The following is an 81,549-nucleotide window of genomic DNA, read 5'->3' as shown; positions in this document are numbered from 1 at the left end:
CGGGAACAGCTGGCGGTAAACCAGCCGTTGCCTCACCGAACTTACTGAAGCGCCAATTCGATGTCAGAGAACCCAACAAAGTTTGGGTCACAGACATTACCTACATCCGAACATATGAAGGCTGGCTGTATTTGGCCGTGGTGCTCGATCTGTTTTCACGCCAGATCATTGGTTGGTCAATGAAGTCGCAGATGACCAGCGACGTAGCCATTGATGCACTGCTGATGGCGGTTTGGAGACGTAAGCCGAAGCAAGAGGTGATGATCCACTCGGATCAAGGCAGTCAGTACAGTAGCTCAGACTGGCGAAGCTTCTTGAAAGCTAACAACCTGGTAGCCAGCATGAGTCGTCGAGGTAACTGCCACGACAACGCTGTGGCGGAGAGCTTTTTCCAGTTGCTAAAGCGGGAACGGATCAAGCGTAAAATCTACACTACACGCCAGAATGCTCGGGATGATGTGTTCGATTACATCGAGATGTTTTACAACCCAAAACGACGCCACAGTTTCAACAATCAGCTGTCACCGGTAGAGTTTGAAAAGCGTTACGCAGCGAGCCTGGAGAGTGTCTAGGAAACCCGGGGCGATTCATACGTCCTGATTTTGGTGCACGAATCGAGAGACCAGATCTCCAAGAAAATAGTAGGTAAGCGTATGTACCGTTGCCAAGCGCAGACTGCCTTGCGTGATGCCGAATTCTTCTCTGATTTGAACGATGGTCGCATCAATTGCCATGAACGCAGGGCTAGCCATAGACGCTAAATGCTTTCCGGCATCGGTTAAAATTAGCCCTCTGCCCGTTCGCCTGAAAAGCGGGTTTCCAAGAGAATTTTCCAAGCTAGCCAGCTGTCGGCTTAGGCTGGGTTGAGAAATATTCAGCTGCTCAGAAGCGGCCGATATCGACCCATGCATGGAGATGCAGAGGAAATTCCTTATTTTTCGATCCAAATCATCGCTCATAACAGGGAAATCCTTTCGAAATTGACGCACAGTCGTGCAGTGAAAACTGCGCCCTCGTTTAGTTCCCCCGACCATAACAATTGCCGCGCCAGGGGCCCCTCCGCCTGCGCAACGCCGGAGAGTGAGTTGGAATCCGAGGTATCGCCGGTAGTCCACCAGCTATTTAGCTAGCCCCTGCTGCGCCGCCTTGGCGGGTGCTTGTAAGGCGGCTTGTTCCTGGCCGCCCTGTTCCGCCGCGAGTTCGGCGCGCGCCTGCTGGGCTGCGGTCCCGCGCTGGCACTGCCGTGCGGCAGACTTCCAATGCTTGCCGACTATCCTTCAACTGGCGCTGTAGTTCGCGCATCTCTATCTGGCGCGAATTGCCTTCTTCCCGTGCTCTGTCGACTTCGCGATACTGATATCACAAAATGGGCGCAATATCAGGCAACGGGCCATGTCCTTCATGTTCATGGCGAGTCCTTGAATGAGGTGGCTGCCGATGAAGCTGATTCAGTGCCGTTTCTCTTCAGGTCAGCGGGTACCGCTGCTCGTGCAAGCTGGTAACGCAGCGCCGTTGCCCATACTCATTCCGTTCATATACGTCCAACTCAAACTCAGGCACCGCGCTTACAACACCGCCGCGGCGCATCTACGCGCGATTCAGGCTTTCTACACCTATGCTGAAAGTCGAGACCTAGATATCGATACCGCTTTATGCCAGAAAATACGGTACTTACGACGGTTCCAGCCTCCATCAGTATGATTCAAACGACCGCTTTCCTTTCACTTCGCGAGCGTATGCTCTAACACAACCTCCAACGGATGGCGTAATTGCATGTTGGCAAAGCGCTTCACCTGACTGCGACAGGAGTATCCCGTTGCCAGCGCCTCGCTCTTTTCACTCAGCTTGCCGGCCCAGGACTGCTCAAAAATGGTCCGTGAGTGGCCTTGGTTGCGCACTTCATGGCCGAAGGTTCCGGACATGCCGCAGCAGCCAGTCGCTTCAGTCGTCAACTTGAGCCCGAGCCGGGCAAAAATGGCTTCCCATTGCGAAGTGCTAGCCGTGACATTGGTTTTCTCGGTGCAGTGCGCCAACAGACGGAAAGTCCCAGTCGCGGGATGCGGGTTTTCCGGCAACACATCGCAGAGCCACTCCTGAGGCAACAAGACCTTCGGGCAATCATTGAGCCCCGGCACTTTCTGATATTCCTGGCGATAGACCAACGTCATCGCCGGGTCCAGGCCCACCAGCGGCACTTCGCAGTCGGCTAGCGCCTTGAGCTGAGTGCCGTTGCGAGTCGCTGCCTTAGCGAACGCGCCGAGGAAACCCTGCACATGCAACGGCTTGCCGTTAGCACTATAGGGCGCTAAAAACACCCGATAACCCAACTGGTGCGCCAACTGAATAAAGCTCGCCAGCAATGGCGTTTCGAAGTATCGGGTGAAGGCGTCCTGGACCAACACCACGCTGCGCTCACGTTGGGCGGCAGTCAGTTCACGTAGGGCTGGCACGCTGGCCACCGCGACCTTGCAGCGGGTCAATGTGGCCTGTAAGTCAGAACGGTGAATCAGCGGACTGTCGAGCATGCCGACCTGTCGCTCCAGTACACGGCTCACCCACTTCGATCCTATGACTGCGTTGTACATGCCCGGCACGTAAGCCATGTAAGGAATGGTGAACTCCAGCGAGCCAATCAAATAATCACGCAGCGGACGTTGATAGCGACCGTGGTACAGCTCGAGAAAACGCGAACGAAAGTCCGGCACGTTAACCTTGACCGGGCATTGCCCCGCGCAGGATTTACAGGCCAGGCAACCGGCCATCGCATCGTAGACTTCGTGGGAGAAATCCGCCTCGCCCCGCGAGCGCGCTAGGTTATTGAGCAACCGCGTTGGCAACCCGCTTAACCACGCCAACCTGCCTCGCGCCGCGTGCAACACATCGATATTGGCCGCGCCTTGCAAGCGCAGCCACTCGCGGATCAATGACGCCCTGCCCTTTGGCGAATGCTGGCGTTCACGGGTGGCTTTCCACGAGGGGCACATCGCGTCGTTGGGGTCGTAGTTGTAGCATGCGCCGTTCCCATTGCAGTGCATGGCGGTGCCGAAACTTTGCCAGACGCGTTCGTCGATCTGCCGGTCCAGATCTCCGCGCAGCGTCACTTCGTTGACCTTAAGCAAGCGGTGAGCGGCATCCGGCGGAGTGCAGATCTTTCCGGGATTGAGCTGATTGTCCGGGTCGAACGCGCCCTTGAGCGTTTGCAACGCTGGATACAACTCGCCAAAAAACTCGGGCACATACTCAGAACGCAAACCCTTGCCATGCTCGCCCCATAGCAATCCACCGTATCGCCGGGTCAGCTCGGCCACGGCATCGGAAATCGGCTTGACCAGCGCGGCCTGGGCCGGGTCTTTCATGTCCAGCGCCGGCCGCACGTGCAACACACCGGCATCGACGTGCCCAAACATGCCATAGGCCAGATTATAGCTGTCCAGCAACGCACGAAACTCGGCGATGTAGTCGGCCAGTTTTTCCGGCGGCACCGCGGTGTCTTCGACGAAAGGCTGAGGACGAATCTCACCGTCGACGTTACCCAACAGCCCGACCGAGCGTTTGCGCATGGTGTAGACCCGGCTAACGGCTTCGGCACCTTCGGCCAGCGTGTGCCCCAAGCGCTCGATAGTTTTGTCCTGCTGCAGATGCGCCACGAACGCCGCCACGCGAGCCCTCACCTGCGATGCGTCATCGCCGCTGAACTCCACCAGATTGATGCCCAGCGTCGGGCGCCCGGCGTCGCTCGGGAAATACTCGGCGACGCTGTGCCAGACGATGTCCTTCATCGCCAGCAGCAATACCTTGGAGTCCACGGTTTCGATGGACAATGGCTTCTGTGCCAGCAACGCATTGGCGTCGCGCAGCGCATCCATGAAGCTGCCGTAGCGCACGTTCACCAGCACAGAATAATTGGGAATCGGCAGCACGTTGAGCTTGGCTTCGACGATGTAGCCCAACGAACCTTCCGCACCGCACAGCACGCTGTTGAGGTTGAAACGCCCGTGCTCGTCGCGCAGGTGCGCCAGGTCGTACCCGGTCAGGCAGCGATTGAGTTTGGGGAAGACCGCCTCGATCAGCTCGGCCTGGGTTTCCTGAATCTGCCGCGCCACCCGGTACACTTCGCCGATTCGGCCGGGCTGCGCGCAGGCCACTTCAAGCTCGGCGTCGGACAAGGGCTGGCTGTGCAGGCGCTCGCCGCCAAGCAATACGCTGTGCAGCTCCAGCACATGATCACGGGTCTTGCCATAGGTGCAACTGCCCTGCCCGCTGGCATCGGTGTTGATCATGCCGCCGACTGTGGCGCGATTGGACGTCGACAGCTCCGGAGCGAAGAACAGTCCATGGGGCTCGAGCGCGGCATTAAGCTGATCCTTGACCACACCCGCCTGCACGCGCACCCAACGTTCGCCGACGTTGATTTCGAGGATTGTGTTCATGTGCCGAGACAGGTCGACCACAATGCCGTCGGTCAATGACTGGCCGTTGGTGCCGGTGCCACCGCCCCTGGGGGTCAGCTTGATCTGGCGAAAGCGCGGTTCGCCCATCAAGGTGGCGATGCGCGTGATGTCGTCCGCATCCAAAGGAAATACCGCCGCTTGCGGCAGGCGCTGGTAAATGGAGTTGTCGGTCGCAAGTACGGTCCGGGTGGCGTAGTCGGCGCTGAGCTGACCACGAAAGCCGCTGGCGCGTAGTGCCTGAAGGAATTCCGGGTAGTATGCCGAAAGTGCAACGGTGGGCAACTGAGCGATCATCGCAGGTGGTTCTCCTATTGGTCTAATCACGGGAAAATTCAAAACACTTGTCGCCTGAGCATTAATGGGGCAACCTCAGGTCCTCGGTTGCGCTAATGATCCTGCGGGTTTTGGCGTGGGACAAACGGATAATATTGTCGCTATCGATGACTTTTACGAATGAATTACCGCCACCTCACCCCTTCGATGTCGTTGCTGCTGGCCTTTGAAGCCGCTGCCCGCCATGAAAGCTACACCCGCGCCGCGATGGAACTGTCGCTGACCCAAAGCGCGGTGAGCCGGCAAGTCCAGGCGCTGGAACAGCAGCTGGGCCTGACTCTGTTTCGCCGTGAAGGCCGGCAAGTGCAATTGACCGATGTTGGCCGTCTTTATCAGCGGGAAATGAGCGAAGCGCTCGGCCGCATCCGCAGCGCCACGTTGCAAGCCATGGCCTATCAATCCGGCAGCGGCACCTTACGCCTTGCCACCTTGCCGACCTTCGGCTCGAAGTGGTTGCTGCCGCGCCTGCATGACTTCTACAAAACCCATCCCGGCATGCTGGTGCACATCAATTCGCGAATCGACGCCATCGACTTCGAAACCAGTGGCATCGATGCGGCGATCGTTGTTGGGAGTGCCGACTTGCCGGGGCTGATCAGCCATCGCCTGCACACCGAAGAACTGATGGTGATCATTTCTCCAGAAGCGGCCGAGGTCCCTGACGAGTGGACCCCCGAGCGTATTGGTGGCCAGACGCTGCTCAACGTCGCGAGTAATGCCAATGTCTGGGGCGAGTGGTTTAGCCACCACGGCCTGCCCCATCGAATGATGCGGCTGGGGCCCAGTTTCGAGCTCACCTCGCACTTGATCCAGGCCGTCAGGGCTAGCATCGGCATCGGTCTGGTGCCTCGCATTCTGGTGGCCGACGAGTTGGCCAACGCCGAGTTGATCTGCCTCGACCAACCCTTCGCCAGCCAGCGCAGCTACTACCTGGCCTACCCGCCGCGCAACGAAATGCTGCCGTCGCTCGTGGCCTTCCGAACCTGGTTGCTTGAACAGATCTGAACGATCAGCGCCCGAGGAACGCGTAGCCGAAACCAACCACCTTAGCGTCCTCGCCGTAGCCGCCGAGGAACGAAACACCGACCGGCAGGTTGCCCTTGATGCTGCCTGCCGGAACGGTGATCTCGGGAAATCCTGTGGCGGAGGCAATGTACGACGATGCGTAGGTATCGCTGGAGGTGCACACATAACTGTCATCGGTCACGCCATGCACCACCGACGCCGGGCAGTTGATGGTGGCGAAGAACAGGCTGTCGAGTTGGTTCTGCTTCATGATGCCCACCAGCTGCGCGCGCAACTGCGGAATTTTCCGTGAGAGGATCGAGATGTACTGCGGCGAATCGGTGCTGGTGGTATTCGCTACCGTTTCCAGCCCGGCCAGACGTGCCGGGTTCATGCCATGCGGCCCGTTTTCAGCCTGATTTTTTTTGGCGAGTTCGAGAAATTGCGCAAGCGTTCGCGGTTGACTCGGGTTGAGGGTCGCGAGGTAGCGTTCGAATTGTGGTTTGAATTCGCTCTCTCCCACTGGGCCGAGCACGTCGCCCCAAAGGGTTTCAAAGGCTTTTGGCAATTCGATGGAGACGACACGCGCACCGCGCTTGCCGAGGGTTTCCTGGGCTGCTTTGAAGATCGCATCCACCTCAGGGTTCGCGCCTTTGAAATTGCTGATCACACCAATGGTTTTGCCTTGCAGCGAGGAACGGTTCAGCGCACGTTCGAACTGTATTTTATCGGCGGCCAGCTCTAGGGTCGCCGGGTCCGTTGTGTCCTGACCCTTGATCGCGTCCAGCACAATCGCCTGATCCAGCACGCTATTGGTAATCACGCCACCGGTATCAAACGCCAGCGACAGCGGAATTATGCCGCTACGACTGATCAGCCCCAGCGACGGCCGAAAACCTACAGTGCCTGTGACGCTGGCCGGTGCGCGGATCGACCCGCTGGTGTCCGAGCCCAGCGCAAACGGTGCAAACGCCGCCGCCACCGAGGCGGCAGAGCCGCTGCTGGAGCCGGACGCATCACGCTTGGTATTTCTCGGGTTCAACGTCTGGCCGCCAAAAGAGCTGTAGCCAAACCAGCCAAAGGACGCGGCGAGTTCCGACAGGTTGGCCTTGCCGAGAAGAATCGCCTGCCCGTCGATCAGCTTCTTGACCGTGAACGCATCCTGGCTTGGCACCGATGAACGCAGCACGTAAGAACCGCCGGAAGTGACCATACCGGCGGTGTCAAAATTGTCCTTCACCACGAAGGGAATGCCCGCCAGCGGCGCGTACTTGGCGTCGGGGTTTTTCGCCCGCTGGGCATCCCACTGGCGGGCCTGATTAATTGCCTGCTCATTGAGTGTCACCAGCGCATTGATGTTTTGGCCCTGATGATTGTTCGCTTGAATGTTATCCAGATAGTGCTGGACCAGTTGCTCCGAACTGAGGGTTCCGTTATTCAACGCCTGTCGCATGTCGGCGAGGGTCATGCGGTCGATACCGTCATCCGCCTGAGCACTTGCCGCCAGCAGCAACAACGAAAACGCCACAAACTTTTTATTCAACTGCAAGGGTAATTCTCCTAATGAACAGGCGAACGCATTGAGCTCATGCCCCAACGTGGTTGGGGAGAGCGCGTCAAACAAGCAGGATAAAAACAGGTCAGCGAGAATTGGCCGACCCGTACACTGACGTTGAAACCGGGCGGTTTCAACGTCAGCGGGGAATCATTGGAGCAACTGGTTCTTTTGCAGGAATTCCTTGGACACGCTCTCGATGGACTCGCGGCCAACGTCGACCCGAGAGTTGAGACCGGCAATGGTGTCGTCGTCCAGTTTGGAAGACAGGGCATTTAGCAACTCGCCGATCTTCGGGTTCTCTTTGAAGATTTCGGTGCGGATGACGGGCGTCAGCGCGTAGCTGGGGAAGAAGCCTTTATCATCCTTCAGCACCACAAAACCGAAAGCTGGAATACGCCCGTCTGTCGACAGAACCAACGCCAGATCGACTTGACCGTCCCTCAGCGCCTGGTAGGTCAACCCACCGTCCATGCGAACAATGTTCTTGCGCTCGAATTCAAACTTGTACGTTTCTTGAAGAGGACGCAAGCCATCGGGACGAGAGAAGAATTCCGCGTTCGAGGCGAATTTGTAGGACTTGCCCGCTTCGATGTTTTTCGCGAGATCGCTGATCGAAGCAATGCCATCCTTTACGGCTTCATCCTTGCGCATGGCAAAGGCATAGGTGTTGTTGGCCTTGGAAGGGTTCAACCAGGTGATGCCCTTCTCCGCATCTAGCTTACTGATCCGTTTGTACGTTTCGTCAGCGTCGAGTTTTTCGGTGACTTTGTTGTAGGTAATCAGCGACGTACCGGTGTATTCCCAGTACACATCGACCTGACCGTTTTCTTGAGCCGCACGCAATACCGACGAACCGAGGTCCGGCCGTTTATCAACGCTGTAGCCATTGGCGCGCAGCAGTTGAGCGGTCATCTCGGCCACCAGTTGCTGCTCGGTAAACTTTTTGCCACCGACCACAATCGTGCTGTTGGCAGAAGCGTTGCCGACGACACCTGAAACAAGGCTAAGGCTAAAGATCACACTGGCGAGCATTCGATAAATCATCATGCACCTCATATTATTTTATTGGTTTAAGTCGATGGTCTTCAGATTCAGTCGCGCCCGGCCAACCTCAGGCCCCGTGACACTGCAAGGGTTTGAATCACGCCGCAGCCCAGATCGACTGTAATCGCCAGAAGCGCGGTCGAGGCGGCGCCAGCCAGCATCATGCCGAAGTCATTCAGGTCGATCCCGGTAAAGATCAACTCGCCCAGCCCGCCGCCGCCGACCAGAAAGGCCAGAGGCGCCGTACCGACGTTGATCGCCAGCGCGGTACGGATGCCCGCGAAAATCACGTTCATCGCATTCGGAATTTCGACTTTCCACAGCGTTTCCCGTGGCGTCATGCCCATGGCCTCGGCCGCTTCGACCAGGTGCTGCGGCACCGCGCGCAAGCCTTCATAGGTGTTGACCGCAACGGGCAGCAACGTGGCGACGAACAAACCGATGATGGCCGCCCCGCTGCCCACGCCAATGAAGCTCATGGCCAAGGCCAACAGGGCGAGTTTGGGTATCGCCTGCCCCACGTTAAGGACCTGCATGCTGGCCATGGCGTAACGCTGGTTCGCCGGACGGCTCATCCAGACACCTAACGGCAGCGCGATAGCCAAAGCCAGCACCCCGCTGATTGCCACGATCTGCAAATGCTGGACCGTCAGGTAAATGATGTCGCCCCAGTAAAACTGCAGCCCTTCCCACAATCTGCTCAGTAAGTCAGGCATGGTCAGTGCACCACTGGAGTAATGTTTTCAACCAGTCGCGCCAGGATGTCAGCTTGGTGGACATAGCCGATAAAGCGTCCGTCGCTGTCGTTGCACAGTGCCCAATCCTGGCCACGGCCCAGCAGTTGCGAGAGCACTTGACGTAGATCATCCCCGGGCTTGACAACCAGGTGCGTGTGCGACGTAACGCCACTGTTGCCACCCACGATCTGCATGTGTTCCCGTGGCGGTACCTTGCTGGCGACGTCGGCCGCACGCAGCAGCCGCAGGCGTTTCATGATTCGGTCGCCGCCCATGAAGTTCGCCACGAACTTGCTGTTGGGCCGGGCCAGCAGATCATCCGAGGTGCCGAACTGCTGGATTTTTCCGTTGTGGAACAGCGCGACGCAGTCCGCCATCTTCACGGCTTCATCGATGTCGTGACTGACAAATAGCACGGTTTTGTTGACGAGGCGCTGGATGCGCATGAACTCGTCCTGGATCACTTCCCGATTGATCGGGTCGATCGCGCCAAAGGGTTCGTCCATCAGCATCACCGGCGGATCCGCTGCTAGTGCGCGGGCGACGCCCACGCGCTGCTGTTGGCCACCCGACAACTCGCACGGGTAGCGCTTAAGGAATTTCGACGGGTCCAGCGCCACCACTTCCAGTAACTCCGCAGCGCGCTTGCGGCTTTTGGTTTTGTCCCATCCCAGAAGATTTGGGACAACACAGATGTTTTCCTCGACGGTCATGTTCGGGAACAACCCGACCTGCTGGATCACATAACCGATCGAGCGTTTAAGGGTGACGCTGTCCAGTTCGGAGGTGTCGCGACCACCAATCCGGATCGTGCCTGAGGTGGGCGTGATCAGTCGGTTGATCATTTTGAGCGTCGTGGTTTTACCGCAACCCGACGGCCCAAGCAGTACGCAGATCTGCCCCTCTTCAACATTGAATGAGACATCTTCTACTGCAGTGATTGAGCCGAATTTCTTGTTTAAATTTTCGATCTGGATCACGTCGTAGCTTCCTTCATTCGGCCTGTGGCCATTTTGTTCTTGTTCAGACCTTTAGGCGTCAGGGCGCGCTGCAAGCCGTAGAGCGCGTAATCCGCCGCAATGGCAATCACACTGATGACGATCGCGCCGGCCAACAGCTGCCGGGTATCCGATTGAGCGATGCCACGAATGATCAGACTGCCCAGGCCACCAGCCCCGATGTACGCCGCGATGGCCGCGATGCCAATGTTGATGACGGTCGCCATCCTGACGCCGGCCATGATCAGCGGAACCGCAATCGGCAGCTCAACCTTGCGCAGTCGTTGCCAGGTGGACATGCCCATCCCGATCGCCGCTTCGCGCAAGGCGGGATCGATGTTGGAGATTGCGGTGGTGGTGTTTCGAATGATGGGCAGTTGGGAATAGAGAAACAGCGCAATGACCGCCGGCACGACGCCGATTCCATAACCAATCAGGGACAGAGCCGGAATCATCAGCCCGAACAGCGCGGCAGAAGGAATGGTCATCAGGACAGCGGCGAAAGCCAGGACCCAACGGCGCGTTTTGGGGTGCTGGGATATTGCGATCCCGACAGGCACGCCGGTTAGAATCGCCAGCCCCACCGCTACCGCCACGATGAGAAGGTGCTGCCCGAGTAGCAGACTGATCAGCCCGCCGTTTTCCAGAATGAAACTCAAGGTTTCCATGGTTGATACGCCTTCTGTACGTCATTGTTGTTTTTGTCGGCCGTGCATCTGGAAGTGAACGCCGCATCTATAGGAAACATTACCGCGCTACCGTAGGCAGCCTGAGCTTTGAGCCCGACGATTCCTATCAAAAAACCGACGTCACGTGGCACCCCAGTGTGCAATGCAAGGTGAAAGGTAGATTGAGAAGGAAGTATGCAGGATCGCCCAATTCCCGAAGCTTGCCGGAGCTCACCGCCTGTCGGGCCGAGTCATTAGCTTGCTATGCGGTTTTACGGGACGGATTAACTCTTTGGCTTTTGCGAGGATCAGCGTTCTTTGACCAACCGGCTCAACGACCGCAATCAGGAATGAGCATCATCAAATTTCCGCCGCTCTTCACCCGGCGTGCATCCCCACACCCGACGGTAAGCAGCGCCCAGATGTGAAGCCGAAACAAATCCGCAGCTGTAGGCGATGGACGCGATAGGTTGTGTGCTTTCACGCAGCAAGCGCCGCGCCTCGTTCAGCCTGAGCTCCAGATAAAATTTCTTCGGTGTCATTCCGAAATGCAGATGCCACAGCCGCTCCAGTTGACGATGGGACAGATTGCAGCGGTCGGCGATTTCTTCGATACCGACAATGTTCTCCAGATTGTCTTCCATCAAGGCGATGGCGGCCGTCAGCCTGCGATCATGAATCCCGAACCGCCACTGAATCGACATTCGCTGATGTTCTTCCGGGGCTCTTATCCTGGCGTGCAGAAATTGCTCGGCAATGCTCGCGGCCAGCTGATTTCCGAAATCAAGCGCGATTTGCGCCAGCATGAGATCGATGGCCGCCGTCCCCCCGGCACACGTCCAGCGGTTGCCGTGATTGACATACAGCTCTTTGGTAACTTCGATCGAGGGGAATTCCTCCGAAAATTGACCGATGGACTCCCAGTGCAACGTGCAGCGCTTTCCTTCCAGTAACCCGGCGCGTGCGAGGATGAACGTACCGGTGCTCAGTGCGCCGACGGTTATCCCGCGAGCCGCTGCGCGCTGCAGGAAGCGCAGCATTTTCGGGGGTTTCTGATGTTCGATATCGAGGCTTGCCAGGACGAAAACGCGGTCCAGCTCCGGGGCCTGATCAATCGGCACGGTCTGGATTTCGATACCGCTGCTGGAGCTGACCGAACCACCGAATTCCGTGAGCAGGGTCCACTCATACAGTGTTTTGCCGAACAGCCTGTTCGCCGCCCGCAAAGGCTCGCTGGCGCCGGCCAGGGCCATCATGGAGAACTGAGGGAGAATGAGTAGCCCAATGCGCTTGGTTGTGTGGCTATTCACGGACGTCGCTGATTCACTGGGGGCTGCCATCGCCAGATCCTTTTCATGGGGGTCCAGCTGTTCAAGTGCACAGCTTAGGCCAGCCCGAAGGAGTGGCTTTGGACACGCTATGTTAGGGCCTGGGCACGCATTCAGCCAGATTGATCTTGGGACAGCCAAGGGCATATCCGGTGCATTGCGACGGATCGGAGTGACCGGAGAACGTCTCGTAGAGAATGCACTGCGTCGCTGAAATATCGCTGTACGACCTCGGTGCACGAGGCCTCACAGGATATTGTCGAGATAATCAGCCGCGCGCGCGGATGGCCTCATCGATGCTCTGGATCATTGACTTGAACACAGGGCTGTCGACCTGATTTTGCTGGCCATGTTGCATGTGGGAAATAATCAACGCGCTCGGGCCTGCATCACCCGGATAGTTCTGGTGCAGACGCACAGACTCCGCGGGCATATGCAACGTGTTGTCGGCGCCGTGGATGATCAGTGCAGGCGGGAAGCCTTTTGCACCTTCGATGGACTGTTCCGGGTCATACGCCACATAAGACTTGTAGGACTTGGCCGTCACGTGGGTGCAGCCAGGCCAACGGTCCGCGCCACCCGCTTCGGTGTAGCCGCCCAACTGCTGATCAACGTAGGCCTGAGTCTCGGGATCCAGCGGATAGTAGCCGAGACGGGTCGCGTCAGTTCCTGTATCGAACGGAGGGATCGGCGCGTCGTCAGCCAGTTGGTTAATGGCGGCATCAGCCGCGTCTTTGTCTGCGCGCAAGGCTTGCAGCTTACGGATGTTGGTGTAGCTCATCGGTACCCAGAAGCGGATCTGTTCTGCGCCTGCGGCGGCCAGTTCAGCCACTGCACCGAGGCTCGCCACCGAGCCCATTGCCCAAGACGCAACTACTGGCATCTCACCAAAATTCTCGCGCGCCCATTCAATGGCACCAAGGACTTCATCTTTCTGGTCTTCGAGGATGACATGGGTGATCTCAATGCCCCCGGCCTTGGTAGTGTTGCGGATGTATTTGTTGGAAAAAAAGCCCGCCACGTCGTAGGTCATGACGCGATAACCGCGTGCTGCCAGGGCGCGACCAAACAGTTGGCCGTACATCGTGACCCCGCCGGTGAATCCGGAATTGAAGACGACGGGCGGAATTGACCCGTCGACTAGTTCTGGTTGAAACACCGTTCCTTTGAGGTTAAGGGTTTCGTCACCATACTTAACGGAAAACTCGATTTCTTTTGTAGTAATGTTCGTCATCGCTAGATATCTCGAAGTTAGAGCGTGGGCGTAGATCAACTTACCAATTGGCCAGATGCTCCTCGGAGAAGTTGGCCAACAGGAATTCGGGTTTCTGTAGAAACGTGCTGTGCAACGGCATCAACAAAATTAAAAGCGTTGGTCAGATCAAAGAGGTCGGAATACGGCACACCCTGGTTGTCAGTTCCAACATGAGGTGCATCGGTTGCTTCCAGAAGAATCTTGTCCGCGCCGACTGCGCAAACAATTTGCGTTACGAAGCGAGCGGTTTCCTCAGGTAAAACGGAAGTGCGATAACCAGGGCCTTTAAACCACACGTTGCCTCGTTCTCTCGCTTCAGTGAGTAGCGCTATGTAAGCCTGCTCAGTGATGTCACGCTCGATGTGACAAGTGCCCAGGTGATCGATAATGACCCGCACATCGCGAGGGATCTGGCGCAATACGCGCAGATTCGTCTCGGCTTCTTTCGCGTAAATGTGCAGATGCTGGTGCGGTTGCAGGCGGCCATAAAACACCGACCACTGCCCATCACTGAATTGCGCATCAGAAACCGTTTCAGGCCTTGCATCGTGTAGAACGATTCGGGCGCCAACCACCTGCGGGTGCGAGAGACGTTCCTGGGTAGCGTAAGCAGGCTCTGCCTTGATCGTCCCCACCAATTTGACGTCCCCATAGCGCAGAGGGTTGGCTGCCTGGAGATTCTTGAGTTCGTCAAATGAAGCAAATACGTTTTCTGAATCGGGCAGGATACTTAAATGGACGTTATTGAGGAGCGTCGGAGCAATTCCGGCATCGATCAATGTATCCAGATAAGCAGTCAGCGGGTGCGGCTCAGGTAATGTATAGGGCAGCGAACCTGCCACTCGGTGGAGGTCTTGCGACGTATAAAAATGAACGTGACTGTCTATTCTTTTGATCAACGGCAGCATGAGTATTGTTTCCTACTTTTGTGCGAAAACAATAATCGTCGTCAGTGCTTCGTCGCTCCTGCCAACTCGACGTGTAGTATCAAAATTTCGCCATGCGCGATTTTGTGAGCAAGGAGACTTTGGAAATTACCGCATGGATTTGTAGGGGTGAAGTAGCCCTTGGAATTCTGTGGTGCACTGCTGGCAGGATTCCAGAAAATGAAAATGGAAGCTCCGGGGCGGTCGATGGATAAGCGGCCCGACTGGCGGATGGCGAAAAATTGATGGGGTTTGGACCGCCTATAGCTGCCTTCCCGGACTCCAACCATTTGGCGACGACTGAGTTTTGCTCCGCCCGAGTATCAGTTGGCACGGGATAGGCTTGGGGATGAATGACTGCTATGGCTCGATTCTGTTGAAAACAGTCGGATTTTCAGATCGCCTGAACTCAGGCACGACCACCACTGGAGAACCTACTCACCACATTGAGTGGTTTTTCGGCCCTTCGTTGACCTTTGCTGCTCTATTAATTGGGTTTAATTTGAAGTTTTTTTGCTTGCTGCAGTCGCACCTACCCCCGTGACTGGTGGCCCATGAGATGAAAATTTGGCCGGCCGTCGCAGGTTCTGCACCGCAGCGGCCAGCGTGAGTTCATCCTTCCTGCCACTCATGCCACGTAGCCGCAGGCGATCCGATTTCAAGATGCGCTTGAGGTGGGCAAACAACATTTCGACCTTTTTACGTTCGTGGCGAGAGCGCTGATACGCCGGCGTTGCTGCAATGCGCCGGGCCACATCCCGAGCAGCTTCATGGACGCTGCGAGCGATCTTGCGAAACGCAGTGTTCGGGCAGCACTTGGCTTTCATCGGACACGTCGCGCAGTCGGTCTGCCGGGATCGGAAGATAATGGTGTTGGCTTTGGTGACGTGTGAACGCTCATTCTTGAAGGCTCGCCATTCGCTGCGCAAATGGGTTGCCGGCCGGGCAGCGGTATTCCTCAGCCTCTTTGTTCCAGTGGAAATCGTTGCTCGAAAAACTGTCGTTCTTGCGCTCGGTTTTGTCCCACACCGGCACATGCGGCTCGATGTCTTTTTCCTCCACCATCCAGGCCAGCATCGGCGCTGTACCGTAAGCGGTATCGCGCCAGTACCACGTCCGCGGCGGCATACGCCTCACTTTCTGGCCCCCCTACTGCCATGGCTCACTCAGCGTATATTAGGTCTGATAATAGAATGTTATCCGCCGTTATTTTCTCAAATATAGAAATATAATACGTTGAACGTAATAGAAATTACAGATCAGCTATCTCTGGTCGATAAAACGCCGTTAGACCCGCATTTCCTGGCGCTTAACGCCCAGGAAGCCGCGGCGGCGTTCATCGCCGCCGGTACGGCAGCCAACACAGTGCGCAGCTACCGCAGCGCCCTCGCCTACTGGTCGGCCTGGCTGCAGCTGCGCTACGGCCGGGCGCTGGGCGATGCCCCGCTGCGGCCCACGATGGCCGTGCAGTTCGTGCTTGATCACTTGGCCCGCCCGCTGGAACACGGCGACTGGACGCATCTACTGCCGCTCAGTATCGACACGGCATTGGTCGCCGCCCGGGTCAAGGCCAAGCCCGGGCCGCTGGCGTTAAACACGGTCAGCCACCGGCTAGCGGTGTTGGGTAAATGACACCGGATTAATGGCTGGGACGATCCGTGCGAGGACCCGGCACTGAAGACCTTGGTGCGCGAAGCGCGCAAGGCGCAATCGCGCCAGGGTGTAAGCGTGCGCAAGAAGACCGCCATCGTGCTCGAACTGTTGCAGGCGCTGCTCGCTACCTGTGACGATGGCGTGCGCGGCATTCGTGCCCGCGCCCTACTGCTGCTGGCCTGGAGTGGTGGCGGTCGGTGCCGCTCGGAGGTGGTCGGATTGCAAGTGAGTGATGTACGCCCATTGGATGCCGATACCTGGCTGTACGCCTTGGGCACGACCAAGACCGACACCGGTGGTGTTCGTCGTGAGAAGCCACTGCGGGGTCCAGCAGCAGAGGCTCTTACCGCCTGGCTCGCCGCCGCCCTCGCAGACAGCGGCCCGTTATTTCGACGACTGTACAAAGGCGACAGAGTCAGTACCAAAGGGTTGTCGGGTGATCAAGTCGCTCGGATCGTGAAGCGTCGTGCCGCGCTGGCCGGGCTTGAGGGAGACTGGGCGGCGCATAGCCTGCGTTCGGGCTTCGTCTCCGAGGCCGGACGGCAGAGGGTGCCGCTGGGGAAGATAATGGCGATGACCGAACACCGCAGCGTGAGTACGGTGATGGGCTACTTCCAGGCGGGATCGCTGCTCGGCAGCCGGGTGACCCATCTGATCTCAGCAGTCACCTCACAGACTGACGAAAATACGAGCAAGACGCTGCTCGCTGGATACGAACCCTATCCTAAATAATTTAAATCCCCCCGCTTTTGGCTTCCTGGCGGCTAGCCATACCGAAAGCCTGGCGTGGCAGTTGGCGGCAAGATTCAGAGGGATTACTGCGCGCTGGAGATAGGGCGTGAGGCGCATGCCCAACCTGACTTCGGTCTGAGCGGTTATGCCAAACGACTTCGGGCGACTCGCGCAACCGACAAAGAGCAATGCCGACCTTGACGGTGAGGATGGGATGGGATGGGATGGCAAGAGCATCCCGTGGATGAGAATAAAAATAGATCATAATATATTACCCCGCATTGGCTATCCGAGGTTTCAGCGAGAGCGTTACGTGGCGCCCCCCCCAGACTGATCACCTCAGAATGTCGAACTGACGATACAACAGACTTATTCATCACACTTAAAGTCAGGGTCTACTTCTGCAGGATGCAAGTATTGCATCGCCGCTCGAATTTGACGGTTCTCGGTCAGCAACCGTGCGCGCTCCATCTCCATCCACTCTACTTTTCGAGCATAAATTTGAATCCGGTCCCTCGCCGCCGCGAGAGCACGACTTGCTTCAGATATCAGAACGTCATAGCCGTCTTGCAGCTTCCTAAAACGTTCAGCCAGTGCGAAAAGCTCATCATCCACAACACTATCGACTCTTGAGCTAGCGTGAAAGGCCGATGGTGGATAGTCACTTGGGGTGTTGAGCATTTTGTCTGCAATTTTTTTCTGTCGATTAACCCTTAGGGCGATCTCAACTGCCTCATTGGAAATTTCAAAAGTACCGTCTCTGACCCCTGGAAGCTTCAGGTGATTGGAGATAGTAGTGAAACTACCGCCTGTAATTTCCCGCACGCGTCTCACGGTAATGGACTCACCACCAGCCAGCATTTTCTTTACTGCCAGTGCTACTTGCTCAACCGAGGCTCTTGTCACCGTTTACTCCTCGCCGCCTATTATCACAAATTGAACACGATGCTTTTTTCGCCAGTTTTGGCAGGCAGCGCCAGTATCCAACCAAAATTATCTTTCCGACAAAAGCGCACGCCCGCATCACCATCAGCAATGTTCCGACAGCACAAAGCTTTCTTCAGCGAAGAGACACCTAATATCGTCATTCCCTCATTTTCACGCCTTCCCGGCAGCGATAAATCATAAAGCAGCCCCTCCCAGGGGAGCAGGCGAAACCTCACCGAATAACCTAGTTCTAGATAAATACTTATATTATATAGCAACTTTAGAAAATAAATTCTGATCAGCTCTGCTGAAAATCCAAACTTAGTAGGCTGGATACGCTGGAGAGTTTCTAAATACTCAAAACCCAACTGCTTAGAACTGCCAGTATTTATACTTAACTGACTCAAGGATGAGCAACGTATTCGCAGAAGAAAATATACGATCGACTTGAGACATAAGGTGCGTGATAGTTCCTCTCCGTCCCAATATCCTGAAAACACCTCAATACTGTCTTCGCAACGGGGGCATTGTGCATGGAAATGTTTTCTTTCTAGAGTTTTGCACGCCGCAGCCCAGTCCAAAGCAGTACAAGATTTTTCTCCTGTGGCCCAGCGGATGATCCTCGCCTTGCGCTTAGCGACAATGTCTTCGCAAAGTACAAGTGGCAATGGCCAGCCTAATGCTTTGATAAACGTCGCATCTATGGGGTTGATGTCGTAACTGTTCATCTTGTCAATTTCCAGAAAGAGAGTATCGCCTAACTTAATATGCTCGACAATACTTGAGTACCACCTATCCAACGGGATAAAAGCACGATGCAATTGCATTTTTAATTGAGTATTTTTTCTATAATGAATTTGATCGGAAGGACGCACCAGACGAAACCCACACGAATAGCATGGTAATTCGGCAACGTTGATCGTCTTGAAATTTTGACATCGCGCACATGCTTCAATGAGTGGTTCACGGTGAACAGTGCAAGCGTTGACTTGCGGAAAATAAAAGAAAACAGAATGATAGCCAATCTGTAAACACGACGGACAGAACTTGAATTTAAGGCCACGCGAAAGATGAGATTGCACGAAGGCGTCAGAAAAACATCGCGCAGCATCAGATAGCCAGGCCTGCGCAGCAAATTCCTCTCTCACGGATGCCTTGTGGTTATGTTCGGCAATCTTAGTGAGCCCAGCTTTAGTGCTAATTAACTTGACGATCGTTACTGGCGGTACCCCATGAAATACAGCCAGGTTGAGAATAATACCAGTCAATGACTCGTACGGATAAACGCCCCCTTTGTAAAAGCCAATGGAAATCATTGTGCTTTACTTCCATTTAATAGGCAGAATTCACCTAAATTCGACCGCTCCACCACTTCTTCACACAAAAGAGCGGTTATCTCTAACTGAGCTTCATCATGACTGGCGATATATCTAAGCAGATACCTGATTGACAAAAATACATGTTCCAGAGGTAGGTTTTTTTTATACGCACCAACGGCCGCCATGTCCAACGCCCGCCAGAACGGCTTGACGCAAGTGGACAATCTGAAACCTGCCTCAAATGCACAAGGGCCAAAGTTTTTGGTGTAGGACTGCAACGAACCGACCGGGTACTCGGACTTCTTATCATATGTTTCGAGAATAACAGCGAGGTCTCGTGCGCTCCGACAGCCTTTAAATTCGACCAGTTTGCTCATGAAGCGAGCAATGAGTTGCTCATTATCGCCGCTCTTCATTAGATCTTCTCTTTGTTTAAACACTCGCGGCATGGCAAATGACAGCACTGTCATCGTAATACCTTTCCTATCAAGGCGATTAAACAAATCGAACAAGATATTAATGTCATATCCTCGAAGACGTTGAAACTCATCCAACAGCAGCACCCAGTGATTGCAGTTTTTTTCGTGACAGCGGTTGATAATCATGTCGGCAATCTGGCCCAACTTGTCTACCGCAAGGGTTCTACCGCGGTACACCAACTGTTCTTCCTTGGCCAATTGGTCAACAATATTATTGGTGAAGGCACCCACTTGCTTGGTCACTTCAATTTGCGTCACGTAGGCGCGCGGCATGAACCCCTTGGCTTTGGCATGAATGCATTTAATGCAACATGTCTTACCCACTCGCGACAGGCCATGAAAGATAATCCCTGTTTGCCTCATAAATATAGCTTCCAATGCGATGTTGGATGCTTCCGACACGGCGTTAGTTACTATGGTGAAATCCTTCCGAAAGACAGGATGCGCATCCATTTCATCTCTATTCATCGATCACTCCACCGGACTCGAGATTAAAGAAGTCGTCGATTTCGGCACGCCCCTTGGGATCCTTGAGTTCAATTACATCGAGCCCTCCCGTAACTTCTGCCTCCGAAGGTGCTGGCACCTCTGGCCAATCGGAGCAGACTTGACGTCCAATCACCTCGCTTTTCACCTTTTGAACCTTCAAGAGGTTTCGCTTTGAAGGGGTTCGCAATAATTTGTCAACATATGACAGCACTATGTCATCTGGTCGAGTCAACTCAAAAGCTTTATCACCGTAGGCTCTGTTTATTTGCTGTCGTGTCGTAATGCTATGGGGGGTTTTGCTCCAATATCCCAAGACCTTAAGTACTCCTAACTTCTCACCCGTCTCCAAGATGGCTTCTAAAAACCGATAGTCCCTCGGGTCTATCCTCACAATAATCCGACACCCGACGAGGCTTAGATTCTCCGACAACAGTTTGTTGGTGTAATGTGCCTTGTCCAAGGTTATATGAGGAGCCCTGCCGCCTTCGGCGCTGCCTCTGACTATGCAGTAGCGCACGTCATGCCCTAGAGACACTTTGCTTGTCTTGGACTCTGGAAGTGCTGGAAAAGCAATTTCCCGCTTAGTATTATCAAAATGCATCCGGACAATGTCAATCGGGCTTAATGAAAAGTTGGCCCCTTGCTTGGGCGTACAATTATAATTGGCCAACCAAACATCCAAAAGCATTTCCGCCTCATCTACATAAATCTCGTATTTCTCTGCATTAGTTTCTGGTGTGGCTGCCCGACCTTGCTGAGGCCCGCTGCCTGTAGTGGACTGCACTCGGTGCATTATTTTTTTGGCAATCTGCTTGAATGCATTTTCCACCGGTGATCTACGTTCGGGCCTTTTGAGTTGACCATAATTGATCGAACACCCGACATTTCTTCTGAACTTATGTTTTATTTTGTTTGCATGATGCGCCATAGCGTTATCTAGCATAAGCGTTCCCCAAATGACCCCTTGAGCTTCCGGCACTGCGTACCCAAGCATCCCACCACCTTCCGTGTACGATAGTTTAGGTATTGTTATGCTGTCGTAAGGCGCCCAGTCACCTAGTACCGCGTCCAGCAGTACTCCTTCGACATCTATTGCCGTGACTTCGCTGCTGAACACATACCGTGCCGCAAGAATGCCATCAGATACCGCCTCAACTGCCGCTACGATCCAGAACCGATCCAGGACTCGCTGCGTATAAATACCAGGAAGGGTTTCAATGCGCAGGATACAAAATTTATCAACCTTGTAGGCGTCCAGTTGAACTATATCGAACGGCACATCCGCAGATATAAGTCCGACGGTGCCCGTTCCCAGTAGAGCATGGGTCACGCCATGGTTTCCCAGTGTCAGTGATGCGACAAAAAAATCCTGCCTGACAAGATCGTTTATATATTTCTCAATGGAGCGCTGGCCTAACCCTTTTTGATTAAACGGCCAATCATCTCCAGTAGCACCGGAACTTTTCATTGCATCTCTAAATTTAGCTGCCGCAAACTTTATATCAAACTTTTGACCGTTGAAGTTGCGATGAAACCCCAGCACGGCGTCTTCAATCTCTTTTTCGGCCTGCGGAAATTTCTTGAGTGCTAGCCCCAGCATTCCGCTAGCGCCACCCTTTTGCTGAGACCGCATTTTCCTCAAAGGGGCTCGTCGCTCGTATTCCTTGAGTCGAGCACTCGGTAATAATGCCCGATCCCCCCAATACACACCGGCGTTGTCCAAGTCCAGAAAGCGCTTGATTAAACGTGTTTGCTCGGCGTTAGAGATGCCGCACGCCTTATATACTTCAGCACCAGTTTTGCCACTGTGCACCATTTTTACCGCATTAACTCTCCGCTCATATATCGCACGAACGTCATTTGCCAATACGTCGGCTTGCAACGTAAACAGTGGTAAAATATCGATAAATCTTAACTCCTGCCTTGGGCTCACAATGCCTCCCACCAGGCCGCACAATCAAAAAAACCAGGCAATACTTCGACATTGAGGATGCCTTCAGAATAAAGCCTTGCGATTAGAAAGCAGGCAAGGCTCTGACTCGCGCCCCCAGTAGCTTGGAACAAGTCCCTGAGGCACCCACGCTTGCGCTTATGAATGAAGGCAATTAATCCGTGGTATGCATCATAATTAACTTCAATAGCATGCCAGGATGAAAGGCATGCACAGACTTTCAAGAGCGGGATAATCTTTGATTTGTGAAGCTCAATATCTTCTGCACAAAATAGTCGAAGTCGCACCCCAATTGAATTTGCGTACCTCTCGAGTTCTTTTATAACTACAGGGCTATATTGCTGATTTGAGCACAACAAATGCCATTCCAGATTACCATCTCGCGTCATGACTTCAGCTGTAAGCGATATTTTCCGCGGTTGCGGGCAAGATATCAATCGTGGGAGGGGATGCAACTCATATCGCGTGATGGATGGATCGAATTCAATTTTTAATAGCCAATACCCCAACTCAACATCACTATAAAGCTGTACATCGTTCTTTGCCTTGTAACTAAACGAAGCCCAGATGTTGCCAAAATGCTTTCCGCGATTAGTAAAACTATGCGTTCTAGACTTTGCTTTTGGCATAAGCCCATCCTCCTTAGCGCAAGGCGTCATAAGAAAAGATGGGTCTATTTTGGTCTCTTGTGAGCGCCTAGGCGCAAAGTGGAATAGCCCAGTGGCAGCTTAGTGAATCCTGTGAAACCAGCTATAACCAATCGCTATAAAAGATTAATTTTTGGGCAGTCTGCCAATCTATTTTTTACCGACTAAAAATTTACACTGGAAGATTAAGTCTGAAACTATCAAAAAGTTCTTAAAATACATTACGTTGAGAGGGTACTGATTTTTTTATTTTTAGTTCGGTGTGCTTCTCAGCGAAGGACTCTATAAATCTCAGAAACCACCTGCATCGTTGCGTCTTCGATCGTTCCTTCATTACGGCATAAAACCCAGCCTTGATCTGCGACCGCTTGCTCGAACGCCTGGGTACACGCGACATGTTCTTCCAGCTTATGCATCACGGTGCTGCTCAGCCCACGTGATCGTGCCGCGGCCCTCGTCCATGAAATATCAGGGTCGGTGACAACCCCGACATGCAGGTCTGGCACTCGCACGTTTCGATCAATGTTCATCTGCAGGATCTCGGCGAACGGGACCATACGCCTAAACGCAGCATCAGACGGATACCAGCGATCGATCAGGATGATGCTGTCTGTTGGCTGCTTAGTCAGCACGTGTTGGGAAATCCAGGTACGACTATCGGCAAAGCGCTCACAAACCCCCAACTCCAAATCCCGGCTGGGATTTCTGACGAATTGGTTAACGAGGCTCATTGTCTCACCCCGATAGGGATCGCTTTTTCTCTCGCAAAGCCGGATCACCTTTTTGTTGTCGGCCCTCAGTACTTTCGTAATGGCCTCCAACAGTGTGGTTTTGCCGGTTCCCTTGGGCCCATCTAGAGAAACAAACAGCGGACGATTCCTTCTTCAAATAACGATTGATATACGGTTTTTTTGCCCGGTCGTTCGCTGGAACCGCTTGGCGCGATTACGCGAAGCGAGTGCCTAGCCCTTAAGAACAGACATTGATGAACACTCTAACCTGATTTCTGGGTAACGGGTCTCGAAATCCAGGGAGGGATCGCTATCGCCCTCCTCCCTGGCTTGGGCTACACCGTGGTGATTTCAAGGTTGTTTAATGTTGTGACCCTGATCTTCGCGAATTGACGCTCCTAATAGGTAAAAGAAGCCACCCGCAATGATGAACGCAGCCAACATGTAAAACATCCACTGAGCCGGGTAATTAACCAGGGCATAACCACATAGCACCGGGCCGAGGGCTCCGCCTAAGTTTGATAGGTTCTGCGCGCCGTAATATATCCCTCGTAATGCGGCAGGTGCGATTCTATCGATAAACATGTACTCCGTAGGGAAGACGATGATTTCGCCGAGGGTGAAGACCAACATAGCAATCGACCATTGCAGAACACTACTGGCCATGGCGAAACCAGTCACTCCTATCAGGAATAAGCTGAGGCCCGCTATAAGCCAAAGATTAAGATGGTTGACCGAGATGCGCTTGCCAAGCGGGTATTGTAAAAAAATGACTACCACGGCATTAACCGCGACTACTGCACTAATGACCTGATAGGTAAATTCAGCCGTATATGTGGTCACCAGGTATTGCGAGAGGTAAGCCGTGTATTGTCCGATTACGACAGTGCTCAACACTCCGCCAAGAGTGAAACACACCAGGCGTCGATCTCTGAGCAGCACCCGACCAACTGCCATGAATGACAATGGGATTGAGGTGGTCTCGCCTGGATTTAGCCTTCGCTCGCCATAAAGCAAATAAGCGAAAAAGAATACTGCGCCTAGGCTGGCGGAGACTACGAACGGCAATTTTAACGACATGTGAGCCAGGCAAGCCCCCAGAAACGGGCCTACGGCATGACCCACATTGATCAACGTATAGCGAACTGAGAAAGCCCGGCTTTGTTCGTTGAGTGGTAGTAGCCTGCCAAACGTTGCCTTGACAACCACGTCGATTACCGAATAAGCGAAGTTGAATACCACCAGAAAACAAAAGAATAGCCATATGCTGCCAGTCAGGCACATGCCGACAAAACCGGTGATAAAGCAAATGGTGAAGCAGAGAATCAGGGGGTAACTGGAGAATTTGTCGGTTAAGTAACCGCCGTATACGCTCATCAAGGAGGCAATAATGAGTGCCCCACCCACCATCAAACCGATGTCATTGATACCGAGGTCGAAACCGGAAGACAGGTAAACGACCAGGTAAGGTAAGGTAATTGCACGTCCCAGTGACAGCAGCAGTGATGACGAAAGTAGCAGGATGACCGAAGACGGGTACTGCTTGAGTGCGGCGAGCATTATTGATCCTTTGCGCAAAGAACTAACCCGGGGAACCGCAGATCATGGCGAGGACAGCCGGCTATCAGTCTCCTATCACTCCAACTCCAATGCCTTCAACAATGTGGCGACACTTTTCCGATCAATGTCTTCCAAGGTTTTCAGGGGCAGCGGTAAGCAGGGTCGACTGACCTGGTTCAAGAGTTCGGCCATGGCGGCCACGACACGAAGACTTCCGTGATTGCCATACAACGCCCATACAGGCCGCAATGTCTCCGACAGTCGAGCTGCCTCCTGCAAATTGCCTGACTGAGCAGCGCGTGTAATCGCCACCGCCAAGCCTGGCAGCAATCCGCCGATGACGGAGTACCAGACATCGCACCCGGCATTTAACCCAGTCAACGCCGAAGCATCACCGCTGATTCCAATGGTCACATTGGAAGGAATCAACTCGCGCAGACGATCAACTCGTGCCTTGGCGATATCGGGATCTGCCGATACCGCCGGGATTTTTATAGAGCCTACATTGGGCAGTTGCGCGATGCGACCGTGTAGTTCGTCGCTGAACTCGAAGTGGGTAGTAGATGGATTGTCATACACGCAAAGCGGTACAGACAAATCACGGGTTACTGCTTCATAAAGCCCAAATACCTCATCAGCCGTCAGCTTTTGGTAGGACATCGGTGCGAGCAGTACGGCACTCGCTCCAGCTTTCTGCGCCTGTTCCGCTAACGCCTGCACGTCCCGAGTGCGCAACGCACCGATACCAACGATGACAGGAACGTTGCCTGCGTGTTTCACCGCAAGCTGAGCGATTCGCAGCCGCTCTGCATGGGTGAGATAGGCGTAACTACCGGTCGAACCAAGGGCTCCGATGGAATCTACTCCGGCAGCCGCCAGACGTTCGATCAGTCGAATACAGGCCGGTTCGTCCAGGCCGTTTTCATTCATGGGGGTCAAGGGAAATGCGCTGAGACCGGAAAACATCGGTGAGGCTCCTGCGGGTTGAAATGTCTAATCGAGGTTGTCGCGAGTGATGGCGTGTCCTTCATCTAAATTGTGTTAGTTAGCTGGCTCATGGTATAGAGCCAATATCGAACATAATTACTGAACCAGAATTGATGCACGAAAAGCGAACGTTGTAGAAATTCCATCGCTGGGCACGCTTGATCGAACCGCAGGTCAATTAGGTCGACAGCTTGCTCAAGCGCTTCGGGCTGCAATCCGCAGGGGGGACATCAAGCCCGGTGAGCTGCTGCCATCGACGCGCATTCTCGCCAAGTCGTTGACGATTGCCCGAGGCACCGTTATCGAGGCATTTGAGCAGTTGATCGCAGAGGGTTTCCTGGAATCCGAAGGCAGAGCGGGCACGCGGGTTGCCAGTTCATTGATAGGCGCGACGCCGACCAGCAAGCAGCAAGAAGACAGCCCCACTGAAACACGCTCATGGACGCCTTCTGCGCGCATCGAGAGGTTCGCTCAGGTGGCCCAGCAATTTGGAGCGGCGCCTCAGATCCCGTTCTCAATCTCTGTCCCGATTGGAAAAGCTGCTCCTGACGATATTTGGCGTCGCCTGGGCAATCGCATAAGGGCGCGAGGGCCCGGCGCGCCATCGGGCTACGGTGATCCACAGGGCGCACTTGAGTTACGGGAAGCAGTAGCGGATTACGTTCGCAAATCACGGTCTGTCCGATGTGAAGCGAGCCAAATCATCATCACCTCCGGCACGCAACAAGGCCTGTACCTCGCCTGCCAGGTGCTTCTCGATGTCGGGGATTTTGCGTGGGTGGAGGATCCGGCCTATCGGGGCATTACCGCAATTCTGGAAAGCGCAGGCCATTCGAATCAAATGATCCGCGTCCCTGTTGATTCTGAAGGTTTGAATGTTGAAAACGGAATAGAGCAATGCCCCCAGGCACGCGCAGCCTTCGTGACCTCGTCCCATCAATACCCGCTCGGCATGCCGATGAGCATGACCAGACGCAATGCGTTGTTGTCATGGGCCAGAGCTTCAAATGCCTGGATCGTCGAGGATGATTACGATGGTGAGTTGCGTTATGCGGGACATCCCTTTCCATCCTTGCAGGGACTTGACCCTGACCGCGTCATCTATCTAGGGACGTTCAGCAAAATATTGTTCCCGTCCTTACGGCTCGGATACGCAATTGTTCCGCCTTATCTGGTGCAGGCCTTTTGTGGTGCCCGGGTTTTGATGGATCGGCATCCCGCCAATGCCGATCAGCATGTTCTCGCGGCGTTCATCGCAGAGGGGCATCTGGATCGACATATCCGACGAATTCGCGGGGTGTACGCGGACATCCACAGGCAAATAATCGAAGCCGTCAGCAGGCTAATACCCCGTCACCTAGCGTGGCTGGAACCCAGCGATCAGGGGATGCATCTGTTGCTGTGGCTGAAGGAAGGCATCGACGACAGATGGGTCGCGATGAAAGCCTCCGAGGCACAGGTATCAGCTCGTGCTGTGTCCACAATGTATGCCGGTGGCAATGGCCGCCCCGGACTGATTCTGGGCCTGGGTGGTTTCAGTGCCGAAGAGATTGAGTCCGCCACCGGGAGACTTGCGCATATCATCACGCTGGCTGCGCAGCCCCCCTCCTCTCTAAACATGTCTGCCTCCATCCCTGGAAAGGAAGTGTAAATGCTCGGACGCAAACAGCTGGAGCCCAAGAAAGATAGCTTCATTGAAACTTCTTCTGCGAAAACGGTGCAGGCTGGAGCTACGTTCCGACTCATAGTGAGCTTCATGCTTGTGGTAGTTGTCGCATTCGTGGCCGTCGAGGGTTGGCGGACGTGGCGCGACTATCGTTCAGCCTTTGCGTCTGCCCGCGACTCCGTAACGAATCTTGCGCGTGCGACGGCTCAGCATGCGGAAGATACGATCAGGCAAGTGGATGTGCTGACCGCCTCGCTTGCTGAACGGGTGGAAGGTGACGGTTTACAGAGCATCAACATTCCTCGCATCCATAACCTGTTGGTTCAGCAATCCAAAATAATGCCACAACTGCATGGGCTGTTTATTTACGGCCCTGACGGGCAGTGGATCGTGACCGACAAGGAAGTGACGCCTGAGACCGCGAATAACGCCGACCGCGACTACTTCCAATTTCACCGTGCGCACGATGATCGAAACGTGCGAGTCGGCGAAGTAGTCAGGAGTAGATCAACCGACGATCTCATCATTCCCATCTCCCGTCGGTTAAACAATCCAGATGGCTCCTTCGCAGGCGTACTGCTGGGAACGGTTAAAGTCAGTTACTTCGTGGACTACTACGGCGATTTCAAAATTGATGACAAGGGCGCCTTGGTTCTGGCCATGCGCAGCGGAACAATCCTGGTGCGTCGTCCCTTCATCGCTTCCGTGGTCGGTAAAAGTCTGGCGAACAGCGAGATTTTCAAGCGCTACCTGCCGAACTCTACCGAAGGAGTAGCAGAGGCTAAGGCGGTCATAGACGACACCGAGCGCTTATACGGCTATAGAGCGCTGACAACCTACCCGCTGGTCGTAGAGGCCGGGCTCTCTCGCGAATCCATCACTGCACCTTGGCGCCGCGATCTACAAAAAACAGGGTTCGTGCTGGTATTTTTGATCGCCGTACTTGCGGTGTTCGGGCTTATCGTTTTGAGCCAGCTGCGCCAAAGAATGATGATGGAAAAAGAGTTACATCACGCACACCAAACAATGCGAGACATGGCGCTGACCGACAGTCTGACTGGGCTGGGCAATCGTCGACGACTGGATAGTGCACTCCTGGACGAGATCCGCTTAGCCAAACGCCAAGGCTCATCGCTCGCCTTGATCATGCTCGATGTCGATTACTTCAAACGCTACAACGACAAGTACGGGCATGCGGCCGGCGATGACTGTCTGAGTGCCGTTGGAGGCGCGATCCAGCAAGCCGTTAAAAGGCCGGGAGACCTGGCTGTCAGGTACGGTGGCGAAGAATTTACAGTGCTACTTCCCAACACGGATCGCGCGGGCGCAGCACAAGTCGCCCACGATATCCTGGAAGCAATTCGATCACTGAACATCGAGCACGCTGAGCATCCCTTAGGGAAGGTCACTGCCAGTGCAGGCATTACTACAAGCCAGCCGAGCACCGAAGCGGTGACGCCGGCGACTTTGCTAAAAGCGGCTGACGCGCAATTATATTCAGCGAAACAACAAGGACGAAATCGGTGGTGCTCCGCTGATGTGCCCACGCAATGACAGGTGGTTTTTTTCAAAGCTTATCCGCAGGCATCTTGCCGCCAGTTTTTTCATGACCACAGAGGCGCTTCTACCCTCTCCTTTCAAGCCGTTGCGGCCATTCGAAGCCCACCCGTAAACCTTGTTGAACCTCCCGATTCCTTGCGCCATCTCATTCCTTTGCTATATCTAAAACTCCACAACGCAAATTGAAGAGGCAACGGAATGTCAGTCGCGAAGAAGATGAGTGTGGGGCAACTGACGATGTTGACGGCCGTCAACATGTTGGGCTCGGGCATTGTGTTGTTACCGACCAAACTCGCCGAAGTCGGCGCCATTTCCATTCTTTCCTGGCTGATCACAGCCACCGGTTCGCTGGCCCTGGCGTACGCCTTTGCCCGCTGCGGGATGCTCAGTCGCAAGACCGGTGGCATGGGCGGCTATGCCGAATACACCTTCGGCAAGGCCGGCAACTACCTGACCAACTACACCTACGGCGTGTCGCTGTTGATTGCGAATGTGGCGATCAGCATCACGGCGGTGGGCTACATTCAGGTGCTGTTCGACGTGAAGCTGGACTCGCTGCAAGTGGGCCTGGCGACCATTGCCTTGCTGTGGGTCACCACGTTCGCCAACTTCGGTGGCGCGCGGATTACCGGGCGGATCGGCGCGGTGACCGTATGGGGCGTGATTGCGCCCGTGGTGCTGGTGTCGACGGTCGGCTGGTTCTGGTTCGACAGCAGCATCTACGCCGCTGGCTGGAACCCCCACGACAAGGGCTGGTTCGAGGCCGCCGGTGCTTCGGTGGCGATCACCTTGTGGGCCTTCCTCGGGCTGGAATCGGCGTGCGCCAACACCGATGCCGTGGAAAACCCCGAGAAAAACGTGCCGATTGCGGTGCTCGGCGGCACCCTGGGTGCGGCGGTGATTTACATCGTTTCCACCAATGTCATAGCCGGCATCGTCTCAAACCCGGAGCTGGCCTCCTCCACGGCCCCGTTCGGGCTAGTGTTCGCCAAAATGTTCACCCCGCTGATCGGCGATATCGTGATGGCAGCCATGGTGCTGGCGTGCATCGGCTCGCTGCTCGGTTGGCAATTCACCATAGCCCAGGTGTTCAAAAGCTCGGCGGACACCGGTTATTTCCTGCCGATATTCGCCAAGGCCAACAAGGCCGGCACGCCCATCATCGGCATGTTGATCCTCCTCGCCGGCCAGACCGCGCTGGGTCTGCTCACCATCAGCCCGGACCTGAGCAAACAGTTCGACACTCTCGTCAATCTCGCGGTGGTGACCAATCTGGTGCCGTACATCCTGTCCATGGCTGCGCTGGCGACCATGCAGAAAGTCTCCAACGTACCGGCCGGCAAAGCGCTGGCCACCAACATCATCGCCTGGGTGGCGGCGGCCTACAGCTATCTGGCGCTCTACAGTTCGGGCGAGCAAGCGCTGATGCTCGGCGGCGTTGCGACGATCTTCGGCTACACGCTGTTCGGCTTCGTCAATAACCGCCTGATCCGTCTCGAAGCGCTGAATAACAGCGTACCGACCCAGACCGTCAGTGCGCAGCACATCAAGGGCGAACCGGTGCCGGTCAACCACTTGCAATCCGCCTCTTTGGAGCCTCAATCATGACGGAATATAGACACACGCTCGGGATGCTCACGCTGCTGGTGAGCAACCCGCCGGACAAACGCACCGTGTTCGGCCGCTCCCTGGACCAGTTGATCAACGATGTGGAAGAACGCGCCGTCCACGTCATCGCCTCGGAAACCCTGAGCGACGCCACGTCGATCCTGCGCTCTGACCCGGCCGTGCAATGTGTGCTGCTCAGTTGGGAAATGGACAAAAGTGAAGGGCACGAGGAATGCATCCAACTGCTGGTCAGCCTGCGCGAACGCAATACCCGCGTACCGGTGTTCCTGATCAGTGACCGCAGCACCGCGTCGAGTATTCCGCTGGTGGTCATGCAACACGCCGACGACTTTATCTGGTTGCCCGAGGACACCAGTCGCTTCCTCAGCGGCCGCATCCTGGCCGCCATCGAACGCTATCGCCAGGCCGCGCTGCCACCGATGTTCGGCGCCCTGGTGAAGTTTGCGCGAACCTATGAATACTCCTGGCACACGCCGGGTCATGCTGGCGGCACGGCGTTCCTGAAAAGCACCGCGGGCCGGGCGTTCTACGAGTTTTTCGGGGAGAATCTGCTGCGTTCCGACCTGTCGATCTCGGTCGGCGAGCTCGGTTCGCTGCTCGATCACAGCGGCCCGATTGGCCAGGGTGAGCGCTACGCCGCCAAGGTCTTCGGCGCGCACCGCACCTATTACGTCACCAATGGTTCGTCGACCTCCAACCGTGTCATCCTCATGGCCAGCGTCACGCGCAACCAGATTGCCCTGTGCGACCGCAATTGCCACAAGTCCGCCGAACACGCGATGACGTTGTCCGGCGCCATCCCGACGTACCTGGTGCCGACCCGCAACCGCTACGGCATCATCGGCCCGATCCTGCCGCAAACCCTGAGCGCCGAAGGCGTGAAAGCCGCCATCGCCAATAACCCACTGGTCAAGGATGGGATCGACCCGACGCCGATTCACGCGATCATCACCAACTCCACCTACGATGGCCTGACCTACAACGTCACCCGCGTCGAAGAGCTGTTGGGCCAGAGCGTCGACCGTCTGCATTTCGATGAAGCCTGGTACGGCTACGCGCGGTTCAACCCGTTGTATCGCGAGCGCTTCGCGATGCACGGCAGCCCGGACGATCACGACGCTTCGAAGCCGACGGTGTTCGCCACCCAATCGACCCACAAACTGCTGGCCGCCCTCTCCCAGGCCTCGATGATTCACGTGCGCAACGGGCGCAATCCCATTGAACACGGGCGCTTCAACGAGTCGTTCATGATGCACGCCTCGACCTCGCCCAACTACGCGATCATGGCCTCCTGCGACGTCAGCTCGGCGATGATGGAAGCCCCGAGCGGGCAGATCCTCACCAGCGAATCCATTGAAGAAGCCGTGTCGTTCCGCCAGGTCATCTCGCGCATGCACAACGAGATGCTGAGCAAAAACGACTGGTTCTTCACCTGCTGGCAGCCGCCGACCGTGCAAGTGGGCAACGCCACGGTGCCGTTCCATGAAGTCGATCCGGTACTGCTGAAAACCGAGCCGAACTGCTGGGTCCTGCACCCGAACGAGGTGTGGCACGGTTTCGGCGACATCGAGGACGGCTATTGCATGCTGGACCCGATCAAGGTTTCGGTGCTCAGCCCCGGCATGGGCGATGACGGCAACCTGCTTGAATCCGGCATCCCGGCGTGTGTGCTGACGGCGTACCTCGGTCGCCAGGGCATCGTGGTCGAGAAAACCACCGACTTCACGATCCTGTTCCTGTTCTCGATCGGCATCACCAAAGGCAAATGGGGCACCCTGGTCAACGCCCTCCTCGACTTCAAGCGCGATTACGACGAAAACGTCGAACTGGAACTGTGCCTGCCGGATCTGCTGTCCGCCAACCAGGCACGTTATGCTGGAATGGGCCTCAAGGACCTGGCCGACGACATTTTCGCCGCCATGAAGAAACACAAGACCACCGCCAACATGGCCCAGGCCTTCGGCATGCTGCCCAAAGCCGAATTCAGCCCGGTGGAGGCCTACGAGAAACTGGTGCGCAACGACATCGAGCTGGTCACCCTGGAAGAAGCCGCCGGGCGCATTGTCGCGACCGGCATCGTGCCATATCCACCCGGCATTCCATTGTTGATGCCGGGCGAGAACGCCGGGCCTGCGGACGGGCCGTTGCTGGCGTATCTCAAGGCGCTGGAAGCTTTCGACAAATCCTTCCCCGGTTTCACCCATGACACTCACGGGATCGAAAGCGAGGCCGGGGTTTATCGCTTGCTGGTGTTGAAGTGAGGTAAGCAGGCGTCGCTATTGGCCTGAACATAAAAACGCCCTGACAACACGTCGGGGCGTTTTTGTATCGTTCGATAGGACTCAGTTTTCCAACGCACGCACTCGGGTCAGCCGTTGCTGTTCCTCCGGCTGTGCCGTTGGCTGTACGGTGAAATCAAAGTCGATTTCGGCAAAGCGACCGCTCACACCATAAGCCGCGGCACGGGTCTGATCATCGCTGAAGGTGATCTTGGCGATCAGCTCGTCGCGGGTGGCGTAGGCGAAATCGTCATGCAGGAACTGATCGCCGTCGAGGTTGATCTGGGTGGTCAGGTGACGATGATCGGGCGCGGAGATGAAGAAGTGGATATGCGCCGGGCGCTGGCCGTGACGTCCCAGTTGATCGAGCAATTGCTGGGTCGGACCATCCGGTGGGCAGCCGTAACCCGACGGCACGATGCTGCGGAACCGGTAGCGACCCTCGGCATCGGTGACGATCCGGCGGCGCAGGTTGAAGTCCGATTGCGTGGGATCGAAGTACGAGTAACTGCCACCCGTGTTGGCGTGCCAGACGTCTACCACGGCGCCGGCCAACGGTTCGCCAGCGGTGTTGAACACCCGCCCTTGCATGAACAGCGGCACGCCCGAATCGACACCGTCATCCAGTCGCGCTTCATCTTGCGACAGCGGCGCACCGGCCACATACAGCGGTCCTTCGATGGTCCGTGGCGTGCCGCCGGACTTGCCGGCCTGCTCGTCTTCAGCATCCATCAACAGGTCCAGGTAATGTTCCAGGCCAAGCCCAGCCGCCAGCAATCCGGCTTCCTGACGCGTACCCAGCACGTTGAGATAGTTGACCGCTTTCCAGAACTCTTCCGGGGTCACGGCCAGGTCTTCGATGATGCTTACCGAATCCCGCAGGATGCGATGAACCAGCGATTTGACCCGGGGATCACCGGCGTCATTGAGCAGGCCGCTGGCCTCCTCGAGAAACTTCTGGGCGCTGGCAGTGTGGGAAATCTTGACGCTCATGATCAGTCCTCATCTGTTATTTATTGTGCATTTATTAAGAACGCTAACTTACGGTCATTGACGCAACTTACGGTTGGGCAATAGTTCACCTGGAGGGCTATCGCTGCCCCGCTCCGCTTACTACGCTGTGAAACTAATAATTAATCAAAAAGGAATGGTCAGCTTCACCCAATAAGCATCCCCTTCGGCTCTATTCCGCACTTGGGATTCCTGCTGCCATTTGGCGGTCAGGAACCATCCTTTATTACTTGTGTATTTCACTGAAGGACCAATGGCGAACGCCCTGCCCTTGTTGTCTTCGATGCGATCGCCATCCTGCCGGTCGTCCGTGGTCTGGTGGCATATGTAACCGCCAACACCCACGACCCAACCATTGCCCAGCCCCCACCCGACGGCGTAATCCATGTGTAACTCTTGGCCTGAGCGATAATCGGTGTCTTTATTGCGCAAGTTAAAGTCGTACATCGTTTTGGCATCGATGTTCAGGCCGTTGGGGTCGATGTAAGACACCGCCAATACCGGCTCGACTACCCAGTAATTACGCCCGACATTGGCCAGGTCATCCTTGTCGTATTCGCCCGTGGGCGCGATGAAATCCAGGGCAAGGATGCTGTGCAGTTTGTCGCTGTGATGAAACCCCAGTGCGGGGCCGAAGATCATGTCGCCCAAGCCTTGCTTGCTTTGGGATTGGCCATTGACCTCAACCTTCAAGTCCACCAGCGGCGCGATGGCATGGAACGCCAGGCTGCCCCCGAACACTTGCTGCTCGGTGACCCAAATCAACCGTGGCGCAATGACGTTGGCCCGTACCCTGAAGTCCACCGGCACTTTGTCGCCGCGATTGTCACGCAGTGAATCGGCTTCGTAATGATTGACGAAGAACTGCGAATACAGGCCCGGTGGCGGCATCGCCCCGGACATATAGTTTTCGGAGCCCATGGGATAAGACGATCCACCGTTCTCAGTGGCGTGGACTCCTACACTGGCAACGGCCAGCAAACTCAAACTTGCATGACGCAAATGCCGGGCATACATCGTTTTTGCTACTGCTTTCATAGTCGATGACCTTTGTTGTTTTTATAGTCAGCCGAGCCCCTGCCGGTCATAGGGAGACCAGCAGAGTTGGCAGTTTTGCAACAGTGAAATCAGATCCTTTTGAACAGCGCCGATCTTGTACTTTCAGCCGCTCCGTCCGCGGCGCTATAGAAACGCTCCATGAAAATGTCACGCTCAAACAAGCGTCCCTGCATCAGGCAGGTAATCGCCGAATCAATCATTACCGGCGGCCCGCAGAGATAAGCCTTGCGGCTACTGAATCGGCCTTCAAAGTGTTGTTTGGCTGCGTCGTGCACATAGCCCTTGAACCCGGTCCATTCGGAGTCCTCCGCCGCCTGGCTGAGCGCCGGTACATACGTGAAATTGGCAAACTCGCGAGACAGTTCTTCAAATAACTCGCGGTTGTAGAGTTCGGCCCGATTGCGTGCCCCCTGGAACAACACAATCTGACGGGTATCGCCGGTTTCCAGTAAATCGAGAATCATCGACTGAGGGCTGGACAATCCCGAGCCACCCGCAATGAAAATCAAGTCGCCGCTTTGCGAAGTCCGCACGAAGAACTGGCCGTAAGGGCCGGACAACTCCACGCAATCACCCACCTGCAGTTCATCGTGGATCATGGTCGTCGCCAGGCCACCGTCCACACGGCGCACATGCAATTCAACTTCATCCGCCTGACTCGGGGTGTTGGCCAGGGAGAACGCCCGGGTGCCTTCGATTCCCGGCAATTGCAAATTGATGTACTGGCCGGCCTGGAACGCCATGGGGCGGTCGAGTTTCAAGTGCACGCCTTTGATGGTGGGCGACAGGTCCACCAGTTTCACGACGACCGCCTGATAGTCCTCGACGGGATGCCCAAGGAAGTCCGGGTCGGCATCGATGTCCGCCTCGATGACCATGTCGCTTTGCGGAATCGCACAACAGGCCAGGACCTTGCCTTCATCCCGCTCCATATCCATCAAGGCGAACGAGGACGCTGCGCCCACATCGGCCTCACCTTCGAGCACCTGAACCTTGCAGGTGGCGCAAGTACCGTGGCCGCAAGCGAATGGCAGCCAGACACCCTGGCGCAATGCCGCCTGCAGGATGGTCTGGCCCTCCTCCACCTCGATCTGCTCGCCGGTGGGTTCGATGGTTACTTGGTAGCTCATGACCGGTTCCTCAGTTGAAAGTGCCGGCAATGCCATTCAAGCCCGGCGTATTCATCTGCAGCAGGCTTTTATGGTCGATGCCGTTGTCGATCAGACTGGCCGCATAGTCCGGGGTGAAAGGCTGATCGTTCAGGCGCCACGACGCTTGGCTGAAATCAACGCGTGGGGCATCCGGGTGCTGGGAAATCGACGCTTTGACCACCTGCTCGATGAAGTCCCCGAACGGCATGGCCGGTGGCAGCGGAAAGGTAAACGGCGCGCAGAACATCAGGTGTTTTTCCCAGCACAGGTACACCAGTTGCAGGCCGTTGAAGTTGTCCTGGCTATCCAGGGGTTGGGCGGTATAGGCGCCGATGGCAGTCACGGGCATGATCGTTTCCTTATTCTTGTCAGGTAGTGATGGAAGCGGACGCGCAGTCCGCTTCGTGGTGCAGCGTCAAACGCTTCAGCCGGTCTTGAGCAGGTCCGGGTCCACGGGGGCGGCCGGCGTGCTGTTGCGATCGTTCGGGTGCCAGTCCTGCCAGCGCCGATGCTCGGCGGAACCCAGGTACTCGAAGTTGTCCTGGCCGGGATTGATGTTGTAGTAGTCGCGCACGATCGACTCGACATCCGCCCCGCCGCAATTGCCCTGCAGGATCTGGTGCACCGGCAACCAGGCCTGGATGTACTTGGTCGGCTCGTACTCGAAAATGTCGCAGCAGCCTTGGGAGCAGAAGTGATAACGCTCTCCCTCGTGCTCGGCGCTGCGATGGCTGAGCGTCGACGGGTCATCCGGCTCGCTGAACGACAGCGGGATCTGGCAGATCTGGCAAAGCATCGGCAGGGTCGGGTTGTAGAAACGCTCGCCCTTCTCTTGCAGCGCACGCCAGTGTTCGAAGCGTGGGCGGTAGATCTTGTCGAAGGTGTCCGGGTATTTGGACGAGAGCCAATCCAGCTCTTCGTCGGTCGGCATCCAAGTGTGGAAGTTGGTCGCCTGGCTGTACTGATAGAAGATCGACCAGGCCTGATGGCTGACGTGGTCCTTGCCAATGTTGGCTTCTTCGACGTGCTTGGGTGGACGAATGCCGTAGCGTTCCAGGTCCTTGAACAGTGCCCCGCCCGCCTCTTCGAAATACACGCCCCAGGCTTCGGACCAGGACATGACTTTGTTCGGCAACATGTAGTCCATCATCATCCCGACCAGGGTCAGCAGGCGGTAACCGCGCCAGAACCACTTGTCGATCCAGCGCTGGATGATCGGCACGTTGTCTTCGTGCTGTTCCAGCAGGAACTTGATCACCTCAAGGCCCAAGGTCATGTGGCGCGCTTCGTCGGACTGCGCGGAGAAGCCGAAGGTCACCGTGGCCATGTCGCCATTGAACGCGGCGCCGGACATGAACGGTACGAACAGCAGGTTGGTCAGCACGTACTCGAACGAAAACGAAATCGCCGTCAGGAACTCGAACGGACCGGCCGTGCGCGCATCTTCGAAGAACGACTTCGGCACCGAGAGAAACCACACGCGGTCGTGCATGTGCGCAAAATCATGCAGGCCGTTGAAGTGCTTGTTGTAGTGACTCATCGCGTGAATCTGGGTCTGCACGTGGCGCAGTTCGTCGATGGCCTGCATCTGGCAGGCAATCCGCGCACCGGCGCCACTGAATTGCCGACCGACCCGGGCGAAGCCTTGATACGCCTGGTACTCCAGCGGCGTGACACCGGACAGGAACAGCTTCAACGCGTTGACATAACGGGCGTCGGACAGCGTGGTATGGCCGTTGTTTTGCGAGAACGCATCGAAGATCGCGTAGAGCTTTTTCTCTTTCTCGGCCTGGTATTTCCAGTAGGTGTCCATGGTCAGGCGGAACGGGTCTTCCCACTTGTCCCAGTCGGTGATCTTGATCCCTTCGAAACGCTCGTGCGGGTAGATGTCCTCGTGGGTCTGGTAGCTCGGCTCCCAGTCCAGGTCACGGGTCATGCAACGGTATTTCTCTTTGGCATTAAGGCGTTTTTTCACGGCCATGATGGCTCTCCAGAATTCTTGTTATCGAGCAAACGCTGACGGCTGTCGGCTGGCGGTCAGCTGTTCCAGTGCAAGGAAAAACTGTCGTCTTCTTCCTCGACGTTGCCGCCCAGGGTGATCACGTACATCAGCATTTCCTGGATATCCCACGGGCTGCCGGTGATCTGCTCCACGGTTTCGCGGCGGATATCCAGGCGTCCCGGTGCCTCGATGCGGATCATCGACGGTTGGTGCTGGACGTCGGCGTGCGGGTTGTCTTGCTGGATCGCGTCGACGATCGAGCGCGCGTAATCGGTGTCTTGCAGGTTGATGTACACAAGGGACGTCATGGCTTCACTCCGGTCAGACCGACTTTCTTCAGGCGGGCGGCGAACTCGCCACAAACGGTGTCCAGGGCGGACGCGTCCAGGCCGAGGCCGGCCAGTGGGCGCAGGGCTTCGACGGCACGCTGGCTCCAGCGATCGACCCAGCCCTCGACCAACGCCTTGTTCCCGGCGTTTTCGTTGATCACAGTCTTGAGCAGCGCATCGACCCAGCGTTGGCTTTCGGCAAACCACAGGCGCATGAACTCGGTCAGCATGCCGACCTGCCCGGCGCCGTTGGCCGAGAGCTGCTCGTCGAGTTTGTGGAACAGCAGCGGGTACACCAGGCCATCGCTGACCACGTTTTGCGCCACGGTCAATTCGAACCAGTCGCGCACCACCAAGGTGTCTTCCACGTAGCGACGCAACCCCTGCCAGGCCGGGGCGTTCAGCCACTGCTGTTTGGCCTGGGCCAGCAGCAGGACATCGCCGTCATCGAGCATCAGACCGATACGCGAAAGGTATTGAGCGATACCCAGTCGATCCATGGCCTGGAACATGTGCATCTGCGTCACGCTGGTGCCGAAGCCATCGGCAGCGATGTTGCTGTTGTTCATGTTGGCGCCCAGCTCGGCGTGGCGCAGGGGCAACATCAGCGAGCTGATCAGCTGGATGTTTTGCGGCGAGAGGCTGGCGAGCATGTCGCGCTTTTCGCAGAACGCGTAATCGTGCTCGGCGTTTTCCTGCATCTTGGCCCGGGCTTGGACGTAGGCGCCGTAGTAGTACTGGCGCGGGTCGGTGACCGCATACCAGTCGGCCATGACCACCGCCGTGCGCGTGGCATCGTTGAGCAGTTTGTCCGGTTGCCACAGTGGCCGGTAATGGAAGTTGGTCGCCGACTCGATATCGAAACTGGCTTCCTGATAACGGCTGGCAACCTTGTCGCCAAACCGGCGACGGGTGTGGCTGAAGGTGTTGCGGATCGTCTCGACGGTTGTCGTCTTGATCTCGACACTCATGGAGTGGACTCCTGTAGTTGTTGTTTTGGGGGTGGGTGCCGCTTATTCCGCGTCGCGGGGTTCGCCGTAACGCCACTTCTGCGCATCGGCGTCGAGGGCGTCGGACATCTGCGCATCCATGTGTTGCACATGGTTGTTGTCGCAGAACTGCTTGAAGGCCTGATGCGGCAGCACCAGCTCGACAAACAGCTCGGGGTAACCGATGGCGAAGTCAAATTCGACAAAGGCATCTTCTGGCTTGCTGCGTACACGGATGTAACGCGGCATTTGATCGAAGGTGCTGCCAGTTGGATTCATGCTCGGGTGCTCCCCTGTTGTTATGCAGGGGCAAGAGCAACAACGGTGCCAGCACTTTAAAAAGGTAGAAAAATAAAATATTAAGTCTTTATAAATCAGATGGTTATTTGATCTTTCAAGATGGAATGCCGAATGCGCGGCGGAGTTTTTAGCTAGGCATCGACTTCATGAATTGATCATTTGATCAATCGCCGAGGGGGCGATTCGAGCAAATAACCAAATGGGATATTCAAGGCTGGGAGTCGAAATTGGTCTACTTCCAATAATCAACATTGGCCCGCTTTTCGGCAGCCAGGTGTCGTATCTTTTTATCATTTGGTAAAAATGGGTGGCTATCATTAATCATAGGGCGAAGGTATTTGAGATCTGATTCAACTCGATTTCGCTGCAGCGGAAACCGAGCTATCCCCACAAACAAAAAAACACATAGGGGTGCGTTTGCATGACCATGAAATACCGAGCCTCCGAGCATTCCACACTGCTCAAGGATCTGACCGACCGCATTCACTTTCTCGGCAGCGAAGGCAAGATCTGGCTGGATGAGCAGCGGATGTTGCTGATGCAGGTTTCGTCGATGGCGTCCTTTCGCCGCGAGCTGATCGAGATGATTGGCGAAGAACGTGCAAAGGGCTTTTTTCTTCGCCTGGGCTACCAGTCCGGGCTCAAGGATGCCGAACTGGCGCGCAAACTACGGCCCAATGGCAGCGACATCGACATGTTCTTGATTGGCCCCCAACTGCATTCGCTCAAGGGCATGGTCAAGGTCCGGCCGGTGGTCATGGACATTGATATCGAGGCCGGCACCTTCTACGCCGATATCGAATGGATCGACTCGTTTGAAGTGGAAAACCACCAGAGCGAACAACTGCACTCCGAACAACCGATCTGCTGGATGTTGCTCGGCTACGCCATCAGTTATTCGTCATTCTTCATTGGCCGTCAGATCATCTACAAGGAAGTCAGTTGCCGTGGCTGTGGCGACAAACTGTGCCGCATCATCGGCAAGCCCGCTGAGGAGTGGGAGGACGCCGAGACGTTCATGCGCTACTTCCAGAGCGACCCGATCATCGATGAGTTGCGCACTCTGCAACTGCAAGTCGAGAACATGAATCAACGCCTGCAACTGCGTGCCGGTCAGTTCTATGGCATCGGTCGTTCCGCGATCTACCGCAAGACTTGCGACCTCATCGACAAGGTTGCACCGGGCAAGGCGTCGGTATTGCTGCTGGGTGAAACCGGCGTCGGCAAAGAAGTCATCGCCCGTAGCCTGCATTTGCGCAGTGAACGCGCGGGCGGTGCTTTCATCGCCCTGAACTGCGCCGCCATTTCTCCGGACTTGATCGAGGCGGAGTTGTTCGGCGTTGAAAAAGGCGCGTACACCGGCGCGCAACAATCGCGGATGGGTCGCTTCGAACGGGCCCATGGCGGCACGCTGTTTCTGGATGAAATCATCGAACTTACCCCACGCGCCCAGGCCAGTCTGCTGCGGGTTCTGCAAGAAGGTGAACTGGAGCGCGTGGGCGATAGCCAGACCCGCACGGTCGATGTGCGCGTGATCGGCGCCACCCATGAAGACCTTGGCCAAGCGGTGAAGGACGGTCGATTCCGGGCCGACCTCTATTACCGGCTGAACGTCTATCCCGTTCGAATTCCGGCACTGCGGGATCGTCGCGAAGACATCCCGCTGTTGATCGAACACTTCCTCGAGAAATTGCACACGAGCTACCAGAAAAAGACCCTCGGGCTCTCCGATCGGGCCAGTGAGGCGTGCCTGCGCTACGACTGGCCGGGCAACATTCGCGAACTCGAAAATCTGATTGAGCGCGGTGTGATCATCACGGACAACAACCAGAGTATTTCGGTGGAAGCGCTCTTCCCGCACATGTCGGTTGAAGCACTCAGCATCGGGTTGTCCAGCGAAGGTCACCTGATCACCCAACAGCTGCAACCTGAGCATGAATGGGTGGATCGGCTGCTCGATCTCGGGGTCAGCCTGGATGTCCTGGAAGAGCAGCTTCTGCAGGGTGCCATGGAGCGCGCCAACCAGAATGTCTCGGAGGCCGCCCGGCTGCTCGGGATGACTCGACCCGCGCTGGCCTACCGTTTGAAGAAGCTGCCCGAGGAGTAAGCGCGGCGAGATCGGCGCAACGTTACTCATTTGATCAAATGGCAGCTAACGCATTTGATTTTTTAGTTGATCGACTGTCACCGCTGGAGGCCTTGTTTTACGGGGTGATTGGGTGGCGCGATTTATGCTCGCCTCCCAGTGAGGCTTAACTAAAAAGCGCACCCCATCATGAACACTTTCCGTTGTTCCTCGCCTGGCCGTTATCCCGATGCACGTTGGTATGATTTTGACTGGTCTTTGCTGGTGGATGTCTCGCCAGGCAGCCACTTGATCACCTCCCGCAATGGCTATGTTCACCACGGGATTTATCTTGGAGAACAGCAGGTCATCCACTACGCCGGGATGTGTGGCGGCTTTGAGACGGGGCCGATTGAAATCATACCGTTGAGCCGTTTTGCTAACGGCAGGCAGGTTCGGATCAGAAGGCACATGCAGGCCTGTTTCAAACCGCAACTGGTTTTAGAGCGAGCGTTGTCCCGGGTCGGTGAATCTCGCTATCGCCTGCTGACCAATAACTGCGAGCACTTCTGCTATTGGTGCCTCTTCGGAAAACATCAAAGCCCCCAGGTGCGCGAGGTGTTGAGTCATCCGCTGAAAGCCATGAAGTTGATGGCGTTGCACTGGCCGATGTTTGTCTCTCTGCACTTACCTGTGCTTAGTAAGTTGTTCGCTTTCAATTAGATTATTTCAGTCGATCAAACGACCGCAGAAAGCCCGCACCCTGTGGATGCGTGGTCCTCAGAATGCAGGCTTGGCACTACCGCAGGCGTTTGCCCCGTGGTCAGGCGACTACTTTACGCGCCGGATCAGCCGACGCCAGCGCATCGGTGCGGCTTGGGCGTGGCGGGTAGATCCACTCAGAGTTGATCTTGTGTTTGAGTGCCTTGGCTTCATCGCCCACCAGTTTGATTTCACGGTCCCAGCCTTCGGTGTAAACCGCGCCCCACGAACCGAGATCCAGGCAAGTGACGTAGAACGGTTGTTCGTATGGCAGGGTCGGCAAACCAAGCAGATCCGCCGCCACGTTGTGACCGGCGTAACGGCCCATGTTCATCGCATGTTGGCAGGACATCATGGCATGGTTGCCATGGTCATCCAGCACAGCGAGGGCCACGTCACCTGCCGCGAACACATCACTGGCGCCGGACACACGCAAGTCGCGTGAAACATGCAGGCGACCAAGGCGATCCCGTTCAGTCGAGACTTGCTCAGTCAGGCTGCTGGCGCGCATGCCACCGGTCCAGATCACGGTCTGGCTTTCAATTCGCTCGCCTGTCGATGTGTACAGCCCGTCAGCATCAACAGACACCACCGAAGCCCCCAAGCGGCACTTGATCCCCAGATCGGCCAGCGCCTGGATGATCACCGGGCGTGGACCAGGGCCCAGGTCTGGACCAATGTCGGACGCCTGCTCGACGACAACCACATTCACATCCGCGTCGTCGCCCAAAATGCCGCTCAGGCGCTGCGGGAGTTCACAGGCGATCTCAATGCCGGTAAAGCCTCCGCCCACCACTACGACGGTGTTGCGGCCGATGGACTCAGGACGGTCGGCGAGACGGGCCAGGTGCACGTCCAGTTCACACGCCTCGTCGACCTGGTCGATGCTGAACGTGTGCTCGCCGACACCCGGCAACGGCGGACGGAACAATTTGCTGCCGGTGGTCAAAACCAGCTTGTCGTACGTCAGGTTGAACACCAGGCCATTTTCGTCGGTGGCGTCGACGTTTTTATCGTCGGTATGAATCTGCGTGACATGCCCACGGACATAACGCACGCCAGCCGCTTCGAGCAACGGAAGCAACGGGGTGGTCATGGCGGAAGGGCTTTTTTCGTGAAGTCGAGGCCGCATGTGCAGGACGGGCTCAGGGGAAATCAAAGTGATGTCAATCGCGCCGTAGCCGACGGCCCTGCCCTGCTCTTCGAGCACGCGAGCGGCGCCGAGTGCGCTCCACATACCGGCGAAACCCGAACCGATCACTAAAATCTTTTGCGACATGTTGATGTACTCCATTTGTTGCCAACGAAACCCTGGATGACAGGGATCAAAATAACTACGAACCGATGATTCGTAGTTTTATTATAGGCATCCATTTTTTAGCTCATCAAGGCAAAAAAACCTTATAAATCAATAATTTGAAGAGAACAAAAAACGCGCACAGAAAAGCCTCCGGTAACCGGGAGAAGCCTCTCTAATGCGCGCTTATTACGTGTGAAGTTTCAAATTCTGGGCGCTGGATTTACTGTTCCAGCGCCCATTTTTTTGCAATGTCCGCTAACTGGCCACGGGCTCTTTCCAGGGCTTTTTCACGCTCTTGCGCGGCGGCAAACTGAGTCGGTTGTGCATTCACGAACGCAGGGTTCTGGATGCCGATAAATCCGAACGCGGCTTTAAGGGACGGCGTCAGTGCGTCCATATGCGAGAGCGGCATGCCCGCACGCATGTCCGTGCCTCGGGTGGTGATGAACAGGGTTTTCTGCCTCACCAACTGGCCAAAGTACTCGCCTGGGCTACCTGGCACGTAGGTCAATTCGGCGCGAATGATGTTGTCGATAAAAGCCTTGAACACCGAGGGATAGGAGAAGTTATGCATCGGCATCGCGAACAGGAAGGCATCGGCGTCCAGCACCCGCTGGCATAAGGCGGTGGACGGCGCCAGGGCCTGTTCCATGGCCGGGGTGCGTTGCACCGTGGGCGTGTACGCGGCGATGGTGAAGGACTCGTCGATATGCGCCGGCGGGGTCAGCGTCAAATCCAGATAATCGATGTCGAGGCTGACGTTCTGCTCGCGCAGACACTCTACAAAGTAGCGGGCCAACGCCCGGGAATTCGAACGTTCACGCTTCGGACTCGAATCGACGTGCAGTAACTTCATGGACGCACTCCTGGTGTATCAGTGTTCATGGTGAGGTGTTTCTTTTGAGCCAGAATACTCCGACAGCATCGCTCTAAGTTACAGCTACATCAGACACTGGGCTTCTGGCGAAAACTCACCGCCAGCCGGTTCCAGCTGCTGATGGCGTTGATCGCCATGGTCAGATCAACCATCTCTGCCTCGGTAAATTCGGCGCGTAGCTGATCGTAGACTTCGTCCGAGACATCACTGCCGGTCATCTGGGTCAGTGCTTCCGTCCACGCGAGGGCAGCTTTTTCGCGGGCCGTGAAAAAGTCGCTGCTGCGCCACACCGCCACGGAGTACAGGCGACGGTCGGACTCGCCCAGCCGCCGGGCGTCAATCGAATGCATGTCGGTACAGAACGCGCATTGGTTCAGTTGCGAGGCACGAATTTTGATCAGGTGCAGCAACGATGCATCAATGCTCAAATTGCTGGTCATGGCCTCCAGGGTGATCATCGCTTTCATCGCCCTGGGTGACGCTGCGTAGTAATCCAGTCGAGATTCCATCAGTTGGCTCCCTTTCAGTAGTGTTACGAATGTAGGGTGTCCTGCCAGGGCAAACCACCGCCAATCCCCGGAAAAAACAGCAGGCCATTGACCTGCCGTCAATGGCCCGGATTTATTGCCTGGCGAGCGCGATGGGGGTGTTATCCACCCTGCCCCAGCCGCCGCCCAACGCCTTGATCAGACCGACGTAGGCCTTGGCTCGCAGCCCCGAGACCTGGGCCTGGGCACGCTGGGAAACCAGGCGGGTGCGCTGGGCATCGATGCTTTCGAAATAGCTGGTCGAGCCGTTGGTGTAACGCGCTTCCGCCAGGGTGGCCGCCCGCGTGGCGGCCTCGACCGCCTCATCCTGATACTGCAACTCACGATTGAGTGTGCGAATCGCGCTCAGGCTGTCCTCCACCTCTTTGAAGCCGATCAGCACCTGGTTTTTGTACGAGGCCACGGCGCCGTCATAACGCGCATCCGCTTTGTCCAGGTTGGCCTGGTTACGCCCGCCATCCAGCAACGGCATGTTGAGCACCGTGCCCACCAACGGCCCGAGTAACCAGCTTCTGCTCGACCACTTGAACAAGTCATTCAGATCGGTGGATTCGAAACCACCCGAGGCCGTCAGCACCAGCCTTGGGAAAAACGCCGATTTCGCCACACCGATGCGCGCACTTGCCGCGGCCAACTGGCGTTGCGCCTGAGCGATATCCGGCCGCCGCTCAAGCAGGTCCGACGGCAATCCCGCAGGGATCTCCACCGTTTGCACGAGCAACGGCGCGGTAGCAAAAGTGAAGTTGGAGGGCGGCTTGCCCAGCAGCACGGCGAGCGCGTGATCATTGGCCGAACGCTCGCGCAATGCGCTTTCCAGTGACGCTTGGGCGGTCGCCAGCTCTGTGCGTGCCTGGGCAGTTTCCAATTCGCTACGGTCCCCGGTATCGAACTGGCGCTGCACCATGTTCAGCGACTCGCGGCGCAATTTAATGGTGTCTTCAAGGATGGCGATTTCACTGTCCAGCGTGCGCAGGCTGAAATAGGTCTGCGCGACGTCCGATTGCAACGCCAGGAGGACCGACCGATAAGCCGCCTCCTCGCCCATGGCTTCCAGGGTTGCCGCGCGCGTGTTGTCGGCGAGCCCGCCGAACAGGTCGACCTCATAGGAGGCGTTCAACTGCGTGCGCAAGGTCGTCTGTGCGGAATCCGCGGTCCCTTGCCGTGTCGGCCCCGCGCCCAACCCAAGCTGAAAACTGCTGTCAGCCTTGGCCAGGCCGGCCGATGCCCGCGCCTCCTGGACCCGCGACAACGCCACCGTGAGTGTCGGGTTGGCTTGGCTCGCCTCGATGATGAAACCGCTGAGTTGATCATCACCAAACACCTTCCACCATTGGCCGCGATCGATGGCATCGGACGGCACGCCGACCTTCCAGCGATCAGCGTTTTCCTTGGCGACTTCGCGATACATCGCCGGTACGTCAACGTCGGTGGTTTCTGCCGGTTTGCTGAGCGAGCAGCCGGCCAGCAGGATGCCGAGGCTCAAGAGGCTGATGGCGAATGTTCCGTATTTCATGGCTCAAACCTCCTGAATAGCTGAATGAGAGGACTCGTGTGCAGTGTTGCCGGATAAGGTTTTGTCGTGGCGCGAGAAGCGCACCGACAAATGCCGCAGCAGCACGTAGAACACCGGGGTCAGGAACAAGCCGAACAGCGTCACACCGATCATCCCGGTGAATACCGCGATGCCCATGGCTTGACGCATTTCCGCGCCGGCGCCGCTGGATGTGATCAGGGGCACCACGCCCGCAATAAAGGCAATGGATGTCATCAGGATCGGCCGCAGACGCAGGCGCGCCGCTTCAATGGCCGCCTGGCGAATCGAGCGTCCCTGTTGTTCCAGTTCGTGGGCGAATTCGACGATCAAAATCGCGTTCTTGCACGCCAGCCCCACCAACACCACGAAGCTGATTTGCGTGAACAGGTTGTTGTCGCCACCGGTCAGCCAAACCCCGGTAATCGCCGAAAGAATGCCCATCGGCACAATTAGCAACACGGCAATCGGCAGCGTCAGGCTTTCGTACTGCGCGGCTAGCACGAAGAACACCAGCAGCATCGACAGAGGCAGGATGATGAACAGCGTGTTGCCCGCAATCTTGTTCTGGTAGGTCAGTTCGGTCCATTCGTAGCCGATGCCCCGGGGCAACGTTTCGGCGGCAATACGCTCGATGGCTTCCAGGGCCTGACCACTGCTGTAGCCCGGTGCCGGACCGCCGCTGACATCCGCCGAGGGGAAACCGTTGTAGCGCATGGCCTGATCCGGACCGTAGGTCTGGGTCATTTTCAACACCGAGGCCAGCGGCACCATGTCACCTTTGTCGTTGCGCGCCTTGAGCAACCCGATATCTTCTGCATGCCCACGGAACTGGGCGTCAGCCTGGACCTTGACCTGGAAGGTGCGCCCAAACTTGTTGAAGTCATTGACGTAGATCGAGCCCAGATAGATCTGCAAGGTTTCGAACACCGACGGCACCGACACCCCCAACTGCTGAGCACGGGTCCGATCGACATCGGCATACAGTTGCGGCACGTTCATCTGGAAGCTGGAAAACATGCCAGCAAGTTCCGGTGCCTGTTTAGCCTTGGCCATGAACGCTTGCAAGGCATCATTCAGCGCTGGCGTGCCGAGGGCCGCTCGATCCTGCAATTGCAACTTGAAGCCCCCCACATTGCCCATGCCCGACACCGGCGGCGGCGGGAATACCGCCGTGTAGGAACCTTTGATGCCGGCGAACTTGGCATTCAGTTGTGCGGCGATTTCATTGCCAGTCATGCCCGGGCCTTTGCGCTCGGCAAAATCCTTGAGGACAAAAAACGCCACGCCGGAATTCGGGCTGCTGACAAAGCCGTTGATGGACCAACCCGCGTAACCGGTGACCGCGTCGACGCCTGGCACCGCCAGTGCGGTGCTGGTCATGTCGCGCAACACTGCTTCGGTGCGATCCAGGGAAGCGGCATCCGGCAACTGCACGAAGCCCACCAGGTATTGCTTGTCTTGAGGCGGCACAAAGCCTGCCGGCACCTTGTTGAAAATCAGCACCGCAGCGACCACCAGCCCGCCGTAAACCAGCAACGACAGCGACTTGCGCTTAAGCACCCGGAAGACGCCGGTGCCGTAGTTGTCCGAAGCGCGGCCAAACAGGCGGTTGAAGTGTTTGAAGAAGCCACCGAAGACCTTGTCGAAGGCTTTTTGGAACGCATCCTTTGGCGCGTCGTGGCCCTTGAGCAGCATCGCCGCCAACGCAGGTGACAGCGTCAGCGAGTTGAACGCCGAGATCACCGTCGAGATGGCAATGGTCAACGCAAACTGCTTGAAGAACTGCCCGCTTAACCCGCTCACGAATGCCAGCGGCACGAACACTGCGCACAGGGTCAGGGCGATCGCCACGATCGGTCCCGACACTTCACGCATGGCCTGATAAGTCGCTTCACGGGCCGACAGGCCGAGCGCGATATTCCGTTCCACGTTTTCCACGACCACAATCGCATCGTCGACCACGACCCCGATCGCCAACACCAGCCCGAACAGGCTCAAGGCGTTGATTGAGAAACCCATCATCAACATGATCGCGAACGTCCCCACCACCGAAACCGGCACGGCCAGCAGCGGGATGATCGAAGCACGCCAGGTTTGCAGGAAAATGATCACCACCAGCACGACCAATACAATCGCTTCCAGCAACGTGTGAATGACCGCGTCAATGGAAGAACGGACAAACTGCGTCGGGTCGTAGATCACCTGGTAATCGACGCCTTCGGGCATGTCCTTTTTCAGCTCGGCCATGGTCTTGCGTACGTTGTCGGAAATCTGCAGCGCGTTGGAACCCGGCAACTGATAGATGAGGATGGCGTTGGCCTGTTTGTTATCCACCAGTGTGCGCAAGGCGTACTCGCCTGCCGCCAGCTCGACCCGCGCGACATCCCGCAAACGCGTGACACGTCCGTCCGGCGAGGTACGGACAATCACATCGCGAAATTCGTCTTCCGTCGTCAAACGCCCACGGGCATTGACCGAAATCTGATAGTCGACACCCGGTGCGGAAGGCGAAGCCCCAATCACCCCGGCCGCAGCGTTGACGTTCTGATCACGCAGCGCCTGCACCACGTCACTGGCGGCAAGGTTGCGCGCCGCCAGCTTGCGCGGATCAAGCCAGACACGCATGGCGTAGTCACCCGAGCCCGCCACCTGAACCTGGCCGACGCCCGGCAGCCGCGCCAGTTGGTCCTTGATATTGATCAGGGAGTAGTTGCGCAGGTACTGCATGTCATAGCGATCGTTGGGCGAGCGCAAGTGCACGACCATCGTCAGGTCAGGTGAACTTTTAAGGGTCGTGACGCCCAGCCGCTGGACCGCTTCGGGCAGGCGTGGCAGTGCCTGGTTCACCCGGTTCTGCACCATTTGCTGGGCAAGGTCTGGGTTGGTGCCGAGCTTGAAGGTCACGGTCAGGGTCAGTTGCCCGTCCGGCGTGGCCTGGGAGTTCATATACAGCATCCCTTCCACGCCGTTGATTTGTTCCTCCATTGGCGTGGCGACGGTTTCGGCGATGGTTTGCGGGTGTGCGCCGGGGTATTGCGCCTTGACCACAACGGACGGCGGCGCGACATCCGGGTACTCGGAAATCGGCAGGTTGAAAATGGCGATCAGGCCGGCGATGAAGATGATCGCTGACAGCACGCCAGCGAAAATCGGCCGATCAATAAAAAAGCGTGAGATGTTCATGGGAGCCTCTCCTTACTGACCGAAGATCAGGATCTGCCGGGTGGGTTCTGGGCGCCGAGGGCGACGGCATTGGCCGTCGGTTGTGGCTCCACCCGGTCGTCAGGACGGATTTTCTGCAGCCCTTCGACGACGATGCGTTCACCTTTGGAGAGGCCCGAGCGCACCACCCGCAGGCCATCAATCACCGGCCCCAGGGACACCTCGCGGTAAGCCACCTTGTTGTCGGCATTGACCACAAACACATATTTCCTGGATTGGTCGGTGCCCACGGCCTGATCGCGGATCAGCATCGCGGCCCGTGGCGCCGAATCACCGGTGCGGACCCTGGCGTACATACCCGGTGTGAGCTCGCCATTCGCGTTGTCGAACACCGCACGAACCCGCAGGGTTCCGGACTGCCGGTCGAGTTGGTTGTCCAGCGACTTGATATGGCCGCTGTACGGGTAGTCGGTTTCGTTCGACAGGCCCATGAACACAGGCAGGTTGTTGACCCCGGTGCTGCCTTTCGCGCCGTTGCGGGCGAAGCGGATGTAGCTGGCCTCATCGAGTTCGAAATTCACGTACACCGGCGATACCGACACGATGGTGGTCAGGACCGGCGCATCCTGCCCGGTGCCCACCAGGTTGCCCACGGTCAGTTCGGCACGGGAAACCCTTCCAGTCACCGGCGCCGTAATCGTGGTGTATTGCACGTTCAACTCGGCACTGAGGACGTCGGCTTGCGCCGCGCTGAGTGCGGCTTGCGCCTCAAGCAAATCATTGGCGCGTTGATCCTGTTCACGCTGGGAAATCGCGCGTTCGACGATCAACTTGCTCGAACGGGCCAGTTCGGTTTTGGCCAGGAACAACCGCGCCTTGGCGCTCTCGCGGGTCGCTTGCGCTTTTGCCAGGGCCGCCTGATACGGGCGAGGATCGATGGTGAACAACGGCGCCCCTTTGTTGACGATCTGCCCTTCCTGGAAATGCACCGCGTCAATAGTGCCGTTGACCCGTGGACGGATCTCGACATGTTCGATCGCTTCGATTCGGCCAGAGAAGTCACTCCACTCCGTCACCGGTTTTTCAATGACTTCGGCCACACCTACGGCGGTCGCCGGGGTCGGGGCTTGCGCTGCCGGAGCGGCAACAGGCCCCTGCACTTGATAACTGCCCACTCCCAGCACGATTAATACGCTGACGGCGAGTGCAGTCTTACTGTTTTTGGCCATGGGCTTGGAGGTCTTCATGCTAGATCCCGATATATGAAGTTGAATGCAACTACTGAGCAGTGATAACGTCATCAGCCAGCGATTAGGTTCACGCCGCCAAGGTAGTTTTTCGAGTGCCCGCTCGAAACATCCAATTCCTTATAAAATCGATATACCGGTCTTTTAAAAACCCTCCAAACAACTTGAAATTGGTCAACTTGTTTTTTCGTGCATTGGGTGTTTCTCGAATATATTCATTCGAATAGCCTGAAAACTCAAGCCACATACCGTGGCACTACTTGGAAGGCACTCCCATGAAAAAGCTTATCGTTGCTTGCACTCTTTTTTTGTCCGTTTTGAGTTCTTTGGCTTTCGCTGAAGGTGGCGGTGACAGACTGCATGAGAAAAACCAGGCTCACGTCCAAGAGGCCCTGGCCGCGCAGGAAAAGGCTAAAAACGAGAGCCAGAACACCGCTAAATCCGGTGTCGAAGCCAACGCCAAGAGCAGCTAAACACTCGTACACCAGCGCTCCACGCCAAACATTACAGCCCTCACAACAAATGGTGAGGGCTGTTTTTTTGCGTTCTTTTTTTGAAGCAAAAAAAAGACCCGCTAAACAAGCCGAGTCTAAAGGGAACAAACCTTGAAGCACTGCCGAGTGCATTTAGTTGACATACGTGCGGGTCTATCAACAAACACTGGCGGTAGTTGTGATACCTAAAAGCTGACGCTCTTACATGTCACGGAACTTACGTTACTTGCTGGGTCCTGATCGCTCAAATCCCAATAGTGGCTTTTTTCACTAGTCCACTGGCGGAACACTCAAAATTGCCAAAAATCCGGACCAGGCCAATACTGGAAAAGAACGGTTTACCATTGTCTCGCTACTGGCCTTTAACGGTGTCTGACGTCATGCTCTTTCCCATCAAAACCCAGGGGAGCCGGTGGTATGGAACTTCATGTTGTCATCAATGGCCGTAAAGATCTGGCAGGTCAGTTGTATAAACAACTGCGTGGAGCGATCGAAAGCGGCCGATTGGCAGCAGGCATGCAACTGCCGCCGACCCGGTTGCTGGCGGAGCAGCTCGGCATCTCACGCAAAACCATTTCTGACATCTACGCCCAACTGACCTACGAAAACTTTCTGATTGGCCGGGTCGGCAAAGGCACCTACGTCAATGCTCGGCCATCGAAGTTCCTGCGCAAGCAAACTGCGTCCGACCTGGCCTGTGCGGAAACGGTAAATGCCTGGCGCTCACTGCATTCCCCTCTTCCCGATCCCTCGCTGGAAGGTACGGTGCGCCGCGATTTTGTCGGCGGGGCCACGAGCAAAGGCCAGTTTCCCCATGATGAATGGCGGCGCTGCACCCAATATGCGCTGCGCCAGATGCAAAAATCCGTAGGTTTTTATAGTCACCCCGAGGGGCTTCCAGCCTTGCGCAGCGCCATCGCCCAGCACATCGCCTTCTGCCGGGGCGTCATTTGCCAGGACAGCGACGTGGTGGTTTGCAACGGCACGCAACAAGCCCTGGATGTGATATCCCGCGTGGTGTTGGAGAAAGGCAGCATCGTCGCCGTGGAAGATCCGGGCTACCCACCGGCTCGCTTGTTGTTCGCGTCCCAAGGCGCAACGGTTGTGGGCGTGCCGGTAGACAAGGAAGGCCTGCGGGTTGACCTCATACCGGATCAAACCCGGCTGATCTACGTGACGCCCGCGCATCAGTTTCCGCTGGGCATGCCGATGAGCCACGAGAGACGCCTGGCCCTTTTGCAGCGGGCCGAAGAACTCGGCGCCATCATCATTGAAGACGATTACGACAGCGAATTCAGGTACGAGGGGCTGCCCACCGACTCGCTGCAAAGCCTGGATGAGCGCGGATTGGTCGCCTTCGTGGGGACGTTCTCGAAGACCATGCTGCCGGAACTGCGCCTGGGCTACGCAGTGCTGCCGCCGGCGATTTCAGAAGCGGTGATGAAGGCCAAGCAATTCACCGATTGGCACACCTCGACACTCCCGCAATGGGCGTTGGCCAAGTTCATGACCGACGGCGAATTGCAAAAACACATCCGCCGCTGCCATAGCATTTACGCCGGCCGCCGCGAACGCATCCTCAGTCGACTCAACGGAGATCTATCGCCGTGGCTGGAGGCGATCCACACCACCGCCGGTTTTCATATCGCGGCCCTGTTCAAACATCCCATCGATCTCAAACTGTTGATTGAATTGGCGAGAAAAGTCGAAGTCGGCCTGTACTCAATCGAGGGATTTTTTTATCAGGAAACGCCCAGAAGCGGTTTGCTGATGGGATTCGGCTCGATCGAAACGCTGGACATTGACCCGGCCATGGATCGCTTGCGCGACCTTCTTTTGCAGATGGATGAGCGATGATGACAAGCCTTAACGCTTGACGCTTCGACCGTCACGTTTGCCGTTGAAATGCGCGAGCATAATGCAGAGTCCTACGGCTACTACCGCATAGGCACAGGGCGCCCATCCAATCGCCCTCTCCCCCCAGCGATCAATCGTCCAGCCACCGGAAAAGGCGCCGATGGCGATACCGAGATTCGCGCAGGACAGGTTCATCGTCATTGCGAACGCTGGTGTCCGGCCTCCCGCCATCGTTACTCGGACCTGACTCAGGGTGACCCCGGCCGTGTGGGCGATGCTCCAGATACCCAGCAATACGACGACCACCGGCAGGACACCTGAAAACACATCGGCGAGGTTGACGGAAACGGCCAACGCAACCACTGTCACCGCTGTAGCCACATTGGGCGCACGGTCGGCGACTCGGGCCGCAGCACTATTGCCAAGCAGACCACCGAGACTGAACAGCAGCAGCGCCAGCGCGACCTCACCACTGGAGAGCCTTAGTCCCCTTTCCAACCAGGCGCCGATAAACGTATACGCCGCAAACATCGATGCAAACAAGACGATCGACAGCAACAGGTGCACCAGAAAAATCGGTTGGCGCACCAGGCCAAGTTGTTCGCGCATGCTGGGTGCCTCATGAAGGCGAATGTCGGGAAAGTACAGCCAGGTCACCGCAGCGCCCGCCAACGAAGCAACCGTCAGCACGGTAAATGGCATGCGCCAATCCGCCCATTGCGCGAGCGCAACGCCCATAGGCAAAGCGAACAACACACCCAAGACAAAACCGATATTGGCATGGGCGAGCGCTCGGCCTTTGCGCTCTGGCAACGCGAGCGTTGTCACGACCGCCGCACTGACACTGATAAAGGCCGGCAGCGCTGCTCCTTGCACGAATCGGGCAACCAACAATAAGTCAAAGTCAGATGCCCGGGACAACACCGCGTTGCCCAGGGCGAACAGCAACAACGTTGCGACAAGCACATGGCGGGGCGAGCATTTACCCGCCAACAACGTAACACCGGGACCAAGCAGCGCGGCAGACATAGCGAACAGGCTTGTGAGGCGACCAGCCTCGGCAAGCGAAAGCCCCAACTCTGCCGCAACCATTGGCAGCAGCCCCACGACGATGAACTCGCTGGCCACGACCAGTGTGATAGCAGGCGCCAGAACCCAAAGTACTCTCCGAAGCTCAGCTTCAGCACTGATCGTGGAAACCGTCATGCGTTGGCACCGCCATCAACGGTCAGGCCGGCGCCGTTTATGGACCGGGCTTCATCACGCGCGACAAAAGCAACCAGTGCAGCCACATCCTCCGCGCGACCGTAACGTTTGATGGCCATGCGATTGAGCTGGGCTTCGGCATGCGGCCCGTCGGCAGGATTCATATCCGTGTCGGTTGAACCCGGGTGCACAACATTGACGGTTATTCCGCGAGGCCCGAGGTCGCGCGCCAGGCCCTTGGTCCAGCCGATCAGCGCGGCCTTGCTCATGGAGTACAGGCTTAAACCGGCATCGGGGACACGCTCGGCAAGGTTACTGCCGGTAGAGATAATCCTTCCTCCTTCGGGCAAATACTTCAGCGCGGCCTGGGATGCCAACAACACTGCACGCACGTTGATCGACAGGATGTCGTCGATGTCTTGCAGGCTCATATCCTCGACCGTGCCCGCGCGAAATATCCCGGCGTTATTGACGAGAATGTCGAGCCCACCAAGCACTCTCGCGGCGTGGTCTACGGCTTCGCGAATCGATTCCGGTGAGTTGGCTTCCATGCGAATCGCTACCGCGCAACGCCCCAACGCTTCGATTTCATTGACCACAGCCTGGGCAGCGTCAATCGAGCGTTCATACCCAACCGCAACATCAGCACCGTCCGCAGCGAGACGACGAGCAATGGCTGCGCCGATGCCGCGGCTGGCTCCAGTGACAAAAGCGCGCTTACCTTCAAGTGGCAACATGATGACTCCTCCTATTATGTATCGTTTGACACAGAATATGATCGACGCTAGAAAGGAGTCAACGATTATTGTGTCGATCAATACACAAAGGAAAATGAAGATGGCAGAGCGCGGCAGACCAAGGAGTTTTGACCGATTGCATGCCCTTGCAAAAGCCATGGAGCTTTTTTGGGAAAAGGGTTACGAAGGCGCCTCGATGTCTGAACTCACCGCCACGATGGGCATAGGCTCTCCGAGTCTGTACGCGGCGTTCGGCTCAAAAGAGGCGTTGTTTGGCGAAGCCATCGATTTGTATTGCACCACCGATGGCGCTGCGATCTGGGAGGCCACACTGGCCGCGCCCTCCTCTTACGGCGCCATCGAGGCGTTCCTGATGACGACCGCACTGGAATTCAGTCGTGAAGACAAGCCAAGCGGGTGCATGGTCATCCTCTCGGCTCTTCATTCCACAGAATCGAGCGCGCCGGTCCGGAGCATGCTGTCGGCGAAGCGAAAGCAGAACGTTGGGGTGCTCACCGCGCAATTGGCGAAAGGCGTGGAAAGCGGCGAGATCCCTGCAGGTGTGAATCTCGAAGCCATCGCGCGTTACTACATTACGGTCCAACAGGGCATGTCGATCCAGGCGCGCGACGGTGCAGACCGGGAAACGCTGGAAAGTATCGCCCACAGTGCGTTGGCGGCGTGGTTTCCATTGACGGGAGCAAAACCGACACCTTCGAAAATGCCTGGCCATACCACGCACTAAATGCGTACTGGCAAACCGAACGGGCTTAAATACCCAGCCGTTCTTCGATGTTCCCGAACAGTGTTTTTGGTCCCATGGCGGTAATGAGCGGTCTTGATAGCTGGTAGATTATTTTCAGTCACCCACCTTTATGACTTATGAGGGGAGCGCTGTTACTCCTCTCCTTATCAAGCAAAACGGAAACTAATCCATGAAAATCGATCTGACCGGCAAAATTGCACTCGTTACCGGCTCCACCCTGGGTATTGGTTTCGCTATCGCCAAAGGGCTCGCCGAGGCGGGGGCAGAAGTGATCGTCAATGGGCGTAAACAGGAGGCGGTAGACGCTGCAGTCGCAAAGATTCAGAAATCAGTGAGCGGTGCCAACGTCCACGGCGTCGTTGCTGATGTAGGCAACGCCCAAGGGTGTGCCGAGCTGATTTTGGCAGTCCCGCAGGTGGATATTCTGATCAACAACGTCGGCATTTACGGCCCACAGGATTTCTTCGACACCCCTGACGAAGTTTGGCAACGCTTCTTCGACGTCAACATCATGTCTGGCATTCGACTGTCCCGTGCTTATGCCGAGTCCATGGTGAAGCTCGGTTGGGGCAGAATCGTATTTATATCGTCCGAGTCGGCGCTGAACATTCCTGCGGACATGATCCACTACGGCTTCACCAAAACGTCAAATCTCTCGATTTCCCGGGGCCTCGCCAAACGATTGGCAGGTACGGGTGTAACAGTGAACGCGGTGCTTCCGGGCCCTACTCTGTCCGAAGGCGTTGCTGACATGCTCAAGGAGGAGGTCAAGAAGAGCGGAAAATCCTTGGATGAAACTGCATCCGAGTTCGTCATGACGCATCGCCCGAGTTCAATTATTCAGCGGGCGGCAACGATTGAAGAAGTCGCGAACATGGTGGTTTACGTCTCGTCCTTGCAAGCATCGGCAACCACCGGCGCAGCATTGCGCGTCGATGGTGGAGTGGTCGATACCATTGCTTGATTGAGGTCGGGGACGTCGATAAGCGTACTCAAACATCAAGGGCGAGGTGGTTCTTCTGAAGTGGACAAACCATGCTCGCCCTGTCGTTCAACGTGCAAGCCCTAAAAGACCTTACGGTTATGCCCCTGAAAGCTTCTGCGAAAGAAACTCAATGAACGCGAGGGTTCGCCTGCTGGGCGTATCCTTCGGATAAACCGCGTACAAATCGACCCGCTCTTCGACAGCGTCCTCCAGCACAATTTCAAGTCTGCCGTCTTCTAGCTCAGGTCTTATATCCCACTCATTTTTTATAATCACTCCCTTCCCTTCGACAGCCCATTGCCGAAGTACCGCACCGTCATTGACCACCCGATCACCGGCGACCTTCACGGAAAAGCGCTTGGCGTCTATCACAAAGTTCCAAACCGAAAGAGGTGCACCTGAGCGAGACAGAACCAGGCAATTATGATTGACCAGTTCTTCCGGGCGCGTGGGCTTTCCATGTTTCTTCCAATAGTGGGGTGAAGCACAAATGACGCGCTTGCCTTTTATCAATAACCTGGCTTTCAGGCGAGAATCTTCCAGAGGCCCGCTACGAATAGCTACATCAATATTCTGATCCAGCAGGTTTTCAATACCGTCGCTGAAAAGCAGGGTCAGATGAACTTTGGGATGAAGTGTCATGAACGGATCCAGGACGGGTAATACGGTGTGCCGCCCGAAATCATTGTTCGCCGTAATACGAATGGGACCCTGCAGGTCATCCACCTGGGTGATGTCTCCGACAGCAGATTCCCACACTTCATAAATGTTTCGAGCCGCTTGAAGTAAACGATCCCCTTCATAAGTAAACGCCAACTTTCGTGTGGTCCTGGTAATCAGACGCACGCCCATGCGAGTTTCAAGTTGCTGGACGATTAAGGTAATCGTTGAGGCTGACACCGCGCGTGAACGTGCAACTGCGGAAAAGCTCCCCATATCGGCTATGTCTATCAAAATGCGCAAAGCATCAAGTCTGTCCATTCTTCTAGCCACTCGAAAACCGGGTTCAGAATATGGCTTCATTTAGCTGGATTTACAACCCGCACGACCCTACGGCCCGAGTGTATTACACACAAAAGCGTTTTCTTTTTTCGAGATCATCGAACAGTGTTTTCGTTCCTGACGCGGTAATTTTTACGGACCAATGCTGTTAGATTCTCTTCACATTTTCGCAAATCAAACAGATGCAACCTTTGGATTAATACTTGATACCTCCGGGTGCCAAGTAAAGGGTATTCAACAACGAAACCAAGAAGGTGTTCGCTCATGCAATCGGAAAGAGTGGTAGTACGTAATGGCCCGTTCAAACAAATAATCAATGACGGCGTCAAGATTGACGGATGGATTTTCCTCTCGGGGCAGTTGAGCGTGGACTCTACCGGCCAGATCATTGGAGAAAACGATATTGCAGAACAGGTACGCGTGGCCTATGAAAACGTCGAGTTGACCTTGCAGTCGTTTGGAGCCGACATGAGTCATATTGTAGAAGAGACGTTGTTTGTGACGGACATCAAGGGTTTCCTGGACCGCTCAACCGAATTATTTTCTATTCGCTCAACCGCATATGGCGCTGAGCCGCAAGTTGCCCAGACACTCGTGCAGGTAGTCGCCCTGGGTGTTTCCAGTGCCATGATCGAGATTAAATGTGTAGCCAGGCTTTAGGATTACTGGAGGGCCGGGATAGTGAATGACCTGTCCCTGCCCTCTGTACCTAGGGACACCATTGGCCCGTTAAGCGCCCATGAGCTTATTGGCGTCCGGGAAGCTGATCGCCTGATTGGCGTAACTGAAGGTGCCAAGGTTTTTCACCTCTTGCGCAGCGCGAATGAACTCCCCCAGCGCGGCCCTGGCGAATGAGCTGCCGACGCTGATACGCCGCACTCCTGCCGCGGCCATTTCATCCATGGTCAGCAGTGAACCGGCGAGGCCCATGACGACGTTGACCGGTTTGTTGACTGCCGTGCAGACCACGCGGATGGCGTCCAGATCGGGCAACGCCGGGGCAAACAGAACGTCTGCACCCGCCTCCTCGAAAGCGACCAATCGACGGATTGTGTCGTCCAGATCGCGTACGCCACACCCGAAGTTTTCGGCGCGAGCGACAAACGTAAAGGGAAACGCCAGGCTGCGCGCTGCTTCGACTCCAGCCATCACGCGCTCGACGGCGTGGTTGAACTCGTAAATCGGTGACGACGGATTGCCCGTTGCATCCTCGATCGAGCCGCCGACCAGCCCTGCTTCAGCCGCCATCATGATCGTCCGGGAAACCTCTTCCGGTGAGTCGCCAAAGCCATTCTCCAAATCGGCGCTGACGGGCAGGCGCGTGGCCTCCACGATGCATCGCGCATTGGCGAGAATTTCTGCCCGCGAAAGCGTGCCCTCCCCATCCCGGCGCCCGAGGCTGAAGGCCAGGCCGGCACTGGTCGTGGCCAGCGCTTCAAAGCCCAGGGACTCAAGAATTTTTGCACTCCCGGCATCCCAGGGGTTGGGGAGCACGAACGGCACGGAACCGGTATGCAGTGCCCTGAACGCCAAAGCTTTATCCAGTGTTGACATGTCTATCTCCGCTGATGAGTCACTCTGATTGAACAGAGCCACCCGTGAGTTGCGACCATTAAGCGATCACTAGCAGATAACCCGGCATCTTTGAAAAATAAAGACCCAATAACAGACATTTCAACCAGTCCAATGGCAGTTGCAACGCGTGACAACAAAAAGCAATTGGCCTTCTGCTTTTAGCATTTATTGGCTGTCGAGCTTTGCGGGGCATTCCCCTAATCTGACTATCAAGCCAATGCGCGAAGTTCCAGAACCGCTCATGTAGTTGCACGGCGCATTTATTTAACGTGGAGGATTCGGCAATGAACATCGCAGCAACCAACACGGTAACTATTCATGTCATTCCTGGCCAGTACGAAGTCGTCGGTACGCTGTTACAGACGATGGTCGACACCTTGCGTAAATCGACTGGCTGCCTGTCCTACGCCGCGCTGCAAAGCCATTTCGAGCCCGGCCTGTGGATTGTGACCGCGCACTGGGATTCTCCGCACGATATGGAAACGCACTTCCACAACGCGGCGCAGGAAAAGTACGCCGAGCTATTAAACTGCACGCTTATTCGCAGTATCGAATTCCATAGCCAGTCAATCGCTTAATTGAAATCTCCATAGCATGAGCATTAACGAGCAATTGTTTTGCAATATCGATCTTAATTTGACGATTACCTTTCTCGTGCTGTTTCGAGAAGGCAGCGTGTCACGTACAGCCGCTTGCATGAACGTCGGTCAACCGGCGGTAAGCGGGTCACTCTCAAGATTGCGTTCTTACTTTGATGATCCTTTATTCATAAGAACAAAGTCAGGAGTGCGCCCCACTCACAAAGCCATTCTCATCGAACAGAAACTCTCGCCTGCCCTGCATTGCATCGAGGCGGTCCTGACCGGGAACGTGTAGCGCCTTGCTCACACCAGGCCGCGACTGCCGGCATAGTCCGCCACCACCTGATTCAAGGCAACGCTCAATACCCGTCCATCCGCACTGTCCAGCGCCGCTTCCAGCACATCCATGTACCCCAGCAGTTGCCCTTTGACCTGCTGGGCAAACTCCGGGCTGACTTCCTGATCCTCATAAAACAGCACATACGCCCGGCAGAACTCACCGATGACAAAACACATTGCCGCATGCTCGGGGACATTGCGGATGATCTGCTCGCACTGCACGCGCACGCGCTTGAAAGCCTCGGTGCCTGGCAATGCCTGACGAAACTCATGGACCGTTGTTGAGAAATTCATGGGGGAACTCCTTGATCGTGATTAACGATTGAATGACAGGCGTTGGCCAAGGCTGTGCGGCGCGATGTCGCGACCATCCCAGACCCGTTGCCCGTTGACGAACGTGCTGACGATGCTCGACGAAAAGGTATTGCCTTCGAACGGGCTCCAGGCGCATTTGGACAACACCTCTTCGCGCTGCACCGTATGCGGCTGGCGGGGATCGACCAAGACCAGGTCGGCGGCAAACCCTTCGCGCAGGAATCCGCGAGCGGCCACGTCGAACAACTGGGCCGGGGCATGACAGACCGCCTCGACCACGCGCTCCAGGGTCAATTCACCGGCGAACACCCGCTCCAATGCCACTTGCAGGGCGAACTGCACCAGCGGCACGCCGGAGGGCGCTTTCTGGTACAGGTTGTTTTTCTCTTCCAGTAGATGCGGCGCGTGGTCGGTGGCCAACACGTCGATGCGTCCTTCGGCCAGGGCCCGGACAATCGCCCGTCGATCGCGCTCGGTCTTGATCGCCGGGTTGCATTTGAGCCGCATCCCCAGGCGCTGATAGTCGCTGTCGTTGAAGTGCAGGAAGTGCACGCAGGTTTCAGCGGTGATGCGCTTGTTCGCCAATGGACCGGGTTCAAACAGCTCCAGTTCTTCAGCGGTGGAAATGTGCAGCACATGCAGCCGTGCGTTGTGCTTGCGCGCCAAGGCGATGGCCAGGCGGGTCGACTTGATGCATGCCTCGCGGGAACGAATCAACGGATGCAGGCCTGCGGGGATGTCTTCGCCATAAGTGCCCAGGGCTTTTTGCAGGTTGTCTTCGATCATCGGCGAGTCTTCGCAGTGGGTGATGATCGTCACGGGCGAGTCACGGAAGATCCCGTTCAACACCTCGGGATCGTCCACCAGCATGTTGCCGGTGGACGCGCCCATGAACACCTTGACCCCCGGTGTGCTCTTGGGATCGATGGCGCAGATCGCCTCCAGGTTGTCGTTGCTCGCGCCCATGTAGAACGCATAGTTGACCACGGACGATTGCGCCGCGATCGCGTATTTGGCTTCCAGGGAATCGCGATCCAGCGCCGGTGGCCGGGTGTTGGGCATTTCCATGAAACTGGTGATGCCGCCCGCCGCGCAGGCCCGGGATTCGCTGGCGATATCGGCCTTGTGGGTCATGCCCGGTTCGCGAAAGTGCACCTGATCGTCGATCATGCCCGGCAGCAGCCACAGCCCGGTGGCGTCGATCACTTCGTCCTTTGCGCGCGGCTCGATCGTCGGCGCAATCTGCGCGATCAAGCCGTTCTCGATGCGCAGGTCGCTGCAAAAGCGCAGGCCTTCGTTGACCAGCGTGGCATGTCGAATCAGCCAGGATTGGGATGGACGTGTCATAGCGTCAGCTCCTGCAGGGTGTGGTAAAGCACTTCGCTGGCCTCGATGAAATCGTCCAGCTCCATCGCCTCGAAAGGGTTGTGCGAACCGTGCTGATTACGGATGAAGAGCATGGCGCTGGGGATTCCGGCGTTGGCGAAAACCGCAGCGTCATGCCCCGCACCACTCGGTGTCAGGACCCCTTCCCATCCGTGCTCGCGGGTCATGCGCACCAAGGCGTCGACCCACGGTTCGTGCATGGCCGCCGGTTGCGTATCGATGCGTTTATCGAATTCGAAGCGCACCTGGCGTTGGTCCTCGATCTGGCGGATTTCGGCCAGGATCAAGGCATGGAAGGCTTCCAGCGTAGGTTGATGCAGGCTGCGGATTTCCAGGCTGAAACTGACTTCGCCAGGAATCCGCGAGACGGCGTGATGGGCGGCGTTGGTGCCCAGGGTGCCGACCGTGACCACCAGATCACGGCCATCCTCCAGCCATTCGCCCCACAATCGATCAATGCGCGCGACCAGTTCACTGACCGCAAACACCGAGTCGTGGCGGTCCTCTCGGGACACCGCGCCCGAGTGGCCGTCCTCGCCCAGGCACCGCACCAGGTTGTGCCGCAGGTTGCCGCGAATGCCGGGCACGATGCCGATGGCCTGGCCCATTTTCTCCAGGGACTCGGCCTGCTCGATGTGCACTTCCAGGTAGCCGGCGAACTGTTCGCGCTCGATCAGCCATTGCCGAGCGCGAATCGCGTCGAGATCGGCGCCCACCGCGTGCATGGCCTCGCCGAGGGTCCTTTTACTGAAGCGATTGGTCAGCGTCAGATCGGCGGCTGTCAGCCCGCCCATCAACGCCCGCGAGCCCATATAGGACTTGCCGAACCAGGCGCTCTCTTCACCGCGCAGGCCCAGCACCCGTGTGGGTCGTGGGGTTTGTACTTGCAACTGATCGAGGCGGCACAGGCACAACAGTCCGGCGACAACCCCGGCCAGGCCATCGTAGTTGCCGCCCTGTGGCACCGAATCCAGGTGCGAACCGATCCAGATCGCCGGTTGGCCATCGTCATCGGCACGCTGGTAAATCACGTTGCCAGCGCGATCGGTGTGGACGTGCAAACCGTTGTCCCGGGCGAATTGCGACAGGTAGGCAATCGCCGCGTTTTCCCCGGCGCCGTAGCTTTCGCGAGTGATGCCGATCTCCGGGTCGCGGGACAGTTCGGCAATCTCACTGAAGATCCGCCGCGCCTGGTGTTTCCAGAGAGTGCTCATGGCAGTGCTCCAAACGCGGCGGCCGGGGAATCGTCGAGGCTGCCGATCAGCGAGCTCAAGCGGCTGATGCCTTTGCGCCGGCAGAACACTTCCAGTTCGTTGACCATCAGGTTCATGGTCTTGGGGTGAATGAACGTCGCGGTGCCGACCTGCACCGCCGTGGCGCCGGCGTAGATGAACTCCAGCGCATCATCGGCGGTGGCGATGCCGCCGCAACCAATCACCGGAATCTGCAAGGCCTTGGCGCATTGGTAGGTCAGACGCACCATCAATGGCTTGATCATTGCGCCGGAAATCCCGCCCATGAAATTGCCCAGGCGTGCCCTGCCCTTTTCGATGTCGATCGACAGCCCCAGCAACGTGTTGCCGACCACCACCGCGTCCGCGCCTTCGTCCTGCGCCCCGAGCGCAATGTCGACGATCTCGCCGCTGTTGGGGGTCAGCTTGACCCACAGTGGCAGCGAGGTGCTGGCGCGCATCAACTTGACCACTTGCCGCGTGCTGTCGGCGTGCATGCCGAACGACTCACCGTGGGCTTCAAGGTTGGGGCAGGAAATATTCGCCTCGATGCCGGCAATGCCCGGGACATCGCTCAGGCGTGCCGCCAGTTCGGCAAAGCCCTGGGCGGTCGGCGCGGAAATGCTGACGATCAGCGGTGAATCGAAATCCCGATAAAACGGCACCACCTTGTCGATGAACACGTCCGCGCCTTTGCTCGGAATTCCGATGGCATTCATCATGCCGTCCGCCAGTTCACAGACCCGGGGCATCGGGTTGCCGGTGCGTTTTTCGCTGGTGATGGTTTTGGTCACCAAGGCGCCCAGGCCATTGAAATCCAGCAGGTGGGTCAATTCCTCGGCGAAGGTGCCCGAGGCCGGCATGACCGGGTTCTTCAGGCGCAGGCCGCCAACGTTTACGCTTAAATCGATCATTCCAGCACCTCCGCCAGGTCGAACACCGGGCCTTCCAGACACACACGTTTGCCGATTTTCAAACCATCGACTTCAAACACATCGACGCAGCACTGGCACATGCCCAGGCCGCAGACCATTTGCTGTTCCAGGGCGACTTGCCCGGCCAACCCCAGTTCGCCCGACAAGCGCTTGAGCAAACGGGTCAGGCGTTTGGAGCCACAGGTGAACAACGCGTTGCTGCCTTCGCGGGCAATCACCTCGCGCAACACGGCTTCAATGTTTTCCAGGGAGCTGCTGCCGTCCTCATCCAGGACGGCGATGACGTCGGCGCCCAGGGATGCGAAACGCTCCCGGGACAGCAGGCTCTTTTCACTGCGGGCGCTGAGCACGGCGGTCAACTTGATGCCCAACGCATGGGCCGCTTCGGCGAGTGGCGCCAGGGTCGCGAGGCCGACGCCACGGGCCACAATGGTCATGTGCCGCCATTGCGGATCAAGGTCGAAGCCCTTGCCCAGCGGGCCAAGGATTTCCAGGGTTTGTCGTTCGGTCAGGGTTTCCAGGCCGAAGGTGCCCTTGCCCGTGACCTTGTACAGAAACTCGACCTGGCCATTGACCGGGTTAGCTTTGTAAGTGCTCATCGGCCGACGGAAAAAAGGTTTGTGCTCGCCTTCGCTGGGGCACAACAGGTTAAAGAATTGCCCTGGCTGCGAATGGCACGCCGCACCGTCGGCCTGCAACACCAGGCGTTTGTATTCGTCGTTGACCCATTCGTTGGACAGCACCACCGCCAGGGTATCGTTCGGCGGGGTGACGGCGATGGCTTGGCAGCAGCTGGAAATCCCGGTCATTTTGAAAGCCCTCAATGTTCTTGTCTAATTTTTGATACAGGCGAGTCAAAAGAGAAACGACGCCGCCCGTGTATCCGGCAGCGTCGTGGTTTTCTACTTCATTTCAGCCTTGACTCTACGACATCAAAAAACGTTTGTCTAATTTTTGATACGGTTTGCGCAATACTTTTTTGGCATTAACAACGCCGACTGCCGCCTTACTTCGGTTGTGCTTCGAGAGGGCTCGCCAACGGCGCTTCACCGCTGTAGCCCTGGCTGCGCGGCAACAGGAACAGCGTGGCGGCCATGGCCAGCAGGTAAATCGACGCCAGCAGCATGATCGCCGCCGAGAACGAATACGCCAGGGCAATGGCGCCCACCACCAGCGGCCCGAAACCACCGACACCACGGCCGACGTTAAACAGCACGTTCTGCGCCGTGGCCCGGACCTGGGACGGATAGAGATCGGAGATCAGCGCACCGTAGCCGCCAATCATGCCGTTGACGAAGATGCCCATCACCACGCCAGCAAACAGCATGCTGATCGGGTCCGTCAGGTTGGCGTAGATCAGCACCATGACCGCCGCGCTAGCCTGGTACAGCAAAAAGATCCGCCAGCGACCGAAGCGGTCGGCCAGTTGCCCGAACAGCCAGATCCCGAAAGCCATCCCCACCACTGTCGCGGCGGTCCAGGTGCCGGACGCGGTCAGCGAGAAACCGAACTGGCGCGACAGGTAACTGGGCATCCAGATCATGATTCCGTAGTAACCGAAGTTCTGCACTGAAGTCAGCACCATCACGCCGATGCTCGCCTTGGTGGTCGGCACATCCTTGAACAGTTGGCCGAAGCGCTGCGTAAAAGAGATCGGATTGACCGAGGCTTTGATGAACTCTTCCGGCTCACCCATGGTGTGGCGGATCACGAAGGACAACAGCGCCGGCACCAGCCCGACCAGGAACATCCCGCGCCAACCGATATGCGGTAACAACAACGGCGTCAACAGCGCAGCCGCCAAAACCCCCGCCTGCCAGCCCATGCCGACGTAGGACGAAGCGCGATTGCGCTTGTTGGCCGGCCAGGTCTCGGCGATCAGCGCCATGCCGATGCCGAACTCGCCGCCCAGGCCAAACCCGGCGAGGGTGCGGTAGGTCAGAAGATCCCAGTAACCCTGGGCCAACGCACATAAACCGGTGAACACCGAAAACACCAGGATGCACACGCTGAGCATCTTGACCCGGCCATAGCAGTCGCTGAGCTGGCCGAACACCAGGCCACCGGCGACGGCGCCGAGCAAGGTCCAGGTCACCAGCGAACCGGCTTCGGAGGTGGTCAGTCCCAGGCCGAGGGTGATGGCCGGCAACATGAAACCGAGGATCAACAGGTCGAACCCGTCCATGGCATAACCGGTCACGCTGGCGATCAACGCCTTGCGCGGTGATGCGTCCGCCTTGGCGGCGCTTGAGTCGTGGTGAGTCTTCACAATCTTTACCTCTTATTGTTATCACGGGTTGAGGTGGTGGCCGTGATCGGGCTTCACCACCGGACTCATCCCTGGAAGGAAACAGCGCCGTCCTTCTCGCCTGGGCGATGGGCTGAGTCTACGAACAAATGAGACAGCTTGTCTAATTATTGATACAGCGCAGACGAAAAATCAGGATCGCCGGTCTACAGGTGCCACTCCAGATTGATGGATAACGCATCGACATCCGTGCCTGGCCCCTTTTCGTTGCCGAACTTGTTGCGCCAGTACTCGTAGCCCGGGCCGACCCAAAACACGTTTTTCTCGCCCCAGACCATCTGGCCGACATCCAGCATTAACGAAGTGCGCATCAACTGCTCGGCGCCGGTGGGCTTGTTTTGATAGTCGTCGCCCTTCTTGCTGCTGAAGGTGTAGTAACCCTGGAACTTGAGCGGCAGCGGGCCCGCCGTGAATGGCACGCCCCAGGTGAGGTTGAACTGGAAGAACGGGTCGAACAGCAGGTCGGTGTGGTTGCCCGGTTTGCTGCACACGTCCAGGCCACAGTGGTTCCACTCCCGAGCGTAGAGCACGCTGGCATCGAGGAACCCGGCGGGCAAGGCGAACTTGAGCGTCGGGCCGAGCACCAACAGGCGCTTTTCCGAGGCGAACTCGTTGTTCTTGGTGTTGTAGTCGAACCCTGCAGTCAGCGCGACGTCCTTGACCGGGCCGAACGCCAGCGGCTTGTCGAAGAACTTGCCGTACTGCAACTGGTTGCGATAGGTCAGGTAAAACTCGGTGGCACCGGTGCCGCCGCCCTTGGCCGGGTCATTGCGGTCGGACTTGAACACGTCGAGGTTGATGAAATTCTGCCCCAGCCGGTAGCTGCTGACGTGGGTGATTTGCAGGATGTTCTTGGCCACATCCTTGGTTTTGCCCGGGTCGGTGTAATGCTCGCTGTAGCGATAGCCGATCAAGGTGTCGCTGAACCCCGGCGCCGCCAGTGCGCAAGGTGCCAGGACGGCCAGTGACAGCGCCAGCAGCGGAGATGCAACAGGTGAATGTCCCATCGGAGTGTTCCTTATTTTTATAGGTTTCAGGGCATGAGAGATCGCGCCGCCCTGGGCGGGAGCGACCGGATTCAACAGCGTTTGTTCAATATCGGAGGACGTGACTGCCGCCCGTCATCCCGGAGACAGACTCGGCACGGGGACCTGGGGTGGGATATACATGGACATGGCCGCACCATTTTTGTATTTTTTAGACGACAGAATATTTTCTGTCTAAATATTGATACAGTGAAGTCACAACGAGGTCAACCATTTCCTCGATCGAGTCGCCTCAACGGTGCGCGTTCTCGACTCGGGAAAGAATGGAGCAACACTCTTCACCCCACGGACATCAGCGTTTCGGAGTTGCAGTGAACCAAATCGACTACCAGGCCATCGGTGAACGCCTTCGGGCCTACCGCATCGGTCGCCAATTGAACGCCGATCAGGTGGCCGAAAAACTCGATATCTCCCGGGCGGCGGTGTATCGCCTGGAACTGGGCAAAATCGTCAAGCTCGAGACCCTGGAACGCCTCGCGCAATTGCTCAAGGTTTCGTTGACCAGCCTGCTGGGGTCCGACACCGAGTATTTCGACAATGCCCTGGGTTACTTCGAACGCATGCGCCAACTGGAAGCGCGCTCAATCAGCATCCAGTCGTACTTCGATCCCTTCTCCTACCTGCTGACGTCGCCCGCCTACACCGAACTGTTCAAGACCATGCTCGACGAAGCCCGGCCGAAGGACTTCACCGCCAGCCAGGAAGCGATGCAAACGCAGATTCTGGAGATTCTCAACGAGCGGAAAGCGACGTTTTCCAAGCAGAAATTCGAAGTGCAATCGATCATCAGCCTGCGCCAGATCGAACGCTACCTGCACATCGGCCTGGTCGGACGCCTCGACTTGCCGCCGAGCGTGAGGATGGAACGCTCGCTCCTGGCCCGCCGCGAAATTGAAAACCTGATCGACAAGATCGGCAGCGAAGGCTCGCGGTTCACGATCTACCTGATCGACGAAACCCTGCCCAGCGCGACGTTCCAGATCTTCGAACAAGCCCATACCAGCTACGTCGCGGTCAGCCCCTATCGCCTTGGCGAACTGCCGAACATCCACACTGGCATCGCCACGGTGACCTCCTCGCCCGAAGCGGTGGCCATGTACAAAACCATGACCCGAGGGTTACTTGAACGTGCGCATTCGGGTGAAGCGGCGAAACGGGAGTTGAGTAAGCTACTCGCCAAGCTCTAGCCCGTTTAATGGTTGCTGTCTGGATACTCTGCCAGCACGGGATCACCCAAGGGCCCGCCGAAGATTCAGATACTTCCACACTTCCCTTCCGGCTCACTATGTCCGGTTGAATCGGGCGGAGGAAACGGGACATCCGTAAGCGGATATGGCATGACAACCGGTAGTTGAGGATTGGTTTCGCAGATCTTCTTGATCAACTCCGGTTCCTTTTGCAGGCTCGAAACTTCAGGTTTGTACGGATCGTTTCCAAAAAAATCCTCCCAGTGCCCTAGTGCAAGCAATCGCGGTTTGGTCACCTTCAGCAATGCCGAAGGGTATTGATTGACCTGGCTCCATGACGCCGCAGCGAGGATTTCAACGTCAACGCGCTTTGTGTCTACCGAGATTGGAGGAAACCCCATGGGAGGGTTACTGGCTGAATCCTGATAGTGGATGCGATAGACCGTTTTTCCGGTGTCGTCGACCAAGTCCACAAGCCATGCGAGTGTTGTGCCCTCTTTCCACCCCCACACCGTTCTGGGGAATGTAGACAGATCTTGGCAATAAGCGCCCGGAAGTAAATCAATGCCGAGGATATGCGGGGCGTGTTTGCTTTCGATGGGCATGAAGCGGAAAGGCCCGGAGTTTATCCATGTCCCGGTCTTTGCCGCGTTGCAGTGTGTTTCTCCATCTTCATCACAGGTCACTTGCGCCATCACTGGCTCAACATTTTCAAAGTTAAATCGCGGCCGGGCAGCCGCCAGAATGTGGCCGGCTGTCTCAGGGCCGTAGGCTTTGGCTTGAGGGGTGTACTTGTGCATTACCCAAGGAACATCCAACAGGTGATCGTAGTGGGAGTGGCCAATAAGCAGGACCGTCACGTCGGACGCCTCTGGCATGTACCGATCAATCCTTTCATGATCTGGCGAAACCAGAATGGGCGGAAACGACGGGTTACTGAACGAGGGAGCAAACAACAGGGCTTCGTCTCTCCATTGCACTAACCATCCGCCTACTCCCAGGTAAGTAAGTTTCGGCACCTTAAGTTTGGTGTTCTGAGTAGTCGGCAGAGTGAGCTCGGCAACATCTTGGGTGCACCCGGCAATGCACAGCAATATAAGCAGGGTGATCAGGCGCATATCCATTCCCTCACCATGGATGCCTGAAGCGTAGTCTGTCCTTGGTCCCGGCTCGGCACAACACGAGGGGCGAAACAGATGCTCTCTGCTATTTATCGGACTGATAAGCGGATTCAACGGGTATGCCAGGGCTATGGCTTGAGTGCAAAACGGACACTACCGACGCCACATCGCACAACGCTGACAAAACAACAAAGCCCAATAACAGCGAACGTGCCAAATGAAAATCAACCCACCCACTGTGGATTCCATTGTCGGCTTCACGGCTCAAAATCAACCCCGACTGTTTCTACGCAAAGAGCTCGTACGTGTTACGCAAGGCGCGCGAATTGATTTGCCTTCGACGCCAGTCTTTCGGATATGACAGACGACAACTACGTATCGGAGTGGAACTCTATCCGCTTGAGGTTATAGTCCTCTTCAGTCAACGATCCGGGTAAAGCCACCATGAAAACGGTCACGGCCCTTTTCACCTGCCTGTTCGCCGCCAACGTTTGTGCGGCAGCGAACCCCAGTGCCGAACCCCCTTCGCCGATCAAGACCACTTTCGATTGCACCCAGGCAAAGGCCTCCGTCGAGAAGCTGATCTGCCGCGATCCGCAATTGAAGCAGATGGATATCGAACTGATGCGCCTCTATCGCCTGGCGCTCACTGATGAACGTGCAGTGCCGCGCCCGGACAAAATCGTGATCGACCAGCGATTCTGGATGGACGCGCGCAATCAGTGCGGCACCGATCCGGAGCCCAAGGCGTGCGTGATCCGCAGTTATGCCGAGCGCGCCCACCAGCTACGCCAGGGTTCGGCCATTGTCAGAACCAAGGATCCCGACCGTCTCACCGAAGGTCCGCTGGCGTTTCGCTGTACTGGGTTGAACGCTTTGGTGGCCGCCACGTTCTATCTCACGCAACCCGGTGCCGTGTACCTGAAATGGGCGAACGCCTCGATCACTCTGAACCAGGTGCCGAGCGATTCGGGCACACGCTACACCGGCAAGGATCGCCAGGGCGACTACAGCTTCTGGCAAACCGACAACGGAGTCCTTTTCCAGAAACCGGGCTCCGGGGCGATGAGTTGTACGGCGGAGCCGATTGGCTGATTTTGCTACCGGCAGCCCTTATTGCGATGCAACCGTCTTTGCTTCCAGGAATGCCTCCAGCCCCAGAATGCCGAATTCCCGGCCGATCCCGGACTGCTTGACGCCACCGAACGGGGCGAGAAGATCCGGTGCAATTCTGTTGATCAGCACGGTGCCGGCCTCTAATCGGGACGCGATGCCATTCGCGCGTTCCTGCCGCTGCGAAAACACATACGCCTGTAAACCGTAAATCGAGGCGTTGGCGATTTCTATGGCGTGGGCCTCGCTGTCATAAGCAAGGATTGACAGCACCGGGCCGAAAATCTCTTCACGCGCGATGTCCATGTCGTTGTCAACGTCGGCAAATACCGTCGGCTGCACGAAGTAACCCTTTTCCAGCCCGAAGGGCCGGCCCTCACCACCTGCAATCAGTGTCGCGCCTTGCTCATGGCCGCGCCGGATGAAACCTTGCACCCGGTCGTATTGGGCCCTGCTGACCAGTGGCCCGATAACAGTGGCCGGGTCTTGAGGATTTCCCACGACCATCGCAGCCACTAACGGCTTGACCCGCTCGATGACTTCCTGCAAACGCCCACGCGGCACCAACAAGCGCGTACCGGCGACGCAGGCCTGGCCGTTGTTCATGAACGCGGCACTCAGTGCCAGGGGAATGGCCGTGTCGAAGTCGGCGTCATCGAGGACGATAGCGGCGGATTTCCCCGTGAGCGCCAGGCTCACCCGTTTCATGGTCTCGACGCTGGCGTGAGCAATCAGCTTGCCTGTCGGTGTCGAGCCCGTGAATGAGATTTTGGCAATGTGGCGGCTGGTGCTGATTTCGTCGCCCACATCGCTTCCCCGCCCCAGCAGGATATTGAAAACACCGTCCGGCAAACCTGCACGGTCGAGGGCTTGGGCCAGCGTGTGGGCCTGCCGGGGACTCAACTCACTGGGCTTGATGACCGATGCACAACCGGCGGCAATCGCGGAGGCCAGTTTGCTGCAAATCGTGCCGGCGGTGCTGTTCCAGGGGGCAATCAGGCCCGCAACGCCGACGGGTTCCATAAACACTTTCGCCGCGCCCATCGGGCGAACCAGCTCGTAGGCCGCCAGTGTTTGCGCTGCGTTGGCGAAACACTGCGACGCATATTGGCTAACCCATTGGGCCCGGGCAAACGGCGCGCCGTATTCCTCGATGGCGGTGTCGCGTATCTGCTCGGTGCTGGCCAGCACGGCTGCCTGAAGGCGTTTGAGCATGTCGATCCGTTCAGCTTTGGTGGTGCGCCCCATCGTGACCTGAGCACGTCGGGCCGCCGCAATCGCCCGTTTCGCATCGTCACGATTGGCCAGTGTGACGGTGCCTATGACCGCTTCGGTCGTCGGATTGATGCATTCCAGGATCTCCCGTCCCTGCACCGGAACAAACTTGCCGTCGATATAAGCCTGATTGATGTGCCACATGATGGAGAGTCCTTACGGTGCCCTGAATAGGTCTGCACAATCTAAGGTCTCGCTACTGTTTTAAGAATATGATCAAACCCGGACGAGTTATTTCGGAAACCGGGACAATGTATAAAAGTGGCCTGACTGAACTGGAAGTCGTGCTGGCCGTGGCCAGGCGCAACGGCTTCCGCGCGGCAGCGGTAGAACTGGAGATGTCGACCACCGCCGTCAGCAATGCGGTGGCCGGCCTGGAGGCCCGGCTGGGCGTGCGACTGTTTCACCGCACCACCCGCAGCGTCTCGTTGACCGAGGCTGGCCAAACCTTTGTGAATCAGATCGGCCCATCGGTCGCCACTATTCAAGCGGCGATGGCCACCCTGCTGGAACACAATGCCCTGCCTACCGGCACCTTGCGCATCAACAGTTCCCTTGGTGCGGCGCTGATGATTTTCCAACCCATCCTGTTGACGTTCCTGAGTCGCTATCCCGGCATGACCGTAGACATCGCGACTGACGGGCGAATGGTGGACATTATTGCCGAGGGTTTCGATGCCGGCCTGCGTGCGAGTTCACGGGTGCCGCAGGACATGATCCGCGTGCCCATCAGTGAAAACATTTCAATGGTCGTAGTGGCTTCGGCTGACTACTTGAACCAGCATCCCGCCCCAGACACACCCGATGACCTTGCCGCGCACACCTGTATCCGCGCCCGGCTTCCCAGCGGGGTTGCCTCCCCGTGGGAGTTCATGCGCGAAGACAAGATGTTGAAGGTTGAAGTACTGGGCCCCTTGGTTCTGGACAGTCCCCTCCTGATGCTGGAGGCCGCGAGGCAAGGCTTGGGGCTCGCGCAGTTGCCCGAGTGGTACGTCACGGATGACTTGGCCAGCGGACGTCTGACCAAGGTATTGCAGCCATGGACCATGCCGGCTCCCGGGCTTTCCCTTTACTACTCCGGCCATCGGCACTTGCCCGCCGGGCTGCGTGCGCTGATAGACGTGATTCATGAAGTGGCTGGCCGCTAGCTCAACCGATACAAACGTCATTATCCAGCGCAAACGCATCACGCAAATAATCAGTAAACGCCCGCACCCGCGCTGATTGCCGACGATCCGGCGGTGAAACGGCATGGATCGGCAGGGACGACGGCATGTAGCCGTCCAGCACCGCCACCACCCGCCCGGCCTGCAGGTCCTCGCGAAACAACCATGAGGGCGACAGTGACAGGCCCAGGCCACTCAGGACCATCTGCCGAATCGATTCGCTGTTGTTGCTGCGCACATTGCCCTTGACCTGCACGGTGCGCCATTGGCCGTCGTGCTCGAAACCCCAGTTGTCGAAATGCTCCAGTTGATTGAAGACCAGGCAGTTGTGAGCGCTCAGATCGTCCGGCGTCGCAGGCACGCCATGCTGTTCGAGATAAGCCGGAGCCGCGAAAACCCGGCGCCTGGTCAGGCCGATTTGTCTGGCGATCAGGCTACTGTCCTTCAGGCCACCAATTCGCACCGCGACATCAATCCCCTCGCTGACCAGATCGACGTTTTCGTCGCTCAGCTGCAAATCGATGGTCACTTCCGGATGTTGCTGGAGAAATCCGTGCAACCGAGGCGCAATTTGTATCCGCCCGAAACTGCCTGAAGACCCGATGCGCAACGGCCCGGCCACCCGCTCCTGGCCGGTCTGGAAACTGTGTTCGGCGTTGTCCACCGCCGCGAGAATCTGCCGGCAATGCTCGTAATAGCGCTGACCTTCGTCGGTCAGGCTCAGGTTGCGCGTACTACGGGCAAACAGTTGGCCGCCCAAGCGTTTTTCCAGCGCGCCGATCTGCTTGCTGATCGTCGGCTGACTGAGGCCGAGCTCCCGAGCAACGGCAGAGAAGCTGCCCCGCTCCACCACTCGCATGAACATCGACATCGCTTCTAACGTATCCATGGCTGCCCACTTGGCGATGATTTGGAATGAATACTATAGGTATTTAGCGTCTTATCGGAATCCATGCAGCGGGTGAAACTGTGGCCATCACCCCAATCGTCATCAGGAGTTACCCATGAACCAGACCACCATGCGCGCCGCCCTTGCAGTAACCGCAGGCGCCGCACTGCAAGTGCAAAACCTGCCATTGCCTGAACTCAAGGCTGGCCAGGTGTTGGTCAACATCATCGCCAGTGGCGTGAACCCGTTGGACACTAAGATCAGCAGCGGCCAGGGCGGCCATGCGCGGCAGCCTTTGCCGGCGGTGTTGGGCATGGATCTGGCGGGAGTTGTCGTAGCGGTAAGCCCCGACGTCAGCGCCTTCAACATCGGTGATGAGGTCTACGGCATGGCCGGCGGGATTGGCGGCAATCAGGGTTCGCTGGCGCAATTCATCGCCGTCGATGCCGACTTGCTGGCACACAAGCCGCGTAACCTGAGCATGCGCGAAGCCGCCGCGCTGCCGCTGATCTTCATCACGGCGTGGGAAGGCTTGGCGGATCGGGCCAATGTTCGGGCCGGCCAGAAGGTATTGGTGCAAGGTGGCGCCGGTGGCGTCGGGCATATCGCGGTACAAATCGCCAAGGCGCGCGGTGCTGACGTTTTCGCCACCGGCAGCGCCAAAAGCCTGGCCATCATCGAAAGCTTCGGCGCCACGGCGATTGATTACCATCGTCAGGCACCTGCCGATTACCTTGCGCAATACACCGACGGCGAGGGTTTCGACATCGTGTACGACACCGTCGGCGGCGCGACACTCGACGCCTCGTTCAGCGTGTTGAAGCTGTACACCGGCCACGTCGTCAGTTGCCTGGGCTGGGGCGAACACAAACTCGCACCGCTGTCGTTCCGGGGCGCGACCTATTCCGGCGTCTTCACTCTGCTGCCATTGATTACCGGCAAAGGACGCCAACACCACGGCGAAATCCTCGCCGAAGCCACGCGCATGGCTGAAGCCGGACAACTGCGAGTGCTGCTGGATGAGCGACGCTTCAGCCTGGAAAACGTGAATGACGCCCACGCCATCGTTGCCGCCGGGCAGACAATCGGTAAAGTAGTGGTCGACCTCTAATCGCGTCCCCGGAACCCCATTAATGAGCGTTAAACCTAAGTTTCAACTGCTTTGCTGCGCCGCCCTCGGCCTGGCCGTCCTCAACGCCCAGGCGAGTGCGCCCTCCTCGCCACCCGAGGCTTTGCAACCGCTACTCGTGACTCTGAATGAACGCCTGAACATCGGAGACCTCGTGGCCCTGACCAAATGGGACAGCGGCAAACCGATCCAGGACAGCCCGCGCGAAGCGCAAGTGATTGCCAACGTCCGGCAACTGGCCACCGACCGCAAACTGGACCCGGACGACGTCGGCCAGTTACTCGCGGCGCAGATGGAAGCCAACAAACTGGTGCAGTACGGCCTGCTGGCCAAATGGCAAGCCGCCGGCAAGGCACCGGACACCCCGCGCCCGGACCTCGCCAAACAGATTCGCCCACACCTGGACGAACTGCAAAACCGTCTGTTACAGCAATACGCCGACTTCGCGCCCTATCGAAACGACCCACATTGCGCGAGCTGGATTGCCAAGGCACGCGGTAGCCTGGCTAAAGACAAACTGCATGAGCTGGCGCTGATTCGTGCCACGGGAGAACTGTGTAGCGCTGGCCTGCCCCGGTAATACTCAGGTCAGCCGAGCACCCGACATCAGCCCTTCGGTCAGCAACGACACCAAGGGCTGGACCAGATGTTGAGTGCGCACGTCATCACCAATCACCGCCACTTCGGTGCTGGGTAAGGTGGGCAGCTTCTCCGACGGTTCCAGAATCCGCATCCCTTCCTGCAGGAACGACGTGCCCAGCGCAGTGATGCCCAGCCCACCGGCAACGGCGGCCTGAACCCCCATCAAATTGCTGGCAAGACACGCCGACACCCACTCCCTTCGGACGGACGCCAGCGCCTCGATCATGATCGCCCGGTACGCGCACGGCGGTCGCATCATCACCAGGCGCACGGGTTTGGAGGCTTGCATGTCGAAGTCCTGCGCGGCGATCCACACCAAAGGCTCGCGCCAGATAACGCGCCCCCGTTGTGCGGTGGCATTGGCTTTTTGCTTGGCAATCACCACGTCCAGCAACCCGGCTTCGTGGTCGGCCAACAGGTCGTGGCTCAGGCCGGTGGTGAGTTCCAGTTGAATCTCGGGGTACGCCTTGCAGAAGCGCGATAACAACGTGGGCAGTTGAGTGAGCACCAGGTTTTCAGAGATCCCAAGCCGTAGCAGATTCACCGTGGCGGGCGCCTTGATCTCGCGGATGAAGGTATCGAAATGCACCATCAACTTACGCGCACCTACCAGCAGTCGTTCACCGTCGGGCGTCAGGGTCAGCGTGCGGCTGGTACGTTCGAATACACGCAAACCGAGGATGTCTTCCAGACGAATAATCTTCTGGCTGACCGCCGATTGCGATCGCGCAATCATCTCTGCCGCTGCCGTGAAACTGCCTGTCTCCGCCACCGCGATAAACGCCCGCAGCAGGTCGATTTCAAGGTCACTGGCTTGCATGTTCAATTCGCCTTTCAACTGGATGCCATTAGATTTATGCGTTTGAGTTCTGGATAGCAAGCACCGAACATCGTGTTCAATCTGAAACGAGGTGTTTGAAATGACCGATAGAACAGCCGTAAAAATCGTTGAAAGCTTCTGGCGCGAAGTGTGGCAGGCCAAAGACCCGCAAGCCGCCGCGCGCTTCGTTGCCGAAGACTTTGTGATCACGTCCGGCGGTGTCGATATTGTTGGCCGGGACGCTTTCATTCGCTGGATTGGCGCCTTCCTCTCGACCATCGAAGACTTCGAATTCGGCGCCATCGAGACCTTCCAGAATGCCCAAGGCACTCGCGTCGCTTCCCGCTGGAAGCTCACCGGTAAAAACCAGGGATTCATCGGTGGCCGTTCCTGCAACAGCCCTTTCGAAATGCTCGGCACCGCCGTCTGGGAAGTGCGCCCGGACGGCTTGCTCGCGCACAACTGGGTCGAGCGCAATGCCCTGGAAGTTCACCGGGACATGATCGGCTTGGGTTGAGCCGGGCTGAAGACCAGGCCCGACGCGAACACCACCCCCAGGATGACGCCAGCCGCACCGAGCAGTTGCCAGACATTGGGCAACACACCCAGGACCGACGACACCAGCATGGTGAATACCGGCGCCAGGTTGAAGAAGATCGAAGTCCGCGCGGCGCCAATGGCATGGATGCCTTTGAACCACAGCAAGTACGCAATCAACGAACCAAAGACCGCCAGGTAGATCACCGCGCCATGAATGGCCGGCGACGCGTTGCGGATGTCGGCCAGCGGATCTTCATAAATGAAGCCCAGCACGATCAACCCGATGACCCCAAACAACATGGAAAACGTCGTGGTTTCCAGCGGTGTGGAGTCTTTGACGAAGCGCCGGGTGCCGACCATGTTCGCTGCCCAGGCCATGCTGCCGGCCAGGATCATCGCGTCACCGCTGGCCACTTTCAGCCCGAGCAGCACCTGGATATCCCCGCGGGTGATCACCAGGCCGACGCCCAACAGGCCCAATATCAGGCCAACGGCTCGGCCGCGATCAATGCGTTCGCCTTCCAGCAGCACGGCGAAGATCATGGTCCACAGCGGCGTGGTCGCCAGGATCAGCGCGCCATTAATCGGCGTGGTGGTTTGCAGGCCAAAGAAAGTCGCGAGGCTGAACGCTGTAAACCCGAGCAGGCCCAAACCGATAAAGGCCGGCAGGTTATTTTTCAGCGTGCCGAGCCGCAGCTTTCCAGCCAGACTGAAAATCAGCACGAGCAACAGGGTCGAGATAGCGAAGCGCTCAATGGACGCGCTGATCGGTGCCATGCTCTTGATGATGTACGCGCCGGCATTGAAGTTGGTGCCCCAGAAAAACGTGGCACCGACAATACCCGCGTACGCGAGCGGCGTTGATTTAGACATGGTGGTTTCCTCGGTAAAGCGTGCGATGAACGTTCAAACCTGATCATCAGGTTTTGAAGGATTCTTGCAGGCTTGCCGATGGGGCAAAATTCCCCATTCCTTCACCTTTAATGTGAGAAAACGCCCATGTTCGATTGGGAGGATCTGCGCTACTTCATTGTCTTCGCCCACGAACAATCGCTATCGGGAGCGGCGCGAGCGCTAAAAGTCGATCACGCCACGGTGGCGCGGCGCATCAGCGCACTGGAGAGTTCGCTCAACCTCAAGTTGGTGGACCGGCGCCCGCGCGCGTATGTCATCACCGAGGACGGCGAACGCATTGCCCAATTGGGAAGACGCATGGAAAGCGAGTCCTTCGCGGTACAGCGCACCGCGTTGGCCGGACAGGACAACTACGTCGGCGAAGTCACGGTCAGCGCCCCGCCTGCCCTGGCCTGCGCGCTGATAGCGCCGCACCTCAATGAGTTGCGAACGAACTATCCGCAACTGTCCTTGCAGTTAATTGGCAGTCTGGGCAGCGCGTCGTTGTCCCGGCGTGAAGCCGACATTGCCGTGCGCCTGAGCCGCCCCAAGGAACCGGACCTGGTGGCCCGCAAGGTCGCGACACTTCCGTTTCACCTGTACGGCGCGGCGGACTATTTAGCCGCGACCGCCGCGCAAGACCTGGCTTTCATCGCCTACGACGAAACCATGGAGCAATCTCCGCAACGGGCCTGGTTGAAGCAGCAAGCCGGGGATCGCCCGATCCTGTTGCGCAGCAATGATTTGAATATCCAGGCCACCGCCGTCCAGTCCGGCGCCGGTGTTGCGGCATTGCCCTACTTCCTGGGTGAACGCTACGGTCTGCAAGCGATGCCGTCCGTGGGCGCGGACCTGACCCGGGATGTGTGGCTGGTGGTGCACAACGACATCCGGCACACCCCGGCGGTCCAGGCGGTGATGGGTTTTCTGGTGTCTTGTTTTGACAAACAGGCGCTCGCTTAGCTGTTTGGCGATTTATGCCACGGGTAGCCTTTCGCGCTGAGCTCAAAGGCGTACTCGAACAGACGCTTCATGTACTCGCCATCAAACTTGCGATTGCGCGAGCAGAGAAAATCCGCGCCGATGTACGCCAGGTTGAAATCCGCCCTGTCCTGCTGAGCAATGCGGTAGATACGGTCGAGGTCGCTGATGCCCTGGGTCTGGATCAAGGTGCTGATGGCTCGACCGCCGATGCTCAAGGTACGGCGCTTGGTGCCGGACCACTGCGGTTCCAGTTTGCCATTGCGAATGACGTAGAAATGCCGTTCCCGACGCAGGCGCGCACCGGGGATTTTGCTCAGTTCCATGACGGTGGCCGGCGGGTAAAGGAATACTTGCGTGAGCACGCCGCCGTCCACGTGCATTTCCTGGAATTGCTGGCCGTCCACCTCTACATCGATCATGACCGGTGACACGGCGCCGGGAATGCTCATCGACGCGACCATGATGTTGCGAAACAGCTGAAGCGCGCCCGGTGCGTCGCTGGAGGCGATGGCGCCCATGTTCCAGGTGACCGGCCGCCCTGAATCCAGGTCGGTGGTGCCGATCATCAGCATGCGTCCCTTGGCATATTCCCCGGCGATGGCCGCCAACACCTCCGCGGTGACGTACTTGGCAATCAGGCGCGACAATGGCTTGCTGTCCGCGATGCCGTCGCTGGCCAGGCGGGTCAGCACGTTTCGCGAATGGAACACGTCTTTGGGGCCGATGCCCTTGCAAATCCGCAGGATCACAGCGTCGTACTCGGGCCCCAGATAAGCGAACGGCGCGACCAATGCCCCCGCGCTGATGCCGGTGACGACCTTGAACACCGGCCGGGTGCCATTCAGCGTCCATCCCGCAATGATGCCCGCCGCGAAGGTGCCGGCATCGCCACCGCCGGAAACCGCCAGCATATCGGCCAGCGGCAGCATCTCATTCGGCTCATCGATACTTGAGAACGCCGCGTACTCTCGCACGTTGGCCTCACTTGCATCCCGGATGAAGGGCGTGAGGTCGTGATCCAGCCAATAGCGCGCATTGGGGATGCCGGGGATGACCGCTTTTTCCGTCAGCGGTTGTGGCACGGCATCGCGGCGTTGCAGGCAGCCTTCACGCAACATGTTCAACGTTGAAGCGCTGGGCCTGGGCAGAAAGGGTTTCAAGACGCCTCCTCCGGTCCCTGCAATTGACAGAGGACGCGCTCGACTATGGGTGGTGAGTGGCTGGTACACCTTCCAATTTAGCTCAAGCCCGGGCAGTCAGGACGTCGGCGGGACGTCCGGTCTGGCTTAACGCAGCTTCAGTGGATCAACCATCCCCGCCGCAATCGCCATCCCCACCAGATCCGGCAAGGTGCTGGCCTGCATGCGTTTCATCACCCGCGAACGGTACAGGTCGACGGTTTTGGCGCTGACGCCCAATTGCTCGGCGATTTCCCGCGTGGTGTAACCCTGCACCAATGGCAGCAAAACATCGCGTTCCCGGGGTGTCAGGGTCTGCAGGCGGGCCTGCAATTCTTCGTGGCCGACATTGCCCGAGCGATTGACCGCGCAGTTGCTGAGGGCCTGTTGCACGCTGTCGAGCAGCAGTTGTTCGTTGTAGGGTTTTTCGATGAAGTCATGGGCGCCGGCCTTGAAGGCACGGACCACAATCGGCACATCGGCGTGGCCGCTGACAAAAATGATCGGCAATTTCAGTTCACGTTCGCGCATGGCTTCCTGCACGTTCAAGCCCCCCATTCCGGGCATGCGCACATCCAGCAACACGCAGGCATTGAGCT

Annotated in this window: 72 protein-coding genes and 3 pseudogenes (1 of these 75 only partly in view); 24 read left to right on the top strand and 51 right to left on the bottom strand. The window is 57.2% G+C overall.

The genetic code is table 11. The features are described from left to right. Positions 1–572: IS3 family transposase (locus ACIQY3_RS17720; RefSeq protein WP_403021711.1), on the top strand; the 572-nt coding region annotated here is incomplete at its 5' end. Positions 573–587: 15 nt separating this feature from the next. Here the strand turns inward: ACIQY3_RS17720 and ACIQY3_RS17715 are convergent. After that, positions 588–959 carry a LysR family transcriptional regulator gene (locus ACIQY3_RS17715; protein ID WP_403021709.1) on the bottom strand — a complete coding sequence of 124 codons (372 nt, stop codon included), beginning with the start codon at positions 957–959 and terminating at the stop codon, positions 588–590. Between the two features lie 478 nt (positions 960–1,437). Here ACIQY3_RS17715 and ACIQY3_RS17710 point away from each other — a divergent pair. Continuing rightward, a pseudogene (locus tag ACIQY3_RS17710) lies at positions 1,438–1,653 on the top strand (site-specific integrase); the annotation flags it as partial. Positions 1,654–1,721: 68 nt separating this feature from the next. Here ACIQY3_RS17710 and ACIQY3_RS17705 read toward each other — a convergent pair. Beyond that, positions 1,722–4,745 carry an FAD-binding and (Fe-S)-binding domain-containing protein gene (locus tag ACIQY3_RS17705; protein ID WP_403021707.1) on the bottom strand — a complete coding sequence of 1,008 codons (3,024 nt, stop codon included), beginning with the start codon at positions 4,743–4,745 and terminating at the stop codon, positions 1,722–1,724. Positions 4,746–4,904: 159 nt separating this feature from the next. Here ACIQY3_RS17705 and ACIQY3_RS17700 point away from each other — a divergent pair, with 159 nt between their 5' ends. Continuing rightward, positions 4,905–5,789: a LysR substrate-binding domain-containing protein gene (locus ACIQY3_RS17700; protein ID WP_403021705.1), complete on the top strand. Its 885-nt coding sequence runs from the start codon at positions 4,905–4,907 to the stop codon at positions 5,787–5,789. A 4-nt stretch (positions 5,790–5,793) separates the two neighbouring features. Here the strand turns inward: ACIQY3_RS17700 and ACIQY3_RS17695 are convergent, their stop codons facing one another. The 9 genes and pseudogenes from ACIQY3_RS17695 to ACIQY3_RS17655 all read right to left on the bottom strand — a co-directional run. Next, positions 5,794–7,338 carry an amidase family protein gene (locus ACIQY3_RS17695; protein ID WP_403021703.1) on the bottom strand — a complete coding sequence of 515 codons (1,545 nt, stop codon included), beginning with the start codon at positions 7,336–7,338 and terminating at the stop codon, positions 5,794–5,796. A gap of 156 nt (positions 7,339–7,494) precedes the next feature. Next, entirely contained in the window at positions 7,495–8,379 is an 885-nt protein-coding gene (locus tag ACIQY3_RS17690; RefSeq protein ID WP_403021701.1) for a glycine betaine ABC transporter substrate-binding protein, read from the bottom strand. Between the two features lie 59 nt (positions 8,380–8,438). Beyond that, the gene (locus tag ACIQY3_RS17685; protein WP_403021699.1) at positions 8,439–9,107 is read right to left on the bottom strand and encodes an ABC transporter permease; all 669 of its coding nucleotides are present in this window, start codon (positions 9,105–9,107) and stop codon (positions 8,439–8,441) included. A gap of 2 nt (positions 9,108–9,109) precedes the next feature. Next, a complete protein-coding gene (locus ACIQY3_RS17680) occupies positions 9,110–10,108 on the bottom strand; it encodes an ABC transporter ATP-binding protein (RefSeq protein WP_403021697.1) in 999 nt (332 codons plus the stop codon). After that, positions 10,105–10,794, bottom strand: coding sequence for an ABC transporter permease (locus ACIQY3_RS17675; protein WP_403021695.1), 690 nt, complete (start codon positions 10,792–10,794; stop codon positions 10,105–10,107). Before ACIQY3_RS17675 ends, ACIQY3_RS17680 begins: the two co-directional genes overlap by 4 nt. A gap of 344 nt (positions 10,795–11,138) precedes the next feature. Continuing rightward, the gene (locus ACIQY3_RS17670; RefSeq protein ID WP_403021693.1) at positions 11,139–12,134 is read right to left on the bottom strand and encodes a GlxA family transcriptional regulator; all 996 of its coding nucleotides are present in this window, start codon (positions 12,132–12,134) and stop codon (positions 11,139–11,141) included. A 256-nt stretch (positions 12,135–12,390) separates the two neighbouring features. Next, positions 12,391–13,356, bottom strand: coding sequence for an alpha/beta hydrolase (locus ACIQY3_RS17665; protein ID WP_403021691.1), 966 nt, complete (start codon positions 13,354–13,356; stop codon positions 12,391–12,393). A gap of 35 nt (positions 13,357–13,391) precedes the next feature. After that, the gene (locus ACIQY3_RS17660) at positions 13,392–14,285 is read right to left on the bottom strand and encodes an amidohydrolase family protein (protein ID WP_403021689.1); all 894 of its coding nucleotides are present in this window, start codon (positions 14,283–14,285) and stop codon (positions 13,392–13,394) included. Between the two features lie 515 nt (positions 14,286–14,800). Beyond that, positions 14,801–15,404 (bottom strand): annotated as a pseudogene (locus tag ACIQY3_RS17655) (transposase); the annotation flags it as partial. Between the two features lie 135 nt (positions 15,405–15,539). Between ACIQY3_RS17655 and ACIQY3_RS17650 the strand changes: the two are divergent. Further along, positions 15,540–16,688: pseudogene (locus tag ACIQY3_RS17650) on the top strand (tyrosine-type recombinase/integrase). A gap of 369 nt (positions 16,689–17,057) precedes the next feature. Here the strand turns inward: ACIQY3_RS17650 and ACIQY3_RS17645 are convergent. The 8 genes from ACIQY3_RS17645 to ACIQY3_RS17610 form a co-directional block, all read right to left on the bottom strand. Continuing rightward, on the bottom strand, positions 17,058–17,594 hold the full coding sequence (locus ACIQY3_RS17645) for a DNA-binding protein (protein ID WP_403021687.1): 537 nt from the start codon (positions 17,592–17,594) through the stop codon (positions 17,058–17,060). Between the two features lie 23 nt (positions 17,595–17,617). Then, positions 17,618–18,931 carry a hypothetical protein gene (locus ACIQY3_RS17640; RefSeq protein ID WP_403021685.1) on the bottom strand — a complete coding sequence of 438 codons (1,314 nt, stop codon included), beginning with the start codon at positions 18,929–18,931 and terminating at the stop codon, positions 17,618–17,620. Then, positions 18,928–19,881, bottom strand: coding sequence for a hypothetical protein (locus tag ACIQY3_RS17635; RefSeq protein ID WP_403021683.1), 954 nt, complete (start codon positions 19,879–19,881; stop codon positions 18,928–18,930). The genes ACIQY3_RS17640 and ACIQY3_RS17635 overlap by 4 nt, the downstream gene beginning before the upstream one ends. Then, entirely contained in the window at positions 19,874–21,835 is a 1,962-nt protein-coding gene (locus tag ACIQY3_RS17630) for a hypothetical protein (protein ID WP_403021681.1), read from the bottom strand. Before ACIQY3_RS17630 ends, ACIQY3_RS17635 begins: the two co-directional genes overlap by 8 nt. Next, positions 21,832–22,482 carry a hypothetical protein gene (locus tag ACIQY3_RS17625; RefSeq protein ID WP_403021679.1) on the bottom strand — a complete coding sequence of 217 codons (651 nt, stop codon included), beginning with the start codon at positions 22,480–22,482 and terminating at the stop codon, positions 21,832–21,834. The genes ACIQY3_RS17630 and ACIQY3_RS17625 overlap by 4 nt, the downstream gene beginning before the upstream one ends. Positions 22,483–22,769: 287 nt before the next feature. Continuing rightward, complete coding sequence (locus tag ACIQY3_RS17620) at positions 22,770–23,369, bottom strand: dTMP kinase (protein ID WP_403021719.1); 600 nt, start codon at positions 23,367–23,369, stop codon at positions 22,770–22,772. 213 nt (positions 23,370–23,582) lie between these two features. Continuing rightward, complete coding sequence (locus tag ACIQY3_RS17615; protein ID WP_403021677.1) at positions 23,583–24,791, bottom strand: MFS transporter; 1,209 nt, start codon at positions 24,789–24,791, stop codon at positions 23,583–23,585. Positions 24,792–24,866: 75 nt separating this feature from the next. Continuing rightward, positions 24,867–25,757: a dihydrodipicolinate synthase family protein gene (locus tag ACIQY3_RS17610; RefSeq protein WP_403021675.1), complete on the bottom strand. Its 891-nt coding sequence runs from the start codon at positions 25,755–25,757 to the stop codon at positions 24,867–24,869. A 130-nt stretch (positions 25,758–25,887) separates the two neighbouring features. On the opposite strand from ACIQY3_RS17610, the gene ACIQY3_RS17605 reads away from it, so the two are divergent. From ACIQY3_RS17605 to ACIQY3_RS17590, 4 genes are all read left to right on the top strand, one after another. Beyond that, positions 25,888–27,429 carry a PLP-dependent aminotransferase family protein gene (locus ACIQY3_RS17605; RefSeq protein WP_403021717.1) on the top strand — a complete coding sequence of 514 codons (1,542 nt, stop codon included), beginning with the start codon at positions 25,888–25,890 and terminating at the stop codon, positions 27,427–27,429. Next, on the top strand, positions 27,430–28,998 hold the full coding sequence (locus ACIQY3_RS17600; protein WP_403021673.1) for a diguanylate cyclase: 1,569 nt from the start codon (positions 27,430–27,432) through the stop codon (positions 28,996–28,998). A 204-nt stretch (positions 28,999–29,202) separates the two neighbouring features. Beyond that, positions 29,203–30,612: a putrescine-ornithine antiporter gene (gene potE / locus ACIQY3_RS17595; protein WP_403021671.1), complete on the top strand. Its 1,410-nt coding sequence runs from the start codon at positions 29,203–29,205 to the stop codon at positions 30,610–30,612. Then, positions 30,609–32,894, top strand: a complete 2,286-nt coding sequence (locus tag ACIQY3_RS17590) for an Orn/Lys/Arg decarboxylase N-terminal domain-containing protein (protein ID WP_403021669.1) — start codon at positions 30,609–30,611, stop codon at positions 32,892–32,894. The genes potE and ACIQY3_RS17590 overlap by 4 nt, the downstream gene beginning before the upstream one ends. Positions 32,895–32,975: 81 nt before the next feature. Here the strand turns inward: ACIQY3_RS17590 and catA are convergent, their stop codons facing one another. The 8 genes from catA to ACIQY3_RS17550 all read right to left on the bottom strand — a co-directional run bounded on the left by catA (position 32,976) and on the right by ACIQY3_RS17550 (position 39,732). Beyond that, complete coding sequence (catA, locus tag ACIQY3_RS17585; RefSeq protein ID WP_403021667.1) at positions 32,976–33,905, bottom strand: catechol 1,2-dioxygenase; 930 nt, start codon at positions 33,903–33,905, stop codon at positions 32,976–32,978. Positions 33,906–34,049: 144 nt separating this feature from the next. Then, on the bottom strand, positions 34,050–34,961 hold the full coding sequence (locus tag ACIQY3_RS17580) for a transporter (RefSeq protein ID WP_403021664.1): 912 nt from the start codon (positions 34,959–34,961) through the stop codon (positions 34,050–34,052). A gap of 89 nt (positions 34,962–35,050) precedes the next feature. Next, positions 35,051–36,112: an NADH:ubiquinone reductase (Na(+)-transporting) subunit F gene (locus ACIQY3_RS17575; RefSeq protein WP_403021662.1), complete on the bottom strand. Its 1,062-nt coding sequence runs from the start codon at positions 36,110–36,112 to the stop codon at positions 35,051–35,053. Positions 36,113–36,122: 10 nt separating this feature from the next. After that, positions 36,123–36,482: a phenol hydroxylase subunit P4 gene (locus tag ACIQY3_RS17570; protein WP_403021659.1), complete on the bottom strand. Its 360-nt coding sequence runs from the start codon at positions 36,480–36,482 to the stop codon at positions 36,123–36,125. Positions 36,483–36,557: 75 nt separating this feature from the next. Beyond that, complete coding sequence (locus tag ACIQY3_RS17565) at positions 36,558–38,114, bottom strand: aromatic/alkene/methane monooxygenase hydroxylase/oxygenase subunit alpha (RefSeq protein ID WP_403021657.1); 1,557 nt, start codon at positions 38,112–38,114, stop codon at positions 36,558–36,560. Between the two features lie 56 nt (positions 38,115–38,170). Next, positions 38,171–38,443 carry an MmoB/DmpM family protein gene (locus ACIQY3_RS17560; protein WP_403021654.1) on the bottom strand — a complete coding sequence of 91 codons (273 nt, stop codon included), beginning with the start codon at positions 38,441–38,443 and terminating at the stop codon, positions 38,171–38,173. After that, positions 38,440–39,435 (bottom strand): aromatic/alkene monooxygenase hydroxylase subunit beta, encoded by a 996-nt coding sequence (locus tag ACIQY3_RS17555; protein ID WP_403021652.1) that lies wholly within the window; start codon positions 39,433–39,435, stop codon positions 38,440–38,442. The genes ACIQY3_RS17560 and ACIQY3_RS17555 overlap by 4 nt, the downstream gene beginning before the upstream one ends. 42 nt (positions 39,436–39,477) lie before the next feature. Beyond that, a complete protein-coding gene (locus tag ACIQY3_RS17550) occupies positions 39,478–39,732 on the bottom strand; it encodes a phenol hydroxylase subunit (protein ID WP_403021649.1) in 255 nt (84 codons plus the stop codon). Between the two features lie 442 nt (positions 39,733–40,174). Here ACIQY3_RS17550 and ACIQY3_RS17545 point away from each other — a divergent pair, with 442 nt between their 5' ends. Then, complete coding sequence (locus tag ACIQY3_RS17545) at positions 40,175–41,860, top strand: sigma 54-interacting transcriptional regulator (protein WP_403021645.1); 1,686 nt, start codon at positions 40,175–40,177, stop codon at positions 41,858–41,860. 168 nt (positions 41,861–42,028) lie between these two features. Beyond that, positions 42,029–42,541 (top strand): lecithin retinol acyltransferase family protein, encoded by a 513-nt coding sequence (locus ACIQY3_RS17540; RefSeq protein WP_403021643.1) that lies wholly within the window; start codon positions 42,029–42,031, stop codon positions 42,539–42,541. Positions 42,542–42,641: 100 nt separating this feature from the next. Here the strand turns inward: ACIQY3_RS17540 and ACIQY3_RS17535 are convergent, their stop codons facing one another. The 6 genes from ACIQY3_RS17535 to ACIQY3_RS17510 form a co-directional block, all read right to left on the bottom strand. Further along, complete coding sequence (locus tag ACIQY3_RS17535) at positions 42,642–43,859, bottom strand: NAD(P)/FAD-dependent oxidoreductase (RefSeq protein ID WP_403021640.1); 1,218 nt, start codon at positions 43,857–43,859, stop codon at positions 42,642–42,644. A 241-nt stretch (positions 43,860–44,100) separates the two neighbouring features. Next, positions 44,101–44,736 (bottom strand): FMN-dependent NADH-azoreductase, encoded by a 636-nt coding sequence (locus ACIQY3_RS17530; RefSeq protein WP_403021638.1) that lies wholly within the window; start codon positions 44,734–44,736, stop codon positions 44,101–44,103. An 89-nt stretch (positions 44,737–44,825) separates the two neighbouring features. Continuing rightward, a complete protein-coding gene (locus tag ACIQY3_RS17525; protein WP_403021635.1) occupies positions 44,826–45,266 on the bottom strand; it encodes a carboxymuconolactone decarboxylase family protein in 441 nt (146 codons plus the stop codon). Positions 45,267–45,378: 112 nt separating this feature from the next. Then, the gene (locus ACIQY3_RS17520) at positions 45,379–46,818 is read right to left on the bottom strand and encodes an efflux transporter outer membrane subunit (RefSeq protein ID WP_403021633.1); all 1,440 of its coding nucleotides are present in this window, start codon (positions 46,816–46,818) and stop codon (positions 45,379–45,381) included. A gap of 3 nt (positions 46,819–46,821) precedes the next feature. Next, entirely contained in the window at positions 46,822–50,022 is a 3,201-nt protein-coding gene (locus tag ACIQY3_RS17515) for an efflux RND transporter permease subunit (protein ID WP_403021631.1), read from the bottom strand. Between the two features lie 26 nt (positions 50,023–50,048). Then, the gene (locus tag ACIQY3_RS17510; RefSeq protein WP_403021629.1) at positions 50,049–51,248 is read right to left on the bottom strand and encodes an efflux RND transporter periplasmic adaptor subunit; all 1,200 of its coding nucleotides are present in this window, start codon (positions 51,246–51,248) and stop codon (positions 50,049–50,051) included. Between the two features lie 275 nt (positions 51,249–51,523). Here ACIQY3_RS17510 and ACIQY3_RS17505 point away from each other — a divergent pair, with 275 nt between their 5' ends. After that, a complete protein-coding gene (locus tag ACIQY3_RS17505; RefSeq protein ID WP_403021627.1) occupies positions 51,524–51,721 on the top strand; it encodes a co-regulatory protein PtrA N-terminal domain-containing protein in 198 nt (65 codons plus the stop codon). Positions 51,722–52,159: 438 nt separating this feature from the next. After that, a complete protein-coding gene (locus ACIQY3_RS17500) occupies positions 52,160–53,599 on the top strand; it encodes a PLP-dependent aminotransferase family protein (protein WP_403021624.1) in 1,440 nt (479 codons plus the stop codon). Positions 53,600–53,608: 9 nt separating this feature from the next. Here the strand turns inward: ACIQY3_RS17500 and ACIQY3_RS17495 are convergent, their stop codons facing one another. After that, positions 53,609–54,805: an MFS transporter gene (locus tag ACIQY3_RS17495; RefSeq protein ID WP_403021622.1), complete on the bottom strand. Its 1,197-nt coding sequence runs from the start codon at positions 54,803–54,805 to the stop codon at positions 53,609–53,611. Continuing rightward, positions 54,802–55,542: a 3-oxoacyl-ACP reductase family protein gene (locus ACIQY3_RS17490; protein WP_403021620.1), complete on the bottom strand. Its 741-nt coding sequence runs from the start codon at positions 55,540–55,542 to the stop codon at positions 54,802–54,804. The genes ACIQY3_RS17495 and ACIQY3_RS17490 overlap by 4 nt, the downstream gene beginning before the upstream one ends. Here ACIQY3_RS17490 and ACIQY3_RS17485 point away from each other — a divergent pair. Then, positions 55,541–56,287, top strand: coding sequence for a TetR/AcrR family transcriptional regulator (locus ACIQY3_RS17485; RefSeq protein ID WP_403021619.1), 747 nt, complete (start codon positions 55,541–55,543; stop codon positions 56,285–56,287). The two genes, ACIQY3_RS17490 and ACIQY3_RS17485, sit on opposite strands and share 2 nt — an antisense overlap. Before the next feature lie 190 nt (positions 56,288–56,477). Then, entirely contained in the window at positions 56,478–57,272 is a 795-nt protein-coding gene (locus tag ACIQY3_RS17480) for an SDR family NAD(P)-dependent oxidoreductase (RefSeq protein ID WP_403021617.1), read from the top strand. A 117-nt stretch (positions 57,273–57,389) separates the two neighbouring features. Here the strand turns inward: ACIQY3_RS17480 and ACIQY3_RS17475 are convergent, their stop codons facing one another. Beyond that, positions 57,390–58,274, bottom strand: a complete 885-nt coding sequence (locus ACIQY3_RS17475; RefSeq protein ID WP_403021614.1) for a LysR family transcriptional regulator — start codon at positions 58,272–58,274, stop codon at positions 57,390–57,392. Positions 58,275–58,559: 285 nt separating this feature from the next. Between ACIQY3_RS17475 and ACIQY3_RS17470 the strand changes: the two genes are divergently transcribed. Further along, positions 58,560–58,955 (top strand): RidA family protein, encoded by a 396-nt coding sequence (locus tag ACIQY3_RS17470; protein ID WP_403021612.1) that lies wholly within the window; start codon positions 58,560–58,562, stop codon positions 58,953–58,955. Between the two features lie 69 nt (positions 58,956–59,024). Here ACIQY3_RS17470 and ACIQY3_RS17465 read toward each other — a convergent pair whose 3' ends face one another. Next, positions 59,025–59,855: an oxaloacetate decarboxylase gene (locus tag ACIQY3_RS17465; RefSeq protein WP_403021715.1), complete on the bottom strand. Its 831-nt coding sequence runs from the start codon at positions 59,853–59,855 to the stop codon at positions 59,025–59,027. Positions 59,856–60,154: 299 nt separating this feature from the next. Here ACIQY3_RS17465 and ACIQY3_RS17460 point away from each other — a divergent pair, with 299 nt between their 5' ends. Next, a complete protein-coding gene (locus tag ACIQY3_RS17460) occupies positions 60,155–60,448 on the top strand; it encodes a putative quinol monooxygenase (protein ID WP_403021610.1) in 294 nt (97 codons plus the stop codon). 16 nt (positions 60,449–60,464) lie between these two features. Next, positions 60,465–60,746, top strand: coding sequence for a LysR family transcriptional regulator (locus tag ACIQY3_RS17455; RefSeq protein WP_403021608.1), 282 nt, complete (start codon positions 60,465–60,467; stop codon positions 60,744–60,746). 8 nt (positions 60,747–60,754) lie between these two features. Here ACIQY3_RS17455 and ACIQY3_RS17450 read toward each other — a convergent pair whose 3' ends face one another. From ACIQY3_RS17450 to ACIQY3_RS17420, 7 genes are all read right to left on the bottom strand, one after another. After that, complete coding sequence (locus tag ACIQY3_RS17450; RefSeq protein ID WP_403021606.1) at positions 60,755–61,084, bottom strand: hypothetical protein; 330 nt, start codon at positions 61,082–61,084, stop codon at positions 60,755–60,757. Positions 61,085–61,105: 21 nt separating this feature from the next. Continuing rightward, a complete protein-coding gene (locus ACIQY3_RS17445; protein ID WP_403021603.1) occupies positions 61,106–62,452 on the bottom strand; it encodes a dihydroorotase in 1,347 nt (448 codons plus the stop codon). Beyond that, positions 62,449–63,705, bottom strand: a complete 1,257-nt coding sequence (locus ACIQY3_RS17440) for a Zn-dependent hydrolase (RefSeq protein WP_403021601.1) — start codon at positions 63,703–63,705, stop codon at positions 62,449–62,451. The genes ACIQY3_RS17445 and ACIQY3_RS17440 overlap by 4 nt, the downstream gene beginning before the upstream one ends. After that, positions 63,702–64,637, bottom strand: a complete 936-nt coding sequence (locus ACIQY3_RS17435) for a dihydroorotate dehydrogenase (RefSeq protein ID WP_403021599.1) — start codon at positions 64,635–64,637, stop codon at positions 63,702–63,704. Before ACIQY3_RS17435 ends, ACIQY3_RS17440 begins: the two co-directional genes overlap by 4 nt. Then, complete coding sequence (locus tag ACIQY3_RS17430) at positions 64,634–65,467, bottom strand: dihydroorotate dehydrogenase electron transfer subunit (protein WP_403021597.1); 834 nt, start codon at positions 65,465–65,467, stop codon at positions 64,634–64,636. Before ACIQY3_RS17430 ends, ACIQY3_RS17435 begins: the two co-directional genes overlap by 4 nt. Positions 65,468–65,664: 197 nt before the next feature. Continuing rightward, positions 65,665–66,927, bottom strand: coding sequence for an MFS transporter (locus ACIQY3_RS17425; RefSeq protein WP_403021595.1), 1,263 nt, complete (start codon positions 66,925–66,927; stop codon positions 65,665–65,667). 185 nt (positions 66,928–67,112) lie between these two features. After that, positions 67,113–67,973 (bottom strand): hypothetical protein, encoded by an 861-nt coding sequence (locus ACIQY3_RS17420; RefSeq protein WP_403021592.1) that lies wholly within the window; start codon positions 67,971–67,973, stop codon positions 67,113–67,115. A 350-nt stretch (positions 67,974–68,323) separates the two neighbouring features. Here ACIQY3_RS17420 and ACIQY3_RS17415 point away from each other — a divergent pair, with 350 nt between their 5' ends. Continuing rightward, positions 68,324–69,199, top strand: a complete 876-nt coding sequence (locus ACIQY3_RS17415) for a helix-turn-helix domain-containing protein (RefSeq protein WP_403021590.1) — start codon at positions 68,324–68,326, stop codon at positions 69,197–69,199. A gap of 65 nt (positions 69,200–69,264) precedes the next feature. Here the strand turns inward: ACIQY3_RS17415 and ACIQY3_RS17410 are convergent, their stop codons facing one another. Continuing rightward, entirely contained in the window at positions 69,265–70,317 is a 1,053-nt protein-coding gene (locus ACIQY3_RS17410) for an MBL fold metallo-hydrolase (protein WP_403021588.1), read from the bottom strand. Positions 70,318–70,764: 447 nt separating this feature from the next. On the opposite strand from ACIQY3_RS17410, the gene ACIQY3_RS17405 reads away from it, so the two are divergent. Next, the gene (locus ACIQY3_RS17405) at positions 70,765–71,415 is read left to right on the top strand and encodes an MliC family protein (RefSeq protein ID WP_403021585.1); all 651 of its coding nucleotides are present in this window, start codon (positions 70,765–70,767) and stop codon (positions 71,413–71,415) included. 18 nt (positions 71,416–71,433) lie between these two features. Here the strand turns inward: ACIQY3_RS17405 and ACIQY3_RS17400 are convergent, their stop codons facing one another. Beyond that, complete coding sequence (locus ACIQY3_RS17400; protein WP_403021583.1) at positions 71,434–72,852, bottom strand: aldehyde dehydrogenase family protein; 1,419 nt, start codon at positions 72,850–72,852, stop codon at positions 71,434–71,436. Positions 72,853–72,959: 107 nt separating this feature from the next. Here ACIQY3_RS17400 and ACIQY3_RS17395 point away from each other — a divergent pair, with 107 nt between their 5' ends. Beyond that, positions 72,960–73,856: a LysR family transcriptional regulator gene (locus ACIQY3_RS17395; RefSeq protein WP_403021581.1), complete on the top strand. Its 897-nt coding sequence runs from the start codon at positions 72,960–72,962 to the stop codon at positions 73,854–73,856. A gap of 1 nt (position 73,857) precedes the next feature. On the opposite strand, the gene ACIQY3_RS17390 is transcribed toward ACIQY3_RS17395, so the two are convergent. After that, positions 73,858–74,763 carry a LysR family transcriptional regulator gene (locus tag ACIQY3_RS17390; protein WP_403021578.1) on the bottom strand — a complete coding sequence of 302 codons (906 nt, stop codon included), beginning with the start codon at positions 74,761–74,763 and terminating at the stop codon, positions 73,858–73,860. Positions 74,764–74,878: 115 nt separating this feature from the next. On the opposite strand from ACIQY3_RS17390, the gene ACIQY3_RS17385 reads away from it, so the two are divergent. After that, complete coding sequence (locus ACIQY3_RS17385) at positions 74,879–75,874, top strand: zinc-dependent alcohol dehydrogenase family protein (RefSeq protein WP_403021575.1); 996 nt, start codon at positions 74,879–74,881, stop codon at positions 75,872–75,874. Positions 75,875–75,896: 22 nt separating this feature from the next. After that, positions 75,897–76,472: a chorismate mutase gene (locus ACIQY3_RS17380; protein ID WP_403021573.1), complete on the top strand. Its 576-nt coding sequence runs from the start codon at positions 75,897–75,899 to the stop codon at positions 76,470–76,472. Positions 76,473–76,475: 3 nt separating this feature from the next. On the opposite strand, the gene ACIQY3_RS17375 is transcribed toward ACIQY3_RS17380, so the two are convergent. Further along, complete coding sequence (locus tag ACIQY3_RS17375) at positions 76,476–77,354, bottom strand: LysR substrate-binding domain-containing protein (protein ID WP_403021571.1); 879 nt, start codon at positions 77,352–77,354, stop codon at positions 76,476–76,478. A 100-nt stretch (positions 77,355–77,454) separates the two neighbouring features. On the opposite strand from ACIQY3_RS17375, the gene ACIQY3_RS17370 reads away from it, so the two are divergent. Further along, a complete protein-coding gene (locus tag ACIQY3_RS17370; RefSeq protein ID WP_403021568.1) occupies positions 77,455–77,871 on the top strand; it encodes an ester cyclase in 417 nt (138 codons plus the stop codon). Here ACIQY3_RS17370 and ACIQY3_RS17365 read toward each other — a convergent pair. Next, positions 77,844–78,767 (bottom strand): DMT family transporter, encoded by a 924-nt coding sequence (locus tag ACIQY3_RS17365; protein WP_403021566.1) that lies wholly within the window; start codon positions 78,765–78,767, stop codon positions 77,844–77,846. The genes ACIQY3_RS17370 and ACIQY3_RS17365 overlap by 28 nt on opposite strands. A gap of 126 nt (positions 78,768–78,893) precedes the next feature. Here ACIQY3_RS17365 and ACIQY3_RS17360 point away from each other — a divergent pair, with 126 nt between their 5' ends. After that, positions 78,894–79,751, top strand: coding sequence for a LysR family transcriptional regulator (locus ACIQY3_RS17360; protein ID WP_403021564.1), 858 nt, complete (start codon positions 78,894–78,896; stop codon positions 79,749–79,751). On the opposite strand, the gene ACIQY3_RS17355 is transcribed toward ACIQY3_RS17360, so the two are convergent. Together ACIQY3_RS17355 and ACIQY3_RS17350 are read right to left on the bottom strand one after the other, a co-directional pair. Beyond that, positions 79,748–80,932 carry a patatin-like phospholipase family protein gene (locus tag ACIQY3_RS17355; protein ID WP_403021563.1) on the bottom strand — a complete coding sequence of 395 codons (1,185 nt, stop codon included), beginning with the start codon at positions 80,930–80,932 and terminating at the stop codon, positions 79,748–79,750. The two genes, ACIQY3_RS17360 and ACIQY3_RS17355, sit on opposite strands and share 4 nt — an antisense overlap. Before the next feature lie 126 nt (positions 80,933–81,058). Beyond that, positions 81,059–81,549, bottom strand: partial view of a response regulator transcription factor gene (locus ACIQY3_RS17350; RefSeq protein WP_403021561.1) — the 3' portion only. 145 nt of this gene lie beyond the right edge of the window; the window shows 491 of its 636 coding nt (coding positions 146–636); its start codon lies off the right edge, out of view — the gene reads right to left on this strand; the stop codon is at positions 81,059–81,061.

Origin of the sequence: Pseudomonas sp. NPDC096950 (assembly GCF_044762525.1) — a bacterium.
GTDB lineage: Bacteria > Pseudomonadota > Gammaproteobacteria > Pseudomonadales > Pseudomonadaceae > Aquipseudomonas.
The sequence above is the reverse complement of the archived record's forward strand: the minus strand, read 5'-3'. Positions and strand labels throughout refer to the sequence as shown.

Excerpts from the sequence above, each read along its gene's own strand:
- ACIQY3_RS17715 (WP_403021709.1), bottom strand. The coding sequence starts at position 959 with ATGAGCGATGATTTGGATCGAAAAATAAGGAATTTCCTCTGCATCTCC.
- ACIQY3_RS17705 (WP_403021707.1), bottom strand. The coding sequence starts at position 4,745 with ATGATCGCTCAGTTGCCCACCGTTGCACTTTCGGCATACTACCCGGAA.
- ACIQY3_RS17700 (WP_403021705.1), top strand. The coding sequence starts at position 4,905 with ATGAATTACCGCCACCTCACCCCTTCGATGTCGTTGCTGCTGGCCTTT.
- ACIQY3_RS17690 (WP_403021701.1), bottom strand. The coding sequence starts at position 8,379 with ATGCTCGCCAGTGTGATCTTTAGCCTTAGCCTTGTTTCAGGTGTCGTC.
- ACIQY3_RS17685 (WP_403021699.1), bottom strand. The coding sequence starts at position 9,107 with ATGCCTGACTTACTGAGCAGATTGTGGGAAGGGCTGCAGTTTTACTGG.
- ACIQY3_RS17675 (WP_403021695.1), bottom strand. The coding sequence starts at position 10,794 with ATGGAAACCTTGAGTTTCATTCTGGAAAACGGCGGGCTGATCAGTCTG.
- ACIQY3_RS17670 (WP_403021693.1), bottom strand. The coding sequence starts at position 12,134 with ATGGCAGCCCCCAGTGAATCAGCGACGTCCGTGAATAGCCACACAACC.
- ACIQY3_RS17665 (WP_403021691.1), bottom strand. The coding sequence starts at position 13,356 with ATGACGAACATTACTACAAAAGAAATCGAGTTTTCCGTTAAGTATGGT.
- ACIQY3_RS17660 (WP_403021689.1), bottom strand. The coding sequence starts at position 14,285 with ATGCTGCCGTTGATCAAAAGAATAGACAGTCACGTTCATTTTTATACG.
- ACIQY3_RS17640 (WP_403021685.1), bottom strand. The coding sequence starts at position 18,931 with ATGATTTCCATTGGCTTTTACAAAGGGGGCGTTTATCCGTACGAGTCA.
- ACIQY3_RS17635 (WP_403021683.1), bottom strand. The coding sequence starts at position 19,881 with ATGAATAGAGATGAAATGGATGCGCATCCTGTCTTTCGGAAGGATTTC.
- ACIQY3_RS17625 (WP_403021679.1), bottom strand. The coding sequence starts at position 22,482 with ATGCCAAAAGCAAAGTCTAGAACGCATAGTTTTACTAATCGCGGAAAG.
- ACIQY3_RS17615 (WP_403021677.1), bottom strand. The coding sequence starts at position 24,791 with ATGCTCGCCGCACTCAAGCAGTACCCGTCTTCGGTCATCCTGCTACTT.
- ACIQY3_RS17610 (WP_403021675.1), bottom strand. The coding sequence starts at position 25,757 with ATGTTTTCCGGTCTCAGCGCATTTCCCTTGACCCCCATGAATGAAAAC.
- ACIQY3_RS17600 (WP_403021673.1), top strand. The coding sequence starts at position 27,430 with ATGCTCGGACGCAAACAGCTGGAGCCCAAGAAAGATAGCTTCATTGAA.
- potE (WP_403021671.1), top strand. The coding sequence starts at position 29,203 with ATGTCAGTCGCGAAGAAGATGAGTGTGGGGCAACTGACGATGTTGACG.
- ACIQY3_RS17590 (WP_403021669.1), top strand. The coding sequence starts at position 30,609 with ATGACGGAATATAGACACACGCTCGGGATGCTCACGCTGCTGGTGAGC.
- catA (WP_403021667.1), bottom strand. The coding sequence starts at position 33,905 with ATGAGCGTCAAGATTTCCCACACTGCCAGCGCCCAGAAGTTTCTCGAG.
- ACIQY3_RS17580 (WP_403021664.1), bottom strand. The coding sequence starts at position 34,961 with ATGAAAGCAGTAGCAAAAACGATGTATGCCCGGCATTTGCGTCATGCA.
- ACIQY3_RS17575 (WP_403021662.1), bottom strand. The coding sequence starts at position 36,112 with ATGAGCTACCAAGTAACCATCGAACCCACCGGCGAGCAGATCGAGGTG.
- ACIQY3_RS17570 (WP_403021659.1), bottom strand. The coding sequence starts at position 36,482 with ATGCCCGTGACTGCCATCGGCGCCTATACCGCCCAACCCCTGGATAGC.
- ACIQY3_RS17565 (WP_403021657.1), bottom strand. The coding sequence starts at position 38,114 with ATGGCCGTGAAAAAACGCCTTAATGCCAAAGAGAAATACCGTTGCATG.
- ACIQY3_RS17560 (WP_403021654.1), bottom strand. The coding sequence starts at position 38,443 with ATGACGTCCCTTGTGTACATCAACCTGCAAGACACCGATTACGCGCGC.
- ACIQY3_RS17555 (WP_403021652.1), bottom strand. The coding sequence starts at position 39,435 with ATGAGTGTCGAGATCAAGACGACAACCGTCGAGACGATCCGCAACACC.
- ACIQY3_RS17550 (WP_403021649.1), bottom strand. The coding sequence starts at position 39,732 with ATGAATCCAACTGGCAGCACCTTCGATCAAATGCCGCGTTACATCCGT.
- ACIQY3_RS17545 (WP_403021645.1), top strand. The coding sequence starts at position 40,175 with ATGACCATGAAATACCGAGCCTCCGAGCATTCCACACTGCTCAAGGAT.
- ACIQY3_RS17540 (WP_403021643.1), top strand. The coding sequence starts at position 42,029 with ATGAACACTTTCCGTTGTTCCTCGCCTGGCCGTTATCCCGATGCACGT.
- ACIQY3_RS17535 (WP_403021640.1), bottom strand. The coding sequence starts at position 43,859 with ATGTCGCAAAAGATTTTAGTGATCGGTTCGGGTTTCGCCGGTATGTGG.
- ACIQY3_RS17530 (WP_403021638.1), bottom strand. The coding sequence starts at position 44,736 with ATGAAGTTACTGCACGTCGATTCGAGTCCGAAGCGTGAACGTTCGAAT.
- ACIQY3_RS17525 (WP_403021635.1), bottom strand. The coding sequence starts at position 45,266 with ATGGAATCTCGACTGGATTACTACGCAGCGTCACCCAGGGCGATGAAA.
- ACIQY3_RS17520 (WP_403021633.1), bottom strand. The coding sequence starts at position 46,818 with ATGAAATACGGAACATTCGCCATCAGCCTCTTGAGCCTCGGCATCCTG.
- ACIQY3_RS17515 (WP_403021631.1), bottom strand. The coding sequence starts at position 50,022 with ATGAACATCTCACGCTTTTTTATTGATCGGCCGATTTTCGCTGGCGTG.
- ACIQY3_RS17510 (WP_403021629.1), bottom strand. The coding sequence starts at position 51,248 with ATGAAGACCTCCAAGCCCATGGCCAAAAACAGTAAGACTGCACTCGCC.
- ACIQY3_RS17505 (WP_403021627.1), top strand. The coding sequence starts at position 51,524 with ATGAAAAAGCTTATCGTTGCTTGCACTCTTTTTTTGTCCGTTTTGAGT.
- ACIQY3_RS17500 (WP_403021624.1), top strand. The coding sequence starts at position 52,160 with ATGGAACTTCATGTTGTCATCAATGGCCGTAAAGATCTGGCAGGTCAG.
- ACIQY3_RS17495 (WP_403021622.1), bottom strand. The coding sequence starts at position 54,805 with ATGACGGTTTCCACGATCAGTGCTGAAGCTGAGCTTCGGAGAGTACTT.
- ACIQY3_RS17485 (WP_403021619.1), top strand. The coding sequence starts at position 55,541 with ATGATGACTCCTCCTATTATGTATCGTTTGACACAGAATATGATCGAC.
- ACIQY3_RS17490 (WP_403021620.1), bottom strand. The coding sequence starts at position 55,542 with ATGTTGCCACTTGAAGGTAAGCGCGCTTTTGTCACTGGAGCCAGCCGC.
- ACIQY3_RS17480 (WP_403021617.1), top strand. The coding sequence starts at position 56,478 with ATGAAAATCGATCTGACCGGCAAAATTGCACTCGTTACCGGCTCCACC.
- ACIQY3_RS17475 (WP_403021614.1), bottom strand. The coding sequence starts at position 58,274 with ATGGACAGACTTGATGCTTTGCGCATTTTGATAGACATAGCCGATATG.
- ACIQY3_RS17470 (WP_403021612.1), top strand. The coding sequence starts at position 58,560 with ATGCAATCGGAAAGAGTGGTAGTACGTAATGGCCCGTTCAAACAAATA.
- ACIQY3_RS17460 (WP_403021610.1), top strand. The coding sequence starts at position 60,155 with ATGAACATCGCAGCAACCAACACGGTAACTATTCATGTCATTCCTGGC.
- ACIQY3_RS17455 (WP_403021608.1), top strand. The coding sequence starts at position 60,465 with ATGAGCATTAACGAGCAATTGTTTTGCAATATCGATCTTAATTTGACG.
- ACIQY3_RS17450 (WP_403021606.1), bottom strand. The coding sequence starts at position 61,084 with ATGAATTTCTCAACAACGGTCCATGAGTTTCGTCAGGCATTGCCAGGC.
- ACIQY3_RS17445 (WP_403021603.1), bottom strand. The coding sequence starts at position 62,452 with ATGACACGTCCATCCCAATCCTGGCTGATTCGACATGCCACGCTGGTC.
- ACIQY3_RS17440 (WP_403021601.1), bottom strand. The coding sequence starts at position 63,705 with ATGAGCACTCTCTGGAAACACCAGGCGCGGCGGATCTTCAGTGAGATT.
- ACIQY3_RS17435 (WP_403021599.1), bottom strand. The coding sequence starts at position 64,637 with ATGATCGATTTAAGCGTAAACGTTGGCGGCCTGCGCCTGAAGAACCCG.
- ACIQY3_RS17430 (WP_403021597.1), bottom strand. The coding sequence starts at position 65,467 with ATGACCGGGATTTCCAGCTGCTGCCAAGCCATCGCCGTCACCCCGCCG.
- ACIQY3_RS17420 (WP_403021592.1), bottom strand. The coding sequence starts at position 67,973 with ATGGGACATTCACCTGTTGCATCTCCGCTGCTGGCGCTGTCACTGGCC.
- ACIQY3_RS17410 (WP_403021588.1), bottom strand. The coding sequence starts at position 70,317 with ATGCGCCTGATCACCCTGCTTATATTGCTGTGCATTGCCGGGTGCACC.
- ACIQY3_RS17405 (WP_403021585.1), top strand. The coding sequence starts at position 70,765 with ATGAAAACGGTCACGGCCCTTTTCACCTGCCTGTTCGCCGCCAACGTT.
- ACIQY3_RS17400 (WP_403021583.1), bottom strand. The coding sequence starts at position 72,852 with ATGTGGCACATCAATCAGGCTTATATCGACGGCAAGTTTGTTCCGGTG.
- ACIQY3_RS17395 (WP_403021581.1), top strand. The coding sequence starts at position 72,960 with ATGTATAAAAGTGGCCTGACTGAACTGGAAGTCGTGCTGGCCGTGGCC.
- ACIQY3_RS17390 (WP_403021578.1), bottom strand. The coding sequence starts at position 74,763 with ATGGATACGTTAGAAGCGATGTCGATGTTCATGCGAGTGGTGGAGCGG.
- ACIQY3_RS17385 (WP_403021575.1), top strand. The coding sequence starts at position 74,879 with ATGAACCAGACCACCATGCGCGCCGCCCTTGCAGTAACCGCAGGCGCC.
- ACIQY3_RS17380 (WP_403021573.1), top strand. The coding sequence starts at position 75,897 with ATGAGCGTTAAACCTAAGTTTCAACTGCTTTGCTGCGCCGCCCTCGGC.
- ACIQY3_RS17375 (WP_403021571.1), bottom strand. The coding sequence starts at position 77,354 with ATGCAAGCCAGTGACCTTGAAATCGACCTGCTGCGGGCGTTTATCGCG.
- ACIQY3_RS17370 (WP_403021568.1), top strand. The coding sequence starts at position 77,455 with ATGACCGATAGAACAGCCGTAAAAATCGTTGAAAGCTTCTGGCGCGAA.
- ACIQY3_RS17365 (WP_403021566.1), bottom strand. The coding sequence starts at position 78,767 with ATGTCTAAATCAACGCCGCTCGCGTACGCGGGTATTGTCGGTGCCACG.
- ACIQY3_RS17360 (WP_403021564.1), top strand. The coding sequence starts at position 78,894 with ATGTTCGATTGGGAGGATCTGCGCTACTTCATTGTCTTCGCCCACGAA.